Origin of the sequence: Algibacter lectus, assembly GCF_900112395.1 — a bacterium.
Taxonomy (GTDB): domain Bacteria; phylum Bacteroidota; class Bacteroidia; order Flavobacteriales; family Flavobacteriaceae; genus Algibacter; species Algibacter lectus.
Genome location: NZ_FOLN01000013.1, coordinates 1 through 115,343, shown reverse-complemented (window position 1 = coordinate 115,343; position 115,343 = coordinate 1). Strand labels below are relative to the sequence as shown.

86 protein-coding genes, 5 tRNA genes and 1 other RNA gene (1 of these 92 running past the window's edge) are annotated in these 115,343 nt (G+C 33.2%); 24 read left to right on the top strand and 68 right to left on the bottom strand.

Annotation, left to right across the window (positions count from 1 at the left end; translation table 11 throughout):
• The 17 genes from nusG to BM246_RS17915 all read right to left on the bottom strand — a co-directional run.
• Positions 1 to 493: the 5' portion of a transcription termination/antitermination protein NusG gene (nusG, locus tag BM246_RS17995; protein ID WP_042499296.1), read on the bottom strand. 62 nt of this gene lie to the left of the window's left edge; the window shows 493 of its 555 coding nt (coding positions 1-493); it begins with the start codon at positions 491 to 493; its stop codon lies off the left edge, out of view.
• 9 nt (positions 494 to 502) lie between these two features.
• Positions 503 to 697: a preprotein translocase subunit SecE gene (gene secE / locus BM246_RS17990; RefSeq protein ID WP_042499298.1), complete on the bottom strand. Its 195-nt coding sequence runs from the start codon at positions 695 to 697 to the stop codon at positions 503 to 505.
• A 78-nt stretch (positions 698 to 775) separates the two neighbouring features.
• Positions 776 to 848: transfer RNA gene (locus BM246_RS17985), tRNA-Trp, on the bottom strand.
• Between the two features lie 61 nt (positions 849 to 909).
• On the bottom strand, positions 910 to 2,097 hold the full coding sequence (gene tuf / locus BM246_RS17980) for an elongation factor Tu (RefSeq protein WP_042499301.1): 1,188 nt from the start codon (positions 2,095 to 2,097) through the stop codon (positions 910 to 912).
• Between the two features lie 64 nt (positions 2,098 to 2,161).
• Positions 2,162 to 2,233 (bottom strand) — tRNA-Thr (locus tag BM246_RS17975).
• 85 nt (positions 2,234 to 2,318) lie between these two features.
• Positions 2,319 to 2,391: transfer RNA gene (locus tag BM246_RS17970), tRNA-Gly, on the bottom strand.
• A gap of 137 nt (positions 2,392 to 2,528) precedes the next feature.
• Positions 2,529 to 2,610: transfer RNA gene (locus BM246_RS17965), tRNA-Tyr, on the bottom strand.
• A gap of 62 nt (positions 2,611 to 2,672) precedes the next feature.
• Positions 2,673 to 2,746: transfer RNA gene (locus BM246_RS17960), tRNA-Thr, on the bottom strand.
• A gap of 253 nt (positions 2,747 to 2,999) precedes the next feature.
• Positions 3,000 to 3,302, bottom strand: coding sequence for a ribosome hibernation-promoting factor, HPF/YfiA family (gene hpf / locus BM246_RS17955; protein WP_042499303.1), 303 nt, complete (start codon positions 3,300 to 3,302; stop codon positions 3,000 to 3,002).
• Positions 3,303 to 3,366: 64 nt separating this feature from the next.
• Positions 3,367 to 4,257, bottom strand: coding sequence for a tyrosine-type recombinase/integrase (locus tag BM246_RS17950; protein WP_074939976.1), 891 nt, complete (start codon positions 4,255 to 4,257; stop codon positions 3,367 to 3,369).
• A 190-nt stretch (positions 4,258 to 4,447) separates the two neighbouring features.
• On the bottom strand, positions 4,448 to 4,642 hold the full coding sequence (rpsU, locus tag BM246_RS17945; RefSeq protein ID WP_042499307.1) for a 30S ribosomal protein S21: 195 nt from the start codon (positions 4,640 to 4,642) through the stop codon (positions 4,448 to 4,450).
• 388 nt (positions 4,643 to 5,030) lie between these two features.
• On the bottom strand, positions 5,031 to 6,197 hold the full coding sequence (locus BM246_RS17940) for an acyl-CoA dehydrogenase family protein (protein ID WP_074939972.1): 1,167 nt from the start codon (positions 6,195 to 6,197) through the stop codon (positions 5,031 to 5,033).
• The gene (locus BM246_RS17935) at positions 6,197 to 7,078 is read right to left on the bottom strand and encodes a ComEA family DNA-binding protein (RefSeq protein ID WP_074939968.1); all 882 of its coding nucleotides are present in this window, start codon (positions 7,076 to 7,078) and stop codon (positions 6,197 to 6,199) included. The genes BM246_RS17940 and BM246_RS17935 overlap by 1 nt, the downstream gene beginning before the upstream one ends.
• Positions 7,079 to 7,096: 18 nt before the next feature.
• Positions 7,097 to 8,791 carry an alanine/glycine:cation symporter family protein gene (locus BM246_RS17930; RefSeq protein WP_042499309.1) on the bottom strand — a complete coding sequence of 565 codons (1,695 nt, stop codon included), beginning with the start codon at positions 8,789 to 8,791 and terminating at the stop codon, positions 7,097 to 7,099.
• A 128-nt stretch (positions 8,792 to 8,919) separates the two neighbouring features.
• Positions 8,920 to 9,939, bottom strand: coding sequence for a potassium channel family protein (locus BM246_RS17925; RefSeq protein ID WP_042505916.1), 1,020 nt, complete (start codon positions 9,937 to 9,939; stop codon positions 8,920 to 8,922).
• 3 nt (positions 9,940 to 9,942) lie between these two features.
• Positions 9,943 to 10,170: a PspC domain-containing protein gene (locus BM246_RS17920; RefSeq protein WP_042499311.1), complete on the bottom strand. Its 228-nt coding sequence runs from the start codon at positions 10,168 to 10,170 to the stop codon at positions 9,943 to 9,945.
• 118 nt (positions 10,171 to 10,288) lie between these two features.
• The gene (locus BM246_RS17915; RefSeq protein WP_074939963.1) at positions 10,289 to 11,560 is read right to left on the bottom strand and encodes a DUF2851 family protein; all 1,272 of its coding nucleotides are present in this window, start codon (positions 11,558 to 11,560) and stop codon (positions 10,289 to 10,291) included.
• A 137-nt stretch (positions 11,561 to 11,697) separates the two neighbouring features.
• Between BM246_RS17915 and BM246_RS17910 the strand changes: the two genes are divergently transcribed.
• A complete protein-coding gene (locus BM246_RS17910; protein ID WP_042499315.1) occupies positions 11,698 to 12,096 on the top strand; it encodes a DUF2721 domain-containing protein in 399 nt (132 codons plus the stop codon).
• A gap of 148 nt (positions 12,097 to 12,244) precedes the next feature.
• Here the strand turns inward: BM246_RS17910 and BM246_RS17905 are convergent, their stop codons facing one another.
• Positions 12,245 to 13,480, bottom strand: coding sequence for an ABC transporter permease (locus BM246_RS17905; RefSeq protein ID WP_074939958.1), 1,236 nt, complete (start codon positions 13,478 to 13,480; stop codon positions 12,245 to 12,247).
• Between the two features lie 8 nt (positions 13,481 to 13,488).
• On the opposite strand from BM246_RS17905, the gene BM246_RS17900 reads away from it, so the two are divergent.
• Positions 13,489 to 14,727 (top strand): exo-beta-N-acetylmuramidase NamZ family protein, encoded by a 1,239-nt coding sequence (locus tag BM246_RS17900; RefSeq protein ID WP_074939953.1) that lies wholly within the window; start codon positions 13,489 to 13,491, stop codon positions 14,725 to 14,727.
• A gap of 9 nt (positions 14,728 to 14,736) precedes the next feature.
• On the opposite strand, the gene BM246_RS17895 is transcribed toward BM246_RS17900, so the two are convergent.
• From BM246_RS17895 to BM246_RS17885, 3 genes are all read right to left on the bottom strand, one after another.
• The gene (locus BM246_RS17895) at positions 14,737 to 15,555 is read right to left on the bottom strand and encodes a glycerophosphodiester phosphodiesterase family protein (RefSeq protein ID WP_231961878.1); all 819 of its coding nucleotides are present in this window, start codon (positions 15,553 to 15,555) and stop codon (positions 14,737 to 14,739) included.
• 12 nt (positions 15,556 to 15,567) lie between these two features.
• A complete protein-coding gene (locus BM246_RS17890) occupies positions 15,568 to 16,407 on the bottom strand; it encodes a sterol desaturase family protein (RefSeq protein WP_074939944.1) in 840 nt (279 codons plus the stop codon).
• Between the two features lie 78 nt (positions 16,408 to 16,485).
• On the bottom strand, positions 16,486 to 16,980 hold the full coding sequence (locus BM246_RS17885) for a YkgJ family cysteine cluster protein (protein ID WP_074939939.1): 495 nt from the start codon (positions 16,978 to 16,980) through the stop codon (positions 16,486 to 16,488).
• Between the two features lie 92 nt (positions 16,981 to 17,072).
• On the opposite strand from BM246_RS17885, the gene BM246_RS17880 reads away from it, so the two are divergent.
• Positions 17,073 to 17,777 carry a class I SAM-dependent methyltransferase gene (locus tag BM246_RS17880; protein ID WP_074939935.1) on the top strand — a complete coding sequence of 235 codons (705 nt, stop codon included), beginning with the start codon at positions 17,073 to 17,075 and terminating at the stop codon, positions 17,775 to 17,777.
• A gap of 279 nt (positions 17,778 to 18,056) precedes the next feature.
• Here BM246_RS17880 and BM246_RS17875 read toward each other — a convergent pair whose 3' ends face one another.
• Positions 18,057 to 19,739, bottom strand: coding sequence for a TonB-dependent receptor (locus BM246_RS17875; protein WP_074939931.1), 1,683 nt, complete (start codon positions 19,737 to 19,739; stop codon positions 18,057 to 18,059).
• Between the two features lie 75 nt (positions 19,740 to 19,814).
• Complete coding sequence (locus tag BM246_RS17870; protein ID WP_074939926.1) at positions 19,815 to 22,853, bottom strand: tetratricopeptide repeat protein; 3,039 nt, start codon at positions 22,851 to 22,853, stop codon at positions 19,815 to 19,817.
• A gap of 235 nt (positions 22,854 to 23,088) precedes the next feature.
• Between BM246_RS17870 and BM246_RS17865 the strand changes: the two genes are divergently transcribed.
• Positions 23,089 to 23,772, top strand: a complete 684-nt coding sequence (locus BM246_RS17865; RefSeq protein ID WP_074939921.1) for a cell division ATP-binding protein FtsE — start codon at positions 23,089 to 23,091, stop codon at positions 23,770 to 23,772.
• On the opposite strand, the gene BM246_RS17860 is transcribed toward BM246_RS17865, so the two are convergent.
• Complete coding sequence (locus BM246_RS17860; RefSeq protein ID WP_074939917.1) at positions 23,769 to 24,587, bottom strand: 2OG-Fe(II) oxygenase; 819 nt, start codon at positions 24,585 to 24,587, stop codon at positions 23,769 to 23,771. The genes BM246_RS17865 and BM246_RS17860 overlap by 4 nt on opposite strands.
• 73 nt (positions 24,588 to 24,660) lie before the next feature.
• Positions 24,661 to 25,767 carry a hypothetical protein gene (locus BM246_RS17855; protein WP_074939912.1) on the bottom strand — a complete coding sequence of 369 codons (1,107 nt, stop codon included), beginning with the start codon at positions 25,765 to 25,767 and terminating at the stop codon, positions 24,661 to 24,663.
• A 77-nt stretch (positions 25,768 to 25,844) separates the two neighbouring features.
• Here BM246_RS17855 and BM246_RS17850 point away from each other — a divergent pair, with 77 nt between their 5' ends.
• Positions 25,845 to 26,783, top strand: coding sequence for a glycosyltransferase family 2 protein (locus BM246_RS17850; RefSeq protein ID WP_074939908.1), 939 nt, complete (start codon positions 25,845 to 25,847; stop codon positions 26,781 to 26,783).
• On the opposite strand, the gene BM246_RS17845 is transcribed toward BM246_RS17850, so the two are convergent.
• The 3 genes from BM246_RS17845 to BM246_RS17835 are packed head-to-tail and all read right to left on the bottom strand — an operon-like array spanning position 26,760 to position 29,365.
• Positions 26,760 to 27,179: a sugar 3,4-ketoisomerase gene (locus BM246_RS17845; protein WP_042499331.1), complete on the bottom strand. Its 420-nt coding sequence runs from the start codon at positions 27,177 to 27,179 to the stop codon at positions 26,760 to 26,762. The two genes, BM246_RS17850 and BM246_RS17845, sit on opposite strands and share 24 nt — an antisense overlap.
• Positions 27,176 to 28,255: a glycosyltransferase gene (locus BM246_RS17840; RefSeq protein ID WP_074939904.1), complete on the bottom strand. Its 1,080-nt coding sequence runs from the start codon at positions 28,253 to 28,255 to the stop codon at positions 27,176 to 27,178. Before BM246_RS17840 ends, BM246_RS17845 begins: the two co-directional genes overlap by 4 nt.
• A gap of 6 nt (positions 28,256 to 28,261) precedes the next feature.
• The gene (locus BM246_RS17835; RefSeq protein WP_042499335.1) at positions 28,262 to 29,365 is read right to left on the bottom strand and encodes a glycosyltransferase; all 1,104 of its coding nucleotides are present in this window, start codon (positions 29,363 to 29,365) and stop codon (positions 28,262 to 28,264) included.
• A gap of 126 nt (positions 29,366 to 29,491) precedes the next feature.
• Between BM246_RS17835 and BM246_RS17830 the strand changes: the two genes are divergently transcribed.
• Positions 29,492 to 30,385 (top strand): glycosyltransferase family 2 protein, encoded by an 894-nt coding sequence (locus BM246_RS17830; protein WP_074939901.1) that lies wholly within the window; start codon positions 29,492 to 29,494, stop codon positions 30,383 to 30,385.
• A 49-nt stretch (positions 30,386 to 30,434) separates the two neighbouring features.
• Here the strand turns inward: BM246_RS17830 and BM246_RS17825 are convergent, their stop codons facing one another.
• The 7 genes from BM246_RS17825 to typA form a co-directional block, all read right to left on the bottom strand.
• Positions 30,435 to 30,998 (bottom strand): acyltransferase, encoded by a 564-nt coding sequence (locus tag BM246_RS17825; RefSeq protein ID WP_052415463.1) that lies wholly within the window; start codon positions 30,996 to 30,998, stop codon positions 30,435 to 30,437.
• A gap of 48 nt (positions 30,999 to 31,046) precedes the next feature.
• A complete protein-coding gene (locus BM246_RS17820) occupies positions 31,047 to 32,525 on the bottom strand; it encodes an oligosaccharide flippase family protein (protein WP_074939897.1) in 1,479 nt (492 codons plus the stop codon).
• 20 nt (positions 32,526 to 32,545) lie between these two features.
• Complete coding sequence (locus BM246_RS17815) at positions 32,546 to 33,646, bottom strand: DegT/DnrJ/EryC1/StrS family aminotransferase (RefSeq protein WP_074939894.1); 1,101 nt, start codon at positions 33,644 to 33,646, stop codon at positions 32,546 to 32,548.
• Entirely contained in the window at positions 33,643 to 34,623 is a 981-nt protein-coding gene (locus BM246_RS17810; protein WP_074939890.1) for a GNAT family N-acetyltransferase, read from the bottom strand. The genes BM246_RS17815 and BM246_RS17810 overlap by 4 nt, the downstream gene beginning before the upstream one ends.
• 41 nt (positions 34,624 to 34,664) lie before the next feature.
• Positions 34,665 to 35,981 (bottom strand): O-antigen translocase, encoded by a 1,317-nt coding sequence (locus BM246_RS17805; protein ID WP_074939887.1) that lies wholly within the window; start codon positions 35,979 to 35,981, stop codon positions 34,665 to 34,667.
• Positions 35,982 to 36,112: 131 nt separating this feature from the next.
• Positions 36,113 to 36,346, bottom strand: coding sequence for a hypothetical protein (locus BM246_RS17800; protein WP_042499348.1), 234 nt, complete (start codon positions 36,344 to 36,346; stop codon positions 36,113 to 36,115).
• A 5-nt stretch (positions 36,347 to 36,351) separates the two neighbouring features.
• Positions 36,352 to 38,151, bottom strand: a complete 1,800-nt coding sequence (gene typA, locus BM246_RS17795) for a translational GTPase TypA (protein WP_042499350.1) — start codon at positions 38,149 to 38,151, stop codon at positions 36,352 to 36,354.
• Positions 38,152 to 38,307: 156 nt separating this feature from the next.
• Between typA and BM246_RS17790 the strand changes: the two genes are divergently transcribed.
• The 3 genes from BM246_RS17790 to BM246_RS17780 are packed head-to-tail and all read left to right on the top strand — an operon-like array spanning position 38,308 to position 40,394.
• A complete protein-coding gene (locus BM246_RS17790) occupies positions 38,308 to 38,667 on the top strand; it encodes a hypothetical protein (protein WP_074939882.1) in 360 nt (119 codons plus the stop codon).
• Between the two features lie 32 nt (positions 38,668 to 38,699).
• Entirely contained in the window at positions 38,700 to 39,518 is an 819-nt protein-coding gene (gene kdsA / locus BM246_RS17785; protein ID WP_042505933.1) for a 3-deoxy-8-phosphooctulonate synthase, read from the top strand.
• A gap of 21 nt (positions 39,519 to 39,539) precedes the next feature.
• Positions 39,540 to 40,394: a hypothetical protein gene (locus BM246_RS17780; RefSeq protein WP_074939878.1), complete on the top strand. Its 855-nt coding sequence runs from the start codon at positions 39,540 to 39,542 to the stop codon at positions 40,392 to 40,394.
• Between the two features lie 257 nt (positions 40,395 to 40,651).
• Here BM246_RS17780 and BM246_RS17775 read toward each other — a convergent pair whose 3' ends face one another.
• On the bottom strand, positions 40,652 to 41,032 hold the full coding sequence (locus tag BM246_RS17775) for a DUF1801 domain-containing protein (protein ID WP_074939875.1): 381 nt from the start codon (positions 41,030 to 41,032) through the stop codon (positions 40,652 to 40,654).
• An 87-nt stretch (positions 41,033 to 41,119) separates the two neighbouring features.
• Here BM246_RS17775 and BM246_RS17770 point away from each other — a divergent pair, with 87 nt between their 5' ends.
• The 7 genes from BM246_RS17770 (at position 41,120) to BM246_RS17740 (ending at position 45,238) form a co-directional block, all read left to right on the top strand.
• On the top strand, positions 41,120 to 41,728 hold the full coding sequence (locus BM246_RS17770) for a hypothetical protein (RefSeq protein WP_042499356.1): 609 nt from the start codon (positions 41,120 to 41,122) through the stop codon (positions 41,726 to 41,728).
• Complete coding sequence (locus BM246_RS17765; RefSeq protein ID WP_042499357.1) at positions 41,725 to 42,060, top strand: hypothetical protein; 336 nt, start codon at positions 41,725 to 41,727, stop codon at positions 42,058 to 42,060. Before BM246_RS17770 ends, BM246_RS17765 begins: the two co-directional genes overlap by 4 nt.
• A 4-nt stretch (positions 42,061 to 42,064) precedes the next feature.
• On the top strand, positions 42,065 to 42,358 hold the full coding sequence (locus tag BM246_RS17760; RefSeq protein WP_042499358.1) for a winged helix-turn-helix domain-containing protein: 294 nt from the start codon (positions 42,065 to 42,067) through the stop codon (positions 42,356 to 42,358).
• A 77-nt stretch (positions 42,359 to 42,435) separates the two neighbouring features.
• Positions 42,436 to 43,812 (top strand): cell envelope integrity protein CreD, encoded by a 1,377-nt coding sequence (creD, locus tag BM246_RS17755; RefSeq protein WP_074939872.1) that lies wholly within the window; start codon positions 42,436 to 42,438, stop codon positions 43,810 to 43,812.
• A gap of 74 nt (positions 43,813 to 43,886) precedes the next feature.
• Positions 43,887 to 44,189, top strand: a complete 303-nt coding sequence (locus tag BM246_RS17750; protein WP_074939868.1) for a hypothetical protein — start codon at positions 43,887 to 43,889, stop codon at positions 44,187 to 44,189.
• A 4-nt stretch (positions 44,190 to 44,193) separates the two neighbouring features.
• Positions 44,194 to 44,580, top strand: coding sequence for a ribosomal maturation YjgA family protein (locus tag BM246_RS17745; protein WP_042499364.1), 387 nt, complete (start codon positions 44,194 to 44,196; stop codon positions 44,578 to 44,580).
• Positions 44,567 to 45,238, top strand: coding sequence for a DUF1361 domain-containing protein (locus BM246_RS17740; protein WP_074939865.1), 672 nt, complete (start codon positions 44,567 to 44,569; stop codon positions 45,236 to 45,238). Before BM246_RS17745 ends, BM246_RS17740 begins: the two co-directional genes overlap by 14 nt.
• Before the next feature lie 13 nt (positions 45,239 to 45,251).
• Here BM246_RS17740 and BM246_RS17735 read toward each other — a convergent pair whose 3' ends face one another.
• Complete coding sequence (locus tag BM246_RS17735; protein WP_262481205.1) at positions 45,252 to 46,031, bottom strand: SDR family NAD(P)-dependent oxidoreductase; 780 nt, start codon at positions 46,029 to 46,031, stop codon at positions 45,252 to 45,254.
• Positions 46,032 to 46,063: 32 nt separating this feature from the next.
• Entirely contained in the window at positions 46,064 to 47,266 is a 1,203-nt protein-coding gene (locus BM246_RS17730) for an NAD(P)-dependent oxidoreductase (RefSeq protein ID WP_074939857.1), read from the bottom strand.
• 283 nt (positions 47,267 to 47,549) lie between these two features.
• Between BM246_RS17730 and ssrA the strand changes: the two genes are divergently transcribed.
• Positions 47,550 to 47,944, top strand: a transfer-messenger RNA (tmRNA) gene (gene ssrA / locus BM246_RS17725).
• Between the two features lie 87 nt (positions 47,945 to 48,031).
• Here ssrA and BM246_RS17720 read toward each other — a convergent pair.
• The 12 genes from BM246_RS17720 to BM246_RS17665 form a co-directional block, all read right to left on the bottom strand.
• Positions 48,032 to 48,673 (bottom strand): M48 family metalloprotease, encoded by a 642-nt coding sequence (locus tag BM246_RS17720; protein ID WP_139221926.1) that lies wholly within the window; start codon positions 48,671 to 48,673, stop codon positions 48,032 to 48,034.
• An 80-nt stretch (positions 48,674 to 48,753) separates the two neighbouring features.
• Positions 48,754 to 49,779 carry a hypothetical protein gene (locus BM246_RS17715; RefSeq protein ID WP_042505947.1) on the bottom strand — a complete coding sequence of 342 codons (1,026 nt, stop codon included), beginning with the start codon at positions 49,777 to 49,779 and terminating at the stop codon, positions 48,754 to 48,756.
• 87 nt (positions 49,780 to 49,866) lie between these two features.
• A complete protein-coding gene (locus tag BM246_RS17710) occupies positions 49,867 to 51,183 on the bottom strand; it encodes a RagB/SusD family nutrient uptake outer membrane protein (RefSeq protein ID WP_074939988.1) in 1,317 nt (438 codons plus the stop codon).
• A gap of 10 nt (positions 51,184 to 51,193) precedes the next feature.
• A complete protein-coding gene (locus BM246_RS17705; protein WP_074939849.1) occupies positions 51,194 to 54,487 on the bottom strand; it encodes a SusC/RagA family TonB-linked outer membrane protein in 3,294 nt (1,097 codons plus the stop codon).
• Between the two features lie 3 nt (positions 54,488 to 54,490).
• The gene (locus tag BM246_RS17700) at positions 54,491 to 57,046 is read right to left on the bottom strand and encodes a zinc-dependent metalloprotease (protein WP_074939848.1); all 2,556 of its coding nucleotides are present in this window, start codon (positions 57,044 to 57,046) and stop codon (positions 54,491 to 54,493) included.
• A gap of 90 nt (positions 57,047 to 57,136) precedes the next feature.
• Positions 57,137 to 58,780, bottom strand: a complete 1,644-nt coding sequence (locus tag BM246_RS17695) for a sensor histidine kinase (protein WP_074939845.1) — start codon at positions 58,778 to 58,780, stop codon at positions 57,137 to 57,139.
• A gap of 1 nt (position 58,781) precedes the next feature.
• Positions 58,782 to 59,552 carry a LytR/AlgR family response regulator transcription factor gene (locus tag BM246_RS17690; RefSeq protein ID WP_074939842.1) on the bottom strand — a complete coding sequence of 257 codons (771 nt, stop codon included), beginning with the start codon at positions 59,550 to 59,552 and terminating at the stop codon, positions 58,782 to 58,784.
• Between the two features lie 259 nt (positions 59,553 to 59,811).
• Entirely contained in the window at positions 59,812 to 60,435 is a 624-nt protein-coding gene (locus BM246_RS17685) for a class I SAM-dependent DNA methyltransferase (RefSeq protein WP_074939840.1), read from the bottom strand.
• Positions 60,436 to 60,607: 172 nt separating this feature from the next.
• Positions 60,608 to 63,427: a M16 family metallopeptidase gene (locus tag BM246_RS17680; RefSeq protein ID WP_074939837.1), complete on the bottom strand. Its 2,820-nt coding sequence runs from the start codon at positions 63,425 to 63,427 to the stop codon at positions 60,608 to 60,610.
• Positions 63,428 to 63,518: 91 nt separating this feature from the next.
• Positions 63,519 to 64,862 (bottom strand): RagB/SusD family nutrient uptake outer membrane protein, encoded by a 1,344-nt coding sequence (locus BM246_RS17675; RefSeq protein WP_042505953.1) that lies wholly within the window; start codon positions 64,860 to 64,862, stop codon positions 63,519 to 63,521.
• A 13-nt stretch (positions 64,863 to 64,875) separates the two neighbouring features.
• Positions 64,876 to 68,382 carry a SusC/RagA family TonB-linked outer membrane protein gene (locus BM246_RS17670; RefSeq protein WP_175489813.1) on the bottom strand — a complete coding sequence of 1,169 codons (3,507 nt, stop codon included), beginning with the start codon at positions 68,380 to 68,382 and terminating at the stop codon, positions 64,876 to 64,878.
• Between the two features lie 190 nt (positions 68,383 to 68,572).
• A complete protein-coding gene (locus BM246_RS17665; protein ID WP_074939828.1) occupies positions 68,573 to 69,727 on the bottom strand; it encodes a FecR family protein in 1,155 nt (384 codons plus the stop codon).
• Positions 69,728 to 69,821: 94 nt separating this feature from the next.
• Between BM246_RS17665 and BM246_RS17660 the strand changes: the two genes are divergently transcribed.
• Positions 69,822 to 70,409: an RNA polymerase sigma factor gene (locus BM246_RS17660; protein WP_042499411.1), complete on the top strand. Its 588-nt coding sequence runs from the start codon at positions 69,822 to 69,824 to the stop codon at positions 70,407 to 70,409.
• 56 nt (positions 70,410 to 70,465) lie between these two features.
• On the opposite strand, the gene BM246_RS17655 is transcribed toward BM246_RS17660, so the two are convergent.
• The 5 genes from BM246_RS17655 to BM246_RS17635 form a co-directional block, all read right to left on the bottom strand.
• On the bottom strand, positions 70,466 to 70,837 hold the full coding sequence (locus tag BM246_RS17655) for a hypothetical protein (RefSeq protein WP_074939824.1): 372 nt from the start codon (positions 70,835 to 70,837) through the stop codon (positions 70,466 to 70,468).
• A gap of 15 nt (positions 70,838 to 70,852) precedes the next feature.
• Positions 70,853 to 71,452: a WG repeat-containing protein gene (locus BM246_RS17650; RefSeq protein WP_074939821.1), complete on the bottom strand. Its 600-nt coding sequence runs from the start codon at positions 71,450 to 71,452 to the stop codon at positions 70,853 to 70,855.
• Positions 71,453 to 71,479: 27 nt separating this feature from the next.
• On the bottom strand, positions 71,480 to 71,968 hold the full coding sequence (locus tag BM246_RS17645) for a hypothetical protein (protein ID WP_139221925.1): 489 nt from the start codon (positions 71,966 to 71,968) through the stop codon (positions 71,480 to 71,482).
• Between the two features lie 300 nt (positions 71,969 to 72,268).
• Complete coding sequence (locus BM246_RS17640; protein ID WP_074939811.1) at positions 72,269 to 74,041, bottom strand: ATP-binding protein; 1,773 nt, start codon at positions 74,039 to 74,041, stop codon at positions 72,269 to 72,271.
• Positions 74,041 to 75,195 (bottom strand): hypothetical protein, encoded by a 1,155-nt coding sequence (locus BM246_RS17635; protein WP_074939807.1) that lies wholly within the window; start codon positions 75,193 to 75,195, stop codon positions 74,041 to 74,043. The genes BM246_RS17640 and BM246_RS17635 overlap by 1 nt, the downstream gene beginning before the upstream one ends.
• Positions 75,196 to 75,757: 562 nt before the next feature.
• Here BM246_RS17635 and BM246_RS17630 point away from each other — a divergent pair.
• Positions 75,758 to 76,996, top strand: a complete 1,239-nt coding sequence (locus BM246_RS17630) for a leucine-rich repeat domain-containing protein (protein WP_074939804.1) — start codon at positions 75,758 to 75,760, stop codon at positions 76,994 to 76,996.
• A 94-nt stretch (positions 76,997 to 77,090) separates the two neighbouring features.
• Here BM246_RS17630 and BM246_RS17625 read toward each other — a convergent pair whose 3' ends face one another.
• The 12 genes from BM246_RS17625 to BM246_RS17570 form a co-directional block, all read right to left on the bottom strand.
• Positions 77,091 to 78,212, bottom strand: coding sequence for a glycoside hydrolase family protein (locus BM246_RS17625; RefSeq protein WP_139221924.1), 1,122 nt, complete (start codon positions 78,210 to 78,212; stop codon positions 77,091 to 77,093).
• A gap of 49 nt (positions 78,213 to 78,261) precedes the next feature.
• Positions 78,262 to 80,559: a glycoside hydrolase family 95 protein gene (locus BM246_RS17620; RefSeq protein ID WP_083415853.1), complete on the bottom strand. Its 2,298-nt coding sequence runs from the start codon at positions 80,557 to 80,559 to the stop codon at positions 78,262 to 78,264.
• Between the two features lie 72 nt (positions 80,560 to 80,631).
• The gene (locus BM246_RS17615; RefSeq protein ID WP_083415852.1) at positions 80,632 to 81,666 is read right to left on the bottom strand and encodes a family 43 glycosylhydrolase; all 1,035 of its coding nucleotides are present in this window, start codon (positions 81,664 to 81,666) and stop codon (positions 80,632 to 80,634) included.
• Positions 81,667 to 81,819: 153 nt separating this feature from the next.
• The gene (locus tag BM246_RS17610; protein WP_231961876.1) at positions 81,820 to 82,872 is read right to left on the bottom strand and encodes a glycoside hydrolase family protein; all 1,053 of its coding nucleotides are present in this window, start codon (positions 82,870 to 82,872) and stop codon (positions 81,820 to 81,822) included.
• 38 nt (positions 82,873 to 82,910) lie between these two features.
• A complete protein-coding gene (locus BM246_RS17605; protein ID WP_175489812.1) occupies positions 82,911 to 85,454 on the bottom strand; it encodes a glycoside hydrolase family 2 protein in 2,544 nt (847 codons plus the stop codon).
• 70 nt (positions 85,455 to 85,524) lie between these two features.
• A complete protein-coding gene (locus BM246_RS20225; protein WP_083415851.1) occupies positions 85,525 to 86,502 on the bottom strand; it encodes a family 43 glycosylhydrolase in 978 nt (325 codons plus the stop codon).
• 331 nt (positions 86,503 to 86,833) lie between these two features.
• Entirely contained in the window at positions 86,834 to 88,333 is a 1,500-nt protein-coding gene (locus BM246_RS17595; protein ID WP_083415850.1) for a sialate O-acetylesterase, read from the bottom strand.
• Between the two features lie 32 nt (positions 88,334 to 88,365).
• Positions 88,366 to 90,267 (bottom strand): glycoside hydrolase family 97 protein, encoded by a 1,902-nt coding sequence (locus BM246_RS17590; RefSeq protein ID WP_231961875.1) that lies wholly within the window; start codon positions 90,265 to 90,267, stop codon positions 88,366 to 88,368.
• Positions 90,268 to 90,294: 27 nt separating this feature from the next.
• The gene (locus BM246_RS17585) at positions 90,295 to 91,899 is read right to left on the bottom strand and encodes a sulfatase family protein (protein ID WP_074939781.1); all 1,605 of its coding nucleotides are present in this window, start codon (positions 91,897 to 91,899) and stop codon (positions 90,295 to 90,297) included.
• Between the two features lie 92 nt (positions 91,900 to 91,991).
• Positions 91,992 to 93,599 (bottom strand): T9SS type A sorting domain-containing protein, encoded by a 1,608-nt coding sequence (locus tag BM246_RS17580; protein ID WP_042505991.1) that lies wholly within the window; start codon positions 93,597 to 93,599, stop codon positions 91,992 to 91,994.
• 234 nt (positions 93,600 to 93,833) lie between these two features.
• Complete coding sequence (locus tag BM246_RS17575; protein ID WP_074939778.1) at positions 93,834 to 95,264, bottom strand: arylsulfatase; 1,431 nt, start codon at positions 95,262 to 95,264, stop codon at positions 93,834 to 93,836.
• Between the two features lie 35 nt (positions 95,265 to 95,299).
• Positions 95,300 to 96,832, bottom strand: a complete 1,533-nt coding sequence (locus BM246_RS17570; RefSeq protein ID WP_074939775.1) for a sulfatase family protein — start codon at positions 96,830 to 96,832, stop codon at positions 95,300 to 95,302.
• A 760-nt stretch (positions 96,833 to 97,592) separates the two neighbouring features.
• Between BM246_RS17570 and BM246_RS17565 the strand changes: the two genes are divergently transcribed.
• The 5 genes from BM246_RS17565 to BM246_RS17545 are packed head-to-tail and all read left to right on the top strand — an operon-like array spanning position 97,593 to position 108,156.
• Complete coding sequence (locus BM246_RS17565; protein ID WP_074939772.1) at positions 97,593 to 100,685, top strand: SusC/RagA family TonB-linked outer membrane protein; 3,093 nt, start codon at positions 97,593 to 97,595, stop codon at positions 100,683 to 100,685.
• Between the two features lie 12 nt (positions 100,686 to 100,697).
• Entirely contained in the window at positions 100,698 to 102,623 is a 1,926-nt protein-coding gene (locus tag BM246_RS17560) for a RagB/SusD family nutrient uptake outer membrane protein (RefSeq protein ID WP_042506001.1), read from the top strand.
• A 60-nt stretch (positions 102,624 to 102,683) separates the two neighbouring features.
• Complete coding sequence (locus BM246_RS17555) at positions 102,684 to 105,467, top strand: SusC/RagA family TonB-linked outer membrane protein (RefSeq protein ID WP_074939769.1); 2,784 nt, start codon at positions 102,684 to 102,686, stop codon at positions 105,465 to 105,467.
• Positions 105,468 to 105,493: 26 nt separating this feature from the next.
• Positions 105,494 to 107,227: a RagB/SusD family nutrient uptake outer membrane protein gene (locus BM246_RS17550; protein WP_074939765.1), complete on the top strand. Its 1,734-nt coding sequence runs from the start codon at positions 105,494 to 105,496 to the stop codon at positions 107,225 to 107,227.
• A 20-nt stretch (positions 107,228 to 107,247) separates the two neighbouring features.
• Complete coding sequence (locus BM246_RS17545; protein ID WP_139221923.1) at positions 107,248 to 108,156, top strand: BT_3987 domain-containing protein; 909 nt, start codon at positions 107,248 to 107,250, stop codon at positions 108,154 to 108,156.
• 448 nt (positions 108,157 to 108,604) lie between these two features.
• On the opposite strand, the gene BM246_RS17540 is transcribed toward BM246_RS17545, so the two are convergent.
• On the bottom strand, positions 108,605 to 115,343 hold a 6,739-nt coding region (locus BM246_RS17540), incomplete at its 5' end, for a DUF7507 domain-containing protein (protein ID WP_139221922.1).

Genomic DNA, 115,343 nt, shown 5'->3' with positions numbered 1-115,343 from the left:
CCATTACTTCAAGCTTACGCTTTTCTTCATTTATGTTTTCGATAGTTCCATCAAATCCATTAAAAGGACCGTCAATTACTTTAACAGTTTCTCCTTTTGTGTATGGTATTGCTACTACAGAACTTTCTTCAACAGCCAACTCATCAACCTTACCTAACATTCTGTTTACTTCAGACTGTCTCAATGGCACAGGATCTCCTCCTTTTGTTTCTCCTAAAAACCCAATAACATTTGTTACTGAACGAATAATATGAGGAACTTCACCTGTTAAATTTGCTTGTACCATAATGTATCCTGGGAAGAATACTTTTTCTTTATGGATTTTTTTTCCATTACGGATTTGGATAACACGTTCTGTAGGTACTAATACTTGGTCTACATAATCAGTAAGACCTAAACGAGCAATTTCATTCTCGATATATGTCTTAATTTTGTTCTCTTGACCACTTACAGCACGAACTACGTACCATTTTTTCTCACTTACTTCAGACATAATTTTTTTTTATTTAATTAGATCAAAGTAAAATGATATAACATTACTAAATACTGTATCTACTCCCCATATTGCAAGAGAGAATATAATTGAAAACACAGCAACCAAAATAGTTAAACTTTGAGCTTCTGCCCATGTTGGCCAACTTACATTGTTTTTAAGTTCTCCAAATGATTCTTTTATATAATTTACAAATCCAGCCATTTTTACTTTTTTTTACAACACCTAAAAAGATGCTTAGTGTAAACACTTCATTGAGATTTATTAATCTCTAATATTTTGCACGGGCGGAGAGACTCGAACTCCCGACACCTGGTTTTGGAGACCAGTGCTCTACCAACTGAGCTACGCCCGTAAATAAAGTCAAGGTATTCCAAAAAGGAATACCTCAACTTCTTTATATGCTTTGGACTATATTAGTCTAAAATTTCAGTTACCTGACCAGCACCAACTGTTCTACCACCTTCACGGATAGCGAAACGTAAACCTACGTTCATTGCAATTGTGTTAATCAATTCAACAGTAATAGTTAAGTTGTCTCCTGGCATAACCATTTCAACACCATCAGGAAGCGCAATGTTTCCAGTTACATCAGTTGTACGTACGTAGAACTGAGGACGGTAGTTATTATGGAATGGAGTGTGACGTCCACCTTCTTCTTTCTTAAGGATATAAACCTCAGCCTTAAATTTAGAGTGTGGTGTTACAGACCCTGGCTTAACGATTACCATACCTCTAGAGATTTGAGATTTCTCAATACCTCTTAATAAGATACCAGCGTTATCTCCAGCTTCACCTCTATCTAATATTTGACGGAACATTTCGATACCTGTGATAGTAGATGTTAATTTCTCAGCACCCATACCAATGATTTCTACAGGATCTCCTGTATTTGCAATACCAGTTTCAATACGACCAGTAGCAACAGTACCACGACCAGTAATAGAGAATACATCCTCGATAGGCATTAAGAAATCTTTATCAACTTCTCTTAATGGCTCTTCGATCCAGTCATCACAAGCTTGCATTAATTCTAATACAGTATCAACCCACTTTTGTTCACCGTTAAGTGCACCTAAAGCAGAACCAGCGATTACAGGTCCGTTATCTCCATCGTACTCATAGAAAGATAATAAATCTCTAACTTCCATGTCTACTAATTCGATTAATTCTTCATCATCAACCATATCCACTTTGTTCATGAATACAACGATACGAGGAATACCTACCTGACGTCCTAATAAGATGTGCTCACGAGTTTGTGGCATTGGACCATCTGTAGCCGCAACTACTAAGATAGCACCATCCATTTGTGCAGCACCAGTTACCATGTTCTTTACGTAATCCGCGTGACCTGGACAGTCAACGTGAGCGTAATGACGGTTTAATGTTGCATACTCTACGTGAGATGTATTAATTGTTATACCTCTTTCTTTTTCTTCAGGAGCATTATCAATTTGATCAAATGATTTTGCCTCAGAATAACCTGCATCAGCTAATACTTTAGTAATAGCAGCAGTTAAAGTTGTTTTACCGTGATCTACGTGTCCAATTGTACCAATGTTTAAGTGTGGTTTTGAACGATCAAAAGTTGCCTTTGCCATGTTTTTAAAATGATTTTAATCTTTGTTATATAATAATATTAGTGTATTCTAATTTTTTCTTTAGAGCCAATGACGAGAATTGAACTCGTGACCTCTTCCTTACCAAGGAAACGCTCTACCCCTGAGCTACACCGGCGTAAAGTTTTTATTCCCTATTCTTTCAATCTACCTTAAAAAAAGATTTTTTAAAAGAAGAGATTCCTGATTTCGCAGGAACTTTGAGCGAGAGACCGGGTTCGAACCGGCGACATTCAGCTTGGAAGGCTGACGCTCTACCAACTGAGCTACTCTCGCATTAATTAAAAATTTCAAATCTAGATTTAGAATTTCCACAAAAGTAGAATTCTTTTTTATAGATTCAAAAATCTTTAAAGGGTATTATCAATATTTCAATAAACTTTCTAGATTAATCGCTTAATCCTTAAAAATTGTGGGGAGAGCAGGATTCGAACCTGCGAAGACGTAGTCAGCAGATTTACAGTCTGCCCTCGTTGGCCGCTTGAGTATCTCCCCTAAATTCAATATTTCAATCTAAAACTCTTATTTCTAAATAATTAGAATTTAAATTTTAAAAGAGCCGATGGAGGGACTCGAACCCACGACCTGCTGATTACAAATCAGCTGCTCTAGCCAGCTGAGCTACATCGGCTTTTTTCTTTTTTTACGCATAAAAAAAGTCCGCTATTTCTAACGGACTGCAAATGTATAGATTTATTTAAATATTCAAAACATTTTTTCAATAAATTTTTCATAGAATTTAAAACTATTTTTAAATCCTATGAAAAAACACCTGTTTTAGATTCATTTTTCATCCTCACAAATCAGGATCGCCTTAGTAATAACAATACATCCCATTCTTTTCCTACTAAAACAAAGCTGTTTCTATTAAATCGTTCTAAATATTATAAATGTGCTCTTAATTTTTCTTTTCGTTTTTTTAATTGACGCTCTAATGATGCTATGGCCATATCTGCACCTTCCTCAAAACTTTTACATTGTTTTTTTACTACAAAACTATCGCCTGGTACACTTACTCGTGCTTCAAATACTTTATTTTCTTTATCACTGGTGTTTTCTAACTTTAAAAAAACATCCGATTTAATTACCTTATCATAAAACAAATCTAATTTGTCCATTCGTTTTTGGATAAAATCTATCAATTTTTGATCTGCGTTAAAATTTACGGATTGGGTGTTTACTTTCATACTTGTGTTTTTTTTGGTTAAACAATTATTAAAGTTGAAATTAAAAACTTCAGCTTAGTTTACTTTATTTTTTACTCCTAGGGTGCGCGTTAACATGCACCTTTTTTAATTCGGCTATACTATTATGTGTATAAACTTGTGTTGCCGCTAAACTTGAATGACCAAGAAGCTCTTTAACAGCATTTAAGTCTGCACCTTGGTTTAACAAATGTGTCGCAAAAGAATGCCGTAGTATATGTGGGCTCTTTTTAACCTTCGAAGATGCTAAACTAAAATACTCATTAATTACTCTGTAAACAAGTGTTTCATATATTTTAACACCTTTTTGGGTTAAAAACAACCTATTAGAATCTACGAGTACTTCTAACTCATTTCGAGCCTTTAAATAGCTTTTACAGGTTTCGATAACCGATGGTAACAATGGTATAATACGCTCCTTATTTCGCTTCCCTTTAACCATAAGTGTTTTATTACTTATATCAAATCGAGAAAGCTCCAACTCCACTAATTCTATTCTACGAATGCCTGTTGAATAAAACAGCTCTATAATGAGTTTATTACGCAAGCTCTCAAAGTCGGTACCGAAATTCAATTCGTTTAACACGTTTGCTATTTCGGTTTCAGAAAATGGTACTTGTATTTTTTTACTTGTTTTTAGTGCTCGATGTTTTGCTAATGGGTTTAATTGAAGATCTCCTACTTTTAAAAGAAATTTATAATAGGTATTTAATGATGAAATTTTTCGGTTTATACTTCTATTGGAAATACCACTTTCTACTAAAGAAACAATCCAGCTACGAATTTGTGAATAGTTTACATTTTTGATAGAATCATCTTCAAATTCTTTTTCTATATATTTTGAAAAGGCTTTTAAATCTGCTTGATACGCATTTACAGTCAATACCGAATAATTCTTTTCCAGTAGGAGATAATCGGTAAAGGATTGAAAAAACATGTGTTTTGGGGTATGATTTGTTTTTAAATATACAATGTTTTTTCATCACTTCGAAGTGAAACATAAAGAAAAAAGTAAGATTTCACATCAAAAAAAGAACATAAACGTCATAACATCTTGATGTCGTGATACTTTTTTAAACAAAAAAAATCCCGCAAATTGCGGGATTTAATATTATAAAGAACAGAAACTATACTTCTTCTGCGTCTCTTAATCCTTGGATGTATTGAGCTTTTTGAACCTGAGCTCTACGTACAATAGAAGGCTTGTTAAATTGCTTACGCGTGTTTAACTGGTTTTTTACCGTTGTTTTTACAAACTTTCGTTTGTAACGCTTTAACGCTCTATCTATATTTTCTCCTTCTTTAACTGGTATTATTAACATAGTGTCTTAACCTCCTCTCTTTTAGAATTTTCAGGGTGCAAATATATAATAATTTCTAAATAATAATTAAAATTTAAAATATTTTTTTTGAATTGTTTTATGCAGATATACCACACGCTATCTTTTAGCACTCAGAAAGCAGATTTGCCTGCAAAAACGATTGATGCGGCATCCGTTTTTATGCTTTACCTAAACATAAATTAATGTGAAAAATTGAAATGTTCGCTTAGTGTATTAATAAAACTGAACCTTATTATACTCAAAAAAGATATAGCGGAAAGCGTGTTTGCGCCGAAACCTCATTGTGTTTTAATAGAAACTACACCTTAAATTAAGCTTTCTATATTAAAAAAACACAATTATAATAGGCGCAATTTGCCCAAATAAATTATGTTGCTTCTTTGTATTCTTTTTTGTCGATAATAATTTTCGCTAGAATTTCTCGCAAAATTTCTGATGTTCCTCCACCAATTGGTCCTAAACGACTATCGCGTAAGAGTCTTGCCATTGGATAATCTTCCATGTAGCCATAACCTCCTAGAAATTGTAAACATTGATAAATAACATCATCGGCCATTTTAGTAGACCTTAACTTAGACATGGTAGCTTCTTTCACTACGTATTCCCCCTTATTTAATCGATATGCTACGGCGTAGTTAAATGTTTTACACATTTCCATATCGGTATATAAATCGGCAATGGTATGGCGTAAGGCTTGGAATTTATCGATAGTACGACCGAAGGCTTGACGCTCGCTCATATATTTTAAAGCATATTCTAGCGCAAATTCTGCACGAGCATGGCCATTAATCCCCATTATTAAACGCTCTAAAGCAAAGTGCTGCATAATGTATGCAAAACCTTTATCTGCTTCGCCTAATATTTGATTTGCTGGGATTTCTACATTATCAAAAGCTATTTCTCCTGTATCGGATGCTCGCCATCCTAGTTTGTTAAGTTTAGTTGCAGATAAACCTTTGGTTTCACGATCTACAACAAATATACTAATGCCTTTATTACCTAATTCTGGACTTGTTTTGGCCGCAACTACTAAGTAATCGCTTAAAACACCATTTGTAATAAATGTTTTTGAACCATTGATAATATATTTATCACCTTTTTTAACAGCAGTGGTGCGCATACCTGCAACATCACTTCCGCCGAAAGGTTCACTAATACACAAACATCCTATTTTATCTCCAGTAATACTTGGCACTAAATATTTTTGTTTTATTGCCTCGTCTCCTTCTGCATTCAAATGCGTCATAGCTAAATAAGTATGCGCCCAAATAGCAGCAGCAAAACCACCTGAATTTATTTTTTGAAGTTCTTCGAGCAGAATTACAGTGTAGAATAAATCTAAATCTAAACCACCATAAGCTTCAGGATATTTAATTCCGAAGAATCCCATATCACCAATTTTTTTCCAAATAAAACGATCTATTAGACCCGTTTGCTCCCACTTTTCAATATGTGGAACAACTTCTTTTTGCAAAAAATCTTGAAGGCTTTTCCTAAAAAGTTGGTGTTCTTCTGTGAAATACATGCTATTCATTAGTTTGTGTTGTCAATCTGCAAATATAATTCAATTATACCGATTTTATTTACTGGGAAGTCTTTTACTTTTAGTAATTCTGAAAAGGAACTAAAACCTTCTCGTAGGTTACGCTGCTCGATAATATGGTGCGCCAAATCGTAATCAATATGCTGCACGGTAACCAATTGATCTACCGATGCTGTGTTTAAATTTATTTTTTCAATTTGTCTTGGTGTTTTTACCGTAAAATCCAATAGTAATTTCTGAATAACTTCTGGCGTTAGGCCATAAACATCTTGCAATTGCACATCGGCTATAAAACCGCCTTTAAATTTATTTCTGAATTTGATAATTCGTTTTGAAAAAGCCTCTCCAATACCATTCACTGCTTGAAGTTGTTTAGCCGTAGCTGTATTCAAATCTTTCTTTTGAGCAAACGTTTTGGGTTTGGTTTTATATGAATTATTATAGAATGATTTAACCGTTTTAGGATTGGTAACCCATGCTGGGAATTTAAAATACGGAGAGATTCTTTTTAATAAAGAATCTGATACTTGAGTAACTTCTTGAAATTGTTTGGATGAGTTTATCCACTGATCTCGTTTTCTAAAATTAAGAAGCCTGTCTATTTCTTGATTACTCATACCCAAAGTAGCGCCTTTGTAGTCTGTAATAAAATTAGGATTGAAAGGGAATATTTTTGGTTTACGGGCTTCTAACTCTATAGCTTTAAGCGAATCTATTTCTTTGGTAAACTTCGCTAATTCCATATCGTTAGTTTCAATATCTTTACCGGAAAAATCAACAAAAAAGTAAACACATTGTAGCACAATAATAAGTAAAGACAATAAAAAAATCCCATGCCGTTGGTTTTTAGAAAACGTGACATGGGATTTCATATATAAAAGTTTTAGATTTTAGTTTTCTAACGCGTCCTTTTTAAGTTTTATAGCTCCTAAATATCTATTTAATTGTTTTTTAACAACTGGGAATAAGAAGTAAAGACCAATCATATTCGGGAATACCATTGCAAATATCATAGCATCTGAGAAATCCCAAATAGATTTCATACTAGCAGCAGCTCCAATAATTACGAAAGTTAAAAATAATATTTTATAAGTTAAATCTGCAGCTTTACCTCTTCCAAATAAAAACTTCCAAGATTGTAATCCGTAATACGACCAAGAGATCATAGTTGAAACCGCAAACAGTACAACTGCTACAGTTAAAAACACATTAGAATAAGGAATATACTCTGCAAAGGCTTTTGCAGTAATACCTGCTCCCTCATAAGATTCGCCGTTGATAATTGCAACACCTTGCCCTGTAACATCTCCATACTCAAAGAAACCACCAAAGTTAAAAATGATAATAACTAAAGCCGTCATTGTACAAATTACAACCGTATCAATAAATGGCTCTAATAAGGCAACCAAACCTTCACTAGCTGAATATTTTGTTCTCACCGCTGAATGAGCAATAGATGCAGATCCTGCTCCTGCTTCGTTTGAAAAGGCAGCACGCTTGAAACCAACTAATAACACACCTATAAACCCTCCAACACCAATTGCTTTTGGATTAAATGCTTCTTGAAAAATTAAACCTACAGCATCATCAATAAGTGTGAAATTACTTAAAATAATGTATAAACAACATATAATGTATAATAATGCCATAAAAGGCACCACTTTTTCTGTAACCGAAGCAATACGCTTAATACCACCAATAATAATGATACCTACAGTAAAAGCCAATATAACTCCAATCCAGAATCCTGCTCCTGTACTTTCTAATCCTAATAAATCTTTTATTACAATTGTAGCTTGGTTAGATTGTGCAGCGTTACCACCACCAAAAGAACCTCCAATACAAAAGATAGCAAACACAACCGCTGCTACTTTTCCAAGTTTCGCAAAACCGCGTTCCTTTAAACCTTTCTTTAAGTAATACATTGGTCCTCCGTAAACTGTACCATCTTCTCCAACATCTCTATATTGCACGCCTAAAGTACACTCTACAAATTTTGTAGACATCCCTAACAAACCACAAATAATCATCCAAAAGGTAGCTCCTGGACCACCAAGTGCAATCGCTAATGCTACACCTGCAATATTACCATTACCAACGGTACCAGATACTGCAGTTGCCAATGCTTGAAAGTGGCTTACTTCTCCTTCACTACTTTCGTCTCTAATAGTATCAACAATATCACCATCTACTGCTAAATCATTTTCAACATTAACGAGGTGCTCTTCAATATCATCTACAGTATTAATATCTACACCTTGAGCAACACCACCTTCACCATAAAGTTCTTTGGCGCCATGCTTTTCGATATCTTCATACTTACCTCTTACGGTTTTAATGGCTTTACCAAAATATCTAATGTTTGGAAAACCGAAATAAATAGTAAAAAACAATGCACTTACTACTAAAAGAATTAAAACAAATGGCGTACCGAATACTTGAAAGAAAATAACGTTTGAGAAAAAATCTGAAATCGGTTTAAATGCCTGGTCTATTTGCTGATCGATACCTAGCTCGGCTGTCTCTTGTGCAAATGTTAAAAAAGGTGCTATTAATGTAAAAATTGAAAGAAGATATTTCTTCATAAGATATTATGTTGGTTAATTAAATTTCAAAAAACTAGTTCATTCCCTTATAGAATGACACAAAAAAGTAGCAAGATGCTAAAAAAAAACGGTATTTTAAAAAAAATACCGCTAAAATCGTATGATTACTACTCTATATTATACTCTGTATTTAATGCTTCTATTTGTTCTGGACGTCCCAAAACAATAATTTTAGAATTTTTAGCCAATTCTAATTCTGCTTCTGGGTTAACAATATATTCTCCATTTTCATCTTTATATCCAATTACGGTACAACCCGTTTTTCGACGTAAATCTAAATCACGAATGGTTTTAACTTTATTATTACTATGTAATTTCTCTACAGCTACTTCTTCTATATTTATATTCGATTTCCCGACAATAGATAAGTTATCAATAAACTCCATAAGTCCAGGAACCACAACTAAAGATGCCATATGATCTCCACCAATTTTATCTGGTAAAATAACATTATTAGCTCCTGCAAACTTCAACTTACTATAAGACGACTCTTGAGATGCACGACTTATTATATTAATTTTGGGGTTAATTTGTCTAGCCGAAAGTACTACAAATAGATTATCAGCATCACTAGGTAAAGCAGATATAAAACAACTTGCTCGATCTACACCAGCCTGCACAAGCGTTTCATCTTCATTAGCGTTACCTATTACATAAGGTGCACCGTCTAACTCCAACTTCTCAATCATTTCTTTGTTCTTCTCAACAATAACATAAGATCGGTTGTGCGCAGCCAATTTTACAGCCGCCTGCTTTCCATTCCTTCCATAACCGCAAATAATAACATGATTGGCAAACGTATCAATTTTTTTTTGCATCTTTTTCTGTTTTAATTCTTCAATGTGGTCTTTGCTTAAAATATACTCGGTAATGGTAGATAGAGCGTAACCAACAATTACAATACTAGTTAAAATTAAAAAAATAGTAAATATTTTGGAATTATTATCCAGTGGCACAACCTCTCCAAAACCAACAGTGGTTACCGTAATAACCGTCATGTAAAGTGCATCGATAGCGGTATAATCCGATATCATCATGTAGCCAAACACGCCAACGAGTAGAATAAGAACCAGCAAAAATATGGCTGTATATATTTTAGTTCTAAAAATTCTTATTAATGGATTCATAAGTTATAGGTCGAAAACCGAAGAGCGTTTTGTGTAAATTAAATCTTTTATACGCATCCAAAAAGCAAGAAATAAATACAAAGCAAAGCCAAAACCAACCGTTACAAACGTTACATACATAAAGGAGGTACGCACCACTTTAGCACGAATACCAAAACGATCGGCAATACGTTGACACACGTAATAACCATGCTTCTGAAAAAACAATAAGGGTTTATAGATATTGTTCATGCTTGCAATTTAAGGATTCCTTTTTTTGTTTAAAAGCTATTAGGTTGAAATATTTAACGCTTTCTTAATATTAATAACAATACCCTGTCAAATATTGAAATCCTTAGAAAAACAATAACTATTTCGTTAAAAGTGAATTTCCAACGGCACATTGTAAACATTTATTTTTATCGCAATACTCTGTTTTTAATTGAATAAGCGATTGTGATTGAAAGGCCGATTTAGACACTTTTTTTAGTTTATTAAAAGCATCGATAATACTATTTTTTTCTGAATTGATTTCTGAAGCTATCTTTAAAATAGAGCCATCTATATCTTGTCCTTTTTGTTTAGCATAACAGAATTTTAAAGGAAGAATAGTGTTTATTAATAGTAAATCTGTGAAAGCCTTTGTAATAACTTTGGTTGAAGGTTTAGATGATTTTTGAAAAGTATAATGTGTTTTCCAAAACTCGGAAGTTGAAACATTAAACAGCTTATAAAAATCTTCGAGCTTATCTATTTCTATCACTTTAGAGAATAAATTTTGATGCTCGTGATATAGGTTTGCCAATTGAGATAACCGTATGGTTGGAAAATTTGGCGGTCGTAATCTAAATAATTGTAACGGCAATACTTGATTTTCTTTAAGCTGAAACTTCTGTTTTAAAAAACTATATTCTTTTGATAAACTTATAAAGTAAGCATCTTCCACAGATTCTGACAATAAATTAGCTTGTCCAAACAGCAAGGCTTCTAAACTTTGCAAATTAGATTGCGATTTTCTAACCACCGAAAAATCGACCGATTGCGCTAAACTAAAAAAAGCATCTCCGTTTACTTTTAGTCCAAAGTTTTTGGCAAGCATTTTAAAAAGTACGGCTTCCCAATCGTTTTTAGATTCTTGCAAAAGCAGTTCAATGGCATCAGCTTTCCGTTCTAGCCGTTCAAAATATAAACGCTCTAGCCAATTGGTTAAAACAAAATCGTTAGTATTAACAAAATCATTTTCACAATTAATCCATGTGTTTTGTTTTGCAAAAAGCTTTTTATAATTGTTTAAAAGTGTAAAATCGATATAATCGCGCAACACTAATGTTGGAATAGGCGTATTATCTTTTCTAAAAATCTCGGTATCATGCTCCCAAACTACGTGTAGAATAACACCATCGTAAGCTGGATCTTGTTCGTGATTGTGCAAATACCAATCGGATGATTTTATATGAATTTCTACATTACCCGCCCAAAGTTGCTCGCCAATAGTAAGTTTTGCATTAAAAAAGTCGGGACCAGAATTAAAGTTATGTTGCCCTATAGAAGTAATAGTTATAGATTGATTTGCTTCTGTTTTTAAACTTTGAGTTTGAAATTTCTTGAATTTCCAGATGTAGTGTAGAAAATCTTCTTGCATTTTTTAAAGATAGAATACCAGTTTAAAATTTCCAAATGAAATTAAAAATTGAATTCTATTAAAGTAAAACACAACGAGGTAATAATCTTGAGGATTAATTAAATTACTAACTTTGCAATCTAGTATAAAACTACATTATGGAACAACTTACGCTTACTACTCCTGCTCTTTTATTTTCGGCTATTTCCTTAATTATGTTAGCATATACCAATAGGTTTTTAGCTTACGCTGCAACTATTAGAAACTTGCACGATAAGTATACTGAGAAAAAAGATAGTGTATTGATGGCACAAATACAGAATATAAAAAAGCGTTTGTATTTAACGCGAAGTATGCAAATTTTCGGCATTTCGAGTTTACTATTATGTGTAATGACTATGTTTTTAATATACATTCAGCAAAATGCTATTGCTGTTTGGGTATTTGGCTTGGCACTTATACTGCTTATAGCATCATTGTCGCTATTAATTATTGAAATTCAAATTTCGGTAAAGGCTTTAGAACACCATATTAGTGATATAGAAAACAATAAGTAACACTAGCAAACTATACAAAGCCTAATAAGAAACAAAATCTTGGCTGATGATGCGCTAGGGATTGAACGGCCTGTTTGAGCTCCCCGACCTTAGGAGGGAGCGAGTAGTGAAAGCCCGACCCTTGTGGTAGCGCTCGAAAAATTAAATTTTATTGGAATCGAATGGCTTTTACCGGCGATATTTTCGTGATAATATACGATGGTATTAAAAGCATGAGTAAACACAGAATAAGCGTACCAATATTAAGGCCAACTATATAACCTAAACTGATATATACTGGGGCTTCGGAAACATAATACACACTTGGATCTAGCGGAAATAATTTAAAATATTTTTGCGCAAACAGCAGCCCTAACCCGAGTAAATTACCCCAGAATAAACCAAGTAAAATAAGGTAAGATGCATTGTATAGAAAAAGTTTACGGATGCTCCAATTGTTACTTCCAAGAGCTTTTAAAATCCCTATCATTTGCGTGCGTTCGAGTATTAAAACCAGTAGCGCAGTAATCATGTTTATACCTGCTACTAGAATCATGATCCCGATAATGCCGTAAATATTTTTGTCGAATATTTTTATCCACTCAAAAATGGAACTGTATTTATTGCTTACCGTGATAGTGTTGAGCGTAGATGGTGTGTTTTGATAAATTTCGATTCCTTTTTGATCGAGTTGTGAATAATCGGAAATAAAAACTTCGAAGTTCCCTATTTGATCTTCTTCCCAATTATTAATACGTTGTATGTGGCGAATATTCCCTATTAAGTATTGTTGGTCTAATTCTTGAAAACCGGAATTATAAATACCCACGATATTGAATGTTATAATATTTGGTGCTTTTTCAGTATCGTTTTTTGCGAAAACCATTTGAAACTTTTCACCTACTTTAAATCCTAATCTATCGGCTAAGTATTGTGAGATTAAAACCTCTTCACTCCATTTTTTGGTAAAACTTGGTAGTTTGCCTTCTATAAGAAATTCTTGAAAGTAGCTCCAATCGAAATCTTGACCGACACCTTTAAAAACAGCACCTTCGAAATCGGTTTCTGTTCTAATGATTCCGAATTTTGTTGCTACGGCTTGTACGTGCTTTATACCATCAACCTCTTTAAACTCTGGATAAAACTCTTGATTTTTAGAGATTGGCACGATACTTTCTTGTGAGTTGTTACTATCGAAATTACTAATGGTAACATGGCCATTGAAAGCAACCACTTTATCACGAATTTTTTGTTGTAAACCAATACCTGTAGCAATCGCAATCATCATGACCACAATACCAATAGCAATAGCGGCAATACCAATTTTTATTATTGGTGCCGATACACTACTTTTATACGCTTTACTACCAATAATGCGTTTGGCTAAAAAAAACTCGTAATTCAAAATTTATTATGCTATTAAATGTTTTCAAAAATACTGTTTTATTATTTGTTTTAGTAATGATTTCTTGTGGGAATGTCACGAAATCGAAGTCGAAAAGCTTAACGCTTTTAGATAAGGAGAGCCCAAAACAAACTGAAACAGAAAAAAACATCACTGTTGGTGCCAACCAAACGGCTCTTTATTTACCTATACTCCAAGACAAACGTGTTGGTATTGTTGCCAACCAAACTAGTGTTATTTTTAAAGGAGAAACCAATACACATTTAGTAGATTCCCTACTTGCCTTAAACGTTGACATTAAAACGGTTTTTGCACCAGAACATGGCTTTAGAGGCACAGCAGATGCCGGCGAGGTTATTAAAGATGGTATAGATATAAAAACCAACTTACCTATAGTTTCGCTCTACGGAAAAAACAAAAAACCTTCGGTAGAACAATTAAAAAACTTAGACCTAGTTGTTTTTGACATTCAAGATGTTGGTGCTCGTTTTTATACTTACATTTCAAGCTTACATTATGTAATGGAAGCTTGTGCTGAACAGAACATCCCTGTTTTAATTTTAGATAGACCGAACCCTAACGGACATTATTTTGATGGCCCTATTTTAGAAACAGCTCATAAAAGTTTCGTGGGGATGCATCCTATTCCAACTGTACATGGCATGACGATTGGAGAATATGCAAAAATGATTAACGGTGAAAAATGGCTAAACCAAAGTATCACTTGTGATTTACACGTTATTCCCGTGAAAAACTATAACCATAACCTAAAATATAGTTTACCTATAAAACCTAGCCCGAATTTACCAAACGACAAATCGATAAACCTTTACCCTAGCCTTTGCTTTTTTGAAGGCACAAACGTAAGTGCTGGTCGTGGAACGGAAACACAATTTCAGATTTTTGGGAGTCCGTTTTTAAATAAAACTCAGTTTCCTTTTCAGTTTACACCGCAACCCAATCATGGTGCTAAGCGTCCAAAACATGAAAATAAATTATGTTATGGGAAAAACTTAACCGAAGCCGAAAACCAAAATACTCTTAATTTAAATTGGCTGATAAAAGCTTACAACAATACGGAAAATAAGGCAGAGTTCTTCAATTCGTTTTTCACGAAACTCGCCGGAACAAAAAAATTACAACAACAAATTGAATCTGGATTAAGCGCTAATCAAATTAAAGCAACTTGGAAAACAGGTTTAGATGCCTTTGCTAAAACACGTTCGAAGTATTTAATGTACGAGTAAACCTTAAACCTATTGTTTTAATATGTTGATGAGCCTATCAGGGTAATCGGTAATAATTCCGTTTACATTATAGTCTATCATGAGCTTTATATCCTTTTCGGTGTTAACCGTCCATGGTATCACTTTAAAACCTCTAATTTTTAAATCACTAACTATTTCTTTATTTAGCAACTTGTAATACGGGCTTATAATAGCTGGCGAATAACTCATTTTATCAAGTTTCTCTAAAATGATTTCATCGTCTTCTACCAAAAGGGCAACCTCCATTTTAGGAGATTGAATTTTTATTTCTTCTAAAATCTGTAAATCGAAACTTTGCAAATTGGTTTCGTTACAAGCGTTGTTTTCATTTAGAACATCTAAAACTAATGCTACAAATTCTTTAGGTTTTGGAGTAAAAACGTCATAATACTCCGCATCTGATTTTATTTCAATATTGAATTTTATTGCCGGGTTTATTATTTTAGTTTCTTTTAAAACTTCAGATAAAGATGGTTTGTATGTTTTTACTTTTTCCTGATTTGGGAATTTAGGATGATATTTAGAACCACAATCAAATTGTTGAATATCATTTAAAGTCATTTGATACAAATTATACTTCTTAGCGTCTTCATCTAAAATAGTGTCACCTTCAGAATCTAAACAAATCACAGAATTCATATAAGGTTCATGGCTAACAACAACTATTTTATCTTTAGAAACTGCCACATCCAACTCTAAAGTGTCCACACCTAAATCTAATGCTTTAAAAAATGCCGGCATACTATTTTCGGGTAACAAACCGCGACAACCACGATGCCCCTGAATATCAATCTTGCAATGTTTCAAAATAAAAAAAGATTAGTCTTTCTCAGAAATTATAGTTGGTCTTTCGTATTTTTTAAAAGGCTGTTTTAAGAGTTCTTTTATGTTTCCGTTAGCTTTTTCATCTGGAAAAACATCAACGCCATAAATTAACTTCTCACGATCAAAATCCATATAAGTACCTAATAATCTATCCCAAACCGAAAATATATTTCCGTAATTAGAGTCCGTATAAGGCAACATATAGTGGTGGTGCACCTTATGCATATCGGGCGACACCAATACATAACTCATTATTTTATCGACACTTTTGGGTAACTTAATATTAGCATGTGTAAACTGCGTAGCCACCAAAGACATCGATTGATACAACATAACAATACCAATTGGAGCACCAATAACAAAAACCCCCAATAGCGTGAACATAAAACGAATAACACTTTCCAAAGGATGGTGTCTATTAGCCGTAGTTGTATCGACTTTATGATCGGAATGATGAACCAAATGCACCATCCATAACATAGGCACTTTATGCTCTACAAAATGAGCTAAATAGGCTCCAAAAAAGTCCATTAGAAATACACCTAGAATAATGTACAACCATAGCGGCATTTCTGGTAACCAATTTAAAATTCCAAAATCGTTAGCCATTACCCAGTCGGCCGAGTTTAGCAGTAAAAAAGCTAAGGCAAAATTAATAACGACTGTAGTTAAAGTAAAAAAAATATTTGGAGCTGCATGCTCCCACTTTTTATAATTGAATTTAAATAATGGTACCGCACCTTCTAAAAGCCAGAAAAAGGCCAAGCCTCCAACTAAAATTATACTGCGGTGTGATGATGGTATGGTCTCGAAATAGTTTAGAAATGTTTGCAAGAGTGGTTGTTTTTGTTTTACAATATAGTAAAAAAGTTATTATACCAAGCCTAGTAAAATAGCAACCAGACTTCAAAACTAAACCTTAATGCGCTTTTTCATTTCTTCTACAATATTAAATGCAGCCGGACAAATAGCCACGTTTTTTAAAGTAAGATGCGAAATTTGTTGAAACTTACTTCTATCTGTATGTGGAAACTCACGGCACGCTTTTGGACGCACATCGTAAATAGAGCAATAATTATCGGCTCCTAAAAAGGTACACGGCACACTTTGTAAAACATAATCATTCTCATCATCTACACGTAAAAACTGCGATATAAATTGCTGTGTTTTCATTCTAAAATGTTTAGCAATTCTATCTACATCTTTATCAGTAAATAGCGGCCCAGTGGTTTTACAACAGTTAGCGCACTCCAAACAATCGGTACGTTTAAACTCTTGTTCATGCAAATCTTGCATAACGTAATCTAAATTTTTAGGCGGCTTCTTTTTTAGCTTTGTGAAGAATTTTTTATTCTCGTTATGCTTATCTTTGGCCTGCTTTGGAAGATTGTTAATAATGTCTTGCATGGCGCAAAAATAGTATAATTTACGAGATTTATACTTGCGTAGAAATAAAATGAGATTTCCTTTTTTTCAAAGGAATAAACAAAGTATTATTTATGAAAGACCTTTTCGGACAAGCCTTATTAGATTACCAAAACGGAAACTATACTGAAGACATTATAACATCTACAAGTATTTCTGATGATGATGCCTTGCCAATTCCTTATCTATTTCGCCAATTCGAAGAGATGCCAAAGCTAGAGCAAAAAGCTTTAAAACTAGCAAAAGGCGACATTTTAGATGTTGGTTGTGGCTCAGGAAGCCATAGTTTGTATTTACAAAAAAACAATAAAAAAGTTAAAGCTATCGACGTTTCTAAAGGCGCCATTGAAGTTGCTAAACTTCGTGGTGTTGTAAATGCTGAAATAAAAAATATTTTAGATGAAACTGAAACGTTTGATACCATTTTATTATTAATGAATGGTACCGGAATTTTTCAAGAGTTATCTCAAGTTTCAAAATACTTAACTCACCTGAAAGGGTTGCTTAATTCTGGTGGACAAATTTTAATGGATTCATCGGATATCAAATACATGTATCAAGATGAAGATGGTGGTTATTGGATGGATACTAACTCGAACTACTATGGTGAATTAGATTATTTTCTATCTTATAAAAATGAGGAAGAAATCCCAATGAAATGGTTATACCTAGATTTTGAAACTTTAAAATTGGCTTGTGAAACGGTTGGCCTTAAATGCGAGATTATAAAAGAAGGTGAACATTTTGATTATTTGGCTCAATTGACGCATTTTGAATAGTTATGGTGTTGTTTAACTCAATATTTTAAACCACATAAGCCTATTCTAACATTGAGCTTTATATGATTTCTCCTTACGTCGAAATGACTAACGATTATGCTTCTTTGAATGTTTTTGTCATAGCGACATTAGAACGTATCACAATCGACCTCGTAAACTTTAACATCTGCTTTTTATTCAATAAAAAAAAGCTAAAATTCCAAAAATGAAACCTTAGCTTTTCTAAATATTATAGTTTTAAAACATTTCGCACTTTCGCGGAAACATCAAAAATGGGTATTAAAAATCGAATTTAAATGTTGCTCCTGCTAAAAACTGAATAGCCTGAACGGGTGTATTTTGCCAACGTTCGTAATTATTATTGGCTATATTGTTTGCTTTGGCAAATACCGAAATTTGCTCTGTTACGTGATAACCAACATGCGCGTTAGCATCAAAATAACTATCTAAAGTAACAGTTTGTGGTGTTGATGTCGTTAAGAAAAATTGATCTTTACGTTCTCCTGTGTAAAATAAATTAGCTCCTGCAAACCAATTTTGATTAATTTGATAATCTAAAAACATATATCCTTTTACATCTGGTAAATTCCATGCTTCGGCTTTTAAACCTAAGTTAAAGTTTCGGTTAATATCAACATTTATTTCACCTGAAACTCCAAAAGTATTAATATCATCGTAAACAACTCCAAACGAGTTTCCATAGGTATAATCGTCACCAGAACGTGTAATTTCGTTAGATATAAATAAGGCTCTGTTTTGGCTCGATTCATAACTTCCGTTAACGTTATAACTCATAGTACTAGAAAGTTTTCCTTTTAAACCAACATACGCATTGTATTGTTTATCTGTTGGTGTAATGAATAATGTTGGAGAAACAAATGGGTTTTCGGTAGCAAAATCGTAATAAGAATTCTGCTCTAAATCACCTTGAATACCACCATAGGCAATTACCACATCACTAACCACTCTATAGGTTGCTGTAATATTTGGATAGATATAGAAGTTGTTTGATCCGCTTTCCGTATCATTTAAATAATAGGCCGAAACTCCAAGGTTTAATGTTAAATCGTCTCTAATAAGTTGGTAGCTCGGCATAATACCAACCTGAAAATTACCATAATCAATACTTCCTAAACCAGAATATAGATTACTAAAACCGCCACCTAAGTAATCAATTTTTACTTCCGTAGAAATCTCTTCTCCATTAACAGGAACATCTACTTTCCCTTTTGCTATAAAACGATTTTCTCCTGAACTTTGATTATCAGCAAAACGTCTAAACAATACACTTCCAGAGTTGATGTAAGTATCTTCAAAACTAATATCTCCTCCCACATGTGCATTATAAAATGCGTGACCAACATTTATATTATCGTCTTGCGCAAAAACCACTTGAGAGTCTGGAACACCATACCAATTGTAGTTTGAGTATTGAAAACCTCCTTCTACATTCCAGGCCATATCGCGCATACGACTCGCATAATTCACGTTTATTTTTGAATCTGAAAATCCATCATCAAATTCTACACCCTCGATATTTCCTCCAGAAGAATGATGACTTACATAGCCACCAACACTTTCATTTCGACTTATGGCATGATTTAAATATACTTCACCTAAAATAGTAGTATAACTACCCACACCAAGTGTTGCGTAATTATCAAACAATTTTACTGGTTTTGCTTTTTCTACAACTGCCGCCTTACCTTTTGAAGGTGTAAAGGTTGACGCTACCGGAAAAGAAAAAATATTATATTTAATTTCTTTTTTAGTTTCGGTAGTCGCATCGTCTAAAGTTGGTGCTTCTTTTACTTTAAACGCATCAGAAATTGATGGCGCGTATGGTTTAACAACGTCTATAACACCTGTATTTAAAGTATCATTCTGTTTGCTTTGTGCATACCCAAGTGTTGCTATACATGTTGTTGCAACGGTTAATATTCTATTGATGTGCTTACGCATATTTTATAATTTTTATTTCTTAATTAAATTCTAAGATTCAAATTCTAACCTACTTAAAATGGCTTTTGAATAAAACTAATCTTCTGGTAAAATAGATGAATTGGTTTTAGATTCCTCTTTTTTAATTTTGCTTAATTCAGCTTTAGCTTCTGCTACAACATCATCAAATTCTTTAAAATTTGTAATAACACTTTCTAAAATATATGTGGCCTGAAAAGCATCTTTTAGAGCATAAAAATTCTTAGCCATTAGCACTAAGCCTTTCGCACTATAATATTTGTAACCCGAGTAGTTTTTAGCTAATTGCTGCACCGTAACATTAGATGCTTCGTGCTTACCTTCCTTATTTTTAAAATAAGCGTTGTAATATAAAGCCTCGGCAGCAGTTTCGCCTGTAGCTACTTTTTCTACTTGAGTGTATGCCGTTTTTGCTAAATCTTCATTATTTGTTTTAATAGCCGAACGTGCAATTATAACTTGAGCATCTGCTTGAATTTTATTATCGATTTTAGGATTCTTAAGCACTTTTTCGGCATAAGACACGGCTTCGTTATAATTATTCAATTCGTAATTCGCTTTCATTAAATTAGATTGCGCAAACACGACGTTTTGAGGAAAATTCGCTTCACTCTCTAATCTTGCTAAAATAGGCATCGCTTTGTTCCAGTTTTTAGAACTTAAATAAAACTGAGACAACTTCATTAAAGCCTCCTCTGTGTATTCACTTCGAGAAGCATCTACAACATATTTATAATGTGGAGCAGCATTCTCTAACAAATTGTTTTTTGTATAAAGTTGTGCCACATAAAAATGTGCTTGTAAAGCATGTAATCCACGTGGAAATTCGCTTAAATACTTATTAAACTGTGTGATGGCTTTATCTGTATTATTATCTAAATATTGTTTTTCAGCCGCCTCGTAAGTGGCATTATCTAAATCGGCATCGGTAACTTCTACAAAATCTAATTGTTTAACCCAAACTGCATATTCGTTTACTCGACCTAAATCGATATAAATTAATCTTGCCGTTGCAACCGCTTGCACAGCTTCTGGAGTACCAGCATAATCGTTTGCTACTTTTTTAAACTTGACTAGAGCCTGCTCGTTTTGACTAGAGTTATAATACACCAAACCTTGACGTAACAATCCTTTTGGCACAAACGAACTCATTGGGTACTCGTTTGCCAATCTATCGTAAATCGGCATAGCTTTATCAGTTTCATTCGCTTTTACATATGAATTACCTAGCTCGAACATAGCATCATCACGAAGTTTAGATTTTGGATATTTTGAAATAAAATTACCTAACTCACTTATTTTTCCAGAAGCATTTCCGGCATAACCGGTACTTATTGCTTTTTGAAAAAAGGCATAATCAGATTCTATTTCATTTAATCTAATAGCATTCTTATAAGCATCTATAGCACTGCTATATTCACTTGAAACAAAATGCCCATCACCTAAACGTAAATAAGCATCATTCAACCTTACTTTATCATCTTTTTTACTTGAAATAAATTGGTTGAAGTACTTTGTAGCTTGTTCATAATTTTTAAGCTTGAAGTAAGTGTAAGCTAAATTATAATCTAAGTTTTCAAACTCAGGAGTAGATGTCGCTTCGTTTTGTTGCTGAAATTGTTTAAAACCAATTAAAGCATCATCGTAATTAGTTAAATTATAATCCGTTTCAGCTTTCCAAAAGGTTGCTCTAGCCGTAAATCTTTGGTCTTGTTGTTCTTTTAATGAACCATTAAAAAGCGCCGACGCTTCTTTAAATTTATTTTCATTATACAATTCTAAACCACGGTAAAATGCTACTTTTTGATAAGCTACCTTGTTTTCGAAACTACGTTTCCCCTCTAATAACTTAAGCGCTTCTGTATAATTTTTTGATGTAATGTAAGAATCTATTAAAAGCGTTTCCACTTCTTCTTTATAACTTGTATTTGGGTATTTCTCTAAATAACCAGCTAATACTTGTGGTGCCGATTGGTATGAGTTTCCTATTTCGTAACTAATTTTAGCATAATTAAGCCAAGCATCTTCTTGGATTTTTAAATCGAAATCCATTTCCGAAGCATTTTTAAAAGCATTTAAAGCCTCTTGCTTTTTTCCTAAATTAATATAACTTTCACCTAAATGATAATATGCATTTTGAGCAATTGAGTTCTTACCTCCAATAATTTTATTGAATTCCGACACTGCATTTTCAAAATTACCTTGCTTGTAATACGCATAACCTAATTGGTAATAATCGGTATTACTCCACTTCCCTACGCGATCTCTTTGTCCTTTTTTTCCTTGATATGCCGTTAAATAAGGAATAGCCTCTGCATAATTTTCTAGGTTGAAATAACTTTCACCAATAATTTTAGAAAGCTCAGACACTTCATCTGCATCACTTTTACTTAATTGAGCTTTGGCTAATTTAATAGCCTCTTCAAACTTACCTAGTTTAAAATGTAAGTCTGCTTGATAGTATGATAATTTTTCTTTGTAACGCTCTTGGTCGTTTACTTGTTCAAAATATTCATTTGCCTTATCGTAATCATCACCTTCATAAGCCATAAAACCAATGTAATATTTGGCCTGCGACCCATACTCTTTAGAGTTTTCTACTTTAGTTAAATACTTTTTGGCTTCTTTAAATTGCTTTGTTGTAAAAGCGGTATAACCATTATTGAAGTAAAACTTTTCTTTTTCAGATTTACCTAAAGCATTTACATCTACTTTTTGATACCACTTTTGAGCGTAGGAGTATTTTCCGTTAACGAAATAATAATCGGCCACATCTACGAAAGCGGTGTTTCTTTTGGTACTTGTTGGATAATCTTCTACAAAATCCTCAATAAGTTGATCGGCGTTTTGCTGATTTAATCTTACCGCACAATTGGCTATATAATAGGCACAGTCGGACTGTAAAACATCTTCTTCTGCCGTTTTTTCAACATTAGTAAACAGCGATTTAGCAGCTAGATATTGTTGATTATTATAAAGTGATAATGCTTTTTGATACTCTACCAAATTACTAGTGTAAACAGCCGATTTTTGTGCCATAACCTGACAACTAAAACCAATGACAACCAGCAGTGAAAAAATATTATTTTTAATCATTAACAATTCGTTTTTTAATTTAAAATCAAAGATAATTGAATATTAAATCTATAACGAAATAATCGTGCCATAATTATAATTAGAGGTGTTAAAAATTCAAAAAACCTACCAACAATCTATCTAGAAATTAAAATTAAAGTTCGCTGGTAAAAACGTCTCTCAAATTTTTCGTGCTTAACTTTTCAACTTTTCAGTTTTTAATAATACATTTACAGCACTTTAAAAATCTACTTTTATGTCGAATGCCATTTTAGAATTAAAAAACGCGTCTATTTTTCAGGGAGAAAGCTTAGTGCTTTCTGATGTTAATGTTGAAATTAACAAAGGGGAATTTGTGTATTTAATTGGTAAAACGGGTACCGGAAAAAGTAGTTTTATGAAAACACTTTATGGCGATTTACCGCTTACCAAAGGTGAAGGCCATATTGTTGACTTCAACTTGAAAACTTTAAAGGAAAAAGAAATCCCGTTTTTACGCCGAAAATTAGGTGTGGTTTTTCAGGATTTTAAATTACTTCCAGATAGAACTATAAACGACAACTTGATATTTGTTTTAAAGGCTACAGGATGGAAAGTAAAAGCTGAAATGAATACTCGTGTCGAAGAGGTTTTGAATAAAGTAGACATGAAAACTAAAGGTTTTAAATATCCGCATGAGCTTTCTGGTGGCGAGCAACAACGTGTTGCAATTGCACGGGCTTTACTTAATAACCCTGAACTTATTTTGGCCGATGAGCCTACCGGTAATTTAGATCCACAAACGAGTATTGAGGTTATGGAAGTTTTACAAGACATTAACAAAAATGGTAACACCATTTTAATGGCAACGCACGATTATGCTTTACTTTTAAAATACCCCAGCAAAACACTTAAATGTGATGAGAATGCGGTTTACGAGGTGGTACAACGTAAGAGTTAATTCCTTTTTTTGTAGACGTGTGGGTTTTTACGAATCCCTTTCTTAAACACTTTTCTAATTAGCATCCTTAAACTCGCGTCACAATCTAAGATTAGATTGGTAAATGTGCTTTCTGGGCGTCCTCTGTATTTAGTTACATGAAACTTATCAGAAGACTTTAAAGCATTGTCACTAAAATAATAGTTAGAAATACAACACCTACTATTATCAATTTGCACCTTATTTACAGAATGCCAAGAGAGATCGTGTGTAGCCATAATAACTAACCTATTAAACTTACTTTCTATTAAAACCGGGTCTTTTCTTGGTCCATTCGGCCAAAGTTCTAAATGGCCTCCATTTTCTTTTTCCCAATTTGGGGTTATATAATATAATAGATTTAAAACTCGCCAACGCTCACGACCAGCATCATGTGAATTATCTAAATGTGGGTGCAGAAAATTATCTTTAGCCATTAGTGATAAACCTCCAGCATACAATGAATCGTCTGCATATAAAGATTTAATATCACAAATATCTCCAATTAAATCGATTATTCTTTCATCTTGAAAAGCGTACAAAACTTTTTCTAAAAGAGGATTATGTTTGTCCATTTGTGCAGAAACATGCTTAAATTCTCGTATACTGTTTAAGCAACGCATTTCAGATTTATCAGGAAAAGCATCAAAACATTGATTCGCTAATTTTTCTGGCAAAAGATTATCAATAAAAAAATACCCTATTTCATTTTTTGAGCTTTGATACTGGTTTATCAGCTCTTTTTTTTTAAATGTAATTTGATTAAATATTATTTCTGAAATTTCTCTTCTATCCATATTAACAGTACTGTTACTTACATAATTCCGTTCTATCAAAAGTAAATATAGTTATTAAAAAGTTTAGTTAGTATCAAAACAAAGTACTTACTAATTCTCTGACTACAATGCTTGCATTGTAATTTTTTAACACACTAATTCGATTTTCTGTTTTAGTATATGGGATTTTAAATATTTTATTAACTACATCCTTATATTGAGCTTTACTCTCTGCTACTTCACATAATCTAAGAACACTTATTTCATCAATCATTTTATTATTTACGATGCAATGCTTGCCTTTAAACAAAGCGTTAAAAACTTTAAGCTTAGTCCCGGATTTTTGATAAGAAAACAAAGTGTTTACATGAGCATTTTTAATTAATACATCCAAATCATCTCCTGCGTCAATTAATTGAAATGATATGTTTTTATAATTACTCACTTCCTTAACAAGCATTTTATTAGAAACCGAACTTGCAATTATAAGAGGATGACTTAATTCTTTAAAAACATTAATTATGAATAAAGCCGATTTAACATTATCCGATGTTGTTAAATCTCCATGATATAAGGCATATTTGCCAAATCCATCCTCCCCGAGCACCTCTGTATTTCCTTGAAATACTGGTAAAAAAACAGATTCATTTTTAAAATTCGCACTGTAATACTCAAATTCGTCTATCGACAAAGAAAAAAGAACATCCGCTTTTTCTAGAATAGGTTCAAATCTTTTAAACTTAAGCCCTTCAATAAAAAAAGCTATCTTTTTTATAAGATTAGTTTCACTATAACCTAAGCCCCAACTGTAATTATGTTCTATATTATGGCATCTAACAGCTACTTTGTTTCTAAAAACATTATTTTTTAGTATTCCAGTTGTTTTTATTGTTTCGAACAAAATAGGTGCATTTTGTTTTTTCAAATTAAAAACTAAGTCTTTAGACAACCTCGTATTTACAGCATATGGAAGTATTGAAATAAATTTAATAAACGATTTATTCCTTTTGTAAAATGTAATACTTTCACAATAAGGTTTTAAACCGGAAACATCTGTTCTATCATCATAATAAGCATGTAAATAGACCTTAACACCTAACTGACTAAGCGCTTTAATTTTATAAAAAACGTCTATAACTCCACCAAAATTCGGAGGATAAGGATTATCAAATGAAACTATTTGAATGGCTTTTCCATGCATAAAGACAAATTTAAATCAATATGCTTAGAAACTGAGTATGCAAAATACCTTATTTTTGTTAAAACCGGATAAAATTAATGACGCCTTACTTTTCAATCATAATACCACTGTATAACAAAGAAGATTTTATTGCAGACACTATAAAAAGTGTTCTTAATCAAACTTTTACAGATTTTGAGATTATTGTTGTTAATGATGGTAGTACAGACAATAGTTTAAAAGAACTACAATCAATAAAAGATCATCGAATAATTACCATTCAACAAAAAAATCAAGGTGTCTCAATAGCGAGAAATAACGGAATAAAAAATGCTAAAGGCAATTATATAACTTTATTGGATGCAGATGATGAATGGAAACCAAACCATTTGGAACTATTTTATAAAACCATTAAACAATTCCCCAATGGAGCTTTGTTCTGTAATGCTTATGATATAAAATCATCAGACAACTACATAATAAAAGCAACTTATAATATAGAACAGGTTGATCACCCTCATATTATTAAAGATTACTTTAAAGCAAGCTTAATAGATGCTATTGGCTGGACTTCTGCCATTTGTTTTAATAAAAAAGATTTTTATGATGTTGGTGAGTTTGTACCCGAATTTACTTCTGGACAAGATTTAGATTTATTAATACGGTTTGCTCTAAGAAAAACAATCGTTTTTAATCCTACAGTAACATGCTGTTACAATAAAACTGTAAAAAACAGTTTATCTAAAAAAAAATATCAAGAAATTAGATACACTATTGTTAATAGTTTTAAAGACGAAGAAGCGCAAAACACTTCGTTAAATAAATATTTAAACCTAAACCGTTACGCACTTGCTATGCAGTGCAAACTAATAGGAAACAAAGCGCTTTACAAAAAATTAATCTCTGAGATTGACTTAAAGCCTTTAAACTTAAAGCAAAAAACACTACTAAGAACACCACGATTTTCAGCAATCTTAATGAAGAAATTTTACTTTTTCCTTTTAAAAAACAAACTATATATTTCCTCTTTTAAATAATTTAAAATCGTTATAATCTCTTATATAATCGTCTTCATCAAACACATCTGATGCCATCACTAAACACACAGAACCTGATGAAAAGTTCTCTAGCTCTCTCCATACACCCACAGGAATTAACAAGCCTTTATTAGGTTTGTTAAGCATAATGGTTTTAACATTTTCACCATCGTTCAATTTCACCTCAAAACTGCCACTTAGCGCAATAAGGGCTTCCAACTGTAGTTTATGAGCGTGTCCTCCTCTACTAGCATCACATGGTACATCATACAAATAATAAACACGCTTAATATCAAAAGGAAGTGTGCTTTTTTCTATTACAGAAATATTACCTCTTGGGTCTGTGATTTTAGGAATATCTATAATTCGAATATCTTTTATCGTTTTATTAATCATCGTTTTTCATTTAATAAATTACTCCACTCTTCACCTACCTTTAACAGACTCAAATGTTCTATGCTTAACCTAGAGTTTTGTTTACATGTTGTATATAAATCTTTATTCAAAACAAATTTATTCATAGCTCCTGCCAAGGCTTGTTTATTATTGTTTTCAACTATTAACCCGTTATATTCATTTACAACTATTTCAGACACTCCTGAACATTCAACAGATAAAACAGGGGTTCCTACCGATAGTGATTCTATTAATACTCTTGGAAAACCTTCATATCTACTCGTTAAACAACAAAACCTAGCATGTTTAACATACGGAAATGGATTATTAGTAAACGGCTTAAAATTTATATTGTCACTATTTGCTTTATACTTAAGCATATCTTTATCTTTTCCGTCCCCCAAGATTAAAAGCTTAATATTTTCCTCTGGTAATTGAGATATTTTGTAAGCATCTATCAATAAAGAAACATTTTTAACTTCGTCACTTAACCTGCCATAAAACAGAATATAATCTTCTGTAAAATCTATTCCCTCTTCAGTCGAAGAATTATTGTCATCGATTTCTACAGGGTTATTAATTTTTATAACATTTTTAAACTTATAAGAGTTACTAATTTCATCTCTAATTTCTTCGGAAACTCCAACATAAGCATAAGCGTTTCTAAAGATTCTCTTACCCCAAAACATACTTTTAGTAAAATATTTTGTGATTTTTCTACTCCGAATTACATATATTATATTTTTATTTTTATACAGAATTCTTCGAGTAAAAAACTCAATGATTATAGACTGTCTAACCCTGTTATCTATGATAAAATCGAATTGATTTTCTTTTAAATAATTTTTAAAAATAAAAAACCGATTTAACCTACCTTTGATAGAGTTATCTTTTTCTTTTAATTCACCAAGATTTAATAATGATCCGGCATATTCGTAATCAACATCTTTTAAAACAGAAACAATGTGCACATTATAACCCAAATTATCTAACATTTTAGTTAGTAAGGCAGAAGAGCGTTCAGCCCCTCCACCTCCTAATGAGTTTACAACAACACAAATTTTCTTTTTATCCAAAATATCTTATTTCTTTGAAGAACTGTTTAATAATTTCACCCAAGTCTTGAGCACCTCTTTATCAGAATATTTTCCTACTGAAGACTTGCTGTTCTCTTTACAAATCGCATACAGTTCTTTATCAGAATACATATTATCAATTGCTCTTTTAAGCGCGATAAAGTCTTGATCTTTAACTAAAATTCCGTTTTTTTTATTTTGAATAATTTCTGAAGGCCCTACTTTACAATCAAAAGAAATTACAGGAACACCTAAAGCTAATGCTTCAATTAAAACAATTCCAAAACCCTCTAATTTACTCGACAACAATAGAAATTGACTCGACTTAATATATGGATAAGGATTGTTTTTAAAGCCTAATAATTTAACCATATTACTTAAGTTATTCTTTAAAATAATTCCCTCTAACATTTCTTTATCCTTACCTCTACCTAAAATAAAAAGAGGAATACCGTTTTTTGCAGGCAATGAATCTTTATAGGCTAGTATGAGTTTATCGAACTGTTTTACTTCATTTTTTAATCGTCCAACCGCGACAATATATTTACCGTCTAATGGCTGAATCCTTTCTTTACTTTTAAGAATAATATCTGTATCGTAAAAATTTGGTATATAGACCAAATTCTTAAAATCAAACAACTGCTTAGTTGCTCCATAAATCCCTTCAGAAACTGTAACTACCGCCTTAGCTCTATTATATAATTTGTAAAATAAAATATGCCTAGGCATATAATTATGAATTCTAGAAGAATGAATTGTTAGAACTGTTTTTTTTATATCATAGATAAAAAAATGAAACATAAGCTCTCTAAAAGAATTGCTTTTAATTCTGAAATCTAAATAGAAATCTGCATTTATTTTATTCCATGTTTTTTTAAGAACAACCATTTTTTTTAGAGATTTAAAAAATGGGATTTTATGAATAATACCACTTAAATCGTAAAGTTCGCCTTTGAAATCATAATCTATCTCGCCTTGCATGGCAATAATAGAAACATCAAAATTTGCTTCATGAAAAGATTTTGACACCAATGAAGCTGCTTTTTCTGCTCCTCCACCTGTTAAGCAATCTACAAGAATGCATACGCTCTTTATCTTACTTTTGGTCATTTTCTAGTATTGCAAATTTGCTAACAAATATAATTATAACTCTAAAACTCATAGTATATTTGTAAGTTTACTAAATTAAAATTAAACAAAATAAAAAATTAGTCTTTTTGATTATAAATCAGTGCTATGTTAAACCTTAATTCTTTAGTAACTGTAATCTGTTCTTGCTACAACCATAGTGAGTATATTGAAAAAGCATTAAATTCCGTTATAAATCAGACCTATAAAAACATTCAATTAATAATAATTGATGATTGTAGCAATGATAATTCTATTGAAATAATTGATAAGTGGATTTTAAAAAACAAAACAGGCTTATTCATTAAAAACGCGAAAAACTTTGGCCTTACAAAATCTGTAAATTCTGCTTTCAAAAATGTTGAAGGCACATATTTTATAGATTTAGCTGGAGACGATGTATTACTACCTCACTGCATAGAAACTCAAATATCAATATACAACGCTTATTCTCAAGATAAAATTGGTATTGTTTATGGTAATGCAAAAGTAACGGACACAATCAACAATACATCATATATATATTATGATAAGTTTTTTCAAAGTAAAAAAACAACTTCACCTACAGATGGTTTTATTTATAAAGAAATACTCAACCACTCAAACACTATTTGCTCGGTAAGCGCTTTAATCAACACTGCTTTATTTAAAAAACTAGGAGGCTATGATGAAAATCTAGCTTATGAAGATTATGACTTATGGCTGAGAGTAGCACGAAAATACAGTATACTATATGTAGATAAAGTTTTAGTAGAAAGAATAAAATTAAAGACTTCTTTAGGAAACATAAATTACCAAATATTTAGTAAAAAGGCGCTACAATTTAAATACTCTACCTACCTAATTGTAAAAAAGACGCTAAAAATGAATTTAACCAAAGAGGAAGATTTAGCTTCTATTCAAAAAATAAACTTGGAGGTAAAACAAAACTGGAAAGTTCTAAACATTTTATTAATTGCAAAATATTATATTTTATTACTCAAATTAAAATTTAGAAAATAAAGTTAAAATACTTTAAAAAATTAAATAATCACCTCTAATCACAAAAAAACTAAACCTTTCCAATAATTACTGCAGGGCAACCACCAATAACGGAATTTTTAGGAAAACTTTTTGTGACTACTGATCGTGCGGCAACAACCACATTTTCCTCTAAACAAACGCCTTTCAAAATTGTTACATCGTTCCCGATAAAAACATTATCCTGAATTATAACCGATTCAGGTCTAGGATCACTTTCATGTCGTTTTTCAGGAGCTAGATTGTGAAAATTACTATCCATAATACTACAATTATAACCGATAAGCACATTACTACCGATTATAATTTTTTTTTCTGCAATAATTGAAACAGCATTATTCATGCGGGTATTGCTCCCTATAGTAATTTCAGAAACACTAGTTCTAGCCTCAACGTATGCATATGTATTATGAAAAAAAGGAGAGTTAACAACTCCAAATTTAACATTATCGCCCATTCTAACCTCTCCTTTTCCCTTAAAAACTATCGGCTGAAATGATTCGTAATCACCATGTATATTTGGATTATTACTGTATTGCTTATAAATAAGTCGTTTAATCCAATTATCTAATCTAAAAACTATTTTACCAATCATTTCTGTAAATATTTAAACATGAATTACCCGGCCCTACCAATTTTATAATTACTTATTAAATTTCTCTTTTATAAAAGATTTAACATCTAACTTTTTGTTTAAATTATATATCGTAAAAACACTAGATATCAAAATTAGAAAAACTAATAAAAAGCTTTTAAGTAGCTCATCTCCTATGTAAGTAATGCAAAAAGTAGAAAACACCAATAATAAGCAAACAAAATAAACCTTTATAAACTCTGAAATAAAAACAAACTTATACCTAAATTTCATTATTAAAGAAATAATAACAAGGTGCAAAAAATAATAAATTATATAACTAACTCCCAATCCTAACAAACCATAGTTTGAGTATCCAAAAATATTTATTACTAGAAGTAAAACATTAAAACCTATTGCTGTTTTTATAAAAACACTTGAGTCACCATTTGCAATAATAACGTAGCCCAAAGACCAAGAAACTGCTTTAAATAAAGTACCCATAATTGCTATATTTATAAATAATAAAACTGGTAGAAAAGCTTTCGAATAAAGAATTACTATAAAATATTCTGCAAAGGTTAAAAATAAAATAATTACAGGAGTAATTAACAACACCACTACCATTGCCTGTTGTGTCACCGTTCTTTGAACACTTTTAATATCATTTATAATTTCAGATAGCCTAGGAAAATAATCTTTACTCATAGACTCAAAAATGAGTCCCACATAAGAATTTATAATTATCATACCGACATTATAATACCCTACTTCCGTTAAACCTCCTACATTTGTAATATATACCTGAATTAAATACGCTACAAACAAAGTAATGATGCTACCAACACTTAATGTTACACCAAGTTTAATCATTGGTTTTCCTTCATGAAATACATTTTTCAATGATTTATGATCCGATTCAATTTCTACCGACAACGTAAAATACTTTGATATTAAATATCCTAAAAACGTTGTTAAAATAATAGTTGGAATAATAGCTTCTAAACCAAAAAAATAATACAAAGGCACTACTATAAAAACAGAACATACGCTACTATATAAATTAACCATAGCTAATTTCTTTAGTTTCCGTAAGCCCTGTAATATAGCCATATTACCAAATGTCAATTGTTTAAATAAGACAGCTACGGAAATCCAAATAAATGAAAACGTAAAAGATTTACTTTGGAAAGCAATCTCACTTAAAAAAGGAGATAATATTGAAGTTACGACCGTTCCCAAAACACCTGTAACCCATAATAATCGTTTTAGATTATAAATAACATTAGATACGTTTCTTTTATCTTCTAATTTATTTGCAAATGCTATTTCCTTAATAGAACTTGTATCTAAACCCAATTTAAAGATGCTAGTAATTAAGTGTATCGTAGAATTCAAAACTCCCATAATACCTACTCCAGCAGGACCTAAAAATATTGCAGCAAATTTAGACCTTAGTATTCCTGCTAATATATTTATGATTTGAACACCTCCAAACAAAGACGCACCCTTGAATACTTGTCTGTATGCTTTTTGGTTATCTGTCATAAAATAGATACTGTTTTAAATTAAAACTTATTTACAGCTTTAACTATTTTATTAATTTCCTTTATTTTCAAAGCAGGATGTAACGGTAAACTAACTACCGTTTTATGCATTTTTTCTGTTACTCTAAGAGATAGTGTGTTATAACCATAGAATGCTTTTTGTTTATGAGGAGGAATAGGATAATGTACCGAAGTTTGGATATCACAATTCTTTGTGTAGTCTACAAACTTTCCTCTTTCCTCACACCGAATAACAAATTGATGAAAAACATGATCTTTTTCACCTGAAAAATAAGGTAAAGTAATTTTAGAATTATTAATGTTGTTTAAGTACAAGTTAGCCAGTTTATTTCGCTTTAAATTATCACTATCTAAATGTTTCAGCTTAACACTTAAAAATGTGGCTTGCAACTCATCTAACCTGCAATTAAAACCTTTAATATCATTTCTGTATGTTGATGTTCTGCCATAGTTTCTAAGTTTGAATATAGCTTCAGCTAATTCCGTGTCATTGGTAGTTACTGCGCCAGCATCTCCTAAAGCACCTAGATTTTTAGTTGGATAAAAACTAAAAGCTCCAGCATCAGAAACATTCCCTGCTCTTCTACCATCTATATATTGCGCACCATGTGCTTGCGCTGCATCTTCAATTAATAATAAATTATTTATTTTACAAACTTCTTCTAAACGCTCTACATTATACAATTGCCCGTATAGATGAACACCTAAAATAGCTTTTGTTTTCTCTGTAATAGCAGACTCTATTTTACTAACATCTATATTATAAGTATCAATATTAGGCTCTACTAAAACTGGCACTAACCTGGTATTTGAAATAGCTAAAATAGTTGCTATATATGTGTTTGCTGGCACTATAACTTCATCACCTTCTTTTAATTTACCTAGCAATTTATACGCTTCAAAAATAAGTTGAAGTGCATCAAGACCGGAACTAACACCTATACAATGCTTTACTCCACAATAGGCAGCAAATTGCTCTTCAAACTTTAAAACTTCTTCACCTAAAATGTATTGTCCTGAATTTAAAAATGCGTCAAATCGTGCTTTGAATTCTTTTTCAAAATTCTTATTAATTAATTTTAAATCTAAAAACTTAATCATATAAAAACGTTATTAAGTAAGGAGTAATTAATAACGCTTACTTTATAAAAATCTTGCGTTACCGTTCTGGCCCCAAACCCTTCTTTCCAAAATTGAAGGCCTTTATTAATATGCAAACCATTATTCTCGTTTGATGTTCCAAAATCGAAATACGCTTTATCTTTAAATACGTTTTTAATTAAATGATGATGTAAAAAATCTAAGTGGCCTTGCGTATTTTTATTTTCATTACCCGAGATGTATTGAGAATGCGCCACAAATTCAGTTTCAAAGACAGTAGTTCCTGCTACAATTTGTTCATCATCATAAACATTAAATTGCCTTATATTCTTCGGAAAACGTTTTTTTAACAGTCTAATTTCTTCTAAACCATGAACAGGTTTAGTATGGTGTTTATCTTTTAAATTTTTAATAAGAATTGAATTCCAAAACAGCTCAAAATCGTCTTCTTCCTTAACATCTAAATGATGTTTAACACCTCTTCTGTACCCCTCTAATCGATTATTCGAGATTTTTAATTGTTCTCCTTTTAAATTAATAACCGACAAGGTATCTTTCCTTAATAATTCGGCTTTCAAAACAAACATTAAATAATCTATTTCTTCAGTAAAAACACCGGTATATATAGCCGGCATTTGTTTTAGAACTAAGCTTTTAAAACCAATTGAATTCAAATACTTTAGAAGTTCCTTAAAAATAGCAAATACATTTTCAAATTTAATTTCCTTTTGAAAAACAAGACCACCGTAAGTTAAGCCTTGATGCGAATAAATCTCATCACCCAACGTATTTGCCGGTAAAACAGCTACTAGTTTATTTTTTTTGTAAATGAGTAAGGAAAAATCTTGAAATCGATCTTTATGATAATCCATAAAATCTCTTTGAAATAAAAAAGTAGCATTTTTTGCTTTAGCTACAAATTGATTCCATGCTCTATAATTTGAGACGTTATATCTAACAATATTAATATCGGTCATTAAAAAAAATATCCTTAAGATTTACATAGGTTATTAGTTCTTTATTTTTTCCTTAAAGAAATCTCATTAGAATCAAGACCAAATAAAGAACTCCATAACAAAAGAATAACAATACCAAAGTACATAAGATAACTAACAAAATGCGCAAATACAGCACCTTTTACTCCATCGAATATACCTATAAAATAAACACTTGTAATGTATAATATTACAACCAAGAAAAGCTCTGTTAAAATATAATGCCAAAACATTTTTTTCGCCAAAAATTGATAGGCAATAATTACAGCAAGAATTTTAATAAAATCACCAAGTAACTGCCATAAAAACAAATCTTCAACAGATCTAAACTCATTGGTAAACACAAGACTTATAATAGGCGATTTCAATGCATAAATCACTAAAAAACCGCCAATCAAAATAGGAACTAATATTTTGTAATAGCTAGAAATCTCTTTCCTGAATTTTTTAACATTGTTAATCTTAGACAATCGAGGTAAAATAGACATCCCGACTATAGAGGTTACAAACATTAAATAATATCTAGATATTCTATTCATGGCTTCCCATAAACCCGCTTCCTTATAACCTAACCCCTCGATTATATAAGAACGGATACAAATAGCAACAAGCGGCATAAGAACCGCTGAAAACAATGCCATAATGGATATAGGCCATGTTTTTTTAAAAAAACTGAAACTTATATTTTTTACCTGAACAAGGTTTGCCAAACTACGCCTATTAAAAATACCAACAAGTGTGATTAAAAATATTAAGGATTCTGATATCACTACAGATATTAATGCTCCATCAATTTTACTTTGATAAATTAAAACTAAGGCAATCGCAACGCTTAAAAGCTGACCTATAATATTAATTTGGCACATGTTTTTGTATTTCCCAAAACCATTCATGATAGAAAAGGAATACATATTTATAGCATAAAAGGGCAATGCTATTGCAAATATTTTAATTATATCTGCGTAGTTATTGTACTTCGGAAATATAAAATCATTGATAGTTTCGGCATTTAAATAACACAACATAGAAACTATAACCGTGCTAACAAACCCTACATAAAACACGGTAGAAAGTGTTTTACTTAACGACTTTGTATCTTCTTTATATAGTGCTACATATTTTACAACAGTATTGTAAGAACCTAAAACGGAAATATTATGAAACGCACTTACAAAATTTTCTAAATTACCTATTAAAGCAAACCCTACAGGACCAATAATTAAAGCAATAGCTTTAGAGGTTAATATACCAGCAAGAACTTTAACAAACACTAATACCGTTTTTAACGACATTAATTTAATTAAAACATGCTTTTTAATGTAATCTATTAATTTCTTCAATTAATATGAATTTTGTGGTGTTATATTTTGAAGTATTAATGCTTATTCACGCTAGCTATTCTTGCAAAACATTTCAAATATACAAAATCATTTAATTTACCATCGTTAATTCGCTAAGCACTAATACAATATTATTTTTTAGCTTTTAATAGATAAAATAAATTAACACAAATAATAGCACCATTTGTAATAACAATAGGCTTTGACAATGGCATTAACATAATGCCATAAAACACGAATAGTAAACACCCTGCGGAGTTTACTATTCGTAATTTATTTACAGACGTCATTAAGAAGGATATTAAAACAGTAGCCATAGCGGCATACCCTACCCAATCTGTAATTGAAATTCCTAAGAATTCCATTTATGTTATATAGATTTGTTTCTCTTACGATCTACTTCAGATAACCAAATTTTACGTAAACGTAAGTGGTTTGGTGTAACCTCTACGTATTCATCTTTTTGGATATATTCTAAAGCTTCTTCTAAAGAGAATTTAATTGCTGGCACAATTTTCGCTTTATCATCTGCTCCAGAAGAACGTACATTACTTTGCTTTTTAGCTTTAGTAATGTTAATATTCATATCATCCTGACGAGAGTTTTCTCCAATTACTTGGCCTTCATATATATTCTCACCTGGCTCTACGAAAAACTTACCTCTATCTTGTAATTTATCAATAGAATAAGGAATTGCTGTTCCGTTTTCCATAGACACTAAAGATCCTGAAATACGTCCTGGAATTGCACCTTTTAATGGTTGGTATTCTTTAAAACGGTGTGCCATAATAGCCTCACCAGCAGTTGCAGTTAATAATTGGTTACGTAAACCAATAATACCACGAGAAGGAATTAAGAATTCGCAAACCATACGATCTCCTTTAGCTTCCATACTTAACATTTCACCTTTACGTAAAGTTACAAACTCTACAGCTCTACCAGAAACAGTTTCTGGAAGGTCAATAGTTAACTCTTCAATTGGCTCACATTTAACACCATCGATTTCTCTAATGATTACTTGTGGTTGTCCAATTTGAAGCTCATAACCTTCACGACGCATAGTTTCAATTAAAACCGATAAGTGTAATACACCACGACCAAAAACCATGAATTTATCTGCACTTCCAGTTTCACCTAGTTTAAGTGCTAAGTTTTTCTCTAATTCTTTTTCTAAACGATCTTTGATATGACGAGATGTTACATACTTTCCATCTTTCCCGAAGAAAGGAGAATCGTTAATAGTAAACAACATACTCATTGTAGGCTCATCGATAGCGATAGATTTTAATCCTTCAGGATTTTCTAAATCAGAAACAGTATCTCCAATTTCAAAACCTTCTACACCAACAAGAGCACAAATATCACCAGTTTGAACGCTCTCTACACGTTTACGTCCTAAACCTTCGAATATAAATACCTCTTTAATTTTACTTTTTGTAATAGTACCATCTCTTTTTACTAAAGCGATTTGTTGTCCTTCCACAATGTTTCCTCTTTGCACTCTACCAATCGCGATACGACCTGTAAAAGAAGAGAAATCTAAAGATGTAATTAACATTTGAGTTGTTCCTTCTGGAAATACAGGAGCAGGAACATGCTCGATAACCATATCTAATAATGGTTCAATGTTATCAGTTTCATTTCTCCAATCGTCACTCATCCAGTTATTCTTAGCCGAACCGTAAACTGTTGGAAAATCTAACTGCCATTCTTCAGCACCTAGTTCAAACATTAAATCGAAAACTTTTTCATGTACTTCATCAGGAGTACAGTTTTCTTTATCAACTTTGTTTACAACCACACATGGTTTTAAACCTAAATCGATAGCTTTTTGTAATACAAAACGAGTTTGTGGCATTGGCCCTTCAAATGCATCAACTAATAATACAACACCATCAGCCATATTTAAGACACGCTCTACTTCACCTCCGAAATCGGCGTGACCAGGTGTATCAATTATATTGATTTTTGTGCCTTTATATACAACCGAAACGTTCTTAGAAGTAATTGTAATACCTCTTTCACGCTCTAAATCGTTATTATCAAGAATTAGATCACCTGTATTTTCGTTTTCACGAAACAATTGACAGTGATACATAATTTTATCAACCAACGTAGTTTTACCGTGGTCAACGTGTGCAATAATTGCAATGTTTTTAATAGTAGCCATATTATAGTGCCTTATTTTAAGCCTGCAAAGGTACGGGTTATTTTCATATATAGTTAAAAATTTGTTATAATTAAAATCAAATATAATTTTAAATGCCTGTTTTCGTTATTTTTATAAGAAATATTCTCTCAAAATAAACATCAAAAACAAATTGCTATGCACATAATTAATAGAATCACTAAAAGCATCCCTTACCTATATTTTATTGCCATTGCCGCGTATTGGTTCACTACAATTAACCGTACCGAAGGCTTAACGGCATACCCTATTTTACTCTTCGGAATTCCTTTTTTATGGCAAATCATAAAGCCTAATAAAAAATTAAATTTCGCCCTAGGCATCACATTCGTCTGTTTATCATCCTATTTAATTATTGCTTACTTGTCTAAAATTATCGATTTCAGTCATTTAGCCTTCAATTCAAATAGTGTAATGCTTACTGCCGGGTTATTTGTGGTTACAAACTTTATAATGGCCATGTGGATAATAAAAAACAGCCTTAGAAGTCGTTTTTAATTTGATTATCTTTGTCGCCTAAATTTAAGTCGATGATACTTCAAGATATTCCAAAAATAAAGCACGCTAATTCAAACAATTTCTTTCTTCTTTGTGGCCCTTGCGCTATAGAAGGCGAGGATATGGCTATGCGTATTGCCGAAAAAGTAATTACCATTACTAATAAATTAGAAATCCCTTACATATTTAAAGGTAGTTTTAAAAAAGCAAACCGTAGTAGAATTGATAGCTTTACGGGTATAGGCGACGAGAAAGCGCTAGAAATTTTAGCAAAAGTATCAGAAAAATTCGATGTGCCTACTGTAACCGATATTCATGAAATATCCGATGCTGCTTTAGCCGCACAATATGTAGATGTTTTACAAATCCCTGCATTTTTAGTACGCCAAACCGACTTAGTTGTGGCTGCTGCAAAAACAAGAAAAGTGGTCAACCTTAAAAAAGGGCAATTTATGAGTCCGGAGGCCATGAAACATGCTGTGCAAAAAGTAAAAGATGCTGGTAGCGATAAAGCTTGGATTACAGATCGTGGTACCATGTTTGGCTACCAAGACATGATTGTGGATTTCCGTGGCATTCCAACCATGCGCCAATTTGCACCAACCGTTTTAGATGTTACCCATTCTCTACAGCAACCCAACCAAACTGCAGGCGTTACAGGTGGTCGCCCAGACATGATAGAAACCATTGCACGCGCAGGTATTGTAAACAATGTTGATGGTTTATTTATCGAAACGCATTTCGATCCAGCAAATGCTAAAAGTGATGGTGCCAATATGCTTCATCTAGATAACCTAGAAAACTTACTAAGCAATCTCGTTAAAATTAGAAAAACAATACAAGCTCTGTAAAACGAGTTAAACCAAATAATAATGAAATCAAACCTACACCTAATAGTGCTTTTTTTAAGTATTATTAATTTCAGCGCTTTTGCCCAAGATACCAACGCTGTAAAATACACCGCATCAAGCAAAGGAAAATTTTTTGTAAGCTGGGGCGGCAATAGAGACTCTTTTAGCAAATCGGACATTCATTTTGAAGGAGACAATTATAATTTCACCATAAAAGATGCCACAGCGCGCGATAAACCTAAAGGTTGGCACTTAGATTATATAAACCCAACTAGAATGACGATACCTCAAACCAATTTCAAAATGGGATATTTCATTTCAGATAAATATTCCATTTCTCTTGGTTTAGATCATATGAAATACGTTATGGAAAACGAAAAAACCCGAACTTTAAGTGGTTATATCGATTTACCAACCACGGAAGAAGGGTCAAAATTTAACGGTATATACAACAACGAGGCTACCTTTTTACCAGAAGATTTTCTAGGTTTCGAGCACACCGATGGATTAAATTATATCTACACAGAAATTGCTAGACACGACGATATTTCGGCATTATTTAACCTACCAAATACCGATAAATTTCAAATAAACTTAACCGAAGGTATAGGCGGTGGTTTTTTATTACCAAAAACAAACAGCACACTATTAATTAAAGAAAGAAACGATGAGTTTCATTTATCGGGCTACGGTGTTTCGGCTCGTGCAGGTATTAATTTCACTTTTTTCAAGCACTTTTTTATGCAACTAGACCTAAAAGGTGGTTACATAAATATGCCAAATATCCGCACCACGCCAGACCCAGCCGATCGCGCATCACAACATTTCACTTACTTGCAGCGCATTGTTTCTTTCGGAGGGATTTTTAGAATTTAAAATATTTGGGCGGGTTTTTAAGAAAAATAAAAACCGCGCTATCCGCTATATCTTTTTGTAAATATATCTTTTTGTAAAGCTGTAGCCATACACTAAAAAATATGTACATGCCATAAACCATAGTTAAAACTGAGGTTTATGGCATTTTTATTTTACAAAAAGGATGCCGCTACTATCGCTCCCGCACTTACCAGCCAAGTACGGTACAAACAGAATATGTTAGTCTATTTGCGAATTAAAGACTTCCCCAAAAAGCATCAATTAATAAACCAAGCGCGTTTACTTTCGCTTAATAACTTGGAGGCTGCGTGCAGTAATTCAACAAAAATATCATAATCCAAATCTTCCAAGGTTTTTAATTGAATGGAGCGCACTTGCTTTCGTTTATTATCATTTTTCAAAATAGAAAATTCTTTTTCTAGCAAAACACCTTGCACAAAAGCTACATCAACATAATCGGTTCCTTTTAAAATATTCAGATAAATCATAGGCTTCTTATGGCAATTATAAAACGGAATTTTATAACTATACCGCTCTTCCACCTCAGGTAACGTATTCAAAATCACACCTCGCACAAACAACATAATAGCTTGATAAGGTTCTTTCTGACTTAAAAAATAATTATCTATCGGATTCACAGTAAGAAGTTTATTTTCAAATTTAATAAAATAAGTAGGCGAAAATTCAGAAATATTTATTTACTTTGCATTTCAAAGTACTTTTACATGGAGTCAAAAGATTATTTAAAAGACATATCGGACATTAAAGATTTAATGAATAAATCTTCTCGATTTATTTCCTTAAGTGGTTTATCTGGAATTTTAGCCGGAACTTATGCCCTTATTGGTGCCGCTGCCGCTTATTGGCTTGTTAATAAATACAGCTACGGCACGTTAATTCTAGATGGTCAAATATTTAGATCTGTCATGCTTATTTTAGCATTAGTGGCCCTATTTAGCGCCGTTACTGGCTATATACTTTCGGCAAAAAAAGCTAAAAAAACAGGAGCAAAAATGTGGGATGCCACATCAAAACGATTGGTCATTAATTTTTTAATTCCGTTAATTGCAGGCGGTTTGTATATCCTAATTATTTTAAGCAATGGCAAATATGGTCAAACCGGAGGTTTAATGCTTATATTTTATGGTTTAGCTTTGGTAAATGCATCAAAATATAGCATTGGTAATATTCGCTATTTAGGATATACAGAAATAGTTTTAGGTTTAATTGCTACCCTACTTCCAGGTTATGGATTTTGGTTATGGGTTTTAGGCTTTGGAGTAATGCACATTATATACGGTAGCATTATGCACTTTAAATACGATACAAAATGAACAAAGCACTCCTAATTGCAATAGTGACTTCAGTTATTATTTACGGCCTCGGATTAGCATACTTATATTATTCCAATGAAAGTTACGAGCAAGAGTTCGCACTTTACGACGTCAATAAAAATGGCGTTATAGATAAAGAAGAGCTCACTTTAGAATCTCAAAATATTACAGCTCAAGGCGCAAAACGAAAAACTATAAAAGAAGGTGCTATTGTTTTAATTCCGTTTTCATTATTTATTGGTGCTTTTGCATTTGCAGTAACATTTCTTTTTGCTAAAATTAAAACCATTAATGACAACGAAATAATAAAATCTAAAAGCAAACGAGCTTAGATCTATGAGCATAATAACCAATATAAATAAAGCATTCGATCATAGAATTAGGCTAGGTATTATGTCTATTTTAATGGTGAACGAATTTGCCGATTTTAATATGCTAAAAGAACTTTTAGGCGCCACCGATGGCAACATTGCTAGCCATGCCAAAGCTCTAGAAAAAGTGGAATATATAAAGGTTGAAAAACAGTTTATAGGCCGCAAACCGAATACCCGCTACTCCACCACCGATTTAGGTCGTGCCGAGTTTAAAAAACACATTAATGCACTCGAAAAATTAATTAATAAAAGCTAGACTTTAGTCTCACGAAAACAACAAAATCTTTTTTTTAACCTTTTACTTTGAAATTCAAAGTACTTTAAATTAACATTATGGAAAACACAAACAAACCACAGCAAAACAAATTCGGAAATTGGGTAAAAACATCAATCACAGCAAGGATGCTTATGGTAGGTTTTTTAGTCATTATCTTACTCATACCTCTATCTTTTATTAACTCCTTAATTACCGAACGTGCCTTTAGGCAAAGTGATGTAGTAAATGAGATTAACGAAAAGTGGGGCGAAAATGTACTTGTTTATGGACCTATTTTAAAAATCCCATACAAAACATATACAGAAACAAAAACGTATAACGAAAAAACAAAAACCTTTTTCACTGAAGTAGAAACACATATAAAAAACGTATACATTTTCCCTGAATCTTTAAATGCAGATGTAAATGTAGATTCTAAAACTTTAAACCGTGGTAATTTTGAATCGGCTGTATTTACTACAACCATGGATTTTTCTGGACATTATATCCCAACCAACTTAACTTCTAAAGGCATTAAAGATGAAGATATAATTTGGGATAAGGCCACCGTGATTTTAAAAACCTCTAACCTAAAAGGCATCAAAAGTGAAATGCTTTTAAAATTGAACCAAAACACCTACTCTTTTCAAACAAACTTTAATGAAAACTCTACACAAAACAGTGATTATTTAGATGTGCTAGAATCTGGTTTTATAAACCCAATAGATTTATCGAGTAAAAATAACGCACCATTTAGTTTATCAATGGCCTTTAATGGTAGTAAGCAAATAGAACTTATTCCTATCGGAAAAACGACTACCATGAAAATGGCTTCTAATTGGGCCGACCCAAGTTTTATTGGTAATTACCTACCTAACGATGAAACTAAAACAATAACAAAAGATAGCTTTAATGCTGAATGGAAAGTACTTCACATCAACCGTGCTTTTTCTCAACAACATTTAAATAAAATACCAAACCTTACCAAATTTGCATTCGGGACTAAATTTATGGTCATGGTAGACGAGTATCAAAAAAGTGAACGATCTGCCAAATATGGTTTCCTAGTTATAGGTCTTACTTTTTTAATATTCTTTTTAATACAAACCTTAAGTAAAATTAATATTCATCCATTTCAATACTTAATGATTGGACTGGCTCTCATTATGTTTTACACTTTACTAGTGTCTATATCTGAGCATAGTAATTTTCTAAAAGCTTATTTAATAGCTGGAAGTTCCGTTATTGTGTTAATCACCTTGTACTCAAAATCTATTCTTAAAACACTTAAGTTCCCTTTATTTATTGGCTTATCCCTTTCTGCTTTATACGCCTTTATTTATGTTATTATTCAATTAGAAAACTATGCACTTCTTGTTGGTAGTGTTGGTCTATTTTTAATACTTACTATCGTGATGTACGTATCCAGAAAGATAGATTGGAATAACGGGTAATTCAATGAAGCGTTACTTCTAAAAAAAAAGAGTAACGCTTTTTCTATTTCAATTATTAATACAAAACGAAAATTATGTACAGCATTTCTAATATAGGAAGAGCGGTTGCTATTCTTAGTTTTATGATTGGCACTACGCTCTTTTCTTTTTTTCTTTATTTCGGAGAAACTTTTATACCAATAGGCGTTGGTTTAGGATTCATTGGGGTCGCTATTACCGTAAATGCGATATTACTTGTTTCCAACCTTATAGCGAGTCTTATTTATGAAACCGATAGATATAATAACTTAAAAACTTGTGGTATTATTTTAATGAATATACCTATAGCCATTTTATACTTCTACATTATTATTTCCTTAAACGACATTAGATTATAACAAAATGACATACAAACTCAACAAAACCTACCTAACCTTAGCGTTCCTCTTTTTATTAACCGAAATATTAATTGCTGTTTACCTTAAAACAGGATTTATACGTTACACGGTCGGAGATTTTCTATCGGTAATTTTACTTTACTGTTTTTTTAAAAGCTTCTTAAAAATAAATCATTTTAAACTGGGCGCCGGAGTATTAGTTTTTGCTTTTTTAATAGAATTTGCTCAATACTTCAATCTATTAAAATTATTAAACCTTGAAGACCACAAACTACTAACCATCATATTAGGCAGTACGTTTCAAGTGGGCGATTTAGTGGCTTACACCTTTGGTATTATTACCGTTTTAATAATAGAACAATTAAACTCTAAACCTCATGAATTACATTAACAACCTTATATCTTATCGTTATAAATCTCTAGCGTTATTAAGCGTTTCAATAGGTTCTACTCTTATTTTACTTATGATTAGAATGAAACTCGCGCACTCCTACAACTACCTTTTTTTAGTTTGGAACCTATTCTTAGCAGCCATTCCATATGCCATTACAATTTATTTAGTAAGTATCCCCAAGCTTAACAAAATAACACTGCTTTTAGCATTTGGTATATGGTTGCTTTTCCTTCCGAATGCACCTTATATACTAACCGATATGTGGCATTTGAGATATAATGAACCACATATATTTTGGTTAGATATTTTATTAATTTCTGCCTTTACTTTTGATGGTATGATGCTTTTTTATTTTTCGGTTACCGACATGAAAACTGTTTTCTTAAAGTTCTTAAACAAAAGAAAGACTAGTTTCATTTTGACATTTGTATTTTTTATATCCGCATTTGGTGTGTATTTAGGTCGCTTTCTACGCTATAACTCTTGGGAGATTTTAACCAACCCAAAAGTTTTATTTATTGACATAATAAACATGATTGTACAGCCATTAGGAAACAAAGAAGTTTGGCTTTTTACTTTATTATTTGGTGCTTTTTTCTCTTTAGGATACTGGATATTTACCAATATAAATATGGAATCTAAAAATATGGATTAAGAATAAAAAAACTTTATTCTGCTCTATTTTTAGCCTGAAGTTTTCTAACAATAGATGTAGCAGCATTACGCGTAATAAACCTTGGAATAACAGCTAAAACCTTATTAAAACGGCCAGGTATAGCATAACTTTTCCCTTTTAGCATCGCTTTGTAACCGTAAAGCGCGACCTCTTTGGCGCATGCCATATTGAATGTGATTTTATTATCGTTAGCATCTTCAGAAACGGTTTCTTGAAACGCAGTTTTTGTAGGTCCAGGACAAAGTGCAGTTACCGTTACACCTGTGCCTTTTAACTCGTTTGCAATAGCTTCGGAAAAAGATAGCATATAGCTTTTTGAAGCATAGTAAATAGACATTAAAGGCCCTGGCTGAAAAGCTGCTAAAGATGCCATATTTAATATTTTACCCGAGCCACGTTTTACCATGCCTTCGAGCACCAACTTTGTTAAATGTGTGGTTGTCATAACATGTACATTTAACATAGCCGATTCGCGTTCCCAATTGGTTTCTGCAAAAGTACCAAACAAACCAAAACCGGCGTTGTTTATTAACACATCTATAGATGCATCTCCAATATCGTTAATAATATCTTGAGAGATGTTGGGTAAACTTAAATCTTTAATTAATGTTATAACCTCTACATTAAATTGGGTTTCTACTTCGATTTGCACATCGGCTAATTTAGCTGAATCAATATCGACTAGTATTAACTTATACGCGTCTTTTGCTAATAATAAAGTTAACTCATAACCCAATCCTGAGGCTGCTCCTGTTACTAATGCTGTTTTAATAATGTAGGTATTTTGTAATTATTGCAAACTTATTAGTTTCCGTCAACATATCCCTGCAAATAGGCGAAATTTTCGGTAAGCTTGCCGTTTTCTGTCATTTTTGCTCGTTGTAAAACACCATCGGCATCGTTATTAAAAAAAGCAGGAATTACAGCTTTTAAAAACATCTCGCCAAAACCTTCGCTTGCATCTTGTGGAAGTTCGCATGGTAAATTATCTACTGCCATAACCACAATGGCTTTGCTATCTTTATAATCAATTTCCGATTCTGTTTCAGGATTGTAACCATAAATAGGATCTGCAATGGTTGATGCACGCAGCGTTGTAGCTACTGGCCCATCGACATCACAACTTACATCGGCAACAACTTTGACATTAAAATCTGGAGATTTCACATCGCTGCGTGTATATAAATACGGTGCACCATCGCCGTAAAAATGACCTGCAATATAATAATCGGTTACTTTTGCGAAACGCATAAAACTCGACTCGTAATCTTGTGGATTATCGAAAAAATCTTGATTATCGATGACCTGTCCGTCTTTACGTTTATTATAATCTAGTACGTCTATTTTACAATATACCGGCTCATTAAAATTGTTGTTTAAATAATCGGTTACCGATACACTTTTAATACTCATAGCATCGAGCATTTCTTGTGCACCATTTGCTACTTTACCGCTACCGGTTAGTAATATTTTTATGTTTGGCAGTGCTAAGTTATTCAGCTCGTTTATTAAGGCTTGTTGGTTTGGTAATGGCCCGGCTTTTGGTAGTTGCCATGTATTAAATTTTAATCCCCAAGCTCTAAAACCATTGTAAGCACCAACGATACCAGCGTAACGACCAAAACCTATTAATCGGAATCCTTTTTCGCTCACTATAGTTTCGTGATCGTAAAGTTCTATTTTTTTATCTAAAACGGCTTTTAACAGCTTACGGTTATAGGGTTGTTTTTTTATGGTATGTGAAAAGAAAAAGTATTTTTTATTCGGAATTAATGCTTCGATAGGTACTTCTTTTACACCAAGCATAACATCGCAATCTGACACGTTTTCGCTAACTTCAAATCCTGCGTTTTTATAGTCTTGATCTGGAAATACACGTATATCGGAACTTTCTACTTTAAAATTGGCCTGCGGAAATTGTTTTTGAGCTTCGGCTAATTTTGATGGAGAGAATACCACGCGGCGATCGGGTGGGTTTTTACGTTCTTTTATAATGGCAAACTTCATGGCTTATTGTTTAGGTGTAATTTCGGGAATTTATTGAAATTTCGGTATCATTCTCTTAAATATTTTTAATGTGACAGATTTGCGTCTCATTGATATTGGTATAATTTTTGATTTATGTTAACGGATTACCACCTAGTTTAAAAGTTTTAATTAACTTTGCAGACTGTGCGTTAGGGATTGAGGCATTGTTGAAGCTCTTTTTTGTTTTTCTCAAAAAAAGCGACTGCCGAAAGCCCGCCCCTTGTGGTAACGCCAAAATATATTTTACTACTTTATTTAATCTGGGGTCGACTGGTTTTGACAGCGAGATTAACGAAACGGTAAGCACGTCGTGTAATGGCATTGAAACACGTAAAAGGCTAGACCAACTTTTAAACGGCGAGAATAACTACGCTTTAGCTGCATAATTCGAATTATAGTAGAATTTGCCTAGGTACACAAGGTGTACAAGCTTTATGTCTCCGGAAAGCCTTGATTGACGGCGTTCCATTTTGAGATATCGTAAATGTCAATATAGTTTGAGCACTGCTTTGATGCTTTTACGAAACTAAAGAAGATAAGTTATGAGTGGGTTGTCTTTAACCAGCTTATAATCGAAAACCCAAGAAAAGAATAAACGTGTAGAAAGCTCTTTGGTTACTTGTTTGGACGAGAGTTCGATTCTCTCCGACTCCACTATTTAAAACCCTAAAACATTAATAATTAATGTTTTAGGGTTTTTATTTTAGTAAAAACATACAATTTCTGTACGGTAAAAATTACAATCTAATCCATTTGCCATATACCTATAAAACTTGTTTTGAAAGCTTTATCATCTCCTTGCAACTTGGCTTTTTCTAGAAAATTGTTTAAAGCTTCAATTCTTTCTAAACCTGATGGATGAGTAAACGTACCATTACCAAATAAATTTTGTAGGTATGGAAAATTTAAAAATAGCGTATCAAACCTCTTAGGCTCGTTTGTTTTTATGAGGTATATAGCGATTAAATCTGCTAGATACTCTGCTTTTTGGTAATCGTTTGTTTTAATTCCTTTTGGAACACTTCCTTCTAAACCAAAAATTTTGGCCTGAGGAATGGTTACAATATGGGCAACCTCATGAGATAAAGCAAATATTTGAACATTTACTTTTGGCAAATTCACTAAACCTTGACTAATTTCTACATAACCAAAGGCAGCTCCTGCATTGATACCTAAATCATTTTCGTCAATTACAAACTCGGTTGGAATATCGACACTTGTATAGGCTCTAAATAAAGGTAAAACAGCATCGTTATATGTTTTAATAATTTGTTCTTCTTTGGTTAATACAATGTCTTCATCTTTATGTTCGCCTTCTTCGTTTGAAGAATTGGTATTACAGGCAAGCATTAAAAAGAAAGAAAGTAATAGAAAGTATGTCTTCATTTTAGAATAATGGATATAAAAATAAACACCCTTAAAATTAAGGGTGTTTATGTCAATAAAAAAAGAGGGGTAATTTGCTATTAATTACTGTAATAGGTAAATGTTTTTTCAACAGTTGCGAAACCATCAAAATAAGTGTAAGATGCTTTTGTTGGGTAATCGTCAGCGTTGTATTCGTAAGTCACCACATCATCAGCTAAAGTACCTGATACTGGGTTATTAGTGTTTACTGAAGCAATACCTACATTAATTGCTGCGTAAGCCGCTGGGTAAAGCCCTTTGAAAGGATTGTTTTTTGTATCGTAAGCAGCCGTATAATCGTCTCCAAATCTATTTTCTACTGTTACATTACCATCTACAATTGTAAATAAAACTTCTGTTATTGCATCTTCAGATGTGTGATCTGTGCGTTTCTCTGAACTTAAATCACCATTTGCATTATAGCTATACGTGTATGTATAAACTAACTCATCGTTATATTTATATTCACTCTTTACAATTTGGCCATCTTCGTAAGTATAAACTGTACTTTCATCTTCTGCTGTTTTTTCGATAACTTGATTTTTATCATTGTAAACCAATGTGTAAACTGTAGTTGAAATATCGCCCCAATCGTCTTGTACTTTTGTATATTCACTTACAAAATTAGCTTCATTATACGTGTACGTTGTTGTTGAGTTTTCTCCGTATAAATCTGCAAGCACATAAGTTTCTAGCTTAGACCCGCTACCAACTTCACCACGAATACTTACTGTTACCGTGTAATCTTTAGTTGTTATTCCATCTTCTGCTGTTACTGTAAAAGTTTTAGCTTCACCATCTACAAAAGTAACTTCTTCTCCAGAAACTGGTGAAACTGTAGCATTTTCTGAAACAGAAATTGTTGGAACTACAGCAGTCAAACTTGTACCGAATGGTACAGTAACGTCAATATTTGTACCTAAATCGTAGTTAATATCTTCTGCGTTTACTCCATCAATAGTTATTGAGAAATCGGTAATAGTTGCTAAAGATGATAATGCAGGTGAATCGTCACTGCTTGAACATGATACGGTAGAAATAGCTACAGCTATAAATACACTAAGGATAGAAAAAATTCTCTTCATAATTTAAAATATTTAATAGGGATTGATTTTATCTTTTAATTTCAATTATAGCTCATAAGATAACAACAAGCTATAACGGTTTGTTATTTATAAATTAGGGTTATTAATAATAGCATCGTTCGGGAAAGGGATAACATATCTATCGTCGTTTTGCTCTAAAACATAAGTTACACCATCAAATTCTTTTGTTAATTCTGGTTGAGTTGTTCGTCTTAAATCATTCCATCTTTGTCCTTCGATAGCAAATTCTCTTCGACGTTCTTCCTGTATTTCTTCTTTTAAATCGGCAAGACTTAAAGCATTCACATATGTTTTGTAAATATCCCAACCTGAAGATGTGTACCTGTTTTCGGTAAATGCAATTAATGTTTCTTTAGCCAAATCAATATTATTTAATTCTGCTAAACACTCCGCAATAGTAAGGTACAATTCCGCTGTTCTATACGATACTTTAAACTTAGTTTCCGCGCTTTTTTTGGAGCTAAAGCTACCGTCTGTGTTTTTATTGAAGTATAAAGAAAAACGCAAATCGTCCGTTTGATTATACGCCGTAATTAAACTATTAGAAATAGTGGTATTATTAACCATATCAAAAGATGCTATGGTTTCTAAAGCCAAAATAGATTCTACAGCATTATATTCTGAAGGCATAATAGATACATTAGAATTTAAATTTTGAAGTTCTGCATTAATAGCCAAAGCTTCATTTGCTAAATCAATAGCATTTTGCCATTCTTGTTGATATAAATAAACTCGAGATTTAAATGCTTTTACCGCTACTGTAGAAAACCTATAATTATATCCTAAATCTTGTTTCTCAATATTTAAAAGCGCTTCTGCCTTATCCAGATCGTCTAAAATTAAGGTATAAACCTCTTCAACTGTTTTTACAGGATAATCTTTTTCGGCATCATATTCTGTAGTAATTGGCACACCTGCATCTGTAATTGCTGTTGCTTTGTTGTAAGGTTTCCCATATAAGTTAACCAACTCGAAATACTGCATCGCTCTTAAAGCATAAGCTTCACCTACCAATTGCTCTATGTCCGACGGGGTGCCTTCCATAGTGCTTTCACTATTAATAACATGATTGGTGTAGAATATAGTATTATACAAACTTGCATAAGGGAAAACTCGTGTTAACGGACTAGGATTTACATCGTTCCATATAAAAACATCTTCGTACTGTTCTACACCTAATGCGCTGGTGCTTAAAGCCAACTCATCTGTTCTAAAAGTTGTTAAAACCTTGTAATCTTTTGCTATATCATAAGCTGAAGTTAAAAAGCTTCTATACTCTTCTACCGATTTAGGTATTACCTGCCCTACGGGCTCAATATCTAAATAATTATCACAGCTAATAAAACCTAAAGCTACGAAGGTAATGTATATTATTTTTTTCATAAATGCTTTTTTAAAATGAAAGATTAAATCCAACAGATACTATTTTAGGAATAGGCTGTGCATATAAACTTCCATAAGTTTCAGGATCAAAAAAACCATTGTAATCTGTTCCTAAAACAAATAGATTACGTCCTTCTATATTAAAATTAAAACTTGATAAGCTAAATTTTTCTAGTTTACTTTTTGGGATAGCATAACTCAACTTAATGCTACTCACACGGATATAAGAGATATCTTTTACCCAAATATCCAAATCGTTATACGTTTTTCCGTCATCGGAAGAATTAAACCAAGTATAAACCAAATCGGTATCAAAACCAGGTGAAGTAAGCCCAATTAATGCAGGATAACTGCCTGTACCCGCTTTTAAAATATCTGTGTTATAACTATTTCCGGGTTGTGCCAAAGCGGGGTTATAGCTAGGTGTGGTTTTAACCGTTTGTTTGATATTAAAATTGGTTAAAACCCTTAAATCAAACTGTTTATATTTAAAACTATTTCTAAACCCGCCACTAAACTTAGGAGTACCATCACCTACATAAGTGTATAAATCTCGATGTTCTTCTCTTGTTAATTGACTACCGTCTGTGCCTTCTTCCAAATTATAAAAATCTACTGCTGAAACTTTTACACCATCTTTCCAAAACAAAGGCAAACCATTACTATCCAATCCTGCGGTTTTAATAGCAAAAATGGCGTTTACACTATAGCCTTTTAAAGATGGTTTAAAATCTTCTTCTCTATTCTCGATTGCATCTACTATACTTTTATTATGCGAAATATTGAATCCACTTGTCCATTTAAAATGAGGTGTATCAATATTAGTGGTACTTATCGACAATTCGAATCCTTTATTGCTAACTGTTGCCCAATTGGTATTAATAAAATTATAGCCACTTTCTAAAGGCACAGACCTTAACCCTATTAAGTCTGTACTTTTTCTAGCATAATAATCTCCAGAGATGTAAATTTTATTATTTAACAATCCTAAATCCAAACCAATATTAGACGATACCGTTTTCTCCCATCTTAAATTACCATTAGGTGCACTTAATGCTCTAATAATTTCTTCGCTTACTCCAGGTAACACCGATGTTGTATAATACTCACCAATAACAAAAGGTGAAGTCGATTTATCAATATTTCCTTGTACACCGTATGATGCTCTTATTTTTAAATCGCTTATAGCATCAACATCATACATAAAATCTTCTTTATAAACATTCCAAGATCCCGCAAAAGACCAAATAGGAAGATATCTATACTTAGGATTTACTCCAAATAGGTTAGACCCATCATACCTTAAACTTCCAAAAACGGTATATTTTTTATCATAGGTATAAGACGCTGTTCCAAAAAATGAAGCATATGCATTTTCGTTATACGTTTTACCGTAAGCATCGAACAAAGAGTTCGTTAAAGCGAGTTCATTTGTAATAGCTGTGGTGGTTAATGTATTAGAATTAAAACCAAATCCTTTGGTGTGAATTTCGGTTCTTTTATTTCTACGAAATTCTGTTCCTAACATCACATCCAGTTCGTGAATAGTATTAAATGATGTATTGTAATTGGCTGTAGTTTTCCAGTTATACTGAAATCCATCTGCATTCCAGTTTTGAATAATACCGCCTTTAGGCATGTAGTATAGTGTTTCTCCAGAAGATGTATATTGAGACCTTTGCTCATACTTACGTGTATAGTAACTTTCTTCATCACTATATTTCTCGGTTTTATCGAAATCTAATTGTAAGCCTAGTTGTGTGTTAAAATGAATCTCCTTATTCAATTTATACCCAACGTCAAAAATGGCTTTTAAAGAACTTGCAACTAACTCGTAATTGGTATTTTCTCGCTCTTCTAAAACATTATAATCTAGATTTAAATCAGATCGCTCTACCAAATCGGGATCGTAAACATAATTGCCATCGGCATCTTTTAATGACAAATACGGATTAGCATTTCTTGAATAAAACGAAGGATTTGTATAAGCATCAGCACCTGTAATATAAGACGATGTTGTGTTCTGACTTCCAAATAAAGCAACACCTACTTTTAGCTTATCATTGACATTAAAATTATCTTTTAAAGTAATATTGTAACGCTTTTGCCCTGTTCCTTTTGTAGCTCCTTTTTCATCAAATATACCTGTTGAAAAATAATAGTTATTATTTTCATTCCCTCCAGAGATACTTACACCATACTGCTGGTTTATAGCCATTTGATAAAGCTCGTCTCCCCAGTTGGTATTAATGTTTTTTAGATTGTTAATCTCGTTTTGAGCATCTAAAGAAATACTTGTAAAACCATTATCTCTAAAATTATTATACTCACCATAGTTATTTAAAATTCGAGCAACTCCTCCTCTATCTTGTTGATACTTTAAATCGGATCGACTCGCCAAAAGTAATTCGAAGTCTACTTTTTCAGAAGAATTCATTAAATTCAACTTACTAAAATCTGGCTTTTGCGTTACAAACACATTCGCATTAACATTAATACGCATAGCTCCTTTTTTACCATTTTTACTGGTAATTACAATAACACCATTTGCTGCTCTAGCCCCGTAAATTGACGTTGCAGAAGCATCTTTTAAAACCGTTATACTTTCAATATCTTCAGGGTTTAAACCTGCAATTGGGTAGGACTGTAAATTATCTATATTATCCTTATCTCTAAAATCTTGAGGAATATCATTCCCTTCCAAAGGAATACCATCTAACACCCATAACGGATCTGAAGATCCATTTAAAGTTGCTGTTCCTCGAATAGAAATTTTTGAAGGCGCACCAGGTGCCCCACTAGTAGGCTGCACTACCACACCAGAAAGTTGACCAACCAACATTTGATCTACACTAGAAACTCCTGCTTGGTTAATATCCGTCATTTCTACTTTAGCATAAGCAGAAGTCATTTTTCGTTTTTCAATTTTTTGGTAGCCCGTAAGTACTATTTCTTGTAGATTCTCTGGACTTTCTTTTAAAACTACAGACAACTTTTTAGTTACAGCCGAGATATCTATTTTTTCCGTTTCATACCCCATGTAAGACACTAAAATAAATTTAGCATCTGCACCCACTCTTAGAGAAAACGCCCCATCAAAATCGGTAGTAGTCCCTAACATAGAACCTTGAATAACGCCCTCTGTATTTGTTTCGTTACCAATAATTGCCGAAGACACATAAACAGATGCTCCAACTATTGGCATTTGCAACGCAGCATCTATTACCGTTCCTTCGATTACTTTACCTTGCTGAGCAATTAGTAAACTTGGAATAAAAATTAATAGGTATATTAATTTTTTCATGATTTAGTTTTTCAAATTATATTCAATCCTTGCTATTAAGTCTCTATAATGTGCCTTGGTAGCTCGGTCTCCTTTATTTTCTTTTTTCTTTAAAAGCTTCAACACTTTTTCTAGCGCAGCTCTTTTACTAGTGCCTATATCTGCAACTCTTGGCAAATATGAAAAATGTATATTCTTAAAATTATTATCTTCTTCGGAAATTGTTTTTTCTTTCGTTTTTTCTAATAATTTATTTCGATCTACCGTTAAAACATCGATGTAGTTTTTTTGAGTAATACGATCAAACATATCTAAAGATTTACCCTTTTGTGTATTTGCAAAAATGGCATCGAACAACCTATCGAAAACATACTGTTCCGTAAAAGGCTCACTATCCCTATCGGCTAATACTTCATTTTCGGTAATACGCATTAACCTATCCGTTTTTATTAAAGCATAAATGGCATTGGTTTGGTGAATACGCAACATAGATACCGGCGAATAATAGCGTTCACCATCTGGAGCATCTCTAACGGCAAAGACTTTATTAATAATCTCTGGCATAAACAACCATTTCTGGGGTAAAACGGCATTATCAATAATATATTTTAAAGCTTCCTTTTGTATTTTTGCAGGTACGGGCTCAAAGGTGTTTTTGCCATCGCCATAAACGGTATTATTAACATAAACGCCACCAATATTTGCCATAACATGACCATTATAGGTGCCCCATTGATCTATAACTGCTTTGTACAGTTTTGATGCTTTATAATAATCTTTACCTTCTTCTTCCGTCCAATCTAAAATATTAGGCAGTATTCTCTTTAAGTTTTTAAGTCCGTACTCACTAGCTTTAACGGCATTATCTCCCAAATCTTCACTTTGCGATCGTGGATCTACCACCTCAGCTTGTTGTGCGCCATAAAAATATAACGGATCGTTTTCATGTTTACGAATCCATTGATTTAATAAGGGTATTTCTTGATGTGCCGTTGTGTTCTCAATCCATCTATATCCCCAATCGATAGCATATTTATCATATACCCCAATTTTAGGTGTAATATCAGTAACGTTATCTTCTGGTTGCGCTACATAATTAAAACGCGCATAATCCATAATTGAAGGTGCTGTACCTCCCATTTTAGAGGTAAACGTTTTAGAACGTAACGAATCTACAGGGTAGCTAAAAGATGCTCCCATATTATGCTTTAAACCAAATGTATGACCAACCTCATGCGAAGACACAAAACGAATAGCCTCGCCCATATGCTCATTAGAAAATGTATTCGCTCTTGCTTTAGGATCTATTGGCCCTGTTTGTACACGAATCCAGGAATGCAAACCTTTCATTAGATTATGCCACCAAATAATATCAGACTCTAATATCTCACCACTTCGTGGATCGACTACAGAAGGCCCCATAGCGTTTTGCTTCTCGGAGGCAGCGTATGTAATTACCGAATATCTCACATCATCGGCATCAAAATTTTTATCTGCTTCCGAAGGAAACTTCACTTTTATTACATTTTTAAAACCAGCGGCTTCAAAAGCAACATTCCAATCGTAAACCCCTTGTTCTATATACGGTCTCCATTGTTTTGGAGTTGCAGGATCTAAATAATAAACAATTTGTTTTTTGGGTTGCACCAATTCGCCTTGCTTATATTTTTCTATATCTTCTTCTTTAGGTTCTAATCGCCATCTCGTAATCATACCTCTAGTTTCCACTTCTTGCTGCTCATCAGAAAAATAATCCATCGGTTTTGTAAAATATCCGATACGTTTGTCTGAAAAACGAGGTTTCATTACATCTGTTGGTAATAAAACAATATTTGTGGTTACACCAATGGTTAAAGGTAAAGCTGGACTTCCGCCTTCACTAACCGAAGTTGTTAATAGCGATTTTACAACAACGTTTTCTGGGAAAGATTTAATAGATTCTAAAATAGATAAATTTGCCTTTACACTTCCTCCTAAACCAATATTAGTAAGCAAATCACTAAAGCTCTTTTCTTTACCGTTAAATATTTTATTTACTTTAATAAATACAGAAGTAGAGTCAGTATTTTTTGTTTCAATTTTAAATTCTTCTATAATAGATTCTCCAAAATTATCTTTCACAGATAAGGTAATAGCATCGTTTTTTGGAGATTGCACTCTTGGGTTTACAGTTTTAACCCAAACCTTATTAAGCACGGTATCTCTATAAAAACGAACCAACTTGGTTTCAAAAGTCATACCTTTATTTAAGCCATGGCCATTTAAAGCATAAGGCACGCTAGACACTTTATTTACAATTAATAAATCTCTGGAAAGCAACGAGTCTGGTACTTCAAAATAATAATCTTCTTTAATAGAATATACATTGAATAGACCTTTTTTAACATGGCCGTCTTTTAAAAACTTCTTATAGGTTAGTTTTTTATCATCCGTAGAATCTATAGAATCGCTTTCTACTTGGTTTTCTTTGTCGTTTTTTTCTTTTTTGTCTTGAGCATAGCCAGAAAAACTGGTAACTAACAAAACAAAAAGCATTAAAACTTTACCCAATAACTCACCTTTAAAAGAAGAGAACCTCATAATTGATTTTATTAAGAAACCAAATTTGCACGAAATTAACAGGTTAACAAAACAGAATAGAGTGAACTCATTAAACAAGGGAGTGAAATACTATTTTGAACTGATATACGGTAATACACACACAAATTCGCCATTAATAACCTCAGTTTTAAAGGTAGAAATTTGATAATATTGATACGTGTTTCCTAAATAATTGAGCCCAATGTGGTGGCTATCTTTAGCTTTATGCTTTCTTGGTGTAAAGTTATTTTTAACGGTAATAAAATCGCTATTAATAATAACATCTATGATTAAGGGCTTTTGTTTCGTTATTTCGTTATGCTTTATCGCGTTTTCCACCAAGGTTTCTAAAGATAAAAATGGAATTTTCCGAAGTAAAACTTTATCATCACAATTATTTATAATAGATACTTTTAAACTTTTATTAAATCTAATTTCTTGTAAAAACACATATTGCTCTAAAAATGTCAGTTCGTTTTTTAATGAAATTAAATTCCCATCCCTTTCATCTAAAAGATACCTATACACATCGGCAAGTTTTAAAACAAATTGCTGAGAGAGCTCGGGATTTAAATCTATTAAAACATGTAAAGAATTTAAACTGTTGAATAAAAAATGTGGATTTATCTTTTTCTTTAATTGATTTAATTGCAGCACCGCATTTTCTTTTTGATACTTTTCGTTAACGTTTATTAGATGCTCTTTCTCTTCTAAAACTTTTAAATTTTCTACATACTCCTTTTTCATTTGCAACCTAGAAGCCAACAAAAGCAACATAAAGGTAGAAAATGCCAAAAAACTAATCCATGAAAAATACCGTTGTATATTTTTTGTAGTTTCTTTTAAGTGAATATCTATCGGAAAACTCACAATAACAATTAAAGGTGTATCGCCCGTTTTTATGGTATCGTAATAACGTAATACCTCTAAGCCCAAAAACTCAGAAGTTGCTTTATCTTTTAGCGAGTTTACATTTTCTGGCACATAATAACCGTTAATTTTTAGAGAACTTTTTAAAATGGTTTCAATAGAAATAGTATCGAAATACATATCTATTTTTTTGCCAATATATTTTGTATCGGGGTGCAAAACACAAACACCATCTTTATTGGTCACTACTGTGTAACCACCATCACCTTTATAGGTTTCAGAGAAATATGTCCAAAACGCAATTAAATCCACATCGTAACCAAAATAGATTACCGCATCATCTGGCAACTTTTTGGCATAAATTTTTCGGTTTATTACCTTTTCATTTTTAGAGATAATAGTATCTATTAAAACATCCCGATTTACAAACCGAATATCTTTTAAAACAGCTTGTATCTCTTCAGCATACCCAGCATCCTTTTTATTAGAAAAATATGTTTCATCCACACTGTTTTCTAGAGTTAAAGAGACAAAACTGTTATGTATGCTATGGTGCTCTATTACCAAATCTGCCGTAAAAAGCAACTTCTCTCTCAGAAATTCAAAAGTATTATTTTCTGAATTTTGAATAATTTTTTGCGACTTTTTTAATCCGCCATTTAACTGATTAAATTCGAAGGCAACAATATTTTCTTTTGATTTTAAATTACCCTGAATAATATCTTGAATTAAATCTTCGGTAACCGAGGTTATTTTTGGAGTTATTAACGAACTGCCTATAAAAAAAACAGCAATAAGTAAAATACTTATATAGAGGTACTGTTGATGTTTTTTTAAGCGTGTCCAGAATTTGGATGACTGCATATTATTTATTTAACCACGCTTTAAAAGCATTAACATTTTTAGAACTAATAAAAATAAAATCTTTAATATTTGGAGAGGGCTCTAGTTCTATTTTTAATCTATTCTGACTGTATTTTACAATCGTTTTTATGGCATTATGCCTAACTATAAATTTTCTGTTTATTTTAAAAAAATCTTTTTTCGATAATTTTAATTCTAGATTCAATATGGTATCATCATACAAATAACTTTCGCCTGTAGTTGTATATAAAAAAAGTGATTTATTTTCGGCCATAAAATAAGCAATCTCTTTATGAGTAATAGATAACAACTTGTCGCCTCTATAAACTAAAAAGCGTTCCTGCTCGGTTTTACTATCTGTTGCCCCTTTTAAATGCGCCAATAAATGTTCTATTTGGCCATAATCTGCAGTTGGTGTTGCTGTATAATCTACATACTTTCCAAGCGCCTTATCCAGTTTATGTTTGTCGTAAGGCTTTAATAAATAATCTATGGCAAAAAACTGAAAAGACTGTATAGCATACTTATCAAATGCTGTTGTAAAAATAATAGGAGTCGTAATTTTTAAGGTTTCGAAAATCTCAAAACTTTCACCATCACCTAAATGAATATCACTTAAAATTAAATCGCAACTATTACTCTTAAACCACTCTATAGATTGCGCTACACTTTCTAAGCGTTTTTTAATAGTAAGCTTATGTTCACTTTTTAACAACAACTTCTCTAAAGATTCTGCTGCTAAATCTTCATCTTCAATAATAACAACCTCCATTATAATTGGTTTTATTCTATCATTTTTAAAACACAAAAAACACGTGCTACACGATAATGTTATAAACAGCTATCAACACGTTTTTTTGGGTATAAAAAAAATTAAATACATGGCAGAAGGTGCTCCGCCCTTTATAGATACTAATTTAAAGATGCAAAGATAAGTCTAATCTTATTTTAAACTAACAATACAAAAACCTTTTTGTTTTTAGCGACTTACAAACTCGACTTTTAGCTTTTTACCAGAAACTGAGCACATGTTATTTTTTAAAGACAAAAGAAATTAATCTAGGTAATCCGTGTTCCGCACCAACATCAAACCATTCTTTTAACTCTAATAATTGTAATCCATTTTTTTTGGCTTCATCGATATATTCTGAAACATGATGAATATAAACTTCTAGTTCCTTAGTGCCTGCCTCGGTTTCGTATCTAGCTTTACTACCCGAGTATTGTTTAAAAGGATGTAATTCACTTATAAAAAAGAGCCCCTCCTTTTTTAATTTTAAATATGCTTGATTGAAAATATAATCTAAGTTCTCTATATGTTCTAGCGTTAAACTACAAGTGATAAGGTCGACAAAATTATTATCGACGCCCCAATTTTGGGTTAAGTTTGCTTTTTTAAAAGTAACCTTGCTGTCTACTATTTTCTCTTTTGCTTTGTTCAGCATTTCTTCTGAAAAATCTAAACCTATAATCTGTTGCGCATGAGCCAATAACCATTCGGTATTTTTACCTGTGCCACAACCCAACTCTAGCACATTGCTAAACTTATATTTACTTAAGGTTTCAATGGTGCACTTTTTATCTAAATCTCGCGTGCGGTTTTCGTTGGTATCGTATTGATTGGCCCAAATATTATAGGCTTGCTCTATGCTCATGCTGTACTCTTTATTTGTACTCTAAAAAATGAACGCTGTAGTTTATGTAACTAATTTATGAAATATATTTCATTTCGAAAATACGCCAAGGGTTTAACAAAAAAAAGACTTCCTTTAAAATTATAAAGGAAGCTTTTCAAGTAACTATTAATTAGGGTTAGGGTATTTATCTTTACTCTTTTTTAGAAGGTTCTTCTGGCAATAAAATAAACTCGGCATAATCTTTCATATCAAAATAGTTATTGGCCGCATCTTTAAACATTTTAGAGTTCAACTTATTAATTTTACTTTCAAAATCTAAAATAGACTCTGGGTTTAAATCGTATTCATAAGCAGTTTTAAGTTTATAAAGCCAAAACGAGTTTACTTCTAAAAACTCCTTAGCATTTGCTAATTCAGCTTCCTTAATTTTATTAACATCTTCTTGAGACGGACCATGTTTTTTAATTTTTTCTATTTCTTCAAAAACTTTAGCCTTTAATTTTTCGATATTTTCAGGATCGCAAGAAAACCTTATATTAAGTCTAAACCACTGGTATGGAATATCTGAGGCAAACCCAGAAACTTTAACACCATAAACACCTGCCATTTTTTCTCTTAACTCTTCCGTTAATTTTATTTTAAGCACTTTTGCTAACAAGCTAATTTTCTCTTTTTCTTCTAACGAAAAATTAAATGTACCTGTAAAACGCATATCAACTTGGCTTTTATTATCTAAGCCTTTTATTACGGTTTCTTTAATACCGCCTTTTGCATAGCGCAGCCCAGTATCTTTCCAAGTACTTTTTTCATTTAAATTAGATGGCAAACTTCCTAAATATTGATTTACAAGTGGTTTAAGCACCTCTAAATCAACATTACCAACAACAACAAACAAAAAGCCATTTGCTGATGAAAATCGCTCTTTATAAAAACTGTAAACCTCGTCTAAATCTAATTCTCTCTCTATTTGCTCTACAGTTTCTGGTATAGCTCTTAAATGATTTTGAGACATAACTTCGGTTATACGCTTTTCAAAAAAACCGCCAGGATTATTATCCGAATCTTTATACAACGACTTTAAACTTTCTTTTTTTGTATTAAATACAGCAGCATCTTTGTTTGGCTTAGTAAAATATAGGTTTACCATTTGCAACATACTTTCCAAATCTCCAGACGAGCTATTACCAGATACCAATTCGTTATAATAATTAATATAGGTTTTAAGCTTTAGGGTTTTCCCCATGTTGAGCTTTTTCAAATCAGCATCTGATATACCATTAACACCACTAGCGCCAATAATACTACTAGCATTTCTAGCCGAAACATAAAGTGAATCTGGAGCCACAGAACTTCCTCCTGGTCTAAACCCGTTAAGTGATATTAAATCATTTTGGAACTCGGTTGGTTTTACAACCACTGTAATACCGTTGGATAACTCCCAAGTTGTTGTATTAATCTTTTTATTATACGTTTCTTTTAAAACCTTACCTGGCTTTGGTTTTTCCGGCATTAATTGAATATCACCTAATTTATCTTTATAAGGTTCTATAGACTTAGTTTTTACCTGTGTTAATATGCTTTCTATCTCACGCTCTGTTGGCAATTTCAAATCACTTTTCTCTACAGCTTTTAACAATACAGTCATATTATCATCTCTTACCCATTCTGTAGCTATGTTATTAACATCTTGTACTGTAATAGAAGGAAAAACCTCTGTATAAAACTGATATACAAATGCATCACTAGGTATAGGTTTAGCATCTGTAAAGTTATCAATGTATTGCTCTACATAATATTTTGTAGAAATTTTACCTGTCTCTTTTTGACGTAAATCAGCATTATTCAATAAAAGTTTTTTATAACGTTCCAGTTCTGTTTCTGTAAAACCAAATTGCTTAGCCCTCGAGCTTTCTATCAACAAGCGCGTTATGCCTTCATTAATTTTATCCTCCTTTAGTTTAGCATTTAAATAATAGCTATCCATATTGCTTAAAAAGTTTCCAATACCCGCATTTGTAGATAAGAAAGGAGAATTTGCTTCTAGCACTACATCGGATAATCTTTGGCGTAGCATACCAGAATAAAAGCTTTTTAATAATTCTATTTTATAGTCTTGTAAGGTTGTTACTGGCGTCTCTTCTTTTTTAACATAAACAGAAACACTAGCGCCTTGTGTTTCTTCATCTGTAATTACAGATACTACAGGAGAACTGTTTTCTGGAATTTTATAATAGATTCTTTCCTTAGGGTTTTCGGGACCTTCAATACTACTAAAAAGGGATTTCACCTTTTTTTCGGCTTCTAGCACATCAAAATCTCCAACCAAAACTAAGGCCATTAAATCTGGACGATACCAATCTCTATAAAACCGTTTCATGGCATCATAATCCGAATTTAAAATAACATCTAATTTCCCTGCTGGAGCGCGCTCAGCATAGCGCGAATTATTGGTTAACTCACCTATAGACTTGTAATACATTCGCATACCTGCGCCTCCTCTTGCTCTAAGTTCTTCGGCAACAATACCACGTTCTTTATCGATTTCGTCATTTTCAAACGTGATACCATTTGCCCAATCTTTTAAAACTTGCAAACTGGTATTAAATGTTTCGGTATCGGTTGGTACAGATAATTTATAAACGGTTTCATCAAAACTAGTATGTGCGTTTAAATCTGCTCCAAACTCCACACCTAAACCTTGTAAGTAATCTATAAGTTTGTTTTTCTCAAAGCTTTCGGTTCCGTTAAAAGCCATATGTTCTACAAAGTGAGCTAAACCCTGTTGATCATCGTCTTCTAAAATAGATCCGGCTTTAATAACCAATCTAAACTCAGCCTTATTTTGAGGTTTTGCATTATGTTTGATATAATATTTTAGTCCGTTGCTTAGTGTACCCATTTTAACGGTAGCATCGGCCGGTATTTTATTATTTAAATTAATGTTTTGCGAAATACCGCATATGCTATATAGGCACAAGATATTTGCAAAAACTATGTTTTTAATGTTCATGTTTTAGGAAATAAAAAATAGTGAAATAGAGCTTCAGACTGTTATATAGCCTGAAGCACTATACTGACTAAATAATTGAAAAAATTAATTTTTAAATACCCAGATACCCTGGATTTTGTGGCCCGAAGAGTGTATTATTTTCTAATTCGCTAATAGGAATTGGAAAAATATACTGATTGGAGCTGGTTACATTTGTTTTAATTTCTTCAATTTTACCATGGCGAATGGCAGCAAACCAAACGGCCCCAGTTTCAAAACAAAGTTCTTTTACATACTCGTCGAAAATGATATCAAGTAATTCTTCTTGAGAGGTATACTCTAAATCTGGAGCAGCACCGCCATACGCTCTATTACGCACAGCATTAAGAGTTTCTTCCGCTTGAGCGAGTAAATTTAAACGTGCCTGACATTCTGCTTTTATTAAATAAACTTCGGCCAAACGCATATAATTTGCTGGTCCACCGCTTACACCACTCGTGTATATTTTTTTAAGGAACAAATTACTCGTATTGTATGATGCCTCTTTTCTTGGATCGTCTACTAAAAAGTCCTGAAGCCAAGGAGAAACCTTAACTAAACTTTGATAATAGTATGATAACTTACTAGCTTGCCCTTCTCCATTTATTCTAGAAAATATCACTTCGCTATTTGCTACACCATTTTCAAAAACATCTTCAAAATTAGATTCTAATTCTACATCGCCAGAGTTAATAACCTCATCGGCTAATAGAACAGCCGCTTCGTAGTTTTCCTGACCACCCATATACAGCAGAACATTTGCTTTAAAAGCCTTCGCGGCTATTGAAGATGCGTAATAATTGTATGTAAAAGCCGCATTAAGCTCAATACTTTTATCTAAATCGTCTAAAATAAAATCGTAACTTTCTTGTACTGTAGATCTGGCTATTTTACTATTTTCAACAGTAGACACCGTATTTTGAAGTACAATACCATAGTCGCTAGACAGGTCGAAAAACTGACCAAAACTTCTTAGCGCAACATAGTGACCAAAGGCTCTTAGAAAATAGGCTTCACTAAGAATTCTATCATGTTCGCCTGCGGAAACTGATGCATTATCAGTTACTGCCGAAATTGTAGCATTGGCAGAGTTAGTAATATAATACGGCCACTCGTAAACCGTGTTTAAAGAAACTTGGCTAGAATCGAAACTATTGTCTGAAGCTTCGCCAAAAATCCAAGTTGAATTTGTTGTTGTTAGCGAACCATCCATTAAAGGCAACATAACTTCCAGATACTGATAGTAAGTCCAGTTTAGCTGTGTATAAACCCCTACTAACGAGGTTTGCGCACTTTTATCATCGGTAACTAATTGATCTTCGAATAAATAATTTTCTGGCTGAACATCTAACGCCGCATCGCAAGAACTAAAAAGGATGCCTGTTAAAATTGTGAATAATATGATGTTATTTTTCATTGTCTTAAATCTTTTAAAAGGTTAACCTTACTCCAGCGATAAGCTGCTTTGATACAGGGTACTTGTTACTATCTATTGGTGTTCTAAAGCTTGCAATATTTGCAAACTCAGGATCGGCACCCGGATAATTGGTAATAGTAAACAAGTTGGTTGCCGTTACGTATAAATAAAGCCCCTGAAAATTGATATTTTTCAACGCTTGACTATCTAAGTTATAACCTAATGTTACTGTTTTAATACGCAAGTAATCTCCTTTATGCACATATAAACTAGACTGTCTGCTATTTTGGTTCCCACCTGTTAAATTAGTTCGGTAAACCGCTCTTGGGTATTCAGCATCTAAGTTCTCTGGCGTCCAACGATCTAAGGCTATCAATTGCTTATTCCCTTGGTCGTTTAGTGACGTATAGCTATAAGTATTCTCTCCTGCCTTCCAGTAAATATCGTTACCAAGACTATAATTTGCGAAAATATTTAGAGACAAACCTTTATAGTTTATATTGGTATTAAGACCTCCAAAAAAATCAGGTTCAATGCTACCAATATTTGTAACATCAGGGCCAGATGCAGAAGAACTCACTTCGCCATCGCCATCTAAATCGGCATAATAAACATCTCCAGGACTTGTTAATGATGACTGATATAAACCACTTGGCGCACCAGCATTTAAATTATCTATTTGTTCCTGAGACTCAAAAAGTCCGTTTGCCACATGCCCTCTAATTAAACCAAGCGACTCACCTTCTTTAAAATACAAACCGTTTAAATAAACAGCACCATACTCATCTTTATAACTACTATTTAATTTTACTATTTTATTGTTTGCTGTAGCGGCATTAAATCCAAAATTCCACTTTAAATCTTTTTTATTGATAAGGTCAAAGTTTAAGGTTAACTCTATCCCATTATTCTGTGTATTTCCTAAATTAGAAATTACAGTATACAGGCCGCTAGAAGACGCTAATTCCGTTTGGTACAATACATCTTTTGTATCTTTTTGGTAGTATCCAAACTCACCTTTTATTTTATTATTTAAAACAGCAAACTCAATACCAATATCTTTTTGCGTTGTAATTTCCCATTTTAAATCAGGATTACCAATACGCAATGGCACAACACCTGTATCGCCATTATACACTCCATTTGTTCCGTTTAAAGCACCGTATAAACTAAAAGATTGGTTAGGATCGAAGGTAACATTACCCGATTGCCCAATACTACCTCTAATCTTTAAAAAGTTTAACCAATAGGCATTATCCATAAATTTTTCGTTATGAATATTCCAACCTAAACCTAAAGCAGGAAAGCTTGCCCATCTATTATTTGCTCCAAATTTAGAAGAACCATCTGTTCTTCCTGAAAAATTTAAAATGTACTTATTATCATAATTATAAATAAAACGAGAGAAAAACGACACTAAAGTACTTTTTGTAACAGCTTCCTGTGCAGAAAGACTTTCACCAGCATAACTAATACCCGTTAATGTATCATCATTCGGGAAGTTTTCACCATAAAAATTGACAGTCTCCGTGTTTTCATTTTGAAAGGTGTTACCAACTAAAACATTAAAATCACTTTTTCCTAAAGAAAAATCATAAGTAGCAGTTGTTTCTACAGAAGGGTTAATGGTTTTTCTATTTACCAAAGCTCCTTTACCATTAGTAGTAGCACCACTTACAGAGTAGCTTGGGTAGAAGCTATAACTTTCAGAATCTATTTGCTGAAGTATTCCTGTAGTTTTAATAAACAAATCTTTAATAGGCTCAAACTCAATTCCCATATTAGCAAGCATAGAAAAGTTAGTTGAAGTTACTCTTCTATCTTTAGAAGTTAGCGGGTTGTAAATATCTCCAAAACGAGATACAAGATTTCCATCTTCATCATAAGGTGTCACATCTGGTCGTAAATAGGTTGCTGCTTCTAAAGTTGAGTTAAGGCTGTTTAAAGCATAATCACTTTCTACACGACCTAAACTAATGTTAGTAGTAAACTTTAAATTATCTTTTATTTTTTGATTTAAGGACAAACCAAAAGCATACCGCGTTAATTTATCACCAATAATAGCGCCATTATCATTTTGCAAACTTAAAGATGAATAGTATGAACCATTATCGCCACCACCTCTAACACTTAAAGCATAATTGGAGGTGTTTGTAAATGTTTTCACAGATAAATCTTGCCAATCGGTATTAGTGGTTAAATCAACTTCTGTTCCTGCCAAAATACCTTGCCCAAAAGAATCTGTAGTTGGTACAGTACCTCCAGAATTTACATAATTATTAATAGCCTCAGAATAAAGTGTTTGATACTGAGCCGAATTAAGCACATCTGTTTTTTGAATTAGATTTGCTCTTTGTGTAATAGAAAGTTGAAACTCCGGTTTTCTGGCTCCTCTTCCTGTTTTTGAAGTAATAATAACAACACCATTTGCAGCACGAGACCCATAAATTGAAGTGGCTGTCGCATCTTTTAAAATGGTAATAGCCTCTATATTATTAAAATCGATAAAACCTAAATCGTTATTAAAACCTTCATTTTCTAACGTAGTAGATTCATTATTACTAATACTATCAATAAAACCAGCATATCCGGGAGTTTCTGTATTTGGAGTAATAGGTATACCATCTACAACAAATAACGGTTGGTTGGTTCCTAAAAGAGACGAACTACCACGAATACGAACTCGAGCTGCAGCACCTGGTTTTCCACTTGGACTACTTACCTGAACACCTGCTACCTGACCTTGCAAAGCCTGATCAACATTAATTATGGTTCCTTGTAGTGCTAATGCAGACACATCGATAACACCAACAGCACCCGTTAAAGCTTCTTTTTTAACCTTACCATATGCAACAATTACCGTTTCTTCTAAACCTGTTACAGAACTTTGTAATTTAATATCAATAGTGGCTCTATTATTAATTTGTACTTCTTGAGTTTCATACCCCACGTACGATACCACAATTGCTGTAGCACCTTTAACGTAAGGTAATTTAAAATTACCATCAAAATCTGTACTGGTACCATTTCTAAGCCCCTTATAGACAATTGTAGCTCCTGGTAGAGGCGCACCATTTTCATCGGTAACTTTACCTTGTAAATTTTGCTGTACAAACTTGTTTACCGCTTCTTTTATAGTATGTATAAGCGGTTTACTTTCTTCTTTTTTTACTATAACAATTTGTTTATTTACAACCTTGTAATCAACATTTAAGCTTTTAAAAAGTCTTTTTAAAACATGTTCTAGTTTTTCTTTATCAGAAGTAATACTTGTGATTTTACTTTTCACAAAAACGTTCTTTTCGTAGAGAAATTTAAAATCTGTTTTTCTTTCAATTTCACTTAAAACATCTTCAACATGCATATTTTCGCATGTCAATGTAATTTTTACATTTTGAGAAAACGTATTGGCATGAATTTGTAACAACGTAAAAAAGAGCAATAGAGAGGTTAGCTTCATTTTTAAACTAATTTTAGAGAGAGATAGTACTTCACCCATCTCAATAATGAATTTTTTCATACTTTTGGTTTGATTTAATGTGTTAGACATTGGAATCACTTTTTACTAAATCGGAACGTGTTGCTGCATTTTCCGATTTTTTTTATGTTATACTACAATTGCTGTTGTAGTAAACTGTAAAATAGCAACTTTAATTTTCTTTGAAATTGTGTTCTAATTTGTCAGTTTTCAATCATTAATTTTATTGTTTTTATGGATTAATTATAATGTTGTCTTTATTAAATTCATATTCAAAATTTCCGGAGGTGCTTAAACTTTCTAATACCTCGTAAATATCTTCTGTATCAAATTTTGCTGTAAAATAACGTTGTTCTAACTTTTTATCTTTATTAATAAAACTAACATTATACTGCCTCTCTAGTTTTTTTAATATATCGGTAAAAGCAACCTCATGTAAAATTAATCGGCCATCGAGCCAAGCCACATGTGGTTCCACATCTACCTGTTCTACATCAATAGCATTGCTATACTTGTTCCAGGCAGCTTTAAAACCTGGCTTTAGAATAACAGACTCTTTGTTTTGCGTTCCATTTCTAGACACATCTACAGAGCCTTCTACTAAAACAGTACTTATATTTTCATCTTCAGAATAAGATGATACATTAAACTTTGTACCCAACACCTTAACATCAATATTATTCGCGTTCACTATAAAAGGATGATTTTCATCTTTAGTTACATCAAAAAAAGCTTCCCCTTTTAAAAACACTTGCCTGTTTTGACCACTAATAAAATTAACAGGATATTTTAATGACGAGCCGGCATTTAAAGTAACAACAGTCCCGTCGGATAGTTTAAGCTCAAAACGTTTTCCATACGGTACACTTAAGGTATTATATATCAATTTACCATCTACTACGTCAGTATTATAAACTAGCTTATCTCCTCGTTGCGTCCCTATCACCTTACCATCGCTACCTATAATTTCTTGTACATCATCTTTATTAATAACAACTACGGCTTTATCATTCTCTAATAGAAGTTCTATTTGCTCTTCTACTAACTCTAAGGTTTTAGGCGTACTAAAAAAACCTTGCATCAACACATAGCCTAACCCTAAAAACAGTATTAAAACAGCGGCATACCTAAAAGCGATACGTTTAATTTTAAATATTTTTTCTGCCTTTTTATCTTTACTAATAATATCCAACAAATGCTTTTTTGTTTGCATAGCGTTGTACTCCTTAATAGTATGGTTAATAGCGTAATTCGTTTTTACGTAGTTATCAAACAACGGTCCATGCCCTGGTGCTTTAAGCCATTGATTTAATTGATCTAACTCGCTTAACGATGCCTGATTAGTAAAGTATTTTACTATAATATTTTCTATTTCTTTAGAAACCATTATTCCCTTCTGTTTTATATTATAACGAAGTAAATTTCCAATACCCTAACTTTTTATCAACATTTTTTTAAATTAGCAGAAGAAAATTCACTGAATGACTGATTTCTCAATAAATAACGCAACACTAATCAAAGGGTTAAAAAAGGGCAGCACAGCGGCTTACACCCAGTTGGTAGACCTATTTCACCAAAAACTTTGCGTTTATGCTTATAGCTTAACTCACGACCATAGTACAGCAGAAGATATTGTACAAAATGTATTTGTGAGTATTTGGCAAAAGCGAGAGAAATTAAAAGATGATTTTAACCTGAAAAATTATTTATACAAATCTATATACAACCAGTTTATTGACCTTTACAGAAAAGAAAAAGCAACTATAGCTTTAGAAAAAAAATATATAGAGGCCTTAGATACTGTAGTTGAAGATCAGGATAACAACATAGAAAACTTAATTTCCCTAGTAAAACAAGAAATACAAAACCTGCCTCCAAAATGTAAACAAACCTTTATTTTAAGTAGACAAGAAGGCTTAACTAACGTTGAAATTGCAGAATATCAAAAGGTATCTATTAAAACAGTAGAAGCTCAAATTACAAAAGCCTTCTCTATTATTAGAAAAAATATAGGCAGTAAAACTAGCGGAATTTTATTCTTGCTATTTGGTAAACACGCCTTAAAGTAAACCGCTCGCTTTTTTTAAGCACAGCTAGGTACAACTTCAGTAAACTTATATTCTACTTAATACAACCGCTCTAGTTTAAACCACCACATAAAAACGAGCATCCCTACTAAAGCCAATACGTGCAACCAAAACCCAATATAATTTAGAATTTTTACAAAAGTTTTATTATAGAATTTTGTAATAGAAGATATAGCGCATAATAAAACACAAACCTCAAAACCGAGTACAAACCATTCTCTCGTTTCGAAGTGATGCGTTTTTATATTCACGGTATCAACAACCCAAAAGATAAGCATCCCGATTACAAAAACCGCATTTACATAAGCAATAGATAATGCGATCTTTTTTGTTTTATATCCAATGGAAATCGCTGCTAAATGACAGATTAAAATAATAACTAATGCTATAATTACAGTGGTATCAGTCATAGTTATTAATTAAGGTTAGTCTACCCGATTTCCTTTTTTATCAATCGAGAACCAATTGTCACTTTCCACAACACGGTGTTCATCTAAATCAAAATATTCTTTAGCGCTGTAAGTTACTTCGGCTTTTCCGTTTTCAAACCATTTTACATAGTCGTATTCGCAAGCAATTACAACCTGTCCGAATTTGTTAGCATATCCCATTTTACCGTTTCGGATTACTCGCGTTAACCCATCATTAAATGGTTCTAAACCATTATCATACATCACAAGATCGAATAGAATATTCTCGTTTTTGTCTATCGCCATTTGGCGTCCATACGTACTATCGTTAGGGTGCTCCATAACATTGGCATAAAACTCTAAAGTATCTGTGCCGTAGTATGCGTATTTACCAAACGGAATTATAGTATCATTATTTTCGTTTACATAAGCAACACTTACACCGTATTCTAGATGTTCCGCGTTTGTAACTGCTTTCAGTTTACTATCCGGAATAGTATCTGCCAACGCGACATCAAAATACCGATAATTAGTAACATCTTTACCCACGTATTCCTTGCACGAAAGCGCTACAAAGGCACTAAAAATTAATAAGGTTATTGGTTTTATTTGCATTGTAATATGGTATCTAAACTAAAGTGCTTATCGCTTTTCCACTTTAACGGGCTTAGCCTCTAAGGTGTAATTTTTTAAAATTTCTTGAGCTTCACTCTCACTCAGTATTTTTAATTCCGAACTGCTTATAGCTTCTTTATCAGGCATCATAGAGCGCATTAAAATTAATCTAAAAACCTCTCTTCTAGCACCAAGTTTTTCTTCTCCTTCGTTGTTTAAAGCATACGGTTTGTAGGCACTCGCCATATTCTGCCAAATATTTATTTCGTTATCTGGGTTTTGGTCGCGCTTAAAATTTGTAATTGTTTCATCTAGAGAAACTGGGTAAACCTCATTAAAAGTTTCTTGTATATCTTTAATTTTTGCCAATTGTTCGTCGGTTAATGCCTTATGCACTATTGGCCCTTGTGTTAAACCTTTAATTGGAGTGGTTTCAATATTAGAATCTTGTTTTGCTTCGTCTTTGCAAGATGTTACAAAAACAGCGCATATAGCAATCAGTATTAACTTTCTCATTTCTTTCTCATTTGTTTTAAAGCCAAAGTAACTATTAAAAATAAATATCACTCACTTTAGTTTATCTTAAAACTAATATTTTTACAACTGAATATATTTATGCACTGTATAATCTGGCTATACAGTTTTCTTTTGAAAACGGATGCTTTTGTTGAGAACAGCAGCTGAAAACAAGTACAACTAGAATTATGAGGTTGTGTGGGGTTTTGAGGTTGTGCATTTTTGTTTGGGTGACGTTTAGATAGTTTTTCATATAAAACATCATAGAACATCAAATTTATTTCTGCGTTTTTATTTATTTTAATCTTTCCATGATTTTGTTATTCCTTTAAAGTCTACATTTTCAAACCATTCTTCCTTCCATTTTTCCAAATATGGGATATCATTTGAAGATGGTTCATTATCACATCTATCTACAAGAATTATAGAGGGCATAACTGTTGCTTCACCTATTAATAGCGCTTCGCCAGATTGTAAAGAAGGTAAAATGTCAGTTACCGATCCTAAGGAGTCAGGCAAAAGTCTCTTTACATAATTTTGATCATCTGGATTTGTTAACCTCATTGCAATAAAATTATTACATTGTGAAAATATGGTTTCGGAAAGTTCTGAAGGTCGTTGACTTATTATAGCTAAAGATATTCCATATTTCCGACCTTCCTTTGCTATTCGTTCGATTGAAGATCTTGAGGATTTAAAACGCGCTAAATTACTTTTAGGCACATATTTATGTGCTTCCTCATATACTAAGAGTAAAGGCATATCATTGTCACCAACTTGCTTTTTGTAATAGTATGAATAATCAAATAACAAACGAGATATTAATGAAACCGTAATGCTGAGAACTTCAAAAGGAACGCCACTTAAATCTACTATGATAACATTTGACTTAGCATTTTTTCTATTTTCATTATCATAGCCATAGCCTAAGAATTGTCTTAAAGTTTCTTCAAAACTTATATTTTTACTTTTATCTCCAAATAGAAATTGTCTCAATCTCTGAGAATCCACTTTGGTGTTTAATCTGGAAACAAATTTATCTATTGACCCATCACTAAAAGCTCCTTTTGAAATTCCATGACCAGCGTCTTTACTTGCTCGTCTTGGAGAAGCAAACTCATAAGTCTTTTTAAAGTAATGTTGATATTTTTCTGAGTCTGATTTAAATATTTTATTACCGTCTGAAAATTGAATATCTAAATCGTTTTCAGTATGCTTGGTTTCTTTTCTTAAATTTTGAAAGCAATTTAATATTTCATCAATATCAAATTTAAGGGGACTGTCGAAGTAAACTTTTGATTCAGAGGGGTTTTTATATATTTTATTCTCTGTAATGAGCGTCCGTAAGAGTGACGATTGATTATAATTATTATTATCACCTGACTCTAAGAATAGCTCCTCTAACTCATCTCCGTTAAGTAACCAATAGGGTAGTATTAAGTCATTTATAGTTATGCTATTTGATTCTGGGAAAGCAGAATTGTACTCCGAATGGATGTCAAAAATTATTATGTGAGAATTATTTAATCCTTTAAAATCCGATTTTCTTTCTTGAGTAGCATTTTGTAAAACTTTTGCCGTGGTATGTGATTTACCTGATCCAGTTGAACCTACAATTGCAAAGTGTTTATTAAAAAACCTATTTCCATTAACAGGTACATCTATTCTTTCTTTTGATGAATGTGAAAGCTGAGCAAAACAAAATCTCTCATAATTACTTTCGTTGCTTCCACTAGAATAAATTGCTTTGATATCTTCTTTAGAAGCTGTGGTAGCCTCTTTTGGTGGTAAAGCGATAGAATCACCACCTCGCCTAAAAACACCATCTTCAATAGTTCCTAAAGGATTGGCTTCAATTAAGTACTTTCTCTCTCCACCTTCTGTAACTTCAATGAGAAAACTCTCAATAATTGCTATTAACTTAATGTCAGAGTTATCATTATCTGCTATTTGAATATATGACCCTACTTTAAGCTGCTCAGCGCCTTTAAAGGCGTTAAGGTCATCTATTTTGATTTTAACTTTATTGGGAAGAACTGCTATTACTTCACCATTTACTTTTTGTTCTGCCATTAAATTATGTTTTTAATTTCATCTACTTTTTGGACTTGAAATTTTAAGTGTTTCTGAGTAAACGAAATACTTAAGGGTGTTTCTAAATAGAACTGATATACTTCACTAGTTTTATCAAGTTGATTTATGATTTGGTCTAATTCTGACGCTTCATTAATGAATTTGAAAAAGAGCTTATTTTCAAAAGTTGGTCTTACTTTGATACTTTCTAGGTTGAAAGGGGCATTAAAAAAATTGTACCCATCACATATATTATATCCATCTTTTTGTAAGTCCGTCTTTAATTCAATCAGTTTTTGAGGTTCTATTCCATGCAATAAAATATATGGTACAAATCTGTCTGATTCAGGAATTGTTTTTGTTTTGTTTTTGCTCCATTTGTTTTTAAGTGAAAGCACTAATTCCTTTATTACGGATATGTTCGTGAGATTATCTACTTCCACAACAAAAAATCTCTCATTTGGCTCTTTATTTAATTGACTCTTGAAAAATTGGTTATGAAGTGTTTTAACTCTTTTCTCAGCAGTTAATACATCATTAAAGGCAGATTTAAAGACTATTTTTTTTCCTTCTGAAATGAGTTTGTCCAATTGTTCTTTAGAACAAGTTCTTAAGTTTTTATTTGAAGGTTCATTTTTAGTCACAATATCTAGTAGATAACTAGAAATTATAGAATAGTATAATTCCGCCTCTTCAATGGATTTGGAGTACAGTGTTCTTATTTTTTCTATTACCTCATTGTACTGAGTAACAAAATCGTGTGCATGAATTAGAGTGAAATTTTGGACAAAAGATGTTTTTTCTGAAGTACTATAATTAGCCTTTTTATTACCTAAAATCGAGTCCAAGTCCGAAACGGAAAGCCTTTTTTTATTTTGAGCGACTCCTTTTAAATAAATAAAAAGAATAAACTTCTTGGACTTGTCTGCTTTATGCTGATCTAATAATTGTAATAAAGGTTTTTTTATTTTTTGCTTCTGCTGAGGAGCTGTATAGTCTGTATCATGATATTTAACTTGAACAAAGTAATTGTCAAATTCATAATCTTGAAGCTGTTCTATTCGAACGGTTATTGACGGATTATTAAATACTTCAAGTATAGAACGGTCAAATTGATATTTAAAACCTTTTATTGCTACATAAGCTCCATCCATTTTAATGTTTTTTTCTTGTTTTTAATTATTTGTTCTAATCAAACAAAGAACATACCCCCTATCCAACTGTCTCATTAAATCAGCATAAAACACCAAAACAAAGCTCACCGCATTCACATTAAAACAACGGAACGTGCAAACAAGGTTTAGTCTAATATGCTAAACTTGGTGATTATATTTTCTATGTATATTCTTTAGGGAAGAATGGCAAAACACTAGCTTAAGGTGTATTGCAGGCTAAATATAAATATATTTTGCAAACCTGTTAACGTAAAGCGCTTTAAAATTTGTTTTTAACATATTTAGGGTTGCTTAGAGCTGTGGTTCTTCTTCAAAACTTGAGATATATTTTGGTGTAAAAAAGCTATACTACTGAAAAACTAAATAACTTCATTTTAATTCTCTGAATAGAACAATACACTAAATAAGTAAACAAAATATTACATTACACATAAATCGCAACATTTTCGCCACTTACTTGCTACAAAACACACCATTTGAATCCTAAAGCTTTAAATAACTTAGCTATTATCCAATAACTAAACATTTAAAACTTTTTAAGATGAAAAAAACATTACTATTATTTATTACGTTATTAAGTATAGCGTTTACCAATGCACAAACAGAAGGTGCAACATTTACAGCAGGCGATTACACCTATGAGGTAACAGCAACGACTACCGAGGTTAAAGTTACGGGTTATAGCGTAACCGATTTAAATATACCTGCCACAGTTACCGACGGAACATATAACTATAATGTAACATTGCTTCCGTCTGGTGTATTTAACACAGATACAAACATTACATCGGTAACAAGTATGGCAGCAGTCGCTATTGGTTTGCAAGCTTTTAATGCATGTTCTGGTCTTGAAACTGTAAATCTGCCTAATGCCATTTCTATTGGCAATAGTGCCTTTTTAAATTGTTCCTCACTAACCACTGCAGATCTTAGTGGTATTACAGGTACGCTTGGTAACAACACCTTTAAAAATTGTTCTGCATTAACAACTCTAGATGTGAGTAGTGCAACTATTGCCGGAAACAATGCTTTTGAAAACACGGGTACGCTTGCAAATGCAAATTTTAGCAGTTTAGTTTCTCTTGGAGCTCAAACTTTTAAAAATACTGCAGCAGTAGCTTTAAGTTTCCCTGCGTTAACTCATGTAGGTAATGCATCAGATTCTACTTCGGGATTAGCATTTTGGCAGGCAAGCGATCTTAAAACTATAGACTTACCGGTTATTGAAGTGATTAACACAGGTGCTTTTAACTCATGTTCATCACTTGAGTCTATTACTTTTCCTGCTACATTAACTTCACTTACCGAAAACAACTATAATATGTTTAAAGGCTGTACAAGTTTAGCCAATGTAATTGTAGAATACACCACATTTATACCGCTTGGATATAACCCAGACGGCGCTTCTGTAAACACATCAATATTTGCAGATGTATTTGGAGCGACTTTAACAATTCCTTCATCTGCTAATGCTACCGATTATACTGCAGGAGATGTATGGAAAGATTTTGGCGCACCTGTTTTAAATCTAAACACTCATGAAGCTGCATTAGGATGGGATTTTTACCCTAACCCAACAAACGATTTAGTGACTATACAAAACACGCAATCGCAAAATGCAGACATTACTGTTTTCGATTTAAACGGAAGAGCATTATTGAATAAAACGATTAATAATGTGCAGTCTGAAATTAATATATCGAACTTAAACACCGGCATTTATTTATTTCAAGTTAAAACAGATACAGGCGAATTTGTAAAGCGTATCGCTAAGCAATAAGAAAACCTTAATAATCATTTAAGCACAAAAAAGTCCGATTCTAGTGAATCGGACTTTTTTTATTAGATATAACTTATTCTTTCTTGATTATGTTTTACCTCTGATATTTTAGAACGTAGTTATTCGTACCATCACTACCATCGAGAGCAACACCGCTTGGACAGAACAAATATTCAGGGTCATTATTTGCATCCATAAGCAATTGTGGACGTTCTAATTTAACATGCTTTCCATAACGCGGATTTGCTCCTTCTGGAACATTTCCATTTAAATAAAAACTTTGAAAATTATGAAACCCAGAAAGTGGTTCTGCTTTAAATTGAAGTCCATCATCGGACACCCAAAGTAAACCGCCCCCTTTTTCTAAAATGCCGTGATTATCTGTAGTTAACAAACAAATTTTATCTTTCCAAATAAAGGCATATCCATCTTCTATTCTAACCTCGTTTGTTGTAATAGGTTTGGATTGAATAACATACGGGCCTTCTAATTTTTCTGCAATAGCAAGTCCCATACTCACCTTTCCGCCTTTACCTTTTGGACCAGCCATGGCCTTAAAATACAGATAATATTTTCCGTTTGGGTGTTTTATAAGTCCCGGGTTATTTACACCAAGACCACTATCAAAACACCAAATAGAGTCATCATTAGGCGGACTCAACAAAGGTTCGTCTTTATTTGGTTTCTCTACCCAAGGTCCATTAAGACTATTGCTCACAAGCATGCCTATTCTTTGGCTCGGACCATGGTTTTCATCACCATCGTTAGCTATAAACACTAATACATATTGATTATCAATTTTTTTAATACTTGGGTTATGAAAACCAGCAGCGTTCCAGGTGTTATCTCCTTTGCCTTGCGCTACAACTTCCACAAACTTAAATGGTTCTTCAGGACTTTTAGATACATAATGAGCAATTTCACTATTATACCTCCACGCCTTTTTAAACGGCGTAGCAGAAGACCATCTGGCACTAAAAAGATGCACATTTCCAGCTTCGTCTCTAATTGGAGAACTTCCCCAAACATCGTAACCCGGTTCGTTTATAGATGCTCCGATAAACTTCCAATGATCGGACATTGCCGTTGGCACTTGCACGCTATCGTTTACACGTTCGGTTTTAACCGTTTCATTTTTTTTATCAATTTCTTTGCAAGAACAGAAACAAATAGATAAAGTGATAACGGCTAAAAATATTGTTTTTATGCTTTTCATTAACACTATTTTTATGGCATTTGAATGGGTGATTGCTTCCATCCTGCTTTTAATAATTAAACTCTAAAACTTCTCCTTTTTTAGTCTCAATTTGTTTTACTTCATCTTGATAACGTAAGTTTAAAGTATTCCCTAATTTAGAAGTTATCACTAATGTTTTCAGTTTACCTAACTCCCAAGTCATGTCGATTTCAAAACCTTTTCTAGCAACAAGACCTTTTATACTTCCCGATGACCAAGCTTTTGGTAAAGCTGGCAGTATATGCACTTCACCATTCTGGCTTTGCATTAACATTTCTGTAATACCCGAAACCACACCAAAATTTCCATCAATTTGAAATGGCGGATGCACATCTAATAAATTCGGTAAAGTAGATTTTCGTTGTAATGCCAAAATATTCTCGTAAGCTTTATCGCCCTCTAACAAACGTGCATAAAAATTGATAATCCATGCACGACTCCAACCTGTATGGCCGCCACCTTTAGATAAACGACCTGCAATGGTTTTTTTAGCCGCCTCAAAAAGTTCGGGTGTTTTAGTTTTCGAAATTTGATTTGACGGATGCAAACCATACAGATGCGAAATATGTCGGTGTCCCGGCATCGCTTCTTCAACCTCATCAACCCATTCTAACAAGCGACCATCTTTACCAATTTTAAGCGGTGGCATTTGTGCTATTTTACTTTTAAGCAAATCACTAAAATCTTTATCAATATTTAAAATTTCTGCGGAAGCAATACAGTTATAAAAAAGTTCGAGCACTATTTCTCTGTCCATCGTCGGACTCATATTCAAGGTTGCTTTTTCACCTTCTTTAGTTAAAAAATTATTTTCCGGTGAAATAGACGGCCCCGTAACTAAAAGCCCTGTTTTTGGATCTTTAACCATAAAATCGACAAAAAACAAAGCGGCTTCTTTCATTATTGGATATGCCTGATTTTTTAAATATTCTTTATCCTCAGTATACTCGTAATGTGTAAATAAATGTTGGCAACACCAAGCGGCACCCATAGGCCACATGCCATATCTTGCTTTACCGAAAGCTGCTGTAGAATGCCAAGCATCACTTGTGTGGTGCGCCACAAAACCTCTAGCGTTATATGTTTTTTGAGCCGTAATACGCCCCATTTCCCTTAGGTTTCCAATAAATTCTAAAAATGGCTCGTGACATTCGGCAAGGTTTGTCATTTCGGCCATCCAATAATTCATTTGTACATTGATGTTAATATGATAATCAGAATTCCAAGGCGGTGTAAATCCGTCTGCCCAAATACCTTGTAAATTGGCTGGTAAAGTACCCGGACGTGAGCTACTAATAAGTAAATATCGACCAAACTGATATTGCAACTGCGTAAGGTAATTATCTTCTGTTCCTGCTTTAACTTGCTTTAAACGCTCGTCGGTTGGTAAATCTTCTCCTGTATTATCAGATATTTTAAAAGCGAGTCTATGGAATAACGATTGATAATCTTCTGTATGCCTATTTAAAAGTTTTTTATATGAAGAAGAAGCTATGTTTCTATAAATTTGTTCGCAGTCTATTTCAGGATTAGAACCGCGATAATCACTAGCTGCAATAACTTTTACAAGAACCTCATCGGCATTAGAAATCACTAACTTTCCTTCTATAACTTCGGAAGTACCACCGAGCGTTTCAAAATGTAGTGTAGCATAAAAATTCACGCCATGACCATTACCAACATGTTCTGAAAATTCAATTTTATTTTCGGATACCGATATTTTAGTTTGAGCATTTCTTTTTACCCAAGCAGACATATTAATTTCACCATTTTTATCTGCCGTATATTTATAAACCATCACCTTGTCTGGAAAACTAGAAAAGTAATTGCGTTTAAAATGAACACCATTACTACTGAAAGATGTAGTTACCAAAGATGTGTTAATATCTAACTCTCGCTTGTAATTGGATATGGAATCTAAACCCGGAGTTTCAATAAATAAATTGGCAAGCATTTGATACGTGTTTTCACCCGATGGTAAACGATCGCTAAGAATTTTATCTTGAACCATTTTTTCTGCATCCATATACGCCTCATCAAAAAGAAGTTTTTGGATGGTATCTATATATTTTCCGGCATCTTTTTTATCTCGATTATAGTCTTTTCCGCCTGTCCAAATGGTTTCTTCATTTAAACAAATAATTTCATTTTTTGGATTCCCATAAATCATGGCGCCTAAACTACCATTACCTATTGGCAGCCCTTGATTCCATTTTTCGGTAGGTTGATTAAACCAAATTTTCAAAGGTGTTTTTGGTGATTCCTCTTTTTTTTCAGAACAATTAAAAAGCATCAAAAAACAAAAGGATGCGACTATATATTTCATATGTGTTTTATTTGGCTTTACACTCCAAAACAGAAATATGTAAAGCAAAGGTTAGTTTTATCTATAAAAAGCTTAATTATTCATTTCGAATCTCACTAAATAAGCCCATCCTTTTTTCTGAATCATTGCAATGCCCCAACCTGGCACATTAATTTCCGGATTTCCATTTTCTAAATGCGGACGATATAATCCTGGAGCTTTTGGAATGTTTTTCAAGCTATCTTGCAAGACAGAAAAATGCTCACCATCGGCAGAAATATTTAAAGTCTTATTGATTGATGCCAACGACACTATGCCTCCATCTTTACCCCAAATAAGCACCTCGTGACTTTTATCTAACAATGGGCCATCGTGCTTTTTAAACGGACCTTCTGGCTGATTTGCATAAGCCACATTCATTTTTGTTTTACTTGGCCCGGCTTTACCATCGGCAATAGACCTGCCTTTGTAAAACAACCAAACTTTATTATCTCGAACCAACAAACTCGCATCGTCTATACGAAAGCTATCAAAATCTGAATCGACATCGCTAATCTCCAAAACCGGATTATTTTCTACACGTTTAAATGGTCCGTTTGGATTATCGGAAACTGCTAAACCTATTGCCGTGATATCGGTAGTAGAATTGCCTTCGAACACCTTATTTTTATTTCCAGGAGTTGGTTTTACGCCTGTATAATACATGTAGTATTTATTATTACGCACCAATATATTAGGCGTAAAAACGGAATGGCTATCAAACGCTCCTTCTGCTCCTAAACCAAGAGCCATGCCTTGCTCTTCCCAAGTATGGCCTTCGTCTTGAGATGTTGCATACCAAATAGTAGCCCAATATCCCGATGTAATAGGGCTATCCATGCGGCTGTACCAAACGTAATACGTGCCATCGACTTTAATAATATCGCTATTATCGCGTCTATTATAAAGCGAATTTTTACCGATACCGGTAATATCTTGATAGGTAAATTTAACTGAAGGTGTTTCGGTTATAATATCTTCAACATTCTTTTTCTTTGTTGTTTTTGATTTACATCCTACCGAAAAAACAGTAATTATAATAGCTATAATAATTTTGAACTGCCCTTTTTGAAAGTTTATATAACGCATGTATTAATTATTTGATATTATTACGAATTTTTAAAATAACAGGTTCGTTTTTATTGAATGTTTTTTCTACTTTGAAATTAACAGTTCCGAAACCTTTCCGTGTAAACGCATCAAAAAAACACGTAAACTTAAGCTTACTGCTTTGTACTAGTTTTACTCAAAACTTATTTTAAAAACATGAGAACTGCTGCCATAACCTGGCTTTACCTGAACTCCTGTTGCTAAATATAAATAGGCTGGTTTATCGTCTATAAAAAGGATTTGTGCACGCTCTAAATGACCGTCTTTTTTACCTCGGTATGACACAGCATCTTTTAGATATTCTTCTCCTACATAGTGTTGTAAATCTTCATAAGATCGTTCTGTTTTTTCAGCAGGAAAAGAAAAACCATCGCCCGACTTCCATAATAAACCACCTCCGCTATTTCCTAAAGATGCTCTAAAATCACGACTAATCATGTATACAGAATCTTTCATTGTAAACGCATAAGCATCTTCAAGAGGCATTTTTTCTTCGGTTACCCTTGTTGGTTGATGTATATATGGACCTTCAACATGATCGGCAACCACAACACCATAAGAATACACATAGCCCTTAGGTTCTTTTCTAACCACAGATTTGTGATATAAAAAGTATTTGCCATTGTATTTAATTAATGATGGATTAGAAACTCCTAACCTTGCTGTATAATTCCACACTTCGGGATTTTTAGTTTGGCGTAAAATAGTACCGTCGGCTTCGGCTCCTTTTGCTGGTCGCCAAGTATCATTTAAATCATCGGCAACATACATTACAATACGTTGTGTTTTTAAATCGTTGTTTTCGTTAACAATAAAACAAAGCTGATATTGCCCATCAATATTACTAACCGTTGGGTTGTGTGGCGAATTAAACAAACCATCTTTGTCTGGCACAGCGATACCTACATACTCAAAAGGCCCTTCTGGACTATCACCCACGTAATGCCCAATTTCGCAATCTTTAAACCAACCGCTAAAATTTCCGGGTTGCGAAGCGGTAGACCATTGCGCAGCAAATAAATGTGTTTTACCATTTTTATCTTGTACTGGCGAAGATCCCCAAACATGCATATCTTTTTGTGCTGCAGCATTGCCAACATACTCTATTTTCATTTTTTGAGCTTGGGTGTTACAGCTAAGAAAAACAAATAGCAATGCAGTTAATAATATTTGTTGTGTTTTCATTTTTACTTTTTTATTATAATTCATTTTACTTAAAGCTTTTATTCACTCTTTAATTCTTGTGTCCATTCGCTAGCAAATCCCCATTGTTTGATAACTCGCATTTTGTAATAAATAGGAATTCCTTTTTTAATATTAGGAATGTTAAGCACTCCTTTCACTTTGGTTGTTAATTTTTGATGATACTTATTAGGACTGGTACCATAAAGGACTTCATATAAATAATCATAAGGGTTTACACTATAAGCAATAAAAACGCCATTTTCGGTGTGTTTTGTATTCCAAACAATTGGTGGAAGTTCATCTTCATCTTTTATGAGTTCTTTTACTTCTGAAGGTACGCTCTCTCCTTTATTATTGACAGCAATAAGTTGATATTGCCAAACATCACCTTGCTTTATTTTTTTGTCCTCAATATCAATAAAATTATTTGTTGTTTTCTTAGTATTGAAAATCAAACCGTCTTTCTCATATCGAACATAATACGCCTCGGCATCTTTACTTTTTTCGAAAAAAACACGAATACCATTGTTAGCTGTATTTGCAAATGTTATAACAGGCTGTTTCGGAACTTGAAACTTAACAACATCTGTGAGAACTTTGTAACCTTGCGGATCTAAGAAACTAACTTCTATCATGCTTAAGTTGTCTTTAGCACTCCACTCAAGGAAAACATCAAATGTATCATCTCCAGGAAAAATAGTTTTAATATTTTCTGTTTTTGTTTCTACAGGTTTAAAATCCGAATCAAAAAGCGTGTACTGTACTTTATAACCTCTCAATATATTTGCGGGAATATCTAACTTTTCTCTTGGTTGAATAGTGACTTTTGCATGTCTTTCTGCGGTGTTTATATTGGATACTGTCAGGTTTTTTATGGGACTAAATTCCTTTTGAACGCTATAAAAGCCTTTTTTCTTGTCTCTAAAAGAAGTTACAATTCCCCAAGCTCTGTTTTGAGAAGGAGGCGTTTTCCATCCGTCTTTACCATGATATGTACTTCTATAATCATTAAACGTCCATAAGGAAGCACCCAAAACATATTCTTTATTTCGTAATTGATTCAATATTTTTTCAGCAGGAACATCACCTAAACTCGGATCTTCAGAATTTAATTCATATCCAAACTCAGACATAAAAATTGGTTTCTTATGGTTTTTCCAGGTTCCATCTACCTTTTTCCCCCAATTCTGATATCCATTTAGCATTGCTAAACCGGAGTACATTGTTGCTTCTTTAGGTGAATTATTAGCCGAATTAGACACGGAAACAGCTATTCTATTTGGATCTAATTTTTCAGCCATCTCTATAGCACCCTTTATATAAGCATCTACTTTTGGGTTTTTAGATGCCATACCCAATTCATTACCTACACTCCAGCCTATAACTGCTGGATGATTATAATTATTTTCGATAATTCGCTGTAACCATTCTTTTGGTTTTGGATGCTCCGGATCTACCAAAACATCTTTTCCCCAAAGACCAACTTCTTCAAAAATCATAATTCCTTTTTCATCCAAATAATCGATGTACTCTTTGGGTAAATTTACATGACTCAATCTAGCCATATTGGCTCCCAAACTTTTCATTAAATCAACATCTTCTTTAATACGTTCTAGAGGTAATGTATTGCCTGTAAATCGATCTTCTGGTACCACATTAAACCCAACTGGCCTTATACTTTCTCCATTTAATAGTAATTCTAAACTATTTATTTCTAGTTTTCGAATACCAAATCTATCCGAATTTGTATGTAAAATTTCCTTGTTTTCGGATAAGGTAACCGTAGATTCATATAAATTAGGGAAATCAAAATGCCATAAATTCACTTTAGATTTTGGTAAGTGATAAGCCCATTTTACAACATGTTTATTGGTATTGGCAGGAATTATTGTTTTCACCTCACCTTGAGCTACAATCTTTCCGTTACTTTTAATGTCTATATTAAATAGTACGTTTCTAGGCGTATTACTAGCATTGCTACTCACAATTTTCACATCTAATTGAGCCGTTCCTTTTTTTAAGTTGGGCACGGCATCTATATGTTGAAACTCAATACGTGTTTTAGATGTTAACTCTAACCAAACTGGCCTTCTGATACCACCCCAATTCCACATAGCACCGCTTATAAAAACGTTATTAACCAATACGGTTAACCTATTTTCTTTTCCAGGGTTTATATATTCCGAAATATTAAAATGAAAAGGTAAGAAGCCAAAATCATGTTCTCCAACTAAATGCCCGTTTACCCAAACTTTGGAATTGTTGTACACAGATTGAAACACCAAACGTAATTGCTCTGTGCTTTGTATTTCTTTAACAGTAAAAGTTCTAGTGTACCACGCATCTCCAACATATTCAGAATATTCGTTTACCAAATCCCAATTACCAGGAACAGCCATAGTACCCCAAGACGCCGTATCTAAATCTTTTGCAAACCATTGAGAAGATTCTCCTTCCCCATAAGGATCTATTTTAAAGGACCATTTACCGTTTAATGATATGTTCTCATTGCTTTGGGCATAACTAAAACTTGTGACTATAAAACATAAGATTCCTATTAAAATAGGTACTTTAAAATCCATTAAACTTTTTATCATTTTAACTTCGTAAAAATTCAAATTATATCTCCGATTGATAAAACACTTTATCTTTTTACTGAGGATTTTCCGGAACCTCCTTTAAATCGAATCTTTCCAGAAACTGTCCCTTTTTATTAATAACTCTCTGCACGCCCCATTCTATCAACTTACCATTACCATTATCAGTAAACGCTTCAGGACGATATGCTCCAGGTGCAAGCGGTACATTTTTATTTGTAAAATCGTGTGTCTTTTTAAAATTAAATCCATCTTCGGCATACATAATAGATTTACGTACATCCTCAGGTCCTTCTTTCCCTATAAGTGTGGCTACACCTTTGCCTAGAGGCCAAACTAATACTTCATGACCGCCTTTTACAACAGGGTTGTTTTCATATTTCACATATGGTCCTTCAGGATTATCGGCTATAGCAACACCCATTTTAGTTTCACGTGGCGATTTACCCCATTGGCGACCTTTGTAGTATAACCAATACTTTCCGTTACGAACAATTATACTAGCATCGTCAATTCTGTGACTATCAAACTCAGTAACATTATCACTAGGAACCATTATTGGATTAGTTGGAAGTTTTACCCAAGGACCATCAGGAGAATCGGAAACAGCTATGCCTATTCTTGTTTTCGATTTTTCAAGATCCTTAGTTCTATACGGATTATTAACTCCCGAATAAAAAAGATAATATTTATTGTTAGCAACTAAAATTCCAGGTGTAAAACAACCTTCATCATCCCAACTACCATCTTTTCCCGGTGGTAAAACTTCTCCTTTTTCTGTCCAAACAAATCCATCTGGTGAGGTTGCATACCATGTTGCCCATCTAACATGATCTCCTACTTTCCAATACCAAACATAATACAAAGATCCTACCTTTATAACATCACTTGGGTCGCCTCGTTTTATGCCCTCTTCAAAACCTAATGCTTCAATAGGAGAATATGATGCTGTTACCGATTTAAAGTTCGATTGAGAAAAAACAGTACCCATTCCTAAAAAGAGCAACACTATAATTGCAAAAATATTTTTCATTAGTAAAAGTTATAAAGACAGTTATGGATTTTCTTTTAGTTTGTTTTGTTTGAAAACATACGCACAGATCTATTCAGTTATGTTTGTATATTCGGCAATTACCAAAGTTAGTATAAAACAAAAACTTATAATTATCAATTAGGGGGTATAAATGTTGAATTTGAATACATAAAAACAACTCCAACATAAACACAACAAGCTAATAATCATAAACATACAAAAAACCTCATGATTTAAGCCAAATTCCATAAGGAACGACCTAACCATAACATGAAAGCTGTAGAAACGACACCAATTATTACTCTATAAATCAAGATTATTTTAGTAGATTTTAATCTTTAAGTTGAGTAATTGGCCTTCTATCAAAACTTAAAGCACCAATATTATTTTCTCTTCCAGATAGCCACGGACCATTATAAATATCGCGAGTGCCTACGTAAAACTTACTTGGTAGGTAGGTTATAAATTTATAATTAGATGCTTTTTTCAATGTAAGAATAAGTGAATTATCTTTAACGTCCACTCTTTTAACTTCAAGAGGCATTTGTTCTAAATTTGAATCTTCCGAAGCAAAAAACTGATCTTTTAAATAATGAACCACGCCATTTACTTCACGCTTTTCTTCTAGAAGTATAGACTGATCGAAGTTTAGTATAATCTTTTTAGAACCTGTATAATTCGCACTTAATAATTTTGGAGGTGTTATCGTGAAATCGAACTTTTCGTTATAATAATCCCGCGCCACTAAAGGATAAATACGTTTGGCAAATTCTAAATAACCATCGTAAGAAAAGTGACAACCATCATGACCTGTAACACCTAGTGTGGACATAATATTTACCATCTCGTACTTTTTATCTATTTTATTTTGAACTTCACGCATTTCAGAAAGATAACTCTCTGGATTACGACCACAACCTGGATGAATTTGAAATAAATAAACTTTTTCTAAACTTGTATAAACACGTTTCCAATCATTCAAAAGCACATCAAAATTAGCTGCATATCCTTGATAACTTTCCACACTTACCGAGTTAGACTCTCCTTGATGCCAAAAAATGGCTTTAATTTTATCTTTCAAGCCTGCTTGATCGACACGATATGCTAAACGACCAAAGCTAGTTTCTAAAGATGGTTGCTCTGGATATAACATGTTTTTTTCTATTGAAGATGAACCGCTACCACCGTTAATAATACAAACAGGCACCTGATGTTTTTCGACAATTAACCGCATTAATTCCATACCCCAAGCACCAACAGCAAATGGGTTCTTTTTAAACCATCCTCCAACACCATCAAGACCTTCTAAATTTCCTGTAGCCATACCCCAACGTACTTTTCTATCGTCGTCGTTGTAAGTTTCGTAACCTGTTTTAACCCCAAAACTTCTGCAATATGGATTACTGTAAGTCGACAAGCTACTACTTGCATGAGAGTTAGATTGCCCAGTTATAATATAAGCATCTCCACAGACTACATGATCGGCAGAAAAGTATAGGCTATCGACATTATTTTTTTTGATATAAAACTCAAATCGATACTCGTGTAAGCCTGAATTTATTTCAGTTGAAACTGAAAACTTCTTATCAACCAAACTATCCTTTTGTGTATTATAAAGCACATTATCTTTAAATACTTTTAATGAAAACTCTTTAAAATCTGGAGTTCCCTTAATATTACCAGAGATTAAAACCTCAGCGGTATTACTGCTATCGCGAGCATATAACTGATAATCTTCGGGAGCTTCTGTAATTCTTATTTTTTGCGCAAATAAACTCATTGATAACAATGTAAAAGCGCATAGCAATAAATAGGAGGATTGGTTTTTCATCTGGAATAGGTTTCAGCGTTAAATATACTTTTTTATTCTGATTTTATCCACATACAATGTCCACCACCCGGAGCCATATTAGCTTTAATAACATCTCCTTTTTTCACTTTAGCCTTTCTTATTTGGTAAGCTTCGGGGTTTGTTTTACAATCGGTTTCGGGTGTATCCTCGTAAAAGGTAACCTCATAGATTTTTCCTTCTTCAAGAAAGTTTAAGTCAATATCTAAAACGCCTCCTTTTTGATTCATAACACTACCAACAAACCAATCGTTTTTAGATCGTCGTGCTGTAGTAATATATTCTCCCATTTTTGAATTCAGAATTCGAGACTCATCCCATTTACCAACAGGCATTTTTTGGATAAACTCGAATAAATCGGCTTTAGCCTCATAAGCTTCTGGAGCATCGGGAATACAAACTAAACCACTAAAAACAACTAGAGTTCTAGCTACCTCAGACACCACTGTAGATAAATAAGAGTTTAATTTCTTTGGGCCTTTTTGTCGTTTTCCGGCGTTAATTCCGGTGATATCAAAATTACCATTATTCATATCCAAAGGCCCTTGTATAGCATTAACTAAAGCCATTTTAATAAAAGTTTCGGGAGTAAACGCTTTACGAGAATCTTGCTGTGCATGGCAATATTCGCGGGTAATAGCGTTTGGAAATGTACGCCTAACACCCGTAAAAGGCACTGGACTATCATGGAAATCGATTAGTAATTCACTAGCAGCACTTTGGCTAATAGCATCACGAGAAAACTGAACATTATTCCCCATAAAACCATATTTAATACCATGCATACCTAAAGATTGAAAATAAGGAAACAACTCCTTATCTCCATATTCGCCAAATTTACGATCGTAATACAAAATAAGTTCAACATCTTTATCTTCAGCGTAAGCTATAACAGCTTCTAAATCTAACTCAGGAGTTAACTCAAAATGCCCTTTAGTAGCACGTTTATACCAAGATGCATCAATTAAAAAATACTCAATCCCTTTTTTATCTGCAAAATCTATAAAACGTTTGTAGCTTTCTGTGTTAATACCATACACAAAACCATCGGGCGCCGTATAGCCATGTACACGCCAATCCCACATGGTTTTACCAGGCTTAATCCAATCGGTGTTTTCTATTTCACAAGGTGCCGCCAAATTTACAGTAACAGTACTGGTTACTAAATCGCCTGCCGAGTCTCCAAACAAAATAACTTTCCATGGCGTAACCACTTTTTCGTTTATATATTTTGGTTTACTACTAGATACTAGAGTTCCCGATTTTTTATTAAAATTCATCGTCATGGTGCTAAAACCTTTAGATGAATACAGATCGGATTCTAAAAAAGATAAATGATTTTTATTCGATTTTTCTACAACAATAGGAAGCAACATTTTTGACGATTTTGCTTGCTCATCAGATAAACTACCTATAGCAACAGGACCAACAGGAGGATGTTCTCCGACTGTATAATAAAACACATCGTTACTAGCTAAATTATATTCAGCATAAAAATCTAATTGATCTTCTGCGGTAACATTATCCAGTTCAAATCTAAAACTAACACCGTCGTTATAAACACGAGAGAGTAATTTCCCTGTTTTCCCATTGACTTCAATATAAATTACAATTTCATTATAAAAATCTCTAATTTCACTAAACTGCCCCCAAACCGGATTCCATTTGGTATCGACTGAGTTAATTTCTGTATTTAATATTTTTACAGGAATGTTAGGCAGTATCGAAATACTAGACACACCTACCAAGACCTCGTTATTCCGGTTTAATTGATATGTTAAACCTTGCTCATTATTCTCAAAAGTTAACTCTACCTTTTTATCGGGAGAGCTTACATTTAGATTTGGCTTAACACTGCAAGCATTGAAAAACGCAATAAACAGAAGCATTGAAAACGTTAGAGAAACTTGTTTCATTTTGTAGATTTTAATTTAATTTTCGTCTTAATTAATTATACTTTCAATTTGTTTCCAGCCTTCCATGCCTTCGTTTTGCTGTTTTTCCCCTGCTGTACTTCTACCATCTAATATTATTTTTTTAAGCGCAACTTTTAACTCGACAGCTTTTTCCGGGTGCTCTGCTATTAAGTTTTTAGTTTCTTCAATATCATTTTTTAAATTGAAAAGTTGCATCTCGGGTAAATCTAATTTCTGACTTTTTATTTCGTTTGGTCGTGGGTAACTCCACCCTGCAGAACCGTTGGTTAAACACAACTTCCAATCGCCTTGTTTTATAGCAAACGACCCGTTTATGGAATGATATACTGTATATTCTCTAATATCATCTTGATTAGCTCCTACAATTAAAGGTAGCATACTATAGCTATCTTCCGCTTCGGTGTCTTTAATGTTATAGCCAGAAACCTCGGCACAAGTTGCAAAAAAATCGACAGTAGAAATAGTTCTATCTGTTTTAGAGTTTTTTAAACCTTTGCTTGGCCATTCTACAATAAGTGGCACATGATGTCCGCCTTCGTAAATATCGGCTTTCATGCCTCTAAACACATAACTGGGGTCGTGTTTTACTTTTGCCAATTCTTCAAAATCTGCTTTTGGCGAACACCCATTATCACTAGTAAATACAATTAATGTATTTTCTGAAATGCCTTGCTTTTTTAATGCTTCTCGTATTTGGCGAACCACATCATCAACCTGCATTACAAAATCGCCATACATATTGGTATTACTTTTTCCTAAAAACTCTGTAGTTGGTAAAATAGGTGTATGCGGTGCAGGCAAAGGAAAATATAAGAAAAACGGATCTTTCTCAGTCGATTTTTCTTCAATATAACTTACAGCTCTATCTGTTAGATCTTGCAAAATATTAGCGTGAACAAAATCGTCGGACGTTGGTCCTTTTCTCCAAACACCTTTTTCGTCTACCGAAATAGTAGTTTTTGTAGGCTCCATAGTTGGTATATCATTTTCAACAAATACATAAGGCGCCATATCTAAAGATCCGCAAAACCCAAATGAATAATCAAATCCATGTGTTGACGGTCCATTTTTAATGGGTACCGAAAAATCTACTTTTGGATTAGTATGTAGTTTTCTAAGCGTGGCTTCTGTTTCTTCATTTACAAAAGACCAGTCCCAGCCCATGTGCCATTTACCAATGTAAGCCGTACTGTAGCCTTGTGTTTTTAACATGGTTGCTACAGTAACACGATCTTCTTTTATCAACGATTTAGAATACCCACCAAGCACACCACTTTTTAAACGACTCCTCCAATTATAACGTCCCGTAAGAATACCATATCGTGTTGGTGTACAAACAGCAGATGACGTATGTGCATCTGTAAACATAACACCATTGTTCGCCATATTATTAAGGTTTGGCGTTGGTATTTTTCCGTCAGGATTAAAGCATTCTAAATCTCCATAACCTAAATCATCTGCTAGAATATAGATGATGTTCGGCTTTTTAGGTTTCATTAACTCCGTATCAGAACTTATTTTATTCTGCTGTTTTGTTTCATCTGAAAAACTTGAAAAAACAAGACATAAAACAGAGGTTAAAACTAAGAGTGTGCTTGACGTTTTTATCATTGTATTAGAATCTTTTAATCGTACTATTTTTAAATTAAATAAGTTGAAAACGCTGTATATACCCGCTAAGGTAAAAAATTATGTATCGAAAGTTAATCCTTAACCACTTTTAACATTTTAGAACCATTAAGGCCATCTAATTTTAATAAATATAGACCTTTAGAAAGGGTACTTACATTAACCTCAACATCTTTAGTATTTATTTCGTTAGTTAAAACAATCTGTCCGTTAACAGTATATAATGTGTAGTTTTTAAACGAAGTATTAGGTGCAGATATCATTAATTTTTCTGACACTGGGTTTGGATAAATTTTAACCTCAACATTATCTATAGTTGTAGTTGATAATGTAATTTCCGAAGCATAAACCTCTACCTCGGCTAATGTTAATGCATTGGTTCCGTTGTCTAAATCTATTCGAACAATTTGACCTAGAACGCCTCCTGTTTCTGCGATAATATATTGGTCTGGATAATCGGCATAGGTTTTACTATACACCGTTTCGTTATTACTGTTTATAACAGACACTGTAAAATTGGACATTCTTGCCTTACAACAACCATCTGTTCTATTAAAAACTTTAATATCTCCGATACTTTTATCTGAACCAAAATCGACTTGCCACCATGGATTTGCTTCCCCATTTGTAACGGTTACAGAACCTCCCCCAAAGTTTCCATTGGTATCGCCATCTATTGCTAATTCAGGTCCTTTATTAAATGAAGGATTGGTAGAAGATTGCGTAGCGATACCTGTTGGAGCGATATTAACAGGTTGCGCCTCATCTTTTAAATACAAATCCATCCAAGTATAAACGGCATTGGTTAAAGTACCATTATTTAAGTTTACAGCATTGGCAGCATTATATAAAACTAAACCATCAACCTTATTTTCTATGGCCTTCTCCAAACGCGTTCCTGTGCCTTTAGCATCATTATGGTTTACTTCAGAATCCCAAACTGGTAAGTTTCTCGCTTTTGCTAAGTTGATAAACGTAGACCATTGCCCATGATTAAAGCCTAAATTATGAGATGCAGCCACCGTAATATAATCTTCTATATTGGTATTATTAAACATATCGATAGCTGCAGGAAGCCCCCAAGTACAAGGACCTATAAGCTCTGCGCCATTTACATTATTATGAAGTGTTGAATAAATTTCATGTATTTGATCTACGCTCCAAGTACTGCTAGTTGCGCGTCCATCTTCATTAAAAGGGTTTAGCCATGTACAGTCAGGATATTCTGCTGAAAACTCTAAAACTCTTGCAATTAACTCATCGGTTGCCGCTTGCACACCGTTAACCGATGGCACAGTACCATTAAGCATATTATTAGCTACACGCGCTCCGCCTCCACCTTGTGCTGGATTTGCAAAAATTAAAAAACCTTGTGCTAACGCTTGTGTATAAAAATAATCGAACATAGGTTTATTCGGGTTAAGATCTACACCATTTGTATCTCTACCAAAAAGCGGAATACGAATTCCGTTTACTTTCATTTCGGTAAATGCTTTCAATAAATTATCGGCATGTGCTTCTGTTAAAACCTTATTGGTAATAAAAACTTGTTTTACATCACCTAACACATACTCCATATCGTTGGTGTAAATAGTTTGGCTAAACACCGTAAAACTCGAACAGCAAATCAATAAAGCAATGCATAACGTTTTAATGTTTTTTGAGTAATTTTTTAATCTCATAATTTAAAGTTTAGTTTGGTTTATTTAGTTGAATGAAAAGGCCTATTTCAAAAAGAATTAATATGAATGAAATAAACACTTTCCTCTAAAACCAAATCTAAGGTCTTTTAGCATTTTAAAATTCTCAATTAAGGAACCAATATGTTGCAATATGAGTGTGAATGAAGATAAATAGGCTATTTCAAATACCCACAGTTTAAATAAACATGTTCAAAAAACAAATAATGAAGTTATCTATTTCCTCTTTTGAAGCGCCACTTTTCGTGTTGTTAAAGGAAATTCTGCATGTTCTGTTCTAGCTGTTTTTAGAAGCGCAAGCATTTCATTTAATTTCTCCGCTTCTTCTAAGGCAAGATTTTTCGTTTCACCTATATCTGTTGAAAGATTATACAACTCAGGACTACCTTCAAGTTTCCAAACCAATTTCCAATTGTTTTGACGAATAGCTTGAATAGGGCCTTGCTTCTCGTTAAACTCCCAATACAAATAATCGTGTTTTTGTTGTGCTTTGCTATTTCCTAGTAATTCAGGCGCAAAAGAGATGCCGTTAATATCTATATTAGTTGGTCTAACGCCGACGAACTCACAAACTGTTGGTAAGAAATCCCAAAAAGCAGACACGTGAGTACTTGTTGAACCTGCAGGTATTTTTCCAGGATATTTAGCTATAAACGGAATGCGAATACCGCCTTCATACAAATCTCGCTTTCCTCCTTTTAAATCGCCGTTACTATTAAAAAACCGATCCTTTTTTTCGTATTCAGGTCCGTTATCACTTGTAAAGAAAATAATGGTATTATCTTCTATTCCTAATTCTTTCAATTTATCAAACAACTTGCCTAAATCTCTATCCATTCGAGATACCATACCGGCGTAAGTTGTATTGCCTTCCTTGTCATTTTTATAATGCCCTTTTGTATTCATTTTACGTTCTGGCCAACCTAAATTTTGATAAGGTTTCTTAGATTCTTCGGGAACCGTTAATTCTAAATGAGGAATGGTTAAAGCTAAATACAGAAAAAGCGGATTTTCCTTTTCGTTTTCCACGTAACTTAAAGCCTCATTCACAAAAACATCGTGTGTGTATTTACCTTGTTTTAGAGCAAAATTATTATCCTTTAAAATAAAAGCTTCACTATTACGGTACAGAGTGTCCCAGTAATAATGGTGCGCATGACGATGCTCTTTGTATCCTAAAAAATAATCAAAACCATGTTCCGATGGCATATTTTCTTTATCTACACCTTCAGAAAGTCCCCATTTACCAATAACAGCTGTTTTATAACCCGCTTTTTTAAGTTCGGTAGCAACTGTTATTTCATTACGTTTAAGATTTACAGGAGTACCACTTTCTGTCCAAACAGGATTTCCTCTAACACTAGCATGACCTTGATCGTAACCCGTTAACAAACTAGCTCGCGATGGCATGCAAACTGTAGAACCTGCGTAATGATTAGTAAATACCATACCTTGAGCTGCTAACTCATCGAGGTTTGGTGTTTTAATTTTAGTTTGCCCATAAGGTCCAATGTCGCCATACCCCAAATCGTCGGCCATTATAAAAATAATATTCGGCTTTGCTGCCGATTTTATTGTTTCTGAAGTTTTACAACTGAAAATCAACAAATTGAGAATAAGAATTACGGCATGTGTTTTATTAAGCATAATATTCTAGATTTCTTTATTCTGAAATAAACTTGTTATTGTTTTAATTGTTCAAAAACCTGAATTAACTCTTGCAATTTTTGAGGATTTACTTCAGCTAAATTATTTTGTTGCCCTTTATCTTTCACAACATTAAAAAGTTTGTACTCTAAAGACACACCTGTTTCTGTCCCTACTTTCTTATTCATTGAAGCACCTTTGTACGGAGGAATCAAAATCCAATCGCCACTTCGTAAAGCTGTATTAGATTTCGCTTCAATAATTAAATGCTCACGTCCCTGCGCTGCTTCACCTAATAATGCCCTTAATAAATTTTTGCTATCCGTAGTGTTTTCATCAACTCCAACCAGATTTCCTAAAGAAGCCATTAAATCCATTTGACAAACAATAGCATCGGAGACATTAGGCTTAATATGATTTTTCCAATACGTAATAAAGGGCACGCGAGTACCCGCTTCAAACAAACTGTATTTACCACCTCGCAAACCTCCTTTTGGGTCATGATTTCCAAGTTTTTCAACAGCATCATCATAATACCCATCGTTTAACACAGGCCCATTATCACTAGAAAAAACAATTAAAGTATTTTCTAAAACGCCTTCTTCTTCTAAAGTCTTAATAAATTCACCAATACACCAATCGGCTTCTAGAATAACATCTCCTCTTGGTCCCATGCCCGATTTACCAACAAAGCGTGGATGTGGAGTTCTAGGCACATGTGGTTGTTGCATAGCGTAGTATAGAAAAAACGGATTCCCCTTATGTGTTTTTACATAGTCTTGTGCTTTACCTAAGAAATGATCGGCCATATCAATATCACTCCACTTAGCAGCTTCACCACCTTTCATATACCCAATTCTAGGAATCCCGTTTACAATACTATTATTATGTCCGTGATGCCATTTCATGGTGGTCAGTTCCGGATTTGTTTTAGCAGTAGGTTCACCTTCAAAATTCTTTTTATAATTAACCTCTATCGGGTCGTTTTTATCAAGATTTACCACATTCCCATTCTCAATATATACAGTTGGCACACGATCTTGAGTCGCTGCCAAAATATACGATTCATCGAAACCTACCTCATTAGGGCTAGGTTTAATAGTTGTATTCCAATCTACATTTCCAGAACCTAAACCTAAGTGCCACTTACCTATAATGGCGGTTTGATAACCTGCTTTAGCGAGCGTTTTTGGCAAAGTAGTTTGCGCAGTACTAATTAATAAAGGAGCATCGCCTGGTAATATTTTAGCGTCCTTATTTTTCCATGGATACATCCCTGTTAATAATGCATAACGACTTGGTGTACAAGTGGCCGACGAAGCGTAACCGTTGGTAAATTTTACACCACCATCTGCCAAAGCATCTATATTGGGTGTTTGCAATTCTGTAGCTCCATAACAACTTAAATCGCCATACCCCAAATCATCCAAATAAATAACAACAATATTTGGTTTCGGCTTTTCAACATCGTTCTTAACTACCGGTTTCCGAGTATTGCTTTTACAACTAACAACTGCAAACATTAAAGTAGCGGTGAATATTAAAACGGGTATTATCTTTTTTATCATTCTATTTAATTTAGCTTTTATATAAAAACTTCACTTTAAAGTGAAGAAACACTTGGTAACAAACTTAACCACTTTATCTATGGTATATTTCTCAATTAAGGGTGAATAATGTTACTTATGGTGCTCTTTAAGCTTAAAACCAATGAGCAAAACCTATAAACACCCAAAACACACCTCGACTTGTTTAAACCTTACTATTTATAATTCTAGAAAATAAAACAACAGAATAAAGCTTCAAAAAAAGAAAAAATACACAATTTAAAAGCATTGTAAATTTTAGTATTATATGTTTTTTTAGCACACCATTAATTCAATTTTTATCTAATTTGTTACTTTTAAAAACAAAAAACCATGTCATTTTTTTTGCTAAAAACCATGTATTCACTTCGCTACTTATATGCTAAATTAATCAGTATGTACTTTAAATTAATCTAGACATAAAATATTCTAATTAGAGACGTATGTTGCAGCAAAAAAGCCCAAAACCACACCATTTGTAAGTTTAATCTTAAGAAAATTTGTTAAAAGCAACATTTTGAACCCCAATTTGAGAAAGCAAAAAGAGGTAAACCCTTTACTTTTGACAGTAGATTATCCTAAATAAAGTTATAGGCGTTTGTTAAAGATTTCCAAGAATTAAATTTAAACAAATGATTTACTAAAGAAGGAACTAAAAAAAACAATCAAACTAACTAAGCTAAAACATTAAAACTATGAGTATAACATTTCTATATTCTCTTAACCCGGAAAACTCTAATTTATGAAGGAAATAAAACTATTTATATTATTACTATCCATCTCATGGTGTTCTTTTTCTCAAGAGGTAATTCAGGGTGTAGTAGCAGATGATTCTGGAATGCCAATTCCTGGTATTAATATTCTCGAAAAAGGAAAAGCAAACGGAGCTGTAACAGATTTTGATGGTGGATATAAAATTACCGTAGACCCAAATGCCGTTTTAGTTTTTTCTAGTATTGGGTTTCAAACTCAAGAAATTAAAACAACAGGCAAAACAACTATAAACGTGACTATGAAGGAAGACATTCAAAGTCTTTCCGAAATTGTTGTTGTTGGCTATGGAGCCCAAAAGAAAGAAAGTGTATTAGGCTCGATAAGCCAGATAAAAGGAGAAGAACTATTAGATTCAGGTTCTAGCAACGTTACTAATGCTTTAAGTGGAGCCTCACCCGGCCTTGTTGTTGTACAAGGTTCTGGACAGCCCGGTGCCGATGACGGCGATATTTTTATTAGAGGTAACGCAAACCCACTAATATTAGTAGATGGCGTAGAAATTGTTGGTGGATTTGCCAACATAAACCCTAGAGATGTAGAAAATATAAGTACACTAAAAGATGGTGCTGCAACCGCTGTTTATGGTATTAGAGGTGCAAATGGTGTTATCATTATTACAACAAAACGAGGAAAAACTGGTAGACCAAAAGTGAGTTACAACAGTGAGTTTTCTGTAAAATCTGTTCTTAACGAACCAGATAATGTACTAGATGCTTTTTCTGCACAAAGTGCTTTTAATACAGGAATATTAAATGATCAAGCTTATACTAGTGGATATGCGTCAGCTGTAGATTTAGCACATTGGAGAGATGGTGATTTACCATACATCTACCCAAATACAGATTGGTTTGATGTTGCCATAAGAGATGATTATGCAACTAGTTTAAATCAAACTATTTCTGTTAGAGGTGGGTCTGATTTTGTAAAATACTATGCATCTGCAGGGTATTTAACTGAAGGTGATATTACTAAAACAGAAAAACTTTTTAATTACGATCCTAAATTTAAATTTAAACGATACACGTTTAGAGGGAATTTAGACTTCGCCTTAACTAAAACTACGCGTTTAAATACAAGTGTTAGTAGCCGTTTAGAAGATAAAAACCAACCTGGTAACGGAAGTGACATTAGCTTCCTAGGACTTTACAACTCAGCACCAGGTGGTGTAGTACCTGTTTATCCTGCAAGTGTTTTAGAACAATATCCAGATCCATTTTTCCCTGGCTTATCAGAACCTAGATATGGAACTGGAAGAAATATTTACACAGGTATCAATGCTAGCGGGACTTCTCAAGATAACAAAACTGTTTTTTCTATAGATTTAGAACTGGAACAAGATTTAGATTTTATTACTGAAGGCTTAAAATTTACAGGAAAATACAATTACATAAGTTCTTACACCACACGAAGTAGAATTGCTTATGACGCCACATTAGATCCTAGATTAGACACTTACACTTTAGACCGAGACGGATCGTGGATTTCTGCTGAAGGCGTAGAATATGAGCGTCCTTTAGAATTTATTTTAGGAAGTGAAACAATTAACGATAGTCAAGAAATTTCTTATCAACGTGCACAATTAAATTACCAACGCTCTTTTGGTAAGCATAGTGTAACCGGTTTAGCACTTGCTAGTCGTAACAAACGTGTGAGTAATACAACATTCCCTTTTTATAATGAAGATTATGTAGGTCGTGCTACTTATAATTATGACTCCCGTTACTTCTTTGAACTAAGTGGATCTTATAATGGAGATGAAACATTTGCAGAAGGTTACAGATTTAAACTTTTCCCTTCCTATGCCGTTGGAATCAATCTAGCCAAAGAGAAATTTGTAAAAGACAATATTCCTGAAATTAACAACTTCAAAATAAGATATTCTTATGGTGAAACTGGATCTAAAGCCGGACTAGGCAGTAACCGTTGGCAATACTTAAGCTTCTACGATTTTTATGGGGAGCCTGGTGCTGCTAACACTGAGAAAAGACCAAATTCGAGATATTATTTTGGAATAGATATAGACGATCCACTTTTAATAGTTACAGAGTCTCAAATCGGTAATCCTGTGCTAACATGGGCTACCGTAGCAAAACAAAACATTGGTGTTGAATTCGGTTTCTTTGATAATAAAATATCAGGAGAAGTTGATTTCTTTAAAGATTCTAGAACCGATTTAATCAGTATTCCTGGTGCTATATATCCTGCTTTTTATGGTTTCTCTGCAGATTTACCTTTTGTTAATTTAGGAGCTTCTGAAAGTCATGGCTATGAAATATCTTTAACTTATAAAAACAAAACTTCAGGAGGGTTTAAGTATTCTGCAACTGCCTTCTACGGATTTAATGAAAATCGAATTCTTAAAAGTGCTTTAGATGGCCCTGGAACAACACCATACACTTCAATTTCAGGAAAACCTGCAGGAGCTTCAGCTTTGTTACAAACAGATGGTTATTTTCAAAATATAGACGAAATTGTAAACTACCCTACAGTTAGTGGTACGCCTGGCTTAGGAGATTATAGATACATTGATTACAACGCAAATGGCGCCATAACAGGCACAGCTCTAGATGATCAAGTTAGATTCGATTTACCAAATGCTCCAAAAAACAGTTATAGCTTAAAGTTAAGCGGTTCTTACAAAGGTTGGTCACTTAGTGCATTAATTAACGGTGTTGAAGGACACAGAGGACTTGTAAATAGCGATTTAGCATTTGCACTTCCCGACGGACTTGCCACAGGGTTAGATGAGCACTTAGATTACTGGACGCCTACCAATACAAATGCGGCATACCCTGCTTTACATGCTGTAACAAACCCAAACTTAATAAATGATTCTACAGCTAGAATTGTAGATTTAGATTACATCAAATTAAGAAGTGTAAACCTTGGTTATAATTTTGATATGAGCAACAGTAAAACATTAAGTGATTTAAGAGTTTATCTTAATGGTAATAACCTTCTTGTAATTTCTGATTTAGATTACGGTGATCCTGAAGCAAACAATCCTGGGTCTTACCCAATACTTAGAAGAATCAATTTAGGTATAAACATGACTTTTTAAAATAAAAAAATTATGAAAACAAGAATATATACATTTGCTTTAATCTGCATTTCTTTTTTTACAAGTTGTGAAGATTACTTAGACAAACAACAAGATTTTGAAGGCCTAGATGAATCTGATGTTTTTGAAGATATTCGTTTAGCAAAAAATGCTTTAGATGCTGCTTATAGTTATTTAATAACAGATGTAAGTGCTCCAGGCCAAGGAGGAGATTGGCTACCAAACATGACGATGGCCGGAGAAGGTTATCCGGGTAGATTATGGCAGACGTTCCCACAAACCTACCCTATATATGCGCAAGGAGACTATGTTAGCTTAATAAACATGCCGCCTTACAACGCTAATGGAACTCCTGTAGGATCAACACCAAACTTTACTTTCAGGTATTTTGATTCTTGGAAAGGCATTAGAGCTATAAATACTTTTCTTGCAAATGTTGATAATATAAACAACGGAACTGAAGAAGAAATAAACGGCTTAATTGGACAAGCTTATTTTTTAAGAGCTTTCTTTTATCACTTGCTAACCAAACGCCACGGTGGACTTATTTACTTAAAAGAAAACTTACAGTTAGATAGCTCTTTAGATCATGAAAGAGAATCGTACCAAAGTAACCTAGCAGACATGCTAGAAGATTTAGACCAAGCAACTAACTTTCTTCCTGTAGCTTGGGAATCGGAAGATGTTGGACGCCCAACAAAAGGTGCTGCTATGGCACTAAAATCTAGACTTACATTATTCGCAGCTAGTCCATTAGTAAATGAGTCTAACGATCAACAAGCATGGATAGATGCAGCAACAGCCGCTTCGGATCTTATCAATTATGCAAACGATAACGGTTTATATACACTTATTGATGCAAGTGCAGCAAACACTATAGATGTAGACCATAATGGTGATGATCTTTTTCTAATGGAAACAGAAGAACTAGAACCATATAGAAGTATTTTTATTGGTCCTGGTATTCAAAAAACAATTCCATCAGAAGTTATTTTTTCCGAAGTAAATCAAAAGTTTTTTGTTTTTGGAGCGATAGTAAGTCCTACTCCTAGACATACATTAACGGCTGGATGGGACCATTTAAGAGGAAATGGAAGCCCTATGTCAATCGGTGCACTAGCTAATTTTGTAGATAAATTTGAAACAAAAAATGGTTTAGCCATTGCCGATGATCCTGATTACAACCCACAAGAACCTTTTATCAATAGAGATCCTAGGTTTTATAATGCTATACTATTTGATGGGGTAACAGATTTAATAGTAGATCCAAATGCTTGGAATTTAACAGGTGTTGTTGATTTAGCACAAGTAAATGAAGAAGGAAACTTGGGATTAAATTTACACGATCCGGGAGGTAATCCAAATTTATTTTGGAGAGTTAGAAATCTTACAGGTCTTAGAATTAAAAAATGGTTACCAAACGGAGCTAGATGGTCTGGAGCCGGTGGTAGAAATCATCATGTAAATAATAATATTTTCAGAATGTCTGAAGTATACCTCAACTATGCAGAAGCTGCAAATGAGGCCTATGGTCCAAACGGAGCTGTACCAGGATCTAGCTTAACTGCTTTACAAGCTATTAACATGATTAGAAATAGAGTTGGAATGCCAAATGTAAATGCGGCTTACACAGGTTCTAAAGCACTTTTAAGAGAGCGTATTAGAAATGAACGCGCTATTGAGTTGTGCTTTGAAGGTATTAGGTATGATGACATGAGACGATGGAAAATAGCACACCTAGAAGAAAATAAAAAGGTTGAATTTTTAGAAATGCGTTGGCAAGGAAGTGAATCTTCACTATACCCTACTGGTTTTAGTTTTGAAAACGTAGAACAAAGTCAATTAACAAAAACGTTTGATGAAAAGCATTATTGGTGGCCAATTCCTAATTCAGAAATTGAAGCAGTACCTACATTTCTACAAACAGAAGGTTGGTAATCAATAATTATTTAACGCTTTTACAACTAACAGAACTAATTTAATTTATAACAGAAACAGATGAAACTAAACATAACAAGATTAAATGTTTTTATTTTCTTCCTACTCAATGCTATAGCTATAAATGTTGGTGTCGCTCAAAACACACCTTTAAATAGTCTAGCAGATCAAGATTCGCTCCAAGTAAAAAATGATGACGAGATATTAAAAACACCATTTGGAGTTTTTAATTTAAGTCAAACAACAGGAGCGGTATTTAGAATTTCAGGAGACCAATTGAGAAAAACAGGAGGAGATAATTTATCAGAAGCATTAATAGGGCGTGTACCTGGTTTAAGAATTATTAGACAAACCAATACACCTGGTACAACAGGAGATTATAGCTATGTATTAAACGGAGGTACGCCTTACGTTTTAGTAGACGGAAAACCAAGAGGCTTATTAGTCGATTTAAGAGAAGTAGAAGAAGTTCTAGTACTTAATGATGGAACTTTTAATTCTTCACTTGGTAATTTTGGAGATAACGGACTTATTTATGTGATTACAAAAGGAGGGAAATCTAAAAAACCAGTGGTAGAAGTTAATTACCAAAGAGCCTTAAACACAGCATCTAGACTACCTAAATTACTATCAGCTTCAGAATATGCGGAAGTCATTAATAGAGTTTCAAATAACGATGGTTTAGGTGATGTTTACAGCCCAGAAGCTATTGCGGCTTATAACAACGGTTCTGATCCTATCAATTTTCCGAACATAAATAATCAAGACACGTATTTAGAAGATTTTTCATCATCTAATTTCGCATCGCTTAACACCTATGGTGGGGGAGAAAACGCGTCTTACGGTGCTTTTATAGGGTATTCTGACTGGGAAGGTTTAGAAAAAGTAGGCTCTAAAATAAACGGTAGAAATCTTAGTTTTAGAACTAAAATTAATGCAAAAATAAACAACTCTTTAAGAGCTCATGCTAGTGTGTATGGCAAATTTGGAGAAAACAATAGACCAATAATAGGTGCTGATGCTATGTTTTTAAATATTACTGCAACACCTGCCAATGCCTTTCCTTTAAAAGTTGGCGATTCTGCATATATTGTAAGCAATGACTTTGACACCAATTTATTAGCAGAATTAGAAAATGGTGGTTCAAGAACTGATTATACCGCAAACATGGTTTTTGATATCGGTTTAGATTTCGATTTTAAAGATATTGTACCAGGTTTAAAGTACGATACATATTTAATGATGAGAACGTTTAATACGCACTCTCTTATAACAGACAATCAACCGGGTTTATATACTTTAGAAAACCTTCAAGATATTGCGGGGCAAGACTCTTTAGCTTTAAAGATCTATAAAAATGAAGTTTTAGATTTAGATATAGGTAGAACGAATCAAAATAACCAAAGAGACTTTACCTATGCTGGTAACATTAGTTATATTAAACAAATGACTCAGTCTACTTTAACCTTAAACCTTAATCATCTTTTATATTACGCGCCTAATAGAACAGCCACGCAACCAGATAATCGTAATTTAACTTTCAATTTAAATGGATCGTTTGCTTTGCAAAATAAATACATTCTTTTTGCAAACCTTAACTCTAGCAGCAGTTCTAAGTTTATTGGAACTAATAGAACCAATTTCTTCCCAACTATGGGCTTTGCTTGGGTAGCATCAAATGAAGACTTCCTAAAAGACAACAAAAGCATTGATTTCCTTAAATTTAGAACGTCATTTGGTCAAATAGGTACAGAATATACGGCTAGTACATTTTTATATTTAGATACTTGGGCAGGAGGTAGAAATAATGGCACAACATTTTTAGGGACAGCCAATATTGCTCAAAATAAATTTGGATACTCTTTATCTACAACCGCTAACGAAGCTGTCGATTGGATTGTATACAACCAAATGTTTGCTGGTTTTGAATTAAACATGTTTAAAAAATTCAATTTCAGCTTTAACTATTTTAATATTCAAATTGAAAATCAAATTACAAAAGCTAGCGAACTATATGCAGATGCTTTAGGTGGAGATGCTTATTTACCGTCATTAAATTTTACAGATAGAAGAAATAAAGGTTTCAATGCTAACATCACGTTTCGTGAAAACAAAGGTTCTTTTAAATACTATGCTGGTATAAATGCTGGATATAATAAAATTGTAGGAGAAAAAATATCTGAAGTACCATATCCTGATCAATACAGATTGCAACAAGGCCAAGCCGAAGATAACATTATGGGCTACATAAGTGATGGCCTATTTACCGCAGAAAATATTGGTAGCGCCTTACCTCAATTTGGTGATGTACAAGTTGGTGATATTAAATATGTAGACCAAAATGGAGATAATGTTATAGATAGTAGAGACCAAAGAGCTATTGGTAACCAAACACCTAGATTAAATTACGGCATTAATATTGGAGCAGAATACAAAGGCTTTAATTTAGATGTTGTAGGAGCTGGAGTTGGTGGATACGATATTAACCTTGGGTCTTCATCATACTACCAACATAGAGGTTTAAGAAATTACTACGGAAGTGTAAATAGTGATCTTCCTAATGGAAATGCAAACCCACGATTAAGCACTATTGGCAGCATAAACAATTTTAAAACTTCAGACTATTGGTTAGTTAACGGAAGTTACTTCAGAATTTCTAACGTAGAGTTAGGATATTCTTTACCAAAAAAGGGACCGTTTACTAACGTGAAAATATTTTTAAGAGGTAACAACTTAGCCTTATTTAGTAAACTAGATGATTTAGACCCTGAAGATATGAGAGCTGGATTTTTTGAATATCCTTCAATGAGAACCTTTATTCTAGGGACTTCTTTGAATTTTTAATTAATGAATGGTAAAAAAATAAAACAATGAAATTAATCAATAAATTATTACCAATTATTATCCTGACACTAGGGTTTTCTGGATGTAGTGAGTTTTTAGAAGATGAAATTCAATACACACAAGAAGAAATTGTTGTAGAATCAAGACAACGCTCTAGAGGTCTAATAGACGATATTTATACCGACTATCAATTTAGATATTTCACAGATTTTGGAGTTGAATACCTTACTGATAATGGTGTTTTAAATTCTGAAGAAACAGATTTAGCTACCGGATATTGGGGACCAACAAGCAACCCTTACAATTATGTTTGGCAACAGTCTTACAATAATATTAGACAAGTATATCAATATATAGAACTTGTTCACGATACAGGATTACCATTTTTACTTAACCCCAGTGATGCTGAAGAAAACGAGCGTGTTTTAGCTAGATATTATGGTGAAGCTTTCTTTTTAAAAGCTTGGGCAGAATGGGAATTACTTAAAGTATTTGGCGGACCATCTGCAGATGGAGAAATGTTAGGTTTCCCTATAGTTAATGGTATTTTAGAAAACGAAGACTATGCTTCATTAAGCAGAAATACATATGATGAATGTGTTAACCAAATTAATGCAGATTTAGATATTGCTATAGCTAATCTACCACTTACATACTCAGGCACAGGAGGCGATAATCCAGGTTATAGTGTAGAAGAAATAGGTAGAGCGAGCGGTTTAGCGGCTTATGCTTTAAAAGCCAAAGTAGCATTATTCGCGGCAAGTCCTGCATTCAATCCTTCTAACGATATTTCTAAATGGGTAGACGCAGCAGAAAAATTTCATGATGTTATTGAACTAAACGGTGGATTAAAATCACTTAGCGCTTTTGATTTTAGTAATGATGATAATCCTGATCACATATGGAGAATGCGTTCTTCATTAAATAACAATGCTTTAGAAAACCGTTTATACCCACCTACTTTATACGGGCAAGGCGAAGTAAATCCTTCTCAAAACTTAGTAGATGCTTTTCCTTCTGCAAATGGATATCCAATCGATATGACAGAAAGTTTATATGATGCTTCTACACCATATACTTCAAGAGATGATAGATTTTATAAATTTATTTTCTATAATAATGATCAATGTTTCACTTCTGAATCGTGTACAGATTTTACAGCTTTAGAAACTTTTGAAGGCGGTCAAGATAATTTTGGTGGATTCATTAAAAGTGAAGGCACAAGAACAGGTTATTATTTAAAAAAGTTTTTGAATAACTTAGATTTCGATCCAGCGGCTCTTAACCCTACCACTACCCTAGAAAAAGTTTATGTTCAATTAGGCTTTACAGATATGTATTTAAGTTATGCAGAAGCTGTAAATGAAGCTTACGGACAACCAGATGTAGCTCCAGCAGGATTTAATTTCTCTGCAAAAGAAGCATTAGCTATGGTTAGAAAACGTGCAGGACTTAACACCGACCCTTATCTAGACGAAGTTTCAGCAAATAGCGCAGACTTTAAAACACTTTTAGAAAATGAAAGACGTATCGAACTATGTTTTACAGGCGAACGTTTTCATGATTTAAGAAGATGGAAAAATATCGTTAATATTGAAGATGTAAAAGGTGTTAAAATTACTAAAAATACAGACGACACTTTTTCTTATCAAAATATAGATGTAGAAAGAAGAAACTACGAAGCTAAAAATTACTATTTACCTTTGCCATATAGCGAGTTGTTGATAAACACTAATTTGAAACAAAACCAAGGTTGGTAAAAAACAATAAAATAAAGATTATGAAGAAAAATAAATTAAAATCGATTACTCAATCATTCGCTCTTTTATTAGTGATTGTATTGGGTGCTGCATCATGTTCTTACGACGATTTTGTTGAAAACGAATTTGAATTCACTTCTGTTTATTTACCAAAAGCAGAAATAGACCGTACCTTTATAATGGGTGAAGGCATGCAAATTGGTGTAGGTGTTGTTTTAGGCGGGCGTTTATCTAATACAGAAAATGTGGAAGTAACCTTTTCTTTAGATGATGTACTTGTAACCGATGCAGGAAATACCGTATTACCATCAAATTATTATTCTCTTGTAGATAGTGAAGGAAATCCAGCAGACAATAAAATAATTATTCCAGCAGGTAAAACACAAGGGTTTGTTTATGTAAAAGCAGATTCTATTAACTTTCTTGCAGATCCAGTATCTTTAGGTAACAATTATGCATTAGGGTTTAGATTGGAGAATGTTGTAAAAGCAGATTCTATTTTAGAAGATTTAAAATCTTCTGTAATTTCATTTTCGTATATCAATCAACTTTATGGTAATTATATACAAACAGGTCAATTTGAAAAAACTAACGGAACTACAGAAACTGTTGTTTACCCAGGAGGTATTACAGACGATTTGGAGTTAACAATGGTAGCCCCAAACACTTTGGTTTGCAATGGTATTGCAGACTTAAGAGGTGCAGATAAAAAAATGAATATTATAATTGCAGATGATAATACAATCACTATTGACACCGCTAGCGGAGGTGTTGCCATTACCGATGATGGTGGCTCATCATACAATCCTGAAACTAGAGAGCTAATTCTTAATTATTCTTTTGATTTTAATGGCGTAAGTTACGTTGCTAAAGATGTTTTTGATTTCAGAAACCGTGTAGTAGATGGCGTAAACCAAATAGGTATCTAGTTTTTACTTATAATAAATATAAAAGCCTCTCATCAAGTTTTAGACTTAATGAGAGGCTTTTATATTTAATCATTTTACAACAAACTTCATTCAGTTCTGAAGCATAACGGGCTATATTGTAAGAACTCAAAATACTTCTCGTTATAAAATTCATTTTAAATATTTAATACCATTAAAAAAAGGGATGACAACGTAATAATTCTTCATGTTTTAAGTGTATTTCATTTCTTAATAAAAAAAGATTTTTAAAAGACCCTAAGGCACTTTTATTCTTCAGAAAAAATGTAGAAGCATATATTAACAGAAAACAATAGGCTGATATTTCTGGCGCACCATCAACATCAACCTATTATATTTTCTTAATTATTAATTTTTTATTACTTCATTTTAAATGAGCTTTCAATCACATAAACCTAGTAATAACATTCTGCTTTCTTAACAACTCATTCTATCTATTAATATATATCCAACCTGTTTTTGGTTTAGAACCATTACCTAAATCTAGAACATAATAATACGTCCCAACAGGTAGCTCTTTTGCCTCGTTTATGGTTACCCTTCCGTTAGAAGTTCCATCCCAAGTATTAGAATATCCTTTGGCTTGGTAAACAATATTACCCCAACGGTTATAAACCTCCAATTTATTATTTGGATAGTTTTCAATACAACTAATTAAGAAAAAGTCGTTATCGCCATCACTATTTGGAGAGAACTCGTTATATACTTCCAAACATTGCGGTGTAACAAAAGCGGTAGATGTGTTGTTTGATGTATTCATATCCATTCCACCATCTAAACTAAAAATAGTCGCTGTATTTAAATAATCTCCAGTACCTAAAACTTCAACCGTAATTTCTAAAAGTTGTATATCGCCTTCATTTAATACAGGCACCGTCCATTCGCCATCCAACTCAGAATAAGTTCCGGCCGTAGCTATGTAAGAGGTAAATTCATATCCACTAGGAATAAATTCTTCAACTACAATATTATTTGCCGTTACAGAACCTTCATTGGTTAAAGTAATAGTAAAAACAACTTCGTTATTAACAACTGGTTCTGCCTGATCTACAACTTTATCAATGCTTAAATCTGAAGCTCCACCAAAAACACTTACTGTTGCATCATCTGGATCACCATCATTATCTAAATCGGCATTTGTTGCATTATCTGGATCATCGGAATCTTCCCGGATTGAAGTTGTTGAATTAACAATTGTTGCATCTACAAAGGCTGTATTAACTACGCTACCTGCATCAATATCTTCAACCGTTACCGCATGCTCCGCGTTAGCTGTAAAGGTTTCTCCTGGCGCTAAAGAGGCCACAGTTGATCCACTTGTAAATGTTGCATTAGTATCTGATAAAATGATATTTAATAAAGTAACATTACCAGCATTGGTAACTGAAATACTATACGTTAAAACATCTCCAATATTGGTATACGAACCAAAATCGACAGCTTTAGTTACATCTAAAATAGCCAATTGTGGCGTAACGGTTACTGTTGCATCATCTGGTTCTCCATCGCCATTGGTATCATTATCTGTAGTATTATTTGGATCATCAGAGTCATCTGTAACTAAAACTCCTTTAGGATCTTTAGCATTTACAACTGCAGTATTTGTTACCGAACCTGTATCTAAATCACTTTGTGTAATAGTATGGTTTGCTCCTAGCATCATGCTTTCTCCTGGTGCTAATGTTGCGATAATGGCAGGAGAAATACTTCCTGCATCAGCATTGATATCAGAAATTATAATATCTATTAAAGTAACATTACCTGTATTAGCAACTTCTAAAACATAAGTAATAACCTCTCCTACGCTATCCCATAAACCATCTGGCGCTAAATCGGCCGCTTTGGTAAGCGAGATTGATGGTGATTGAGTAATACTCGTTACTGTTACATCATCCGGATCTCCATCGGCATTAGCATCAACATCTGCAGTATTATTTGGATCATCAGAAATATCGCTTACAGCATTACCTAAAGCATCGGTTGCATTTACATTCGCTGAGTTTGAAACCGTTCCGGCATCTAAATCTGTTTGCGTTAATGTATGTGTTGCTGTAACAGAAACACTTTCACCAGGAACTAATAAGGTAATATTTGCTGGAGAAATACTACCAGCATCGGCATTAGCATCTGTTATTAAAATATTAGTTAATGTAATGTTACCTGTATTGGTTACAGTAATATTGTAAGCGATTTGCTCTCCAACACTATCGTAACTTCCATCGGCAGCCACTAAGGCTTCTTTAAGAATACTTATTTTACCTTCTATTGGTAAACTTGTAATGGTATCATCGTCTGGGTTTCCATCATTATTATCATCTACATTGGCTGGGTTGTTTGGATCATCAGAATTATCTGAAACATCATTTCCATCAGGATCCTCACCTGTAACCACTGCGGCATTTGTTATACTGCCCGAATCGATATCAAATTGAGTAATAGTATAAACAGCTGTAAATGTTGCATTATCTATTTGACCAGGAATTAAATCTATAGCAGTTCCATTTACCGCAACTAACGGATCTGAAATACTAATATCGGTAACGGTTACATTTCCTGAGTTAATCACTTCAAATGCATAACTAATAGTTTCACCTACATTGGCAAGACCGTTTCCGTTGGCATCATTAAAAGTTCCTGTTTTAGTTAAAGTTAATTCTGGGTTTCTAGTTAAACTTGTTACTGTTGGATCATCTGGATCTCCATCACCATTAATATCTACATTGGTTGGGTTATCGGGATCATCAGAGAAATCGCTAACATCGGTTACAGTACTTCCATCAATATCTTGCCCTATGGCCAGAGCAGTATTTGTTAAATTACCAGAATCGATATCACTTTGCTGAATAGTATAAACTGCAGAGAAATTAGTATTATTAACTTGCCCAGGATTTAAATCTATTGGAGCACCCACAACACTTACAATTGGATCTGTAATTGTAATTCCGAAGATGGTTACATTTCCTGTATTTCTAATATCAAAAACATAAGATATTGTTTCACCTGTCTGTGGAATTCCATCAGCATTTTCATCGTTAAATGTTCCTATTTTATATAATGATAATTTAGGATCTCTTGATAAACTAGTAACAGTTGCATCGTTATTATTACTTGTTGTTGGATCATCAGAATCATCGGTTATTGTGTTTCCTGATGGATCTGCACCTGAAACCGTAGCCATATTTTCAACACTACCTGTATTAACATCGGTTTGATTTAAAACATATATTGCTGTAAATGTAGTACTATCCGTTTCACCCGGAATTAAAGTAATAGCGCTACCTGAAACTGAAACTAAAGGATCTGTAATAGTTATCCCAGAGATAGTCACATTCCCTGTGTTAGAAACATCAAACGTATATTGAATGGTTTCTCCTGCCTGAGCTAAGCCATCCTGATTAGCATCGATAAACACACCGGTTTTGGCGACGCTTAATTCCGGATTACTTGCTAAAGTTGTAACAGTAGCATCATCTGGTTCGCCATCTCCATTAGCATCAAAATCGGTAGCATTCGTCGGGTCATCAGAAATATCTATTACATTTGCACCATTAGTATCTTCACCATTTACGGTTGCAGAATTTGTAATACTACCAAGATCAATATCGGCTTGTGTAATAGTATAAACGGCATAGAATGTTGCATTATTTACTTCGGCTGGCATTAAAGTTATTGGTCCGCCATTAACCGTAACTAAAGGATCTGTAACCAAAATATTAGTCAGCGTTACATTACCTGTATTCGTTACTGAAAAATTATATGTTAAAGTTTCATCTTTTTGAGGTATACCATCGCCATTTTCATCATTAAACACCGATAGTTTTTCTAATTGCATTGATGCGTTTTGAGCAATAATTGTATTGGTTATATCGTCTGGTTCGCCATCTGCATTAGTATCATTATCTGTTGCATCATTTGGATCATCCGAATCATCTGTAACAACATTCCCGAATGTATCTGTACCAGAAACCGATGCTGTATTGGTAACTAATCCTGAATTTATTTCATCTTGAGTAATGGTATGTATTGCCGTTAAAGAAACACTTGTCCCTGGCGCGATACTTGAAATAACTGCAGGTACAATACTTCCGCTATCGGCATTGGCATCTGTTACACTAACATTAGTTAAGGTTACATTACCTGTATTGGTTACTATTAATGCGTAAACTATTTGTTCTCCAACGGTATCATAACTTCCATCTGTTGCTGGTAAAGTTGCTTTAGTTAAACTAATACCGCCTTGTACTGGTAGCGTGGTAATGGTAGCATCATCTGGTTCGCCATCTCCGTTAGCATCAAAATCTGTAGCATTGGTTGGATCATCAGAAGTATCTGTCACTCCACTTCCGTTTGGCGCTTCACCATTAACTACAGCCGTATTACTTATGCTTCCTGAGTCGATATCCGTTTGAGTAATGGTATATACAGCTGTAAATGTAGTGTTATCATTTTCAGTTGGATTTAGGGTTATTGCTCCTCCCGAAACCGTAACCAAAGCATCTGTTATAGTAATACTATTAATAGTAACATTACCTGTATTTACAACATTGAAGGTGTAGCTAATAGTTTCTTCTACTTGAGAAATACCATCGTTATTTTCATCTACAAAAACACCTGTTTTAGTCACACTCATTTTCGGATTAGCCGCTAAAAGCGTTACCGTATCATCATCAGGATCTCCATCGCTATCCACATCGTTATTTGTTGGGTTATTTGGATCGTCTGATGTATCTGTCACAGTATTACCATTTGGATCTTGTCCTGAAACTAAAGCCGAATTACTAACACTACCCGAATTAATATCTGCCAATGTTAAGGTATAGGTTGCTGTAAATGTTGAATCGTCTCTTTCGTTTGGAAGAAGATCGATAGGACCTCCGTTTACTGAAACCAAATTATCTGTTATTACAATATTTGTTATGGTAACATTTCCTGTATTTCGAACATCAAAAGAATAACTAACAGTTTCACCTACTTCAGGGAAACCATTTCCATTTTCATCATTAAACTGAGACGTTTTTAATAAGGATAATTTAGGATCTTGTAACAATGTTGTAACCGTAGGGTCATTATTTGCTGATGTTGTTGGATCATCGGAAACTGCACTTACAAAAGTTCCTCTTTGCGAAGTTCCAGATACCGTTGCGGTGTTAGAAACATCTCCTGAATTTATATCATCTTGCGTTAAGGTGTAAACAGCAGTAAACGTAGTATTATCTATTTCGGTTGGCGCTAAAGTAATTGGTGCTCCCGAAACAGTTACTAAAGGATCTGAAATAGACACGCCGTAAAGCGTTACATTCCCTATGTTAACCACATCAAAAGTATAAGCTATAGTTTCTCCTACTTGCGCTACGCCATCTCCATTAGCATCAATAAAAACACCTGTTTTAGAAACAGCTAACATCGCGACTTCATCAAAATTAAATATAGTCGCATCATCTGGCTCACCATCGCCATTAACATCAGTGTTTGTAGTATTATTTGGATCATCTGAAACATCGAGAACTTGATTTCCTTTAGGATCATTACCCGATACGGTTGCCGAATTTGTAATACTTCCTGAATCAATATTAGATTGAGTAATGGTATAATTTCCGAAGAACGTTGTAGCGTCAGAACCTGTAGGAACCAAATCTATTGGTCCACCATTGACAGTAATCAATGGATCGCTAATAGAAATATTAGTTAACGACACGTTTCCTGTATTAGAAACTGTGAAGTTATAGGTTAAAGTTTCTCCTTCTTGAGGAATACCATCGGCGTTTTCATCATTAAAGGTTACTACTTTTTCTAAAGACATTGATGGTGTTTGTTCTAACACTGTAACTGTAGCATCATTAGGATCTGTTGTACTCGGATCATCAGATACATCTGAAACCTCAGTTCCACAAGGATCAAAACCAGATGCTATAGCACTATTTATAACTTCGCCTGCATCTAAATCGGCTTGAGTAATAGTATGCGATGCGTTAAAAGTAACCGTTCCAAAAGCTGGAATTGTATTAAAAGTTAAAGGTGAAATACTTCCTGAATCGGCATTTACATCGGAAAGTGTTACATTGCTTACTTCAACTTCATTAATATTTTCTACTATAATTTCATATTGAATAACCTCTCCAACCGTATTATAACTTCCATCTGAAGCAGCTAATGTCGATTTACGAACTACAAGTTCAGCTTCCGGGCTTACGGTTACAATATATTGATACGGATCTCCAAGACATCCGTCTGCTGATGTTGGCGTTATGGTATAAATTATAGTTTGAACAGCTCCTGAAGTATTTATTAAATTATCTGTAATTGAATTTGCTGTTGAAATTGTTGTTGTTTCACCATTCACATTACTGTTCTCATCGGCCACCCATGAAAATGTTGTTCCACTTAAATCAACATCCGTTGTTAAATCATGATTTAAAGCAATATTACTACACGTTGCATCTACAGGTAAAACAGACACAAAAGGTTCTGGATTAACAGACACTAACAACTCGAATGTGTTCCCTTCGCACCCATCAGAATTAAAAGGTGTTATAGTATAAAGTATATTTTGAATTACTCCACTTGTATTCGTAATAACATCTGATATGATTGTTCCGTTACCATTTGCAGCACCACTAACGTTTGTATTTGGAACAATTTCCCAAGTAAAGGTAACTCCTGATAATGATGATAAATTAGCTAAATCGTAATCCATAGAAACATCACTACATACCGTAACATCGGTATCCGTAATCTCTAAAGTTGCTGTTACATCTATAGTATATGTATAAGTGTAAACCGAAGTATTACCAGCACAATCTGTATAGGTAAATGTGTATATTTTTTCACCATCACATAACGGATCTTCATTTTCTGTAACAACAGGAATAATGTTATTTCCACATACATCGATTACTACAGGAGCAGCTGGTTCTGTAGCATCTGCAACATCCATAACTGTACTCGAATCATTCGTTGGAACCACCGGTAAAGTCGTAGTTTCAATCGTATATGCATACGTGTAAACTGACACATTATTTGCACAATCGGTATAAGTGAAGGTGTAAGTTTTATCGCCTTCACAAACCGGATCGGTGTTTTCTGTTATTACAGGAACAATGTTATTACCGCAAACATCAGTTACTGTTGGAGCTGTTGGTTGAACCGCATCTGCTATACATTCTACGGTG

What these genes read in the sequence shown, in the direction of transcription:
- secE (WP_042499298.1), bottom strand. Translation starts at nt 697, where the DNA reads ATGGCTGGATTTGTAAATTATATAAAAGAATCATTTGGAGAACTTAAA.
- tuf (WP_042499301.1), bottom strand. Translation starts at nt 2,097, where the DNA reads ATGGCAAAGGCAACTTTTGATCGTTCAAAACCACACTTAAACATTGGT.
- hpf (WP_042499303.1), bottom strand. Translation starts at nt 3,302, where the DNA reads ATGAAAGTAAACACCCAATCCGTAAATTTTAACGCAGATCAAAAATTG.
- BM246_RS17950 (WP_074939976.1), bottom strand. Translation starts at nt 4,257, where the DNA reads ATGTTTTTTCAATCCTTTACCGATTATCTCCTACTGGAAAAGAATTAT.
- rpsU (WP_042499307.1), bottom strand. Translation starts at nt 4,642, where the DNA reads ATGTTAATAATACCAGTTAAAGAAGGAGAAAATATAGATAGAGCGTTA.
- BM246_RS17940 (WP_074939972.1), bottom strand. Translation starts at nt 6,197, where the DNA reads ATGAATAGCATGTATTTCACAGAAGAACACCAACTTTTTAGGAAAAGC.
- BM246_RS17935 (WP_074939968.1), bottom strand. Translation starts at nt 7,078, where the DNA reads ATGAAATCCCATGTCACGTTTTCTAAAAACCAACGGCATGGGATTTTT.
- BM246_RS17930 (WP_042499309.1), bottom strand. Translation starts at nt 8,791, where the DNA reads ATGAAGAAATATCTTCTTTCAATTTTTACATTAATAGCACCTTTTTTA.
- BM246_RS17925 (WP_042505916.1), bottom strand. Translation starts at nt 9,939, where the DNA reads ATGAATCCATTAATAAGAATTTTTAGAACTAAAATATATACAGCCATA.
- BM246_RS17920 (WP_042499311.1), bottom strand. Translation starts at nt 10,170, where the DNA reads ATGAACAATATCTATAAACCCTTATTGTTTTTTCAGAAGCATGGTTAT.
- BM246_RS17915 (WP_074939963.1), bottom strand. Translation starts at nt 11,560, where the DNA reads ATGCAAGAAGATTTTCTACACTACATCTGGAAATTCAAGAAATTTCAA.
- BM246_RS17910 (WP_042499315.1), top strand. Translation starts at nt 11,698, where the DNA reads ATGGAACAACTTACGCTTACTACTCCTGCTCTTTTATTTTCGGCTATT.
- BM246_RS17900 (WP_074939953.1), top strand. Translation starts at nt 13,489, where the DNA reads ATGCTATTAAATGTTTTCAAAAATACTGTTTTATTATTTGTTTTAGTA.
- BM246_RS17885 (WP_074939939.1), bottom strand. Translation starts at nt 16,980, where the DNA reads ATGCAAGACATTATTAACAATCTTCCAAAGCAGGCCAAAGATAAGCAT.
- BM246_RS17880 (WP_074939935.1), top strand. Translation starts at nt 17,073, where the DNA reads ATGAAAGACCTTTTCGGACAAGCCTTATTAGATTACCAAAACGGAAAC.
- BM246_RS17875 (WP_074939931.1), bottom strand. Translation starts at nt 19,739, where the DNA reads ATGCGTAAGCACATCAATAGAATATTAACCGTTGCAACAACATGTATA.
- BM246_RS17870 (WP_074939926.1), bottom strand. Translation starts at nt 22,853, where the DNA reads ATGATTAAAAATAATATTTTTTCACTGCTGGTTGTCATTGGTTTTAGT.
- BM246_RS17865 (WP_074939921.1), top strand. Translation starts at nt 23,089, where the DNA reads ATGTCGAATGCCATTTTAGAATTAAAAAACGCGTCTATTTTTCAGGGA.
- BM246_RS17860 (WP_074939917.1), bottom strand. Translation starts at nt 24,587, where the DNA reads ATGGATAGAAGAGAAATTTCAGAAATAATATTTAATCAAATTACATTT.
- BM246_RS17855 (WP_074939912.1), bottom strand. Translation starts at nt 25,767, where the DNA reads ATGCATGGAAAAGCCATTCAAATAGTTTCATTTGATAATCCTTATCCT.
- BM246_RS17850 (WP_074939908.1), top strand. Translation starts at nt 25,845, where the DNA reads ATGACGCCTTACTTTTCAATCATAATACCACTGTATAACAAAGAAGAT.
- BM246_RS17845 (WP_042499331.1), bottom strand. Translation starts at nt 27,179, where the DNA reads ATGATTAATAAAACGATAAAAGATATTCGAATTATAGATATTCCTAAA.
- BM246_RS17835 (WP_042499335.1), bottom strand. Translation starts at nt 29,365, where the DNA reads ATGACCAAAAGTAAGATAAAGAGCGTATGCATTCTTGTAGATTGCTTA.
- BM246_RS17830 (WP_074939901.1), top strand. Translation starts at nt 29,492, where the DNA reads ATGTTAAACCTTAATTCTTTAGTAACTGTAATCTGTTCTTGCTACAAC.
- BM246_RS17825 (WP_052415463.1), bottom strand. Translation starts at nt 30,998, where the DNA reads ATGATTGGTAAAATAGTTTTTAGATTAGATAATTGGATTAAACGACTT.
- BM246_RS17820 (WP_074939897.1), bottom strand. Translation starts at nt 32,525, where the DNA reads ATGACAGATAACCAAAAAGCATACAGACAAGTATTCAAGGGTGCGTCT.
- BM246_RS17815 (WP_074939894.1), bottom strand. Translation starts at nt 33,646, where the DNA reads ATGATTAAGTTTTTAGATTTAAAATTAATTAATAAGAATTTTGAAAAA.
- BM246_RS17810 (WP_074939890.1), bottom strand. Translation starts at nt 34,623, where the DNA reads ATGACCGATATTAATATTGTTAGATATAACGTCTCAAATTATAGAGCA.
- BM246_RS17800 (WP_042499348.1), bottom strand. Translation starts at nt 36,346, where the DNA reads ATGGAATTCTTAGGAATTTCAATTACAGATTGGGTAGGGTATGCCGCT.
- typA (WP_042499350.1), bottom strand. Translation starts at nt 38,151, where the DNA reads ATGGCTACTATTAAAAACATTGCAATTATTGCACACGTTGACCACGGT.
- BM246_RS17790 (WP_074939882.1), top strand. Translation starts at nt 38,308, where the DNA reads ATGCACATAATTAATAGAATCACTAAAAGCATCCCTTACCTATATTTT.
- kdsA (WP_042505933.1), top strand. Translation starts at nt 38,700, where the DNA reads ATGATACTTCAAGATATTCCAAAAATAAAGCACGCTAATTCAAACAAT.
- BM246_RS17780 (WP_074939878.1), top strand. Translation starts at nt 39,540, where the DNA reads ATGAAATCAAACCTACACCTAATAGTGCTTTTTTTAAGTATTATTAAT.
- BM246_RS17770 (WP_042499356.1), top strand. Translation starts at nt 41,120, where the DNA reads ATGGAGTCAAAAGATTATTTAAAAGACATATCGGACATTAAAGATTTA.
- BM246_RS17765 (WP_042499357.1), top strand. Translation starts at nt 41,725, where the DNA reads ATGAACAAAGCACTCCTAATTGCAATAGTGACTTCAGTTATTATTTAC.
- BM246_RS17760 (WP_042499358.1), top strand. Translation starts at nt 42,065, where the DNA reads ATGAGCATAATAACCAATATAAATAAAGCATTCGATCATAGAATTAGG.
- creD (WP_074939872.1), top strand. Translation starts at nt 42,436, where the DNA reads ATGGAAAACACAAACAAACCACAGCAAAACAAATTCGGAAATTGGGTA.
- BM246_RS17750 (WP_074939868.1), top strand. Translation starts at nt 43,887, where the DNA reads ATGTACAGCATTTCTAATATAGGAAGAGCGGTTGCTATTCTTAGTTTT.
- BM246_RS17745 (WP_042499364.1), top strand. Translation starts at nt 44,194, where the DNA reads ATGACATACAAACTCAACAAAACCTACCTAACCTTAGCGTTCCTCTTT.
- BM246_RS17740 (WP_074939865.1), top strand. Translation starts at nt 44,567, where the DNA reads ATGAATTACATTAACAACCTTATATCTTATCGTTATAAATCTCTAGCG.
- BM246_RS17730 (WP_074939857.1), bottom strand. Translation starts at nt 47,266, where the DNA reads ATGAAGTTTGCCATTATAAAAGAACGTAAAAACCCACCCGATCGCCGC.
- BM246_RS17720 (WP_139221926.1), bottom strand. Translation starts at nt 48,673, where the DNA reads ATGAAGACATACTTTCTATTACTTTCTTTCTTTTTAATGCTTGCCTGT.
- BM246_RS17715 (WP_042505947.1), bottom strand. Translation starts at nt 49,779, where the DNA reads ATGAAGAGAATTTTTTCTATCCTTAGTGTATTTATAGCTGTAGCTATT.
- BM246_RS17710 (WP_074939988.1), bottom strand. Translation starts at nt 51,183, where the DNA reads ATGAAAAAAATAATATACATTACCTTCGTAGCTTTAGGTTTTATTAGC.
- BM246_RS17705 (WP_074939849.1), bottom strand. Translation starts at nt 54,487, where the DNA reads ATGAAAAAATTAATATACCTATTAATTTTTATTCCAAGTTTACTAATT.
- BM246_RS17700 (WP_074939848.1), bottom strand. Translation starts at nt 57,046, where the DNA reads ATGAGGTTCTCTTCTTTTAAAGGTGAGTTATTGGGTAAAGTTTTAATG.
- BM246_RS17695 (WP_074939845.1), bottom strand. Translation starts at nt 58,780, where the DNA reads ATGCAGTCATCCAAATTCTGGACACGCTTAAAAAAACATCAACAGTAC.
- BM246_RS17690 (WP_074939842.1), bottom strand. Translation starts at nt 59,552, where the DNA reads ATGGAGGTTGTTATTATTGAAGATGAAGATTTAGCAGCAGAATCTTTA.
- BM246_RS17685 (WP_074939840.1), bottom strand. Translation starts at nt 60,435, where the DNA reads ATGAGCATAGAGCAAGCCTATAATATTTGGGCCAATCAATACGATACC.
- BM246_RS17680 (WP_074939837.1), bottom strand. Translation starts at nt 63,427, where the DNA reads ATGAACATTAAAAACATAGTTTTTGCAAATATCTTGTGCCTATATAGC.
- BM246_RS17675 (WP_042505953.1), bottom strand. Translation starts at nt 64,862, where the DNA reads ATGAAAAATAACATCATATTATTCACAATTTTAACAGGCATCCTTTTT.
- BM246_RS17670 (WP_175489813.1), bottom strand. Translation starts at nt 68,382, where the DNA reads ATGAAAAAATTCATTATTGAGATGGGTGAAGTACTATCTCTCTCTAAA.
- BM246_RS17665 (WP_074939828.1), bottom strand. Translation starts at nt 69,727, where the DNA reads ATGGTTTCTAAAGAAATAGAAAATATTATAGTAAAATACTTTACTAAT.
- BM246_RS17660 (WP_042499411.1), top strand. Translation starts at nt 69,822, where the DNA reads ATGACTGATTTCTCAATAAATAACGCAACACTAATCAAAGGGTTAAAA.
- BM246_RS17655 (WP_074939824.1), bottom strand. Translation starts at nt 70,837, where the DNA reads ATGACTGATACCACTGTAATTATAGCATTAGTTATTATTTTAATCTGT.
- BM246_RS17650 (WP_074939821.1), bottom strand. Translation starts at nt 71,452, where the DNA reads ATGCAAATAAAACCAATAACCTTATTAATTTTTAGTGCCTTTGTAGCG.
- BM246_RS17645 (WP_139221925.1), bottom strand. Translation starts at nt 71,968, where the DNA reads ATGAGAAAGTTAATACTGATTGCTATATGCGCTGTTTTTGTAACATCT.
- BM246_RS17640 (WP_074939811.1), bottom strand. Translation starts at nt 74,041, where the DNA reads ATGGCAGAACAAAAAGTAAATGGTGAAGTAATAGCAGTTCTTCCCAAT.
- BM246_RS17635 (WP_074939807.1), bottom strand. Translation starts at nt 75,195, where the DNA reads ATGGATGGAGCTTATGTAGCAATAAAAGGTTTTAAATATCAATTTGAC.
- BM246_RS17630 (WP_074939804.1), top strand. Translation starts at nt 75,758, where the DNA reads ATGAAAAAAACATTACTATTATTTATTACGTTATTAAGTATAGCGTTT.
- BM246_RS17625 (WP_139221924.1), bottom strand. Translation starts at nt 78,212, where the DNA reads ATGAAAAGCATAAAAACAATATTTTTAGCCGTTATCACTTTATCTATT.
- BM246_RS17620 (WP_083415853.1), bottom strand. Translation starts at nt 80,559, where the DNA reads ATGAAATATATAGTCGCATCCTTTTGTTTTTTGATGCTTTTTAATTGT.
- BM246_RS17615 (WP_083415852.1), bottom strand. Translation starts at nt 81,666, where the DNA reads ATGCGTTATATAAACTTTCAAAAAGGGCAGTTCAAAATTATTATAGCT.
- BM246_RS17610 (WP_231961876.1), bottom strand. Translation starts at nt 82,872, where the DNA reads ATGAAAACACAACAAATATTATTAACTGCATTGCTATTTGTTTTTCTT.
- BM246_RS17605 (WP_175489812.1), bottom strand. Translation starts at nt 85,454, where the DNA reads ATGGATTTTAAAGTACCTATTTTAATAGGAATCTTATGTTTTATAGTC.
- BM246_RS20225 (WP_083415851.1), bottom strand. Translation starts at nt 86,502, where the DNA reads ATGAAAAATATTTTTGCAATTATAGTGTTGCTCTTTTTAGGAATGGGT.
- BM246_RS17595 (WP_083415850.1), bottom strand. Translation starts at nt 88,333, where the DNA reads ATGAAAAACCAATCCTCCTATTTATTGCTATGCGCTTTTACATTGTTA.
- BM246_RS17590 (WP_231961875.1), bottom strand. Translation starts at nt 90,267, where the DNA reads ATGAAACAAGTTTCTCTAACGTTTTCAATGCTTCTGTTTATTGCGTTT.
- BM246_RS17585 (WP_074939781.1), bottom strand. Translation starts at nt 91,899, where the DNA reads ATGATAAAAACGTCAAGCACACTCTTAGTTTTAACCTCTGTTTTATGT.
- BM246_RS17580 (WP_042505991.1), bottom strand. Translation starts at nt 93,599, where the DNA reads ATGAGATTAAAAAATTACTCAAAAAACATTAAAACGTTATGCATTGCT.
- BM246_RS17575 (WP_074939778.1), bottom strand. Translation starts at nt 95,264, where the DNA reads ATGCTTAATAAAACACATGCCGTAATTCTTATTCTCAATTTGTTGATT.
- BM246_RS17570 (WP_074939775.1), bottom strand. Translation starts at nt 96,832, where the DNA reads ATGATAAAAAAGATAATACCCGTTTTAATATTCACCGCTACTTTAATG.
- BM246_RS17565 (WP_074939772.1), top strand. Translation starts at nt 97,593, where the DNA reads ATGAAGGAAATAAAACTATTTATATTATTACTATCCATCTCATGGTGT.
- BM246_RS17560 (WP_042506001.1), top strand. Translation starts at nt 100,698, where the DNA reads ATGAAAACAAGAATATATACATTTGCTTTAATCTGCATTTCTTTTTTT.
- BM246_RS17555 (WP_074939769.1), top strand. Translation starts at nt 102,684, where the DNA reads ATGAAACTAAACATAACAAGATTAAATGTTTTTATTTTCTTCCTACTC.
- BM246_RS17550 (WP_074939765.1), top strand. Translation starts at nt 105,494, where the DNA reads ATGAAATTAATCAATAAATTATTACCAATTATTATCCTGACACTAGGG.
- BM246_RS17545 (WP_139221923.1), top strand. Translation starts at nt 107,248, where the DNA reads ATGAAGAAAAATAAATTAAAATCGATTACTCAATCATTCGCTCTTTTA.